This window comes from Winogradskyella sp. SYSU M77433 (assembly GCF_029911945.1).
Taxonomy (GTDB): Bacteria; Bacteroidota; Bacteroidia; order Flavobacteriales; family Flavobacteriaceae; genus Winogradskyella.
In genome coordinates this window covers 57672-173014 of record NZ_JARYTG010000008.1, presented here as the reverse complement: position 1 = coordinate 173014, position 115343 = coordinate 57672, and the positions used below count along the sequence as shown (strand labels likewise).

General features: G+C 33.4%; 106 protein-coding genes and 1 riboswitch (2 of these 107 cut by a window edge). Of the genes, 58 read left to right on the top strand and 48 right to left on the bottom strand.

The window, feature by feature from the left end; genetic code table 11:
- Window positions 1–429: the 3' portion of a LytTR family DNA-binding domain-containing protein gene (locus QGM60_RS15825; protein ID WP_281141226.1), read on the top strand. The gene continues 306 nt to the left of window position 1, outside the view; the window shows 429 of its 735 coding nt (coding positions 307–735); its start codon lies beyond the left edge, outside the window; its stop codon occupies window positions 427–429.
- Here QGM60_RS15825 and QGM60_RS15820 read toward each other — a convergent pair.
- On the bottom strand, window positions 426–1382 hold the full coding sequence (locus QGM60_RS15820; protein WP_281141225.1) for a YihY/virulence factor BrkB family protein: 957 nt from the start codon (window positions 1380–1382) through the stop codon (window positions 426–428). The genes QGM60_RS15825 and QGM60_RS15820 overlap by 4 nt on opposite strands.
- Window positions 1383–1409: 27 nt before the next feature.
- The gene (gene nadC / locus QGM60_RS15815; RefSeq protein WP_281141224.1) at window positions 1410–2267 is read right to left on the bottom strand and encodes a carboxylating nicotinate-nucleotide diphosphorylase; all 858 of its coding nucleotides are present in this window, start codon (window positions 2265–2267) and stop codon (window positions 1410–1412) included.
- A 92-nt stretch (window positions 2268–2359) separates the two neighbouring features.
- Here nadC and rlmH point away from each other — a divergent pair, with 92 nt between their 5' ends.
- Entirely contained in the window at window positions 2360–2833 is a 474-nt protein-coding gene (gene rlmH, locus QGM60_RS15810; protein WP_281141223.1) for a 23S rRNA (pseudouridine(1915)-N(3))-methyltransferase RlmH, read from the top strand.
- A 10-nt stretch (window positions 2834–2843) separates the two neighbouring features.
- On the opposite strand, the gene QGM60_RS15805 is transcribed toward rlmH, so the two are convergent.
- From QGM60_RS15805 to QGM60_RS15785, 5 genes are all read right to left on the bottom strand, one after another.
- On the bottom strand, window positions 2844–3272 hold the full coding sequence (locus QGM60_RS15805) for a BLUF domain-containing protein (RefSeq protein ID WP_281141222.1): 429 nt from the start codon (window positions 3270–3272) through the stop codon (window positions 2844–2846).
- Between the two features lie 36 nt (window positions 3273–3308).
- Window positions 3309–4337, bottom strand: a complete 1029-nt coding sequence (locus QGM60_RS15800) for an AraC family transcriptional regulator (protein WP_281141221.1) — start codon at window positions 4335–4337, stop codon at window positions 3309–3311.
- 184 nt (window positions 4338–4521) lie between these two features.
- Window positions 4522–4821, bottom strand: coding sequence for a ribosome-associated translation inhibitor RaiA (gene raiA / locus QGM60_RS15795; protein WP_281141220.1), 300 nt, complete (start codon window positions 4819–4821; stop codon window positions 4522–4524).
- A 126-nt stretch (window positions 4822–4947) separates the two neighbouring features.
- Complete coding sequence (locus QGM60_RS15790) at window positions 4948–5898, bottom strand: DUF4421 family protein (protein WP_281141219.1); 951 nt, start codon at window positions 5896–5898, stop codon at window positions 4948–4950.
- Between the two features lie 111 nt (window positions 5899–6009).
- Window positions 6010–8172, bottom strand: a complete 2163-nt coding sequence (locus QGM60_RS15785; RefSeq protein ID WP_281141218.1) for a prolyl oligopeptidase family serine peptidase — start codon at window positions 8170–8172, stop codon at window positions 6010–6012.
- Window positions 8173–8235: 63 nt separating this feature from the next.
- On the opposite strand from QGM60_RS15785, the gene QGM60_RS15780 reads away from it, so the two are divergent.
- Together QGM60_RS15780 and QGM60_RS15775 are read left to right on the top strand one after the other, a co-directional pair.
- Window positions 8236–8817, top strand: coding sequence for a non-canonical purine NTP diphosphatase (locus tag QGM60_RS15780; protein ID WP_281141217.1), 582 nt, complete (start codon window positions 8236–8238; stop codon window positions 8815–8817).
- Between the two features lie 35 nt (window positions 8818–8852).
- Window positions 8853–9449 carry a YdeI/OmpD-associated family protein gene (locus QGM60_RS15775; protein WP_281141216.1) on the top strand — a complete coding sequence of 199 codons (597 nt, stop codon included), beginning with the start codon at window positions 8853–8855 and terminating at the stop codon, window positions 9447–9449.
- Window positions 9450–9504: 55 nt separating this feature from the next.
- On the opposite strand, the gene yajC is transcribed toward QGM60_RS15775, so the two are convergent.
- The 4 genes from yajC to QGM60_RS15755 form a co-directional block, all read right to left on the bottom strand.
- Window positions 9505–9795: a preprotein translocase subunit YajC gene (gene yajC / locus QGM60_RS15770; RefSeq protein WP_281141215.1), complete on the bottom strand. Its 291-nt coding sequence runs from the start codon at window positions 9793–9795 to the stop codon at window positions 9505–9507.
- A 10-nt stretch (window positions 9796–9805) separates the two neighbouring features.
- Window positions 9806–10360, bottom strand: a complete 555-nt coding sequence (locus QGM60_RS15765) for a DUF1573 domain-containing protein (RefSeq protein ID WP_281141214.1) — start codon at window positions 10358–10360, stop codon at window positions 9806–9808.
- Window positions 10361–10478: 118 nt separating this feature from the next.
- Window positions 10479–11390 carry a transcription antitermination factor NusB gene (gene nusB / locus QGM60_RS15760; protein WP_281141213.1) on the bottom strand — a complete coding sequence of 304 codons (912 nt, stop codon included), beginning with the start codon at window positions 11388–11390 and terminating at the stop codon, window positions 10479–10481.
- Window positions 11391–11530: 140 nt separating this feature from the next.
- A complete protein-coding gene (locus QGM60_RS15755) occupies window positions 11531–12634 on the bottom strand; it encodes a Glu/Leu/Phe/Val dehydrogenase (RefSeq protein WP_281141212.1) in 1104 nt (367 codons plus the stop codon).
- Between the two features lie 131 nt (window positions 12635–12765).
- Between QGM60_RS15755 and QGM60_RS15750 the strand changes: the two genes are divergently transcribed.
- On the top strand, window positions 12766–14523 hold the full coding sequence (locus tag QGM60_RS15750; RefSeq protein ID WP_281141211.1) for an ABC transporter ATP-binding protein: 1758 nt from the start codon (window positions 12766–12768) through the stop codon (window positions 14521–14523).
- Between the two features lie 63 nt (window positions 14524–14586).
- Window positions 14587–14973 carry a PUR family DNA/RNA-binding protein gene (locus QGM60_RS15745; protein WP_281141210.1) on the top strand — a complete coding sequence of 129 codons (387 nt, stop codon included), beginning with the start codon at window positions 14587–14589 and terminating at the stop codon, window positions 14971–14973.
- 74 nt (window positions 14974–15047) lie between these two features.
- Here the strand turns inward: QGM60_RS15745 and QGM60_RS15740 are convergent, their stop codons facing one another.
- On the bottom strand, window positions 15048–15383 hold the full coding sequence (locus tag QGM60_RS15740) for a tRNA-binding protein (protein WP_281141209.1): 336 nt from the start codon (window positions 15381–15383) through the stop codon (window positions 15048–15050).
- 35 nt (window positions 15384–15418) lie between these two features.
- On the opposite strand from QGM60_RS15740, the gene QGM60_RS15735 reads away from it, so the two are divergent.
- On the top strand, window positions 15419–15973 hold the full coding sequence (locus QGM60_RS15735; RefSeq protein WP_281141208.1) for a thioredoxin family protein: 555 nt from the start codon (window positions 15419–15421) through the stop codon (window positions 15971–15973).
- Between the two features lie 188 nt (window positions 15974–16161).
- On the opposite strand, the gene QGM60_RS15730 is transcribed toward QGM60_RS15735, so the two are convergent.
- A complete protein-coding gene (locus tag QGM60_RS15730) occupies window positions 16162–16548 on the bottom strand; it encodes a hypothetical protein (protein ID WP_281141207.1) in 387 nt (128 codons plus the stop codon).
- Window positions 16549–16801: 253 nt separating this feature from the next.
- On the opposite strand from QGM60_RS15730, the gene QGM60_RS15725 reads away from it, so the two are divergent.
- The 6 genes from QGM60_RS15725 to QGM60_RS15700 all read left to right on the top strand — a co-directional run bounded on the left by QGM60_RS15725 (window position 16802) and on the right by QGM60_RS15700 (window position 23450).
- Window positions 16802–17977: an amidohydrolase family protein gene (locus tag QGM60_RS15725; RefSeq protein WP_281141206.1), complete on the top strand. Its 1176-nt coding sequence runs from the start codon at window positions 16802–16804 to the stop codon at window positions 17975–17977.
- Between the two features lie 40 nt (window positions 17978–18017).
- Window positions 18018–19058 carry a serine hydrolase domain-containing protein gene (locus tag QGM60_RS15720; protein WP_281141205.1) on the top strand — a complete coding sequence of 347 codons (1041 nt, stop codon included), beginning with the start codon at window positions 18018–18020 and terminating at the stop codon, window positions 19056–19058.
- Between the two features lie 77 nt (window positions 19059–19135).
- Entirely contained in the window at window positions 19136–19639 is a 504-nt protein-coding gene (locus QGM60_RS15715) for a hypothetical protein (RefSeq protein WP_281141204.1), read from the top strand.
- Window positions 19640–19774: 135 nt separating this feature from the next.
- On the top strand, window positions 19775–20314 hold the full coding sequence (locus QGM60_RS15710) for a hypothetical protein (protein ID WP_281141203.1): 540 nt from the start codon (window positions 19775–19777) through the stop codon (window positions 20312–20314).
- Window positions 20315–20633: 319 nt separating this feature from the next.
- On the top strand, window positions 20634–22439 hold the full coding sequence (locus QGM60_RS15705; RefSeq protein ID WP_281141202.1) for a DEAD/DEAH box helicase: 1806 nt from the start codon (window positions 20634–20636) through the stop codon (window positions 22437–22439).
- Between the two features lie 189 nt (window positions 22440–22628).
- Complete coding sequence (locus QGM60_RS15700; RefSeq protein ID WP_281141253.1) at window positions 22629–23450, top strand: carboxypeptidase-like regulatory domain-containing protein; 822 nt, start codon at window positions 22629–22631, stop codon at window positions 23448–23450.
- On the opposite strand, the gene QGM60_RS15695 is transcribed toward QGM60_RS15700, so the two are convergent.
- The 3 genes from QGM60_RS15695 to QGM60_RS15685 form a co-directional block, all read right to left on the bottom strand.
- Window positions 23447–23809 carry a VOC family protein gene (locus QGM60_RS15695; protein ID WP_281141201.1) on the bottom strand — a complete coding sequence of 121 codons (363 nt, stop codon included), beginning with the start codon at window positions 23807–23809 and terminating at the stop codon, window positions 23447–23449. The two genes, QGM60_RS15700 and QGM60_RS15695, sit on opposite strands and share 4 nt — an antisense overlap.
- 95 nt (window positions 23810–23904) lie before the next feature.
- Window positions 23905–24435, bottom strand: a complete 531-nt coding sequence (locus tag QGM60_RS15690; RefSeq protein ID WP_281141200.1) for an SRPBCC family protein — start codon at window positions 24433–24435, stop codon at window positions 23905–23907.
- A gap of 40 nt (window positions 24436–24475) precedes the next feature.
- On the bottom strand, window positions 24476–25132 hold the full coding sequence (locus tag QGM60_RS15685) for an RNA methyltransferase (RefSeq protein WP_281141252.1): 657 nt from the start codon (window positions 25130–25132) through the stop codon (window positions 24476–24478).
- A 144-nt stretch (window positions 25133–25276) separates the two neighbouring features.
- Here QGM60_RS15685 and QGM60_RS15680 point away from each other — a divergent pair, with 144 nt between their 5' ends.
- Complete coding sequence (locus QGM60_RS15680; RefSeq protein WP_281141199.1) at window positions 25277–25951, top strand: Sir2 family NAD-dependent protein deacetylase; 675 nt, start codon at window positions 25277–25279, stop codon at window positions 25949–25951.
- Between the two features lies 1 nt (window position 25952).
- On the opposite strand, the gene QGM60_RS15675 is transcribed toward QGM60_RS15680, so the two are convergent.
- The 3 genes from QGM60_RS15675 to QGM60_RS15665 form a co-directional block, all read right to left on the bottom strand.
- Window positions 25953–26975, bottom strand: coding sequence for an LLM class flavin-dependent oxidoreductase (locus QGM60_RS15675; RefSeq protein ID WP_281141198.1), 1023 nt, complete (start codon window positions 26973–26975; stop codon window positions 25953–25955).
- Window positions 26976–27024: 49 nt separating this feature from the next.
- Complete coding sequence (locus tag QGM60_RS15670) at window positions 27025–27294, bottom strand: metalloregulator ArsR/SmtB family transcription factor (RefSeq protein WP_281141197.1); 270 nt, start codon at window positions 27292–27294, stop codon at window positions 27025–27027.
- Window positions 27295–27431: 137 nt separating this feature from the next.
- Window positions 27432–27950, bottom strand: a complete 519-nt coding sequence (locus QGM60_RS15665; protein ID WP_281141196.1) for a hypothetical protein — start codon at window positions 27948–27950, stop codon at window positions 27432–27434.
- A 173-nt stretch (window positions 27951–28123) separates the two neighbouring features.
- On the opposite strand from QGM60_RS15665, the gene QGM60_RS15660 reads away from it, so the two are divergent.
- A complete protein-coding gene (locus QGM60_RS15660) occupies window positions 28124–29530 on the top strand; it encodes a glycoside hydrolase family 27 protein (protein WP_281141195.1) in 1407 nt (468 codons plus the stop codon).
- Between the two features lie 7 nt (window positions 29531–29537).
- Here QGM60_RS15660 and QGM60_RS15655 read toward each other — a convergent pair whose 3' ends face one another.
- Together QGM60_RS15655 and QGM60_RS15650 are read right to left on the bottom strand one after the other, a co-directional pair.
- Window positions 29538–29738: a helix-turn-helix transcriptional regulator gene (locus QGM60_RS15655; RefSeq protein WP_281141194.1), complete on the bottom strand. Its 201-nt coding sequence runs from the start codon at window positions 29736–29738 to the stop codon at window positions 29538–29540.
- Window positions 29738–30181, bottom strand: coding sequence for a hypothetical protein (locus tag QGM60_RS15650; RefSeq protein ID WP_281141193.1), 444 nt, complete (start codon window positions 30179–30181; stop codon window positions 29738–29740). The genes QGM60_RS15655 and QGM60_RS15650 overlap by 1 nt, the downstream gene beginning before the upstream one ends.
- 189 nt (window positions 30182–30370) lie before the next feature.
- On the opposite strand from QGM60_RS15650, the gene QGM60_RS15645 reads away from it, so the two are divergent.
- A complete protein-coding gene (locus tag QGM60_RS15645) occupies window positions 30371–30892 on the top strand; it encodes a hypothetical protein (RefSeq protein ID WP_281141192.1) in 522 nt (173 codons plus the stop codon).
- Window positions 30893–31024: 132 nt separating this feature from the next.
- On the opposite strand, the gene QGM60_RS15640 is transcribed toward QGM60_RS15645, so the two are convergent.
- Together QGM60_RS15640 and QGM60_RS15635 are read right to left on the bottom strand one after the other, a co-directional pair.
- Entirely contained in the window at window positions 31025–32308 is a 1284-nt protein-coding gene (locus QGM60_RS15640) for a glycosyltransferase (protein WP_281141191.1), read from the bottom strand.
- 72 nt (window positions 32309–32380) lie between these two features.
- A complete protein-coding gene (locus tag QGM60_RS15635; RefSeq protein ID WP_281141190.1) occupies window positions 32381–32854 on the bottom strand; it encodes a heme-binding domain-containing protein in 474 nt (157 codons plus the stop codon).
- 15 nt (window positions 32855–32869) lie between these two features.
- Between QGM60_RS15635 and QGM60_RS15630 the strand changes: the two genes are divergently transcribed.
- From QGM60_RS15630 to QGM60_RS15620, 3 genes are all read left to right on the top strand, one after another.
- Window positions 32870–33472: an adenylosuccinate lyase gene (locus QGM60_RS15630; protein WP_348634911.1), complete on the top strand. Its 603-nt coding sequence runs from the start codon at window positions 32870–32872 to the stop codon at window positions 33470–33472.
- Between the two features lie 100 nt (window positions 33473–33572).
- Window positions 33573–34916, top strand: coding sequence for an adenylosuccinate lyase (purB, locus tag QGM60_RS15625; RefSeq protein ID WP_281141189.1), 1344 nt, complete (start codon window positions 33573–33575; stop codon window positions 34914–34916).
- The gene (locus QGM60_RS15620; RefSeq protein ID WP_281141188.1) at window positions 34913–35140 is read left to right on the top strand and encodes a hypothetical protein; all 228 of its coding nucleotides are present in this window, start codon (window positions 34913–34915) and stop codon (window positions 35138–35140) included. The genes purB and QGM60_RS15620 overlap by 4 nt, the downstream gene beginning before the upstream one ends.
- Before the next feature lie 24 nt (window positions 35141–35164).
- Here the strand turns inward: QGM60_RS15620 and QGM60_RS15615 are convergent, their stop codons facing one another.
- From QGM60_RS15615 to QGM60_RS15600, 4 genes are read right to left on the bottom strand one after another with little or no spacing between them, the layout of a single operon-like run.
- Entirely contained in the window at window positions 35165–35710 is a 546-nt protein-coding gene (locus QGM60_RS15615; RefSeq protein ID WP_281141187.1) for a DUF4252 domain-containing protein, read from the bottom strand.
- 4 nt (window positions 35711–35714) lie between these two features.
- Entirely contained in the window at window positions 35715–36290 is a 576-nt protein-coding gene (locus QGM60_RS15610; RefSeq protein WP_281141186.1) for a DUF4252 domain-containing protein, read from the bottom strand.
- Window positions 36291–36312: 22 nt separating this feature from the next.
- Window positions 36313–36810: a hypothetical protein gene (locus QGM60_RS15605; RefSeq protein ID WP_281141185.1), complete on the bottom strand. Its 498-nt coding sequence runs from the start codon at window positions 36808–36810 to the stop codon at window positions 36313–36315.
- Window positions 36797–37306: a sigma-70 family RNA polymerase sigma factor gene (locus tag QGM60_RS15600; RefSeq protein WP_281141184.1), complete on the bottom strand. Its 510-nt coding sequence runs from the start codon at window positions 37304–37306 to the stop codon at window positions 36797–36799. Before QGM60_RS15600 ends, QGM60_RS15605 begins: the two co-directional genes overlap by 14 nt.
- 161 nt (window positions 37307–37467) lie before the next feature.
- Between QGM60_RS15600 and QGM60_RS15595 the strand changes: the two genes are divergently transcribed.
- Window positions 37468–38895, top strand: coding sequence for a S41 family peptidase (locus tag QGM60_RS15595; protein WP_281141183.1), 1428 nt, complete (start codon window positions 37468–37470; stop codon window positions 38893–38895).
- A 31-nt stretch (window positions 38896–38926) separates the two neighbouring features.
- On the opposite strand, the gene QGM60_RS15590 is transcribed toward QGM60_RS15595, so the two are convergent.
- The gene (locus QGM60_RS15590) at window positions 38927–40858 is read right to left on the bottom strand and encodes a TonB-dependent receptor (RefSeq protein WP_281141182.1); all 1932 of its coding nucleotides are present in this window, start codon (window positions 40856–40858) and stop codon (window positions 38927–38929) included.
- Window positions 40859–40948: 90 nt separating this feature from the next.
- Window positions 40949–41165, bottom strand: a riboswitch (cobalamin riboswitch).
- Between the two features lie 231 nt (window positions 41166–41396).
- Here QGM60_RS15590 and QGM60_RS15585 point away from each other — a divergent pair.
- The 5 genes from QGM60_RS15585 to QGM60_RS15565 all read left to right on the top strand — a co-directional run bounded on the left by QGM60_RS15585 (window position 41397) and on the right by QGM60_RS15565 (window position 46512).
- Complete coding sequence (locus QGM60_RS15585) at window positions 41397–42554, top strand: ABC transporter substrate-binding protein (RefSeq protein ID WP_281141181.1); 1158 nt, start codon at window positions 41397–41399, stop codon at window positions 42552–42554.
- Window positions 42555–43583 (top strand): iron ABC transporter permease, encoded by a 1029-nt coding sequence (locus tag QGM60_RS15580; protein WP_281141180.1) that lies wholly within the window; start codon window positions 42555–42557, stop codon window positions 43581–43583. It abuts the gene before it with no gap.
- A 105-nt stretch (window positions 43584–43688) separates the two neighbouring features.
- Complete coding sequence (locus QGM60_RS15575) at window positions 43689–44483, top strand: ABC transporter ATP-binding protein (protein WP_281141179.1); 795 nt, start codon at window positions 43689–43691, stop codon at window positions 44481–44483.
- A 74-nt stretch (window positions 44484–44557) separates the two neighbouring features.
- The gene (gene rmuC / locus QGM60_RS15570; protein ID WP_281141178.1) at window positions 44558–45946 is read left to right on the top strand and encodes a DNA recombination protein RmuC; all 1389 of its coding nucleotides are present in this window, start codon (window positions 44558–44560) and stop codon (window positions 45944–45946) included.
- A 26-nt stretch (window positions 45947–45972) separates the two neighbouring features.
- Window positions 45973–46512, top strand: coding sequence for an acyl-CoA thioesterase (locus tag QGM60_RS15565; protein ID WP_281141177.1), 540 nt, complete (start codon window positions 45973–45975; stop codon window positions 46510–46512).
- 47 nt (window positions 46513–46559) lie between these two features.
- On the opposite strand, the gene QGM60_RS15560 is transcribed toward QGM60_RS15565, so the two are convergent.
- The 3 genes from QGM60_RS15560 to rpmH form a co-directional block, all read right to left on the bottom strand.
- A complete protein-coding gene (locus tag QGM60_RS15560) occupies window positions 46560–46868 on the bottom strand; it encodes a T9SS type A sorting domain-containing protein (RefSeq protein ID WP_281141176.1) in 309 nt (102 codons plus the stop codon).
- Between the two features lie 75 nt (window positions 46869–46943).
- Window positions 46944–49796: a carbamoyl-phosphate synthase large subunit gene (gene carB / locus QGM60_RS15555; RefSeq protein WP_281141175.1), complete on the bottom strand. Its 2853-nt coding sequence runs from the start codon at window positions 49794–49796 to the stop codon at window positions 46944–46946.
- A gap of 98 nt (window positions 49797–49894) precedes the next feature.
- Window positions 49895–50056, bottom strand: coding sequence for a 50S ribosomal protein L34 (gene rpmH / locus QGM60_RS15550; RefSeq protein ID WP_281141174.1), 162 nt, complete (start codon window positions 50054–50056; stop codon window positions 49895–49897).
- A gap of 159 nt (window positions 50057–50215) precedes the next feature.
- On the opposite strand from rpmH, the gene QGM60_RS15545 reads away from it, so the two are divergent.
- The gene (locus tag QGM60_RS15545; protein WP_281141173.1) at window positions 50216–50794 is read left to right on the top strand and encodes a DUF2892 domain-containing protein; all 579 of its coding nucleotides are present in this window, start codon (window positions 50216–50218) and stop codon (window positions 50792–50794) included.
- Between the two features lie 2 nt (window positions 50795–50796).
- Here the strand turns inward: QGM60_RS15545 and QGM60_RS15540 are convergent, their stop codons facing one another.
- The 4 genes from QGM60_RS15540 to QGM60_RS15525 all read right to left on the bottom strand — a co-directional run bounded on the left by QGM60_RS15540 (window position 50797) and on the right by QGM60_RS15525 (window position 55074).
- A complete protein-coding gene (locus QGM60_RS15540) occupies window positions 50797–51879 on the bottom strand; it encodes a T9SS type A sorting domain-containing protein (protein WP_281141172.1) in 1083 nt (360 codons plus the stop codon).
- A 90-nt stretch (window positions 51880–51969) separates the two neighbouring features.
- A complete protein-coding gene (cls, locus tag QGM60_RS15535; RefSeq protein ID WP_281141171.1) occupies window positions 51970–53418 on the bottom strand; it encodes a cardiolipin synthase in 1449 nt (482 codons plus the stop codon).
- A gap of 8 nt (window positions 53419–53426) precedes the next feature.
- Complete coding sequence (locus QGM60_RS15530) at window positions 53427–54362, bottom strand: lytic transglycosylase domain-containing protein (RefSeq protein ID WP_281141170.1); 936 nt, start codon at window positions 54360–54362, stop codon at window positions 53427–53429.
- 46 nt (window positions 54363–54408) lie between these two features.
- A complete protein-coding gene (locus QGM60_RS15525) occupies window positions 54409–55074 on the bottom strand; it encodes an alpha/beta hydrolase (protein ID WP_281141169.1) in 666 nt (221 codons plus the stop codon).
- A gap of 175 nt (window positions 55075–55249) precedes the next feature.
- Here QGM60_RS15525 and QGM60_RS15520 point away from each other — a divergent pair, with 175 nt between their 5' ends.
- Window positions 55250–55546, top strand: a complete 297-nt coding sequence (locus tag QGM60_RS15520; RefSeq protein WP_281141168.1) for an N-acetyltransferase — start codon at window positions 55250–55252, stop codon at window positions 55544–55546.
- A 53-nt stretch (window positions 55547–55599) separates the two neighbouring features.
- Here the strand turns inward: QGM60_RS15520 and mtaB are convergent, their stop codons facing one another.
- On the bottom strand, window positions 55600–56928 hold the full coding sequence (mtaB, locus tag QGM60_RS15515) for a tRNA (N(6)-L-threonylcarbamoyladenosine(37)-C(2))-methylthiotransferase MtaB (protein ID WP_281141167.1): 1329 nt from the start codon (window positions 56926–56928) through the stop codon (window positions 55600–55602).
- Window positions 56929–57035: 107 nt separating this feature from the next.
- Between mtaB and QGM60_RS15510 the strand changes: the two genes are divergently transcribed.
- Window positions 57036–58682, top strand: coding sequence for an ABC transporter substrate-binding protein (locus tag QGM60_RS15510; RefSeq protein ID WP_281141166.1), 1647 nt, complete (start codon window positions 57036–57038; stop codon window positions 58680–58682).
- 80 nt (window positions 58683–58762) lie between these two features.
- On the opposite strand, the gene QGM60_RS15505 is transcribed toward QGM60_RS15510, so the two are convergent.
- From QGM60_RS15505 to QGM60_RS15490, 4 genes are all read right to left on the bottom strand, one after another.
- The gene (locus QGM60_RS15505; RefSeq protein WP_281141165.1) at window positions 58763–59071 is read right to left on the bottom strand and encodes a hypothetical protein; all 309 of its coding nucleotides are present in this window, start codon (window positions 59069–59071) and stop codon (window positions 58763–58765) included.
- A 41-nt stretch (window positions 59072–59112) separates the two neighbouring features.
- Window positions 59113–60018, bottom strand: coding sequence for a hypothetical protein (locus QGM60_RS15500; protein ID WP_281141164.1), 906 nt, complete (start codon window positions 60016–60018; stop codon window positions 59113–59115).
- 15 nt (window positions 60019–60033) lie between these two features.
- Complete coding sequence (locus QGM60_RS15495) at window positions 60034–61209, bottom strand: GlmU family protein (RefSeq protein WP_281141163.1); 1176 nt, start codon at window positions 61207–61209, stop codon at window positions 60034–60036.
- A gap of 117 nt (window positions 61210–61326) precedes the next feature.
- Window positions 61327–61578, bottom strand: coding sequence for a type B 50S ribosomal protein L31 (locus tag QGM60_RS15490; RefSeq protein WP_281141162.1), 252 nt, complete (start codon window positions 61576–61578; stop codon window positions 61327–61329).
- Window positions 61579–61740: 162 nt separating this feature from the next.
- Between QGM60_RS15490 and QGM60_RS15485 the strand changes: the two genes are divergently transcribed.
- From QGM60_RS15485 to QGM60_RS15470, 4 genes are all read left to right on the top strand, one after another.
- Window positions 61741–62253 carry a DUF4199 domain-containing protein gene (locus QGM60_RS15485; protein ID WP_281141161.1) on the top strand — a complete coding sequence of 171 codons (513 nt, stop codon included), beginning with the start codon at window positions 61741–61743 and terminating at the stop codon, window positions 62251–62253.
- A 56-nt stretch (window positions 62254–62309) separates the two neighbouring features.
- Window positions 62310–63251: a glycosyltransferase family 2 protein gene (locus QGM60_RS15480; protein WP_281141160.1), complete on the top strand. Its 942-nt coding sequence runs from the start codon at window positions 62310–62312 to the stop codon at window positions 63249–63251.
- An 89-nt stretch (window positions 63252–63340) separates the two neighbouring features.
- On the top strand, window positions 63341–65068 hold the full coding sequence (locus QGM60_RS15475) for a phospho-sugar mutase (RefSeq protein WP_281141159.1): 1728 nt from the start codon (window positions 63341–63343) through the stop codon (window positions 65066–65068).
- Between the two features lie 3 nt (window positions 65069–65071).
- Window positions 65072–66895, top strand: coding sequence for an ABC transporter ATP-binding protein (locus tag QGM60_RS15470; RefSeq protein ID WP_281141158.1), 1824 nt, complete (start codon window positions 65072–65074; stop codon window positions 66893–66895).
- Here the strand turns inward: QGM60_RS15470 and QGM60_RS15465 are convergent, their stop codons facing one another.
- Window positions 66896–68929 carry a hypothetical protein gene (locus QGM60_RS15465; RefSeq protein ID WP_281141157.1) on the bottom strand — a complete coding sequence of 678 codons (2034 nt, stop codon included), beginning with the start codon at window positions 68927–68929 and terminating at the stop codon, window positions 66896–66898.
- A gap of 383 nt (window positions 68930–69312) precedes the next feature.
- Here QGM60_RS15465 and QGM60_RS15460 point away from each other — a divergent pair, with 383 nt between their 5' ends.
- The 3 genes from QGM60_RS15460 (at window position 69313) to QGM60_RS15450 (ending at window position 70889) form a co-directional block, all read left to right on the top strand.
- The gene (locus tag QGM60_RS15460; RefSeq protein WP_281141156.1) at window positions 69313–69855 is read left to right on the top strand and encodes an RNA polymerase sigma factor; all 543 of its coding nucleotides are present in this window, start codon (window positions 69313–69315) and stop codon (window positions 69853–69855) included.
- A gap of 70 nt (window positions 69856–69925) precedes the next feature.
- On the top strand, window positions 69926–70432 hold the full coding sequence (locus QGM60_RS15455; RefSeq protein WP_281141155.1) for a hypothetical protein: 507 nt from the start codon (window positions 69926–69928) through the stop codon (window positions 70430–70432).
- A gap of 7 nt (window positions 70433–70439) precedes the next feature.
- Window positions 70440–70889, top strand: a complete 450-nt coding sequence (locus QGM60_RS15450) for a sensor of ECF-type sigma factor (protein ID WP_281141154.1) — start codon at window positions 70440–70442, stop codon at window positions 70887–70889.
- 112 nt (window positions 70890–71001) lie between these two features.
- Here the strand turns inward: QGM60_RS15450 and QGM60_RS15445 are convergent, their stop codons facing one another.
- A complete protein-coding gene (locus QGM60_RS15445) occupies window positions 71002–72108 on the bottom strand; it encodes an oxidoreductase (protein ID WP_281141153.1) in 1107 nt (368 codons plus the stop codon).
- Between the two features lie 104 nt (window positions 72109–72212).
- Here QGM60_RS15445 and QGM60_RS15440 point away from each other — a divergent pair, with 104 nt between their 5' ends.
- The 3 genes from QGM60_RS15440 to purL all read left to right on the top strand — a co-directional run bounded on the left by QGM60_RS15440 (window position 72213) and on the right by purL (window position 79088).
- The gene (locus QGM60_RS15440) at window positions 72213–73427 is read left to right on the top strand and encodes a methyltransferase domain-containing protein (RefSeq protein ID WP_281141152.1); all 1215 of its coding nucleotides are present in this window, start codon (window positions 72213–72215) and stop codon (window positions 73425–73427) included.
- Window positions 73428–73437: 10 nt separating this feature from the next.
- Window positions 73438–75264 (top strand): endonuclease, encoded by a 1827-nt coding sequence (locus QGM60_RS15435; RefSeq protein ID WP_281141151.1) that lies wholly within the window; start codon window positions 73438–73440, stop codon window positions 75262–75264.
- A 161-nt stretch (window positions 75265–75425) separates the two neighbouring features.
- Entirely contained in the window at window positions 75426–79088 is a 3663-nt protein-coding gene (gene purL, locus QGM60_RS15430) for a phosphoribosylformylglycinamidine synthase (RefSeq protein ID WP_281141150.1), read from the top strand.
- A gap of 93 nt (window positions 79089–79181) precedes the next feature.
- On the opposite strand, the gene QGM60_RS15425 is transcribed toward purL, so the two are convergent.
- Complete coding sequence (locus QGM60_RS15425) at window positions 79182–80384, bottom strand: retropepsin-like aspartic protease (protein ID WP_281141149.1); 1203 nt, start codon at window positions 80382–80384, stop codon at window positions 79182–79184.
- Window positions 80385–80613: 229 nt separating this feature from the next.
- Between QGM60_RS15425 and QGM60_RS15420 the strand changes: the two genes are divergently transcribed.
- The 11 genes from QGM60_RS15420 to QGM60_RS15370 all read left to right on the top strand — a co-directional run bounded on the left by QGM60_RS15420 (window position 80614) and on the right by QGM60_RS15370 (window position 98781).
- Window positions 80614–82638 carry a sensor histidine kinase gene (locus QGM60_RS15420; RefSeq protein ID WP_281141148.1) on the top strand — a complete coding sequence of 675 codons (2025 nt, stop codon included), beginning with the start codon at window positions 80614–80616 and terminating at the stop codon, window positions 82636–82638.
- Window positions 82639–82641: 3 nt separating this feature from the next.
- Entirely contained in the window at window positions 82642–83274 is a 633-nt protein-coding gene (locus QGM60_RS15415; protein ID WP_281141147.1) for a response regulator transcription factor, read from the top strand.
- 618 nt (window positions 83275–83892) lie between these two features.
- On the top strand, window positions 83893–87450 hold the full coding sequence (locus tag QGM60_RS15410; protein ID WP_281141146.1) for a choice-of-anchor Q domain-containing protein: 3558 nt from the start codon (window positions 83893–83895) through the stop codon (window positions 87448–87450).
- A gap of 305 nt (window positions 87451–87755) precedes the next feature.
- Window positions 87756–88574, top strand: a complete 819-nt coding sequence (locus QGM60_RS15405) for a helix-turn-helix domain-containing protein (protein WP_281141145.1) — start codon at window positions 87756–87758, stop codon at window positions 88572–88574.
- Between the two features lie 286 nt (window positions 88575–88860).
- On the top strand, window positions 88861–90630 hold the full coding sequence (locus QGM60_RS15400) for a long-chain fatty acid--CoA ligase (protein ID WP_281141144.1): 1770 nt from the start codon (window positions 88861–88863) through the stop codon (window positions 90628–90630).
- Between the two features lie 113 nt (window positions 90631–90743).
- Window positions 90744–91193 carry a MarR family transcriptional regulator gene (locus tag QGM60_RS15395; RefSeq protein WP_281141143.1) on the top strand — a complete coding sequence of 150 codons (450 nt, stop codon included), beginning with the start codon at window positions 90744–90746 and terminating at the stop codon, window positions 91191–91193.
- Window positions 91194–91201: 8 nt separating this feature from the next.
- The gene (locus tag QGM60_RS15390) at window positions 91202–93610 is read left to right on the top strand and encodes a 3-hydroxyacyl-CoA dehydrogenase/enoyl-CoA hydratase family protein (RefSeq protein WP_281141142.1); all 2409 of its coding nucleotides are present in this window, start codon (window positions 91202–91204) and stop codon (window positions 93608–93610) included.
- 72 nt (window positions 93611–93682) lie between these two features.
- Window positions 93683–94873: an acetyl-CoA C-acyltransferase gene (locus QGM60_RS15385; protein WP_281141141.1), complete on the top strand. Its 1191-nt coding sequence runs from the start codon at window positions 93683–93685 to the stop codon at window positions 94871–94873.
- Between the two features lie 37 nt (window positions 94874–94910).
- Entirely contained in the window at window positions 94911–95264 is a 354-nt protein-coding gene (locus QGM60_RS15380) for a four helix bundle protein (RefSeq protein ID WP_281141140.1), read from the top strand.
- A gap of 42 nt (window positions 95265–95306) precedes the next feature.
- Window positions 95307–97115: an acyl-CoA dehydrogenase family protein gene (locus QGM60_RS15375; protein ID WP_281141139.1), complete on the top strand. Its 1809-nt coding sequence runs from the start codon at window positions 95307–95309 to the stop codon at window positions 97113–97115.
- Between the two features lie 91 nt (window positions 97116–97206).
- Window positions 97207–98781 (top strand): steroid delta-isomerase, encoded by a 1575-nt coding sequence (locus QGM60_RS15370; protein WP_281141138.1) that lies wholly within the window; start codon window positions 97207–97209, stop codon window positions 98779–98781.
- 64 nt (window positions 98782–98845) lie between these two features.
- Here QGM60_RS15370 and QGM60_RS15365 read toward each other — a convergent pair whose 3' ends face one another.
- Together QGM60_RS15365 and QGM60_RS15360 are read right to left on the bottom strand one after the other, a co-directional pair.
- The gene (locus QGM60_RS15365) at window positions 98846–100162 is read right to left on the bottom strand and encodes a M56/M15 family metallopeptidase (protein WP_281141137.1); all 1317 of its coding nucleotides are present in this window, start codon (window positions 100160–100162) and stop codon (window positions 98846–98848) included.
- A 104-nt stretch (window positions 100163–100266) separates the two neighbouring features.
- Complete coding sequence (locus QGM60_RS15360) at window positions 100267–100650, bottom strand: BlaI/MecI/CopY family transcriptional regulator (protein ID WP_281141136.1); 384 nt, start codon at window positions 100648–100650, stop codon at window positions 100267–100269.
- A 90-nt stretch (window positions 100651–100740) separates the two neighbouring features.
- Here QGM60_RS15360 and QGM60_RS15355 point away from each other — a divergent pair, with 90 nt between their 5' ends.
- Window positions 100741–101208, top strand: coding sequence for a DUF6265 family protein (locus QGM60_RS15355; protein ID WP_281141135.1), 468 nt, complete (start codon window positions 100741–100743; stop codon window positions 101206–101208).
- A gap of 4 nt (window positions 101209–101212) precedes the next feature.
- Complete coding sequence (locus QGM60_RS15350) at window positions 101213–102004, top strand: sugar-binding protein (RefSeq protein ID WP_281141134.1); 792 nt, start codon at window positions 101213–101215, stop codon at window positions 102002–102004.
- A 2-nt stretch (window positions 102005–102006) separates the two neighbouring features.
- Here QGM60_RS15350 and QGM60_RS15345 read toward each other — a convergent pair whose 3' ends face one another.
- Window positions 102007–103809, bottom strand: coding sequence for a glycoside hydrolase family 15 protein (locus QGM60_RS15345; protein WP_281141133.1), 1803 nt, complete (start codon window positions 103807–103809; stop codon window positions 102007–102009).
- A gap of 82 nt (window positions 103810–103891) precedes the next feature.
- On the opposite strand from QGM60_RS15345, the gene QGM60_RS15340 reads away from it, so the two are divergent.
- From QGM60_RS15340 to QGM60_RS15320, 5 genes are all read left to right on the top strand, one after another.
- Complete coding sequence (locus QGM60_RS15340; RefSeq protein WP_281141132.1) at window positions 103892–106090, top strand: bifunctional alpha,alpha-trehalose-phosphate synthase (UDP-forming)/trehalose-phosphatase; 2199 nt, start codon at window positions 103892–103894, stop codon at window positions 106088–106090.
- 2 nt (window positions 106091–106092) lie between these two features.
- Window positions 106093–107439 (top strand): M28 family metallopeptidase, encoded by a 1347-nt coding sequence (locus tag QGM60_RS15335; protein WP_281141131.1) that lies wholly within the window; start codon window positions 106093–106095, stop codon window positions 107437–107439.
- A gap of 46 nt (window positions 107440–107485) precedes the next feature.
- Window positions 107486–109117, top strand: a complete 1632-nt coding sequence (locus tag QGM60_RS15330; protein WP_281141130.1) for a M1 family metallopeptidase — start codon at window positions 107486–107488, stop codon at window positions 109115–109117.
- 1 nt (window position 109118) lies between these two features.
- Window positions 109119–109688 (top strand): YdeI/OmpD-associated family protein, encoded by a 570-nt coding sequence (locus QGM60_RS15325; RefSeq protein ID WP_281141129.1) that lies wholly within the window; start codon window positions 109119–109121, stop codon window positions 109686–109688.
- Window positions 109689–109758: 70 nt separating this feature from the next.
- Window positions 109759–110307, top strand: a complete 549-nt coding sequence (locus tag QGM60_RS15320) for a PepSY-associated TM helix domain-containing protein (RefSeq protein WP_281141128.1) — start codon at window positions 109759–109761, stop codon at window positions 110305–110307.
- Between the two features lie 20 nt (window positions 110308–110327).
- On the opposite strand, the gene QGM60_RS15315 is transcribed toward QGM60_RS15320, so the two are convergent.
- Together QGM60_RS15315 and QGM60_RS15310 are read right to left on the bottom strand one after the other, a co-directional pair.
- Complete coding sequence (locus tag QGM60_RS15315; RefSeq protein WP_281141127.1) at window positions 110328–111785, bottom strand: magnesium chelatase; 1458 nt, start codon at window positions 111783–111785, stop codon at window positions 110328–110330.
- An 87-nt stretch (window positions 111786–111872) separates the two neighbouring features.
- Window positions 111873–113003 carry a VWA domain-containing protein gene (locus tag QGM60_RS15310; protein WP_281141126.1) on the bottom strand — a complete coding sequence of 377 codons (1131 nt, stop codon included), beginning with the start codon at window positions 113001–113003 and terminating at the stop codon, window positions 111873–111875.
- Window positions 113004–113092: 89 nt separating this feature from the next.
- Here QGM60_RS15310 and QGM60_RS15305 point away from each other — a divergent pair, with 89 nt between their 5' ends.
- The gene (locus QGM60_RS15305) at window positions 113093–113695 is read left to right on the top strand and encodes a hypothetical protein (RefSeq protein ID WP_281141125.1); all 603 of its coding nucleotides are present in this window, start codon (window positions 113093–113095) and stop codon (window positions 113693–113695) included.
- A 78-nt stretch (window positions 113696–113773) separates the two neighbouring features.
- A protein-coding gene (locus QGM60_RS15300; protein WP_281141124.1) for a hypothetical protein crosses the window boundary here: on the top strand, window positions 113774–115343 show its beginning. 1652 nt of this gene lie beyond the right edge of the window; only the first 1570 of its 3222 coding nucleotides appear in the window; the start codon lies at window positions 113774–113776; its stop codon lies off the right edge, out of view.

The window sequence follows — 115343 nt, the reverse complement described above, 5'->3', positions numbered from 1 at the left end:
ATTGATAAAGATGATTTTGATGGAGCCATTAACCGTTTAAAGGAAGATTTAAATTCAAAAAATATAGAAAGTCAAATTCAAAGTTTGTTTAAAAACTTAAAGCCAAACACTAAGAAAGTTATCACCATTCCTTCATTAACTGGTTTTGAAACACTAAAAGTTGATGATATCATTCACCTAGAAGCAGACACAAGCTATACTCACATCTATACGAGTAATAATAAACTTATGGTTTCTAAACCTATAAAATATTACGAAGATTTGCTCGACGAAAATATTTTTTTCAAAACACACAAATCGCACCTAATCAATTTAGATCACGTAAAGCAGTATTATAAAGGTAAACAGAGTTACGTTGTAATGTCTAACGACTCGCAAGTACCAATTTCTGTAAGAAAGAAGGATGAGTTTTTAAAACGTTTTGATTAAATACTTTCACCTTTATTCACTTTCCTTAAAAAATGAAGCGATGCATTAAGCTCATAACCCAACAATAGAATATTAGAGTTTAACCACAAATACAAAAGCAATATCAATAAAGCTCCAATAGATCCGTAAAGCTCATTATACTGAGAAAAATTTTCTATATAAACACCAAACAGGAATGAGGTTAACATGATGAGCAATGTCGTTAACAACGCACCTACAGAAAAGAACTTTGAATGTCTTCCTTCCTTTGTTCCGAAATAATACAATGTAGCCGTTGCTAAATATACCATGAGAACAAAGAACAAATATTTTGCAACCAGAATCCAGCCCAAACCTTTGTCGCCATCTTCAAAGGCTTCTCCACTGAAACTTTCATATAAAGGTTTAATAATATAAATCTGAAAATACCCAAAAACAGCTACAGTTATCAATAATAAAAATGCAAGGATTAAAGCAATACCTAGAGCAAACATATATTGCTTAAAAACATTTCTGTACAGCTGCCTATGATATGAACTTTCAAAACCTGAAAAAACAGCATTAACACCATTAGCCATTAAAAATATAGACAATAAAAACACAGAAGATATTATTCCACCATTCGCATTACTACTGATGCCTTTAAAGATATTATCAAAGAAAAATTCCGATGTTTGTGGAGGTAAAAATGAGTTTAAAAAACTTTCAAACTCTTGTGGAAAACCTTCAATAGGAATATGTGGTAACACAATAACCACAAATAATAAAAACGGAAAAATAGCAGTAAAAAAACTAAAAGCAATAGCACTAGCTCTTGTTGTTAATGCTCCTTTAAAAATGCCCAACCCATACAATTCCAACAAATCGTAGACTGATAAACCTTCAAAACCAGGTAATTTAATTTCCTTAAAAAAACGGACAAGGAGATTAACTACTGGTATTTTCTCTAATTTATCTTCAATAGGTTTAGTCATGTAGTATTAGATTCTAGACTTTGGGTTTTAGACAGCTTTTAAGCTTAAATCCATATTATAAACTGAATGTGTTAAAGCTCCAGATGAAATATAATCTACACCACACTCAGCATAATTTCTAATGGTTTTTTCAGTAATACCTCCAGAAGATTCCGTTAGGCACTTATCACCAATGAGCTTTACAGCTTTTCTTGTGTCATCGTAATTAAAATTATCGATAAGGATTCTGTAGACTCCGCCACAACTTAAAATCTCTTCTATTTCGCCTAAATCTCTTGCTTCGACAATAATTTTTAGATCTCTGTTAGTATCCTTTAAATATTGTTTTGTCTTTTCTATGGCTTTAGATACTCCTCCTGCAAAATCAATATGATTATCCTTTAACATTATCATATCATACAGTGCAAATCTATGATTCTCACCACCACCAATTTTCACAGCCCATTTTTCCAAAGCTCTTATTCCTGGTGTAGTTTTACGTGTATCTAGAATCTTTGTCCCTGTACCTTCTAATAAGTCGACATACTTTTTTGTTTTAGTCGCAATCGCACTCATGCGTTGCATAGCATTTAAGACTAAACGTTCAGCTTTTAAAATTGATTGTGATGCTCCTTCCACATAAAATGCGATATCTCCATACTTCACTTTACTTCCATCTTCAATCAAAGTCTCAACCTTCATGTCTTTATCAACGTAAGCAAACACTTGTTTTGCAAATTCCACACCAGCGATGACACCTTCGTCTTTTACCAAAAGTTTAGCTTTTCCTTCAGCTGAAGCTGGTATACATGCTAACGAACTATGATCGCCATCACCTACATCTTCACGGATAGCATTAGAGATTATTAATTCTATTTCTTTATTGAATTGTTCTTGAGAAATCATTTTGTAAACTTATTTAATGTAAAAATAGGCATTGAAAGATTAAAATCTGAATAACTAAATACCAAATTATAAAAAAGTATAACTTTATACGCATGAATATAAAACTCATTGCCATTGGCAAAACCGACAATAAAAATCTTATCTCATTAATTGAAGATTACTCAAAGCGCTTGAGCTTCTACATTAAGTTTGAATTTGAGATTATTCCTGACATCAAAAATGTGAAGAACCTCTCAGAAGCCCAACAAAAGGAAAAGGAAGGTGAGCTTATTTTGGCAAAAACACAAAATTCAGATATCCTGATTCTCCTAGATGAAAACGGAAAACAGATGGATTCCGTAGCATTTTCTAGTTACCTGCAAAAGCATATGAACTCAGGAATTAAGACTCTAATATTTGTTATTGGTGGACCGTATGGGTTTTCAAACGATGTGTACAGCAGAGCTAATGGAAAATTAGGATTATCTAAAATGACTTTTTCGCATCAAATGGTACGACTATTCTTTATAGAACAGTTGTATAGAGGCTTTACCATTCTTAGAAACGAACCTTACCATCACAGATAACCATTCTAATTTACTTATCGCTTAATAACTCTAAAACATTAGATTTTAAAACTCTGAGCACCTCAGAATTACTTTGATTTTCATTGGCTCTATCAAAATAAGATTCCAATAAAATTCTACTGTGTTTATTTTGATCAGAACTACCAGCAAAATTATAAAACGCCATAGACCAATCGTCCCACAAAGTTTTTTTGGTTTTAGTTTCTATTAGTGTCTTAACATCAAAATGTCTTTCGTCATTTTTAATACTTGCATACAGCTCTTTTATGGGCTGTTCTGGACCTTCAATAATCTGAATAAACTGACGATCACTATATACAATACAACCTGTAATATTTTGGCTCTTATTGTGCTTTTTGGCTTTTAATAGCATATTTTCTATCTCTGATAGAACAAAGCTTTCTTTGGCCGTAGACTTATAAATTATGGAATGAAACATTAATTAAATAAAAACATATGCCTGTGAAGAAGTAAACTAGGCCATTAACAATTCAGGATTACTAATACATTTAGATGGTAACATACCAAAACGTTTTGAGAATATTTTGGTAAAATAACTTCTGCTCGAAAAACCTACGCTATAAACTATTTCAGAAACATTAAGATCTGTTTCTCTAATTAGTGTAGCGGCTTTATCGAGTCTTTTATCTTTTATATAACTGCAGATAGTATCATCAAAAAGGTAGCTAAAGCCTTTTTGTAATTTACTAGCATTTAGTCCAGAAAGCTTTATTAAACGATTCACAGAAAGATCTTCTGATAAATTATTGGATATAAAGTTCTCTAGTGCAATTATCTTATCTATTTCAGATTGACGGATTGGCGCTTCTGACAAATCACTCTTAGTGTCTTTATCGTGCCTATCGATCTGAGAAGCTAAAATATTTAGTATTGCAGCTTCCTTAAACAGAATTTCTGCAGATGTTTGAAAAGAATATTTTAAAGCTTCTTGTACAAATGTGGCTGTTTTAAAGCAAATTCTTCCTAAATACCTATAATCATGACTTAGGTACATTTGAGACATAAGGTATAAAACCTTTTCTCTCATGCGCTCTAATTCTGTCTCGCATATGTCGTCTATATACTTATCTGGTGTATAAGATGTAATGCTAATTTTTAAAGGTATGTTTGCCGGAAACTTTAAAACGCTTTTAGTTTTTGGTGGTCTACTAATAATAGAATTTTGTCTAAAATTTATACGTTCATAAGATTTAGCATTCTTAAATTTATGAGACACTGAACCTTCCAAACAATAAATAAAATCTATACTGCTTGAATTATTCCCTGAAAGATATAATTCAAATTCATCATCTAATGTTACATCAAACATCAGATTAGTTATATCCTTAGAAATTTTGGTAACAGTTACCACTCCACTACCATAAGCTTCATTGATGTTGGTGTACAACGAACTTTTTTCGCGATGAACTTTATCGCCTATGGCATTAGAAAGAATTAATAAATCCTTTATAGTGTCAATTCCAGATGATTTTACTTGTGGCATTAATTTTTATTAATTTATTATCTAAGGTACGCATTTAATATACGCAACATGTTTTTAAAACCGAAATTATCAATATTTTGAATCGATTGAGCACAAAAAAAGAGAGTCTATTATTTTAAGGAATGAACCCAATCAAACATTAAAATAATAAACCCTCTAATATTAAACGTCTTAGCGCTCTAAATTAATGTGTTTTAAAAACTTCTTTGCGTTTCTTTAGTTGACGTTCTAAATCATTGATAGTTTCCCTAACCGCAACTTCATAATTACTTTTATTTGAAGTGGCAAAAATTCGAGGACCAGGAAGACTCAACTCAATATCACAAAACTTTCCTTCGTTGTGTAAATTATCATCATGCTTAAAACGAACTGTGGCACTAATTAAAAATTCATATCTGTTAAACAATTTACCTAATTTTTCTTCGGTGAAAGCAGATAGTGTCTCACTTACATCTGTATTCACATATTCAAAATTTACCGTCATAATAATTGTGTTTATATTGTTAATTCTCTTTATCTAAGATACGATTTTACACCAGCATCTTGAGTGATAAATATCATAAATTTGAATTAAATTTCACCAAAAAACTTATTAATAAAGACTTAAATTTTACTCCTCAAACAGGCTTTGTTTAAGTTTTCTTTTTTTATTAGGCTGCCCTAACCTGTAGCCTAAGGCCAACTTAGCATTACCTATATTTAATCGGTAGTTGTTATCATATCCAAAATCTGTAGCATATAATCCGTTATTATAGGTTAAACAAGCATATAAGCGATCTAGTTGATATGCCAAACCTAGCGAAAAATCCAACTTATAAAGTATTGGTTTTTCTGGTTTATAATCTCCATCTTGTAATGTAATTTTCTTGCTCATAACACCAACACCTGGCATTATATTTACAGCAGCTCTTATATCTTCTTTTATCTTAAAATAAGAAATTGCACCACCCATTACTCCAACAGTAACTCCTTGGTAACGTTTTATATCGGCTTGTTCATTGAAATACTCTAGCGCAATTTCTGAAAGCACACTTGTATCCGATGAGAAATAATCAAACATTCCAAAGACACCCAATCCGCCTGTAATAAATACATCTTTATCATCTTCATCTAAAAGACCTGCCTTTAACAGTGAATACGAAAACTCTATTTCATCAAGAGTATACAAGTAATTAAAACCAAAACTAACAGACCTCATATCTCCTCTAAAAACTGAAGATTCACCAAAGTTATTTTTGGCTTGAAAACCTTTATACGATTGAATATACAAGTCAGTATAATTTCTCTTCTTTATAATAGCAGTACCTTGAAAATCAAACCTAGCAGTTTCTTCTTTATTCGGGTTTTTTAGATTGAAGCCTATATCTAAAATCATTTTTTTGTTAGCGACACCAAAACCTATACCATGCCTATTATTTGGTGTAAACTTAACATCATAGTATGAGTTTAAAACACTAAATTTATTGACCTTGTAGTTTGTAAAAAAACGTATAGAATAGTTATCAATATCTCTATCAATAAGCAATGAATCTAAATCTTTGAAGTTTTGTGCATAGTCCAAAACCGGACAAAAACAAAATAAAGCAATGTATAATACTTTTAATTTCAGAGTCTCTAATTAGATTAAGGGTTATTGATGATGTTTAAATTATAACTATTTAATAGTAACTCTTTAAATTCTAATTCCTAATTGATTGAATAAAAAAGAATATTTTTTAGATATTTTTTGAGTAAACTCTTCTGATGAAATTGCTCCTCCATGCCCAGAACCATTTACAACATGCAATATATACAGAGAAGTATTACTCCCCTTATCTTGTAACGTTGCTAAAAATTTATAAGAATGTAAAGGAGGAACTCTATCGTCATCTGATCCTGTTATTAAAAGTAAATTTGGATACTTCACACCTTCTTTTATATTATGTAAGGGTGAATAAGATTTAAGATTAAAGTAATCTTCTTCAAACGCAGTATTTCCAAACTCATTCAAATTTACATTAACAGAAGCCACCGTATATTTTTCAAATCTCAACATATCAAATGGTCCTGCTTCAGCAATAACAGCTTTGAATAATTCTGGCCTTTGTATCATAGATGCACCAACTAACATACCTCCATGAGAGCCACCATTAATGGCCAATTTTTCTGGATTTGTATATTTTTCTGAAATTAAAAATTCAGCAGCACTAATAAAATCATCTATAGCTTTTTGCTTGTTTAAACGTCTACCTGCCAATGCCCATTCGTTACCTTTAGCACCACCACCTCTAATATTTGGTACAGCTAAAACACCGCCATGTAATAACCATAAAGTCTGTGATTGATCATATCTAGGCTCAACCGTAACACCATAACCTCCGTACCCATACAGTAAAGTTGGATTATTTTCATCTAGCTCTACTCCCTTTAAATGTGTTATATACATTGGTACTTCGGTACCATCCTTAGAAGTATATGTCACATATTTAGTCTCTAGCTTTTCAGCATCATATGGTATAGAGGTTGTACCAGCAGGTTTGAACGTTAAATCCTCTAAAGATAATTGATACCAAATGTCAGGATGATAAAATGATGAAATACTAAAATCTGTATGTGTGACGTCCTCATTTGATTCATACAAATAATTTAATTTTTTTCCCTCTGGAAAATCAATTCTTCGTAATAACTCACCTTCTAAATTAAATATCAATGCTACATCCTTACCATTGTAAAAATAAATACAAGCTAACTTATTCTTACCTAATTTATTTACGTTTTTTAGCATAATATCATACTCTGGTATGAATTCTGAAACTTGGTTTAATTGATTTATGTTAGCCTTTAAAACTCTACCATTTTTTGCTTCCCAATTTGTGTTAAGTATAGCAACATCACCTTCTAATTCTTCGACCGTCATTTGTATTTCTTTTGAATTCGGGTAAATCAAAAATTTTGAAAGGTAGAATGACTCAGGTCTAATATTACCCAAAGACAAAGCTCTATAGGTTTTTCCTTTTACAGTTAGATAATGATGAAATATAATTTTTTCATCTCTTTTAGAAAACCTAAACGAATTAGTACCTGTTACATCTGGATTCTGGTAAAGTAGTTTATCTTCAGACTGTGATTCTGTTAGATTATGATAATATAATTTCTGTCCTTTGGCCTTATCTAACAATTCTCGTCCTTTTTCAGGTGTATCAAAAGCGTCATAGACAAATGCTTCTTTTAACCAAATACAACTACTAGAAATCCTTATATTTTTAAGTTTATGCTCAAATTGTTCTCCTGTAATCAAGTTAAAAAAATAGATTTCCCTCCAGTCACTTCCATTATTTGATATCTCAATAGCTATTAAATCATAGTCTTCATTAACATAAGTGTTGGTTATATCAATATGACTGTTTTTATCAGGTGTATAATCCTTTATATTAAAAAGTTTGTTAAAGTTAAGTTCACTACCTCTTCGCTTGTAAAGCAGATCTAATGATCTTTTAGTAGAACTTTTTCTATACTTAAAAATATATTTGCCCTTTAAACTATCATTTTTTTTCATGTAGCTATGGCTCTCATCATATTTTACGTCATAGTACATAGAACCTATTTGACTTCGCAATGTCCACTTATCTAAATATTTATCAGTTTCCCTTTCTGTTAGCCTATTTTGAGTGTTTAGCCAATTATTTAACCTAGAATCCTCTGAGTTTTCCATCCATTGATATGGATCGTATATTTTATCATCAAAATATATATCTATAAAAGAATCTTTTGGAGTTTCTGGATACTTATATTTTTTTTGAGCACTACAATTAAAAATTACAAATAGCACCAACACTATAAAAAGAGTATTCTTCATCGATATATTTTTATTTTTGAATGCTTAAATATAAATCTATTTTTAAGTTATAAAAACTATATCATGAAACTCGTCTTCGCAACAAATAATCTTAACAAACTAAAAGAAGTTCAGGCCTTAGTGCCAAACCATATAGAATTACTAAGTCTAAGTGATATTGGCTGCAATGAAGACATACCCGAAACCCAACCTACAATTGAAGGTAATGCTATTCAAAAAGCAGAATATATAAAAAATAATTACGGTTATGATTGTTTTGCAGACGACACAGGTTTAGAAGTAGATGCTCTAAATGGCGAACCAGGAGTGTACTCTGCGAGATACGCTGGACCTCAACGCAATGCTGAGGATAATATGAATAAACTTTTATCTGCACTGCAAAACAAACCCAATAGGAAGGCTCAATTTAAAACCGTTATTGCATTGCATCTTAATGGCAAACTAAAATCGTTTACTGGAATTTGTAAAGGTGAAATCACCTCAGAGAAGCATGGCGAAAAAGGTTTTGGTTACGATCCCATTTTTAAAGCCGAAGGTTATACACAAACTTTTGCTGAAATATCTTTAGAAGAAAAGAATAAAATTGGTCACCGAGGCAAGGCTGTTAGTATGCTTGTAAATTACTTAGAAAACTTAAGTGAATAAAAATCCGTAATTTAAGCTTATAAAAACTTTAAAAGATGGCAAAAATTGATTCGGTTGAAGCTTACATTGAAAAGCACAACCATTGGGCGAAAGAAATAAGCGTATTACGAGATATTGTTCTTAAAACCGAATTAGAAGAAACCCTAAAATGGGGAGCGCCTGTGTATTGCTTGAATGGAAAAAATGTGCTTGGTCTAGGAGCTTTTAAACATCATTTTTGCATTTGGTTTTTTAATGGCGTTTTCCTTAAAGATGAACATAATATCCTCATGAACGCACAAGAAGGCAAAACCAAAGCGTTACGACAAATGCGTTTTACTTCTATAAGTGAGATTAATCCTGATTTAGTTTTAGACTACGTTAAAGAATCCCTAGAAAATCAGCGTTTAGGTAAAGAAATAAAACCAAAACGAACCAAAACAGTTGTCATCCCTGCCGAATTAAAAAACGAACTTAAAACCAAAAAAGATCTAAAACAGGCCTTTGATAAACTTTCTCCCTCACATCAACGTGAATATTGCGAACACATTTCTGAAGCCAAAAGAGAAGCTACCAAAATTAGGAGGTTAGAAAAAATAATTCCAATGATTTTAGAAAGCAAGGGGTTACACGATAAGTACAAAAACTGCTAAATAAAAAAGCCACTCTGTGCAGAGTGGCTTTTTTATTTTTATATGAACGACCTTACTACTTTGTTGTAGCTGGTGCGTTTAGTTTTTTACTCATTTCCATTGAGATTGCAGAACGATCGAATTTGATTTTCCCAGCTAAAGTTTCAATAACACAGCTGTTATCCTTTTCGTTTAAATCTACAACCTTACCATGCATACCACTTTTGGTAATAACACGGTCACCGCGTTTTAATTCACTTGCAAATTTCTTTTCTTGCTTAGCACGCTTCATTTGAGGTGCTATCATAAGAAAATACATTACAGCTAATACGGCAATTAATGGTAAAAAATTTCCTAAGTCTCCCATCAAATACTAATTAATCGTGGTTATGTCCTTCGTGACCTGGTTGAGTCGAAGATTTTACTGCTGGTGTAGCAAGTGGGTTTGTTCCAGTAGTTGCTGGAGCTGTTCTTGCTGGTGCATTTGGATCTTTCTCAACAAAAGCTGTGATTTTTACTACTTCTTTACCTTTTTCTGTATTTGTAGTCATTGTAATAGATTTAGAAACTTTATTACCGTTTCCTTTTCCATTAAACTTTACAGTAAACTCACCTGTTTCACCTGGAGCAACTTCTTTAGTCCAGTTAGATGGTACTGTACATCCACAAGTACTTTTAATATTACTTACTACTAACATAGAGTTACCAGTGTTTGTATATTTAAATGTAGTTTCTACAGGAGTTCCGTTTTCAATAGTACCAAAATCGTGCTCTGTCTTATCAAAAGAAATTGATGGTAAATCACCAGCGTTTGCATCTCTCTCAGCAGCTACTGCTACATTCTCTGATTTTACTTTACTAGCGGCATCATCTTTACAAGATGTAAAAGCTACCATACATAATGCACTAAGTCCTAAAATTACTTTTTTCATTATTGAATTTTTTTAATTAAGTGTTACTAATTCTTGTTAAGCCACCAAATTTAGTAATAATTTCATCGAATTAAAACTTTTAAGCTGATGTTAACAAATTGCCAAAATCAATATTGGCTTACATTAAGCCTCTACCTACTTTTTGATGAATGTTTTTAGATTGGTATTCTTTAACGATTTTATCTAGAATACCGTTTAAGAATAAGCTACTTTTTGGTGTAGAATATTCCTTAGCTATTTCTAGATATTCGTTGATGGTTACCTTATAAGGAATAGACGGAAACTTCTGAAACTCACACAATGCCATCTTTAACAACACACCATCTAAACTCGCTAAACGCTCACTGTCCCAATTGGTTGTTTTTCCTGCTATTTCTTCAGCATATTTAGAGGAATTGAGAAATGTTCTTTTAAATAACTCGCTAGCAAACTCCATATCATCGTCATCCTTGTATAGATCTGGTAACAAGTGTGTTTCTGGAGACGTAAGTTTTAATTTTCTTAAAACTTTAATCAAAGCCGTATTTACTACAGGTAAATCATCTACCCAAGTAAGACGCTTGTCTTCAAAATAATCATACAACTTCTCGTTTGGTGCTATGATTTCAGTATAAACATCTAGAATAAAATGTTTATCCTTCTTATATGAAGAATCTTTTTCAGCTAAATAATCTTTATAGAGTTCACTATTGATAATTTCCTTAAAAAGAATATCTACATACTCAAAATCTAAATCCCAAAAATTGAGTTTTCTTTTAGATATTGCCTCTTGAAGCATCTTATTACTGCTCAAAAGATTTAAGATCTCGTTATTCTGAAACTTTGTACTCGGATTTTTATCTGAAGCCGATCCTAAGATTTTATTCTGCAGTTTGGTATTGTAATCTTTACTTTTCTTATGAATCTCGATAAGTAAAGCCAATATTGAGATGTATAAATCATACATGCTATCTAAACTGTGACGTAAAAACTTTTCATCTTTTTTAAAATCATCACTTTCTGAGCCTTTGAAAGCGTATAATGATTGCATCACTTTTATTCGGATATGTCTTCGGTTAAGCATGTCTAAGAACTATACTATATTTAATTATTTATGATTAAAAAAGGTGAGCCTAAACTCACCTTGCAAAAATACTATTATTTAATTCTGAAATAAAAATTAAATCACTCCTATTTAGAGTTTTCTCTTTTACGTGTTTCAATACGCTCTCTAGCAATATTCATTGCTGCTGTTTGTGTTGTAATGTTGTTCACTTTAGCATTATCTAAAATTTCTAAAGTTGTATTGTAAATATTTTCTGTTTTACGCATAATTTCTGGCTTATCATAACCTTCCAATTCTGCGTAAACATTAATAATACCACCAGCATTTATTAAAAAATCTGGTGCGTAAACAATACCTTTTTCTTGTAAAATTCTGCCGTGTTTTTTCTCATCTTCTAACTGGTTATTAGCAGCACCAGCGATGATTCTAGCTTGAATTTTATCTATAGTTTCATCATTTATAGTAGCTCCTAAAGCACAAGGTGCATAAATATCCATGCGCTCACTATAAAGATCATCTCCTCCGTAAATGGTTACTCCAAACTTAGAACGAACTTCTTCTAAACGCTCTTGGCTAATATCAGAAATAGTAACGTTAGCTCCTTCATTTACCAAATGCTCAACCAAAGCTTCACCTACGTGCCCAATACCTTGAACAAATACATTTCTATCTTCTAAGATATCTGAACCAAACTTAAACTTCGCTGCAGCTTTCATTCCCATAAAAACTCCATAAGCAGTTATTGGTGAAGGGTTACCAGCACCACCTTTACTTTCTGAAATACCAGTTACGTAAGGGGTTACTTCTCTTACAGTATCCATATCTTCAGTAGTCATACCCACATCTTCTGCTGTGATGTATTTTCCATTTAAAGAATGAACAAACTCACCAAAACGCTTCATTAATTTTGGCGTTTTTTGTGTTTTAGCATCTCCTATAATTACAGCTTTACCACCTCCAAGGTTTAAACCTGTAATCGCTGACTTAAAAGTCATTCCTCTAGATAAACGCAATACATCATTGAGGGCTTCCCACTCACTAGCATAGTTCCACATTCGAGTACCTCCCAAAGCAGGTCCTAAAACTGTATTATGAATACCGATTATAGCTTTTAATCCAGTATCTTTGTCATTGCAAAAAACAATTTGCTCATGATCATCAAAAGAATGTTGTCCAAAAACAGGATCCATTTTTTTTAGCTCTTTTGATGTAATAATTTCTGAAGTCATTATCATTTGATTTAAGGCTGTTTTTAATATAACAAAAAACAGCGTGCAAAAGTAAATTATTAATAAAGGATTAGCAAAATATTAACTGTAAAATAAGATTATCGTAATACTTTTGACCGACCAAATACAACATGAAGGCACTAAAGCATCTCAATAAATATTTTTTAAAGTACAAATACAGCTTAATTATTGGTATCGTTATCACCATAGTAGCTAAAATATTTGCATTATTTACACCAAGATTAGTTGGTGCATCTATTAATGTCGTTTCTGATAGATTAAACGGAAAAATTACCGAAGAAGTCTTTAGAAGTGAATTAATGATTAACATTCTGTACCTTATTGGTGCGGCTGTTGTTGCAGGAATTTTTACGTTTCTTATGCGACAAACCATCATTAATGTTTCTAGATATATTGAGTTTGATCTTAAAAATGAAATCTACCAGCATTATCAAATTCTATCTTTAAACTTCTACAAATCCAACAGAACAGGTGATTTAATGAACCGAATTAGTGAGGATGTTGGTAAAGTCCGTATGTACGTTGGGCCAGCTATTATGTACACCATGAACACTATTACACTTTTTGTGGTGGCATTGATTTACATGATTAACACAGCTCCTTCCCTAACCTTATACACATTGATTCCGTTACCTGTATTATCCATAACGATATACAAGTTAAGCCGAATGATTAACAAGCGAAGTACCATAGTACAACAATCACTTTCTACGCTATCTACTTACACACAAGAAGCTTTCAGTGGTATTTCAGTGATAAAATCTTACGGTATTGAACCTAGAACCAATGTAGAGTTTGAAGATCTATCGAATCAAAACAGAGAAAAGCAAATCGATCTTACCAAAGTACAAGCCTTGTTTTTTCCATTGATGGTATTACTTATAGGTATTAGTAACTTAATTGTGATCTATGTTGGTGGTATGCAATATATCAACGGTAAGATTGAAAATATTGGTACTATAGCAGAGTTCATTATCTACGTTAATATGCTAACATGGCCAGTAGCAACTGTGGGTTGGGTAACTTCTTTGGTACAACAGGCTGAAGCTTCACAAGAACGTATTAACGAATTCCTAAAAACCGATCCTGATATAAAAAATCACAATAACGAGCTTACTCCTATAAAAGGAGATATTGAATTTAAAAATGTATCATTCACCTATCCAGATACCAATATTACGGCTTTAAAAGATGTAAGCTTCAAATTAAAATCTGGTGAAACACTAGCGGTTTTAGGAAAAACTGGTTCAGGTAAATCCACTATTCTCGATTTAATTGGTCGTCTTTACGATATTGAAAATGGTGAACTTTTGGTTGACAACACCTCTATTTCTAAACTCAACCTGTATAGTCTAAGAGAAAGTATTGGCTACGTGCCACAAGATGCCTTCTTATTTTCAGATTCCATTAAAAACAATATTAAGTTTGGTAAGGAAGATGCCACAGACGAAGAAGTTATTGAAGCAGCTAAAAATGCCAGAGTTCACAAAAACATCATCAAATTTACCAAAGGTTATGACACTATTCTTGGTGAACGGGGTATTACGCTTTCTGGTGGACAAAAGCAACGTGTATCTATTGCCAGAGCGATTATAAAGCATCCAGATATTTTATTGTTTGACGACTGTCTTTCTGCTGTAGATACCGAAACTGAAGAGAAAATTCTTAAGAATTTAGTGAAGCTTACTAAAGACAAAACGACCATTATTGTAAGCCATCGTGTGTCTTCTGCTAAAAACGCAGATCATATTATTGTCTTAGATGATGGAAAAATAATTGAGAGCGGTAATCACAATACACTCATCAATTCAGATGGTTACTACAAAGAATTATACACCAAACAACTCTCTGAAAAAGAAATGCTATAATTTGTTGGTTACTTTACTTTTTTTTTAGATTTTTGGCTTTAAATTTAAAAAAAAGATTGACTTATGAGCGACTATGAAACGATGGACAAAGAAGAAATATACTCAAAAGTACTACGTGCAGGTAGAAGAACTTATTTCTTTGATGTTAGAGCGACTAAGGCGGGAGATTACTACTTAACAGTTACAGAAAGTAAAAAATTTACTAACGACGATGGGTCTTTCCATTACAAGAAGCATAAAATTTATCTTTACAAAGAAGATTTCTTCGAGTTTAGAGACATTTTAACTGAAATGACCGACTACATCATCAACGAAAAAGGAGAAGAAGTTATCAGTGAGCGTCACCAAAAAGATTTTAAACGCGAAGATAATTTTGAAACTGAAGCTAGTGCTTCTGAAAGTACTAAAGGAACTGATAGTTTTACAGATATTAGCTTTGACGATATCTAAAAACTATAACTCAAAATAACAAAAAAGCCATTACAGAAGTAGTGGCTTTTTTGTTTTCCAATGTTTTTAAAAGTTTACGATACGGTTGATCCGTTTTTAACTTTAGATTCTGGATGCAATAAAAACACATCCTTCTCTTTTACAGCTCCCACTACTAAACATTCGCTCATAAAATTGGCAATTTGCTTTTTAGGAAAGTTCACCACAGCCACAATTTGTCTGTGAAGCAAATCTTCCTTTTGATATTGTGTGGTGATTTGTGCCGAGGATTTCTTTATACCCAAATCCCCAAAATCTATAGTAAGTTGATATGCTGGTCGGTTAGCCTTCGGGAAATCATTAACTTCAATAATGGTTCCTATGCGTAAATCTACCTTTGTAAAGTCTTCAAATGTTGTTATATTATCCATTCAACAAAACTAACAAATAAAACAAAATTCACATAATGGCATTGACTCCATCTAACATGTTGCCTTTAGGCACAAAAGCTCCAAATTTTGAACTTGTAGACACCATTGATGACACCAAAAAATCTTTAGACGAACTCAAAGGTACTACCGGAACGCTAGTGATGTTTATCTGTAATCACTGTCCGTATGTTATCCATGTGAGCGATCAGTTATCTAAGTTGGCAAAAGACTATATTTCAAAAGGCGTAAACTGCATAGCAATTTCTAGTAATGATGTTGAGAACTATCCACAAGATAGACCTGAGTTGATGAAGAAAAACGCTATTGAAAACGATTATATCTTCCCTTATCTATACGACCAAACCCAAGACGTTGCTAAAGCTTATGACGCAGCTTGTACTCCAGATTTTTTCTTATTCGATGAAGATTTAAAATTGGTTTACGTAGGTCAGTTAGATGATTCGCGTCCTAAGAGTGACATTCCTGTTACAGGAAAAGATTTACGTGGAGCTATAGAGGCTTTAATCAATAATCAACCAATTGATGAGAATCAAAAGCCAAGTATGGGTTGTAATATAAAATGGAAATAAAAAAGAGAGGGGTTTGGTTTTATCCCTTACGCTGTCATATTGAGCGCAGTCGAAATATCATAGAAGTTTGTACCTATTTGACTACGTAAAGTTCTTAATTTTTAGATTCTGAAATAAATTCAGAATGACAGTATTACTCAGATGAATCCCAAAACCCTCTCCAATATCAAAAGTGTGAAGCAAAATGCTTACTCACACCATAAGGTTAATTCTATAACAATAACTCCATCTTCGTTTTCCAAATCGCTTGATAAAGTCACAACTTCAGAAGAAGTACCACAGAAATACCCTTGGTAAGAATCAAAACGGTAGGTGCCTTCTGCTAAACCGTAAAAGCAATCCGCATCGTAGCGTCCTGGATATACATAACTTCCAGTTTGGTAATCGTAAGCCGCATAACCTTGTATATCATTATTAGTGGTAGGATTTCCTTGATTATCCACTAATTGAATACACACATCGTACTCCACAGGATAGACTTCCGTTTCGGAAACAATCGCCTGATTTTCAAAAGTGTTGTCAGTCATAAATAAGCTTGCAAAAACAAACAATGGCAATAAAAAAATAGTTTTCATAATTAAAATATTTAAGATTATAACCCAAAGTTACCAACCTATATTTCAGATGGTGTTATGCTAGTTTTATGCAATCTTTAATTCCAATTTTCACTTTTTATAAAAGTGTAAGAATAAGCTGATTAGTGATAGAAAATTAATATCTCTTAGGTGTTATCAAAGCAATAACTCTATATCAACAAAAACCATAGCCTATTGATTTTCAGAATATAATGTTTATATTGTTTCATCTTTTTAACATTACAACCAACCGATGCAAAGAATTATTCTACTAGGACTTATAGCGCTTGCCATGAGTTGCGCTAAACCAAAAAACTATGATCTAGTTTTTTTAAACGCACAGGTATTCGATGGCTACGAAGACAAAGGTCTCGTGAATATTGCCATAAATAATGATACTATTGCCGCAATAACTTTAGAGGAAATTACAGGAGATTCTATTATCGATGCTTCAGATAAATACATTATTCCTGGTATTGTAAATGCACATGTTCATGCCAATTCCGTTGACGACCTTAAAGAAGGTTATCCTTTAGGCATTCTCACGTTATTAAATATGCACACAGGATTGGAAGACAGAGAGTCCGAATGGAAAAAACTTTCCAAAGATTCTTTAGGATTTTCAACACTCTATGGCTCTGGTCATGCCGCTACGGCTCCAGGCGGACATCCAACACAGTTTAGTCCAGATATGGAAACCATCAATGATTCCTTATCGCCTGATACTTGGATAGAACATCGTTTGGCTAAAGATGTGGATTACATCAAAATTGTACGAACCAATGCAAGTATGTTTGGTGATCCGGTACCACCAACGTTAAGTTACGAGCAAATCGGAAAACTCATTGACCTAGCACATCAAAAGAATCTTAAAGCTGTAGTGCATACCAGCACTTTGGAAGGCATGCTTGAAATTGCAAAATACAAACCCGATGGTTTTGTACACATGCCATCTCGTAAAGATGAATACCCACTTTCGGATGAATTCTATAAAACGATAGCGGCAAATGATATTTTTATTGTGACTACAGCTGGTATCAATTTAAAACCTATTGAGGAAATGCTTCCTCCTGATATGGCTAAGTGGATAAGAGAAAATATTATGAGTGCAGATGAACACTCTAAAGTAGTTAAGAAAATGCATGACAACGGCATTTTAATTGTTGCTGGGACAGACTCCCAAGAGTATCAGATGGATTTTGGTAAAGACTATTATCTAGAATTAGAAATCTACAAAAACGCAGGACTTTCAAATCTTGATATTTTAAAAATTGCGACAGGAAATGCCGCAAAGGCCTTTAATCTTCCAATAGGCGAACTAAAAGTTGGTAGCAAAGCCGACTTTGTCATTCTAAAAGCCAATCCTTTAGAAAACATTGATAATATTAAAAAAGTAGACCAAGTTTGGAAAAACGGTAAAACCTTTTAATATATTTCGGCTTTCAATCGCTTAAATTTCAATCAATCAAATGACTAAAAAATCAACCAAAACCATCATTAGGGTGTTACTCTTTTTGGGTACCGCAATTTCACTCTACTTTGTACCATGGCTTTTAGTAAAAGCTTGGATATTACCCTTACCAGATACCGTTCAAGAACAAGCCGATAAAGCTATAACACATGGATTTGACGGTATCATTGTTTACATCGATCAAGCTGGCAAACCACCTCAATATGTGGCTTCTGGTTGGCATAATAGAGCAACTAAAACACCTGCCAATCCGCATGATTTATTTAAAATTGCCAGTATAAGCAAACTCTACGATGCTGTGGCTGTTACCAAATTGGTCAATGACGGACGACTGTCTTTAGACAAAACCATAGCAGATTATTTACCAGAACTTGTAGGCAGAATAGAATATGCCGATAAGATTACTTTACGATTAATGATACAGCATAGAAGTGGCATGCCAAATTTTACGGATACTTATAATTTTTGGGCAAATCCCACACAATCTTATGAGGAAAGTGTCGCTTTAATTCTAGACCAACCAGCAAATTTTAAACCAGATGAAGACTATGAGTATTGTAACACCAATTATCTGCTGATTAATAAGATTATGGATGATGCCTTAGGCTATAACAACTTTCAATTCATCAAAGAAGAAATTTTAGAACCCTTACAACTCAACAATACCTACGGTTCGTTAAGCGAAGTTAATATAGACGATGTTATGAGTGGTTATCACGTTGGTCATCCTCACGATTTAAAAACTGACGAGCATGGTATGTTAGCCACTGCCGAAGATGTAGGCACGTTTATACGTGCTTTAAATGACGGTTCTGTGTTTGAACCTGGTGAACAAGACATCTACTCCTCTATTTATGAGTACGAACATGCAGGTTGGGTGCCAGGCTACCAAAGTTTTGCAAAGTACCATAAAGATCTCGATGCGGTTACGGTTGCCTTTTACAGCACCACAGATTCTAAACTCTACAATTGGAACTTATCTGAAATTATAAATAAACGCATTGTAAAAATACTTCGGAAAATCACAGAGCAAAACTAACATAATGGTAACTTATTGATTTTGAGAATTTATCATTACATTGCAATACAACTAACCAACCAAAAAAACAACATCTTATGAAACATCTATTGCTTTTTGTATTAGTAGTATCACTTTGCTCTTGTGATGAAAAAACCAACAAAACAGAACCAACAAACGAAGAAACAGAAACTGTAGTCACCACAATAGATACTGAAGCTGAATTAGCAGCTATTGAAGAACTTAGAAAAGGTTTTACAACTGCTATTAAGGAAAACCGATTTGCAGATTTAAAAAACTACTCCATGTCTAACGTTAAATCTTACGATCCTGACTGTGGATATTGGGCTACCTACAAGCGTTTACGTGAAAAACCAACAGGTGCGTATCATTACGATAGTTTAGTGATGCGACCAGTAGAAACCAAGTTGGTTAGCGACAGTATAGCTTACGATTTTGGTACAAGCTCTACCTATTACACCAATGCCGAAGGCGAACATATAGAACTCACCGCAACCTTTTTAGCGCTACTTAAAAAAGATAAAGCCGATGGCAAATGGAAACTCTTTAGAGAAGTCGCTAATACACGAGATATGGAATAGTTAGACATCCTAAAACTTTAACAGATTTAAAGGTAGATTATTGATTATCAAAATTTAAGACTATTTTAGCTTATCAATTGACATAGTTCATTGAAATAGAACTATATGTTGACGTTACAATCATTTAAATCAACTATGGGAATAAAATTAGGATCTTACGGACAAAAGCCTGAATACAATACAGACGAATATCTTGAAAAGTTTATTCCTTTAGTTATTAAACACGCGCCGAAATATGATAATTTCTCTATTTCTGATTTAAAATCTGATTTGAATTTATCTAAAAACGACCAATTAATATTTAGTGACTTGACTTTTAAAATAAGACAACACTTTATTAATAACGATATAGCTGAAATGTATGGCTCACGCCAAATAAAACTACTTGATAAAGGTCGAGATATAAAAAACGGAAATGAAAAAATATTTGGTGTAATCATAAATAATGATTTTAGTAATTCAACAATTGGGACTGTTATTCAAGAATCAGATTTGAAAAAAGCACGTATAATAAGTAATCCAAAAACAGAAAATAATACACCATTAAAAAAGTCTCTGATACAAAAACTATTATCTAATCCTTGGTTTATTGGAATTGTGCTAGCAATAGTGGCTGCAATATTAAATACTGAAAGAATAATGAATTTTATAAATAATGTTATTAATAAATTTTAAAAAACGGCTACCAACATTACCTATAATTCATTGCTAGTTAGAACCTGCTTATGAAAATTACGATAGAATTTTTTATCCGTGATTTGTTTGTTAACCTAAATACTTAAACACCAAACAAAATCATACCCTAGCCACTAACCCACTCCCAAAAATTGCCAATCCAATAAAATAACGTACTTTTGCGCCTTCAAACTCAGAATAGCTGAGTTTGGGTTATCCTCAAGGTGAGGATGTGTTACCAGAAGTTTCAGGTTTTAAGTATGTCGATTCGCTTCTTTTGTAACACTACATAATAATTATCGAATACTTAAAATTAAGAATGAGCACATTCAAAGAATTGGGTCTTAACCAAGATCTACTCAATGCTATTGCCGATTTAGGCTTTGAGCAACCTAGTGAAGTACAACAGAAAGCTATCCCTGTTTTATTAGAAGAAGAGCGCGATTTAGTGGCTTTGGCACAAACCGGAACCGGTAAAACGGCTGCCTTTGGTTTTCCTATGCTTCAAAAAATCAATGTGGATAGTCGTACCACACAAGGACTTATTTTATCACCAACACGCGAACTTTGTTTGCAAATTACCAACGAGCTAAAACTTTATGGTAAATATTGCCAAGGACTAAACGTGGTGGCTATTTATGGTGGTTCTAGCATTACAGAACAAGCCAAGCAAATAAAAAGAGGAGCGCAGATTATTGTAGCTACTCCTGGTCGTATGAAAGATATGATTAGCCGTAAACTTGTTGATATTTCTAAAATTGAATATTCGGTTTTAGATGAAGCCGACGAGATGCTAAACATGGGCTTTTATGAAGATATGACCGAAATCCTATCGCACACTCCAGCCGATAAAAGCACCTGGTTATTTTCGGCAACCATGCCAAAAGAAGTGGCTGCGATTGCTAAGGATTTTATGTTCAACCCCATTGAAATTACAGTTGGTAACAAAAACGAAAGCACAAGCAACGTTTCTCACGAATACTATTTGGTAAATGCTAGAGATCGTTATTTAGCGTTGAAACGTTTGGCAGATGCTAATCCAGATATTTTTTCTGTGGTATTCTGTAGAACCAAACGCGATACACAAAAAGTAGCCGAAAAACTGGTTGAAGATGGTTACAGTGCAGGAGCATTACACGGAGATTTAAGCCAAAACCAACGTGATTTAGTGATGAAAGCTTTTAGAAACAAGCAAATTCAAATGCTTGTCGCTACTGATGTTGCTGCTCGTGGTATTGATGTTGATGATGTTACGCACGTTATTAACTACCAGTTACCAGACGAAATAGAAACTTACACACACCGTTCTGGTCGTACTGGTAGAGCCGGAAAAACTGGTGTTTCTATGGTAATTGTTTCAAAAAGTGAAGTTCGAAAAATTAAAAGTATCGAGCGTATCATTAAGAAACAGTTTGATAAGAAAGAGATTCCTTCTGGTATGGAAATCGTTGAAGTACAGTTAATGTCTTTGGCGAAGAAAATTCATACTACTGAAACCAACCACGAAATCGATCAGTATTTAGGCAGTATCAATGAATTGTTTAAAGATACTGACAAAGACGAATTGATTAAGAAATTCTTCTCTGTAGAGTTTAACCGTTTCTTTAACTACTACGATAAATCTAAAGATCTTAGCGTTGAAGACTATGGCGGAAGTGATAGAGATCGTGGAGATAATAAATCGTCTAACGATACACGTTATTTCATTAACGTTGGTCGTAAAGATGGTTACGATTGGATGAAGTTGAAAGACTTCTTAAAAGAGCAGTTAGAATTAGGTCGTGATGATGTCTTTAAAGTCGATGTAAAAGATAGTTTTTCATTCTTCAACACTGAAAAATCACAACAAGAAAAAGTATTGAACTTCTTTACCGATTTTAAATTTGAAGGTAGATTTGTTAATGTTGAAGTGAGTGAAAACCGTGGTGGTGGCGGAAGACGCGACAGAGGACGTGGCAAAGGCGGAAAACGCAGTGGTGGCGGAGAAAGACGTTCTAGTAGACGTAGCGATAGCCAACCAAAAAACGAAAGACGCTCTAGAAGAAGTGACAGTTCGGATAACCGTAGCGAAAGACGCAGTAACCGTTCTGGTTCAGACAGACCAAGACGTTCTAGACGTAAATAAGAATTCAATTAAAAATCCAAATTCCTTAATATGAATTTGGATTTTTTGTTTTTATGAGAACCTGTAGTCTATATCTCAACTGCGCTCGATATAACGTTCAACCAACCAAGTAAGTTTGTTAATATTTAGTCAAAAATAATAGGCTAATTATTAATGTCCGTTTTCTTTATTACCTTTACATCGTAACAGATACGCATGCGATATATCCTACTTTTATTTTTATGTTTTACTTCTGTACATAGTTATGCACAAGAAACTAGTACTGATAGTACAGAAACTGATGCGCCAAAAATGGTGAAAGGAACTATTATTAGTGCCACAACCGACGAGCCATTAAGTGAAGTAAATATCGTAAATATTAACCAAGTGGTCGGTGTGGCTACAGATGATAATGGTGAATTTGAAATTAAAGCCAAAGCCAACGACACCTTACACTTATCTTATTTAGGTTACAAATCCATAAAAGTAAGAGTTACCAATGACTGGTTAAAATTCGGAAATACGGAAATTACCATGACTGAGCTTGCTCTAGCTTTGGAAGAAGTTACCGTAAAGCAATTACAGTTAACGGGTTATTTGGAAGTAGACATAAAGCAAGTACCTATTCAATCTAATAACCAATACCGTATCTCTGGTTTACCAGGGCAAGGTTATGAAGGTGGAAAAACCAATATTGCTACCAAAGTGCTTGGTGCTATTTTTAATCCTGCAGATTTTCTCTACAACATGTTTGGTAAAAAACCGAACGAAATGCATAAGTTGAGAAAAATGAAAGAGGATGACGAAATCCGAAATCAGCTTGCCAAACGCTACGACAGAGAAATGTTATTGGTATTACTACAGGTCACTAAATTCGATTTAGATGAAATTGTGAACCAGTGTAACTATTCTAAAGAATTTATCAATACGGCTAACGACCTACAGATCTTAGACGCTATAAGCGAATGCTACGAAGAATACAAAGTTATAAAACGTAGTAAAGAGCGTAAAAGTGGTAAAGGGAAAGCTTAAGAATTAGAGTGTAAAGCGACACGATTCCCTTCCGTATCTATAAAAACTCCCATACAACCGTGTTCATCTGAAATTTTAGTTTTCTCTTGGTAGATTTTTCCACCTGCGGCTTCTACTCTATCCAATTCATTTTGCACATCATCAGACATAAAATACACCAAAGTCCCTTCTTGACTTGGAATGTAAGAGTCTTGTTTAATAAGTGTTCCCGTAGCTCCATAAGCGCCATTATTATCAGGAAACCAACCCATTTCTAGACCTCCAAAATCCACATCTTTAATTTCAACTTTAAAGACCGTTTCATAAAAGGTCTTAGCACGATTCATATCGTTTACGGGAATTTCAAACCAACCTACCATAGTTTTAAGTTTTTTAATATTAGTTTTATTTAGAAATAGACTTCGACAAGCTCAGTCTGAAAAGTTTAAATTTTTCTGCTTTCCATCAGTTCTAGTTACTTAGATTCTAAAATTCGTTTTAAATCGCTTAAACCTTCCTCAAAATCCTTTCCTACGGCTTTATCCATATTAAAGAACAAAAAGAAAATATTTGAAGGTGGTTTGTTCACTCCTGTAAAACCCCAAACTACTTCTGTTGTATTGGCATCAATCTCTCGAGTAGTAATGTAAGCATCGGACTGTGATTTCCAAGGTTTGTAAAATCGTAATTGACTTTCAACAGATGAATTTTCAGTAATTCCTGTAAGTTCTTGCTCACCTACTCCAACATCCTTATTGCCTTCCCAACGCGATACAAAACCTATTTCTCCATCAGTTCCTGTAAAAGTTTGCTTCATGTCAGGGTCTTTCTTTTTCCAAGGAGACCAATCATCTTGATTTTTAATATACTTCAGATAATTGAAGACTTCTGCAATGGGTTTTTTAATGATAACACTTCGGCTAACATTGTAGTTTTTGGGAGCTATAACTGCCAAAAGTATGATGACAGCAATAATGGCAAGGATAACATAGAGCGCAATAATCATGATATTTTAGTTTTTGGTTAGTGAACTAAATTTACAAAATTTAAGCTTCGGTTTGATACCGCTCTACTATAGCATCGTAATTTTTTATGGTTTTTTTAATCCAATCGAAACGTTTTTCTAGGATTTCTTCATCTGATAATTTCCAATGGATATCAGATTTTCTAAGCTTCGAAGTCACATGCTGAAGAATAATGGCTGCGGATACCGAAATATTCAAACTTTCGGTAAAACCAACCATAGGTATTTTTAGAAAAGAATCCGCTTCATCTAAAACTTGTTGCGATAAACCTTCGGTTTCCCTTCCAAAGAAAAAACAGGATTTTTGGGTGATATCAAAATCGATTAACTCACAATCATTGGTGTGTGGTGTGGTTGCTACAATCTGATACCCTTTTGCTTTTAAATCTTGAATACAGGATTTTACGGTGTGATAGCGATTCAAGTCCACCCATTTTTGTGCTCCCATGGCAATTTCTCGGTCGATACGTTTGGAATTGACTTCCTCAACAATATTCACTTCCTGAATACCAAAAACATCACAAGAGCGAATAACAGCACTGGTATTGTGCAATTGATAAACGTCTTCAGTAGCTACCGTAAAATGTTTGGTACGTTGAGACAGCACCTTATGGAATCGGTTTTTTCTGTTCTCAGTTAAGTACGATTCTAAATATTCTAAGAGTTTTAAATCTGGCATGAGCCAAAAATACATAATGTCATTCAGAGCGTAGCGAAGAATCTCTCGATTTCTTAAGATTGTAAAACGTGTTTCAGGATAAAGTCATTAAAAAGATTACCACGTCACTTTGTTCCTCGTAATGACATTTTGTATTTTTAATCCATGAGCAAACACATCGTTGTACTAACAGGAGCAGGCATGAGTGCCGAAAGTGGAGTAAAAACCTTTAGAGATCATGATGGCCTTTGGGAAGGTCATGATGTGATGCAAGTAGCCTCACCAGAAGGTTTTAGAAATAATCCTGCTTTGGTTCTTGATTTTTACAACCAACGACGTCGACAACTTAAAACCGTGACTCCCAATAGTGCGCATATCGCAATTGCCAACTTAGAAAGCGATTATAAAGTTACTGTGGTGACACAAAATGTAGATGATTTACACGAGCGTGCTGGTAGTACTAATGTAGTACATCTTCACGGTGAACTCAACAAAGTTAGAAGTACTGGAAATCCGAACGATATTAAATTCTGGACAGAAGACATTAACCTTGGAGATACCTGTGAAAAAGGTCACCAACTAAGACCACATATCGTTTGGTTTGGAGAGGAAGTGCCTATGATAGAAAAAGCCGTGGACATTTGCTACACGGCTGATATATTGGTCATCATCGGTACGAGTATGCAAGTCTATCCAGCAGCTAGTTTAATGCATTATGTTCCAGAGAATATTCCGATGTATTACATTGACCCGAAACCTGCCCTAAATAATGATGGTAAAGTAACGGTTATTGCTAAATCTGCCACAGAAGGTATCAAAGATTTTATAGCTTCTCTATAACTTACACTTGGGCAACCTCAGCATTTAGCTCTTCCATGATTTCAGCGAAAAGACGATAAGATTTTATTCTATCCTCACCATCATAAATATTGGTCACTGCTATCAGTTCATCAACACCTGTGTTTTCCAAAAAGCTTTCGACCTTACTTTTTACAGTTGCCTTACTTCCAATAAAAGAATATTTCAGCATTTGCTGCACCGAAGGATGATTAGAAACTTCTCGCAAATCGTCTGTCATTTCTATTGGTTCTTGCATATAATCGCGCTTTCCAGTAAGCAATCCAATAATCATTCTGTATAAGGACGTAGAAATACGCTCAGCTTCTTCGTCCGTATCTGCTACAATAATATTTACACCAGCCATAGTGTATGGCTGGTGTAAAATTTCAGAAGGTTGAAATTCGTTACGGTAAATATTTAGAGCATTGTACAAATGTGTGGTTGCAAAATGACTAGCAAAAGCATATGGCAAACCTTTTCTTGCTGCAAGATGTGCACTATCTGTACTCGAGCCTAAAATGTAAAGTGGCACATCTACTCCTTCAGCTACATTGGCTCGGACTCTTTTAGTGTAATTAGAATCCGAAAAATAACCTTGAATTTTTTCAATTTCCGAAGGGAAAGATTGTGCCGCTTGATAAAAATCTGAACGTATGGCTTGAGCTGTCTCTCTATCGGTTCCTGGTGCTCTACCCAAACCTAAATCGATACGGTTTGGATAAAGAATTCCTAAAGTCCCGAATTGTTCTGCTACAATTAAAGGAGAATGATTAGGCAACATAACACCACCAGAACCAACTCTGATGCGCTCTGTTCCTTCGGCTAATTTCCCGATTAAAATTGAAGTCGCACTACTACCAATGGCATCTGTATTATGATGTTCTGCCAACCAATAGCGCTTATAATTGAGCTTATCGGCAGCTTGTGCCAAAGCTAAAGAATGCTTAAATGTATCGCTTAAAGACTGACCTTTAGAAACTATAGCAAGATCTAAAATTGAATAAGCGATGTGTTTTTTCGACATAAATAAACTTATTTATATATTTAAAAGTTTCGATGTTTTAATTAAAAAATTAAAGGCTTTTTAGTGCCACTTGGTAAGTATCCCAAGTTTCATTATTTAGTGAATAATGGAAATTTCTGCCTATTTTATATTGACTAATAAGCTCAGCTTCAACCAACTTTTTTATATGATGACTCACGGATGGCTGTGCTAAAGACAATAAATTACAAGCATGAGTACATTCTAATTTTCCCTTATTCTTTTGCATGTATTGCAAAATTTTTAAACGGTTAATGTCACTCAATGCTTTAGATATTTTTTCAACTTGTTTTAAATCCATTATTCAAAATATATAGACAAATGCAAATGTATCAATATTATTTTGAAAGATAAAATTACACGTCTAATCTTTTAAAAAGCGAAAACCATAAAACGAAAATGCTTTATGGTTTCTCTCAAAATAATTGGTTGGTTAGTTTATCCTTTAGTATATATTAGAGTGACATCCTCTTGTACATCGTAGTAGTTTGTACCATTATACATTTCAATATTAAAAAAATCTGGAATAACAACAGTCATGGTATTTCCGGGAATAGTGCCTTGTAAGTTAGTGGCACCATAATGCACAATTACCATATCATTTTTTTGGTCCCAAACCGTATCTACATCATAACCATCTTGACATTCGTAATTATAGCTGTAGTCCGTAGCACTAACCACATCGGCATAAATATAAGTTAATGACGTAACCACTCTTGCAGTTCCATCAGCATTTAAGGTTACAAAATCACCATTGTAGCAAGGGGTTTCTTCAAATAAATTTCTAGATGCTGTACCATCATTATTGAAATCGAAAGCAGTTTCAATACTTAAAGATGTGAGCATCCAATTACCAGCTGGTGTTGTTTCGGATGGAGAAGCATCATCATCTGACGAACAAGACACAATGCCTAGAATAAGTAAAAGAGCAATAAAATTTTGGAATTTGGTTTTCATAATAGCTTAAATTTTTAATTCACTATAACATCGGAAAACCAAAAAAATGTCATCACAAATAATCTTAAAAACAGCTTATTAAGCATTATTATTTTGAAATAAACTAATAAAAATTTACATTAGTGTGATTTTTACACTTATAAAACTTATCAAATATTTTTATCCAAGCCATTATGAAACTCTTCAAACATTTATCTCTTATACTGATTTCCTTTCTAGTTGTAAACTGTAAGCAAAACACTGAAAAAAAAGTCTCTGAAGTTAGTGTTCAAAATGAAGCTAAAACAGATACAAAAGACTTTAAAACTTGGGCAATGACTCCACCTATGGGCTGGAACAGTTGGGATTGCTACGGTCCTACAGTAAGAGAAGATGAAGTTAAAGCGAATGCCGATTACATGGCAGAGCATTTGAAAGATTTTGGTTGGGAATATGTCGTTGTGGATATCAGATGGTTTGTAGAAAACACAAAGCGCCATGGCTATAACCAGAAAGATCCTATTTACGTTATGGACGAGTATGGTCGTTATTTACCTGCCCAAAACAGATTTCCGTCAGCTACAAAAGAAGATGGCTTTAAGGCCTTAGCAGACTACATTCACAATAAGGGTTTAAAATTCGGCATTCATATTATGCGTGGTATTCCGAAAGAAGCTGTAGAAAATAAACTTCCTATTAAAGGAACTGATGGCATTACGGCTGACCAAATCTATACTACCGAAAATCAGTGTAAATGGCTTAAAGATAATTATACCATAGTTGCTGATAAGCCAGGAGCACAAGAATACTATAATTCTATTTTTGAATTATACGCAGAATGGGGAGTTGATTTTATCAAAATCGATGACCTCTCTGCACCTATTTATCACGAAAAAGAAGTTGAACTTATACGAAATGCCATTGATAACTCAGGTAGAGCGATTGTATTAAGTACGTCACCAGGCGCTACTCCGTTTGATGCTGCTGAACATGTTAGTGAACATGCAAATATGTGGCGAATGGTTAACGATGTTTGGGATAGTTGGGATCACTTAGATCATTTATTTGACGTTAGCAAAGCTTGGTATCCTTACATTGGAGGTGGTACATGGCCAGACTGTGATATGATTCCGCTAGGACGACTATCCATTCGTGGTGAGCGTGGCGATGATCGCATGTCTAAACTGACCAATGACGAGCAATACACACTGATGACATTATTTAGCATATTTAGATCTCCATTATTTTTTGGTGGAGATTTACCAAGTAATGACGAATTTACGCTGTCTCTACTTACCAATAAAGACGTTCTAAAAATGCATGCTGAAAGTATAGATACCCAACCTTTGTTCTATAAGGAAAATAGTATTGCAATCACTTCAAAACATAAAGATTCTGGTGATACGTATTTGGCCTTGTTCAATATTTCTGATGAAGATACTTTAGATGTTGAAGTGAACTTATCAGGACTAAATCTTAATGGTAATATTACTATAACAAATCTTTGGACTGGTGAAAAGCTAGGTGTTTTTAATAATACATTTAGCCAAAATTTGAAACCACATGCTTCAGGACTTTATAAACTTGAAACCGCAGAATAAACTGTGACTAATCCTCTGGACTCAGTTTAAAAAATTCATTAACCGGTTTACCAAATACTTCAGATAGTTTTAAAGCTAAAACAGTTGAAGGCACATATCTATTGGCTTCAATAGAGTTTATAGTTTGGCGCGATACTCCTATTTTCTCTGCCAAATCGCCTTGTGTTAAACTCAAAATGGCGCGTTCTACTTTTATTGTGTTTTCCATTATCTGCTGCGTTTTAGAACTTCAAAAAATAGAATCTGGATTAAAAGCATAAATGACAATACCTGAAAATAAGTGAATGTGTCATTAAGATGTTCTTTTCCTAATACATTAAAGACAAGAACATTTACCGCAGGTTGCACCAAAGCATATAAAACAGCAAGTACAAAAGCTAAGGTGAAGGACTTTGCTCGAAGTGACACAATCATCTCATCCTCTATTTTTTCTTTGGATAGAGAAACAGCCAATAGACCAACCAATAAAGCGCGTCTTAAACCAAACTTAACCCATTGGTAATCGGTATCCGTAAACTTTAAGGCTATTAATGCTATAATGACGGCTACACAAAAAATAATAGCCCTGGTTTTCCAAGGATGAGCTAACTGAAACTGCGACCAACGTTCTATTCTACTACGTTCGCAATCTTGAATACGTTTTAAATTCATGACAAGTATATTTTATAATTAGTAAAATTATTTTTACTATATGACAAATATATTTTACATTTTGATTTTAAGCAAGTGTTTTAACATAAACTTGATTTTTTAGGAAATTTAGGCGAACTTCGTTAACTGTAGATATAAAATCAATAATACGGATTCATACCCCAAAAGTTAGCACTATTATACACAACCATGACATATAAAGAAATCCAAAATAAATTCGACAATAGTGATTTCATTTTTTATTATCATTATTTTTATGGTTTTTCTGAAAAATTATGCAGTTATACTTTTTTTATTAATAGTAATTTTAATTTTGATTTAATATTAAATTTTCATGAAAAACCTATAGATTTCTCTAAGGTTTTGTCAAATGATATAAGAGATTATAGAAGAGAACTTTACTTAAAATGTAAAACACCAGAAGCTATAAGACATAAGCTAAAATATATATTAGATAATCCATTTGAACTAAAAGATTCTTATTTGAAAAAATCTGAAATTGGTAAATATTCTTCATCTGACACCGTTAATCAAAGCTCATATATCAATCATAAGAACGGAAAATTTTCAATAAATTTAGGGGATGGGTTTGACCGAAATTTAATAATAACTAATGCGGAAATTGATTTTATGGATTTAGTAATGCTTGTTCATAAATGGTTAGACGAAATTTCTGATGATTTAATGAAATATTACGGTTACACTGAATAAAGTTGAATAGAAAAATTGTGGCAAACAACAGCTATAATCCATTGCAATCTTTCAGCTTAGGCGGAAAGAATCCTTGCGGATTTTCATGCAGCAAATCATAGCCAAACCGATAACGAAAGTTGAAATTAAATCTCAACTATTCTTCTCCTCAATCCATTTGCTCATATACTTAGTACTTTGCATGGTTTGGTGTTGCAATAGGTTACCGATAAAATTGTTTTCGCGATGCGATTTTATATTGCTTTGTAAGCTTGCTATTCGCTCAGCAAAATCTTGAGTGAAATGTGTTTTACTAAAACGGTTTTCTAAAATCTTAAAGCCTTGTTCTTGTTTAGTTTTCCAAAGATTACCATTGGTATAAAGTTCAACAGCCTTTTGGGTAAAGGTTTCTGCTTGGTCTTCTATAAAGCCATTTGTTATACTATTTGAGTTATCCTCTGGTGAGACTTCGACAGGCTCAGTCTGACAAGCATTGAAGCTAAACATACCTTCTGCCGCAATGCTAGACATTACGCAAGGTGTTCCGTTTTGCATGGCATCTACTAATTTGCCTTTCAGTCCTGCGCCAAAACGTAACGGAGCTAAACATACTTTGGCGTTTTTCATGACTGCGTTGACGTCTTCAGCAAACCCTTTGATTAAAAAGCCTTCTTTCTCATTATGTAATTGGGTGACCTTTTGTGATTCGTAAGCACCATAAATATGAAGTTCTGCTTTGGACAATTGCTTTCTTATCAATGGCCAAATGGTCTGTTTTAAATACAAAACCGCATCGTAATTTGGTGGATGTAAAAAATTACCAATGGTTATAAAATGTCCTCGATTTTCAAAAAGTGGTAATTGCGATTGCGCTGCTTTAGACACTGGCTCTAACAAAAATGGCACATAGCACAAAAGTGCTATATCAATTTTGAATTGCGTGGTTAGGATTTCAATTTCAGCTTCGGAAATAATCAGGCTTAAATCGCAACGATACATACTGGCTATTTCGCGTTTAGTAGTATCGTTTTGTAATAGTTCTGTTGTGAGTTCGGTATTTTGCTTTAATGCCAATTCCCTAGCTTTTCGTAAACCATGAAAATCTTCGGTATCCAAAATCCGTAAAGCATCAGGGCACTGCTCTGCAACGCGCCAACCAAACTGCTCTTCTATCATAAAGCGATCAAAAAGTACAACATCTGGCTGTAATTGGCTTACGAAGTCATCAAAAGATGCATCGTTTAATTTTATCGCTTGAGTTGCGATATTCAGCGTAGATAAATCAAACGTGTTTGCTGATTTTTTTGCTGTTGAAGCAAAGGTGATATCAAAACCTTGACTCTGAAACTGCTCTAACAACTGTAACATTCTACTTCCAGCTGCAGAACTTTTTGGTTCTGGCCAAACAAAGCCTATGACTAATAATCGCTTATTCATGCTGGTAAAAGTCCAAAAACAAAATCAATAATTCCAGAATTTTCTGTGGTAATTCAGAAAAGGTATGTCAATTTACTGTGGTTCTTTCATGAACACGTATTTAATCCGTGCCATTTCAACCCATTTTATCACAGCATCAATTTGCTCTTGGGATAACTTAGCATCACTATGTGCCCAAGTATAGCTTTCTAAAGGCATACTTTTTCGCTCCACCTCTTCTGCTAATTCCTCAAGTTTATGATCTTTCTTTTTATCGGAATAGCTTGACCATTTCGATACATCAAAATGTTTTTTTCCATCTTCTACATGTTCCGCCAACCAATAATTAACAGGTGTAATATTATTGTACCAAGGATAGCGCGTGTGATCACTATGACAATCAAAACAGGCATTTTTTAGAATTTGCGTTACATCTTCAGGTGGATTGGTTTCCGTTAAAAAGGTATTTACCGAAGCGATATCACCTTCATTTTTTTCAGGCCCAAAGAATTGTGCGATAATAAATATCACCAGAAGGAAGAGCAAAAGCTTTTTGAGAATCTTCATTTTTGATTAATTTAGATGTCTAAAGTTAAGTATTTTAAATTGACAAAAAACCAACTTTACGAAGAATTAAGTTACGTTAACCACTCGCGTGAAAAACGTCTATTCTATTCTAAAATGGTATTGGATCATCCTGAATTGGTTTCATATCTGTTAGATATCCTCTTTGACGTAGATGATAACATTTCGTGTAGAGCTGCTTGGGTTTTTGAATTTATGTGTGGTGAGAATTTAGAAGCTGTAATTCCACATTTAGACACTTTCACTGAAAATGTTTCCAAAGTTCATCTTGATCCTGCAGTAAGACCCGTGGCCAAGGTTTGTGAATATTTAGCTATAGCTCATTACAAGGAAAAGAATCAAAACATCATTAACGCGCTCACTACTCAGCACAAAGAAAAAATTATTGAAGCTTGTTTCGATTGGATGATTAATGATGAAAAAGTGGCTCCTAAAGCTTATTCTATGAATACGCTGTTTTTGTTAGGTAACGAATTCGATTGGGTACATCCTGAACTTGTTATAATTTTAGAACGAGATTTTCATATACAAAGTGCTGCTTTTAAGGCTAGAGCTCGACATATTTTGAAGAAGATAAAAAAGTTAGAAGCGCGAAGTTAGAAGCTTCAAGTATTGCTCAAAAAGCTAAAAAACTTCATGCCCTAGACTTCTTACTTACAACTTACTTCCCTATCTTTGGGGCTTCAAAATTTTATAGCAAATGCAATACTCAGTACTTAGCGCCATTTCACCAATTGATGGTAGATATAGATCTAAAGTTGAAGCTTTAGGAAATTACTTTTCAGAAAAAGCATTGATAAAATATCGTGTTTTAGTTGAAATTGAATATTTCATTGCTTTGTGCGAATTGCCATTACCACAGCTAGAGTCTGTTCCGCATTCCGTTTTTCCTGATTTAAGAGACATCTACGAGAACTTTACAACTAACGATGCTTCTGCTATAAAAGACATTGAAAAAGTTACCAATCATGATGTTAAAGCTGTTGAATATTTTATAAAAGAACAGTTTGACAAACTTGGGTTATCGGATTACAAAGAGTTTATCCATTTCGGATTGACGTCTCAGGATATTAACAACACAGCAATTCCTTTGAGTATTAAGGACGCTATGAATGATGTTTATGTTCCTGAATATCTTTCGGTATTAGAAAAAATTGAAAGTTTAGCTAAAGAGTGGGAAAATGTACCTATGCTAGCCAGAACTCATGGACAGCCAGCATCTCCTACACGTTTGGGTAAAGAAATTGAAGTTTTTGTGGTGAGACTGAAAGAACAGTTCAATTTATTGAATGACATCCCAAGTGCTGCAAAATTTGGTGGTGCAACAGGAAATTATAATGCTCATAAAGTGGCTTATCCTAATATTGACTGGAAAGACTTTGGAACAAAATTCGTTCAAGAAAAATTAGGTTTACAACATTCATTTCCAACAACACAAATAGAGCATTACGACCATATGGCTGCGTTGTTTGATGCTTTAAAACGTATTAATACCATTATCATAGATTTAGATCGTGATATTTGGACATACGTTTCTATGGATTACTTTAAGCAAAAGATTAAAAAAGGGGAAGTTGGAAGTTCTGCTATGCCACACAAAGTAAATCCTATTGATTTTGAAAACAGTGAAGGTAATCTTGGGATTGCTAATGCAATTTTAGAACATTTGTCTGCAAAATTACCTATATCAAGACTACAACGTGACCTTACAGACAGTACAGTTTTAAGAAACGTTGGTGTACCTTTTGGACATACTATTATTGCTTTTAAATCTACCTTGAAAGGTTTAGGCAAGTTATTACTTAATGAAGCTAAATTTGCTGAAGACTTAGAGAATAACTGGGCTGTTGTGGCAGAAGCTATTCAAACTATCTTAAGACGAGAAAATTACCCGAATCCTTATGAAGCTTTAAAAGGTCTTACAAGAACTAACGAAGCGATTACTAAAAGCTCCATATCAAATTTTATTGATACTTTAGAGGTTTCAGATGCAATAAAAACCGAACTAAAAGCGATATCTCCAAGTAACTATACTGGTATATGAAACTATTACCCGCGAACAAAAATGATATCGCAAGAATTTTTGTATTTATAATTCCTGTTACTTTTTTTGTTGCTGGAATGTTTGATGCCTTAAACAATTTTCTTGTGAAGATTTTATTGTTTTTAGGGTTTGCAGCTTTAATAAGTGTTGCTATAACTTACGCTTTAAAAAACGAGGAAAAAGAAAATCGCCTTGAAGATGACCTTCAAGACGATTCTCATTAACATTTAAATAATACTGTCAGTTTATTATTTAAAAAAATCTTTAAAGCTATTTAACTGCTCGTTATCTATATCTGCTTTTTGTAAAACATCAGATAGTTTCATAAGCTTACCTGCATTCATATCATCACCCAAAACTCTCACTACAATAAAGCCTTGATCGCTAGAACTACCGAAAAGTATTAATTCGTCTATACTCGCTTCGGAATCACCAATAAATTTTATAGAAAACTTACCATCTGAAGTAGAACCTCTCATCAGTTCTTCGTACTTCTCATCTTTAAGAATCGTTTTAACTTTTCCTAATTCAGTTTTGTATTCTTCGGTATTTTTATCGTCAGCCTTAAAAGCTAAAATATTTAATTTATCTACCGACTCATAAGCTTCTCTTTGGTCTTCAGTAAGATCGACACCTTCTAAGTTTATAAAACTTGCAGGTACATCACCAGAAATAAAACCTGGTTTTAATTCATTATCTACATAATAGGTTTGCAATGTTGGCCCTTGGTTACAGCTTAGAAAAACTGTAACCAAAAGCAACATAACCATTGATTTTTTGATTGATTGTATCATAGGTTTATTTACTTTTCTTTTCACCTGCTTTTTTCAGATTATCACCACCTGGAACGTCCATTTTATTAGTGATTTTAGAAATCTGTCTTAGATCGATATCGCCTGTTAGAGATAATATAAGTGTTTCAAACTCTCTTTTCTTTCCGTTGATTTCAATGTTTTGTCCTTCGGTTAATTCTTTTAAACCTGTGATAAACATTAATAATTCTTTTACATGGTTTTCGTCCTTACCTTCTCTAACATAAAACTTCACGGTTTGCTCACCATCTTTAAAACGCATTAACTCTTCTAAGTTTGCTGATTTAAGGTAATTGGTTACTGTAGACTTCATATCAGAAGATACTTTTTCATCACCAGTTGTAAATACTTTAAGACCTGTTATTTTTTTAGCCATTTCTAAGAATTCTTGATCTTCTTTATCATCTAAATCAATATCTATACTGGCTAACATTCTGAACATTTTTTGATTGATGACAAATGATGACACACCTTCGATATCTTCAAACTTATCAAATACACCTTGAGCAAACGTTGCTAATGGTGCTAGTAAAAGTGCTGCTATAATTACTACTTTTTTCATAATTTCTAATCTTTAAATTTGTTTACTTGTTTTTTAAAATTCTGTTTGTTACTTGATTAAATTCACTTAGCCTACTTGCTTGCTGAGCACCTTCATTAATGTTCTCTCCAACTAAGGCTAAATTGGTTAATTGTTCCTTGCCCTCATTCATTCCTAATGAAACTAGACTCAAAGCTTCCATAGTTCTATTATAGGTTTCCATGGCTAGTTCTCGCTGTTTTAATTCTTCATCAGAAGGACCAAGAATTTTGGGAACAATTATGCCTAACATAAGAACGGCTACAGCTGCGACAGAAATCCACTGATATAATCTTGTTTTTTTCTTAGTGTTTAATGGAACGTCTTTGGTAAACTGCTCTTGTTGAGACAATGAAAAGTATTGAAACAAAGGCTTGTATTGCTCTAAATGCGGTGCTACATCATCACTATTAAAATAAGCCTTTAACTGCTTTTCTTCGGCTAACGATGTCTCTGCATTGTTATACTTTTCTATTAATTTTTCTATATTATTTAATACCATATTGATGCGTATTAGTTAATTTTTCTCTTATTGTTTTTCTTGCTCTTGATAAATTGACACGTATTGCGGTTTCATTCATATCTAACATTTTAGCTATCTCTGTAAAATCGTATTCTTCAATATCTCTTAGCTGCACTATTATTTTTTGTTGTTCGGGTAAATCGTCCATAATTTTTGATACCCAATCCACACTATCCTTTGCTTCTACTTGCTTTTGTAATGACGAACTGTTGTCTGTATAATTACTATGAACAATTTTAAGATTCTGCGCTTGTTTAGACTTCAGTCTATCTAAACAGAAATTCTTTGTCATTGTCATAGAAAAGGCTTCCACATTTTTATAGTCGCCAATTTTCTGTTTGTTATTCCATAATTTCAAAAGTATTTCTTGTGTAGCGTCTTCAGCTTCTTCACGAGAAACCAATAATCGTTTGGCTAAACGAAATACTTTATCCTTAAATGGCATTACTAAGCTTACAAAATCTGTCTGCTTCATTACTTTTTGATTGGTGGTTAAAAGCTTTTTTACTTGCTTTCATAATTACGACGAACCACATTACATTTTGTTACAAAGTTTTTTTATTTATAATAATGTAAGTAAATTTAGAGTTTTACAACTATGTGTAAAATTTTGCTACTAAAGAAAAAATTGAAACTATGAAAAAGTATATTAACCTATTATTTGCGGGAGTTGTATTACTATCCTTATCGAGCTGTTTTGATGATATGGATGATAATATTACCTACTCTAGTACAGATGTAAAGGATTTTGTATGGAAAGCTATGAATGCTGTGTATCTATATAAGTCTGACATTCCTGATTTGGCTAACGATAGATTTTCTTCCAACGAAGAGTACAGTGATTATTTAGCTACCTATGAAACACCTGAAGTTTTATTTGAAGATTTAAAATATGATCCACAAAACGTAGATAAATTTAGTCGCATTTATAGTAACTATTATGATTTACAAAATCAATTACAAGGCACATCATTAAGTAATGGATTAGAATTTAATCTATACTATGTGCCTGGAAGCGACTTTGAAGTTTTTGGTGTTATAACTTTAGTATTGAACAATAGTGCTGCCTCAAATTTAGGTTTACAACGCGGACAAATTTTTAGGGTGGTAAATGGTGAAACCTTAAATGAAACGAATTATGCTAGCCTATTGAATTCGACCTCATATACATTGAATTTTGCTGATTATGATAATAACGGAACTGAAGACACGTCTGATGATACTATAACCTTAAATGGCGAAAGTGCTGATCTTACTAAAGTCCAGTATACTGAAAACCCTGTCCACACTGTAGAAACTTTAACAGTAGACGGAACTTCAATTGGTTATTTACTATATAATAGATTCACTAGCAATTATGAAGATGAATTAAATGATGCTTTTGGACAGTTACAAGCTGCTGGAGTAACAGAATTAGTTTTAGACTTAAGATATAATGGCGGTGGTTCTGTACAAACAGCTGCATATCTTGGCAGTATGATTACAGGACAGTTTAATGGAAGTATTTTTTCTAAACTACTGTTCAATGAAAACCTAAGTAATAATGATACAAATTACTTATTTACTAACTCAATTCAAGGAGGAGGCTCTATAAATAGCTTAAACCTATCCAAGCTCTACGTGTTAACTACCAATAGAAGAACAGCTTCAGCAAGTGAAATGATTATAAACAGCCTAGAAGCATATATTGATGTTGTAGTAATTGGTGAAAATACGGTTGGAAAATCTCAAGCTTCAAACACAGTTTTTGACTCTCCAAGTTTATTTGGTACGGACAACATTAATCCAAACCACACGTATGCTTTACAGCCCTTAATTTACTTTACAAGCAATGTAAATGAAGAAATTGTTCCTAGTACTGGAATAGTTCCTGATGTAGAAATTACTGAATCTCCAAGTAATCTTGGAATTTTGGGTGATGTTAACGAACCTCTTTTAGCAGCAGCTATACAAGATATAACTTTAAACGGAAGGCCTTTAAATCAATCTATTGAAACTATTAGTTCTTTACGACTTATAAAATCGAAATTGAAACCACTAGAACAAGACATGTATATTGAATAAAAAAAGAGCCACTTAAAAGTGGCTCTTTTTTTTATAAGTTGAGATTGAAACCTAAATTAAAACCTCGACCTCTTGTTGAGAAACCATAAAGCTCTTGATAATCCTCGTTCAAAATATTGGTGAGATTAGCAAAAATGGTCATTGTATTTTTTAACACCTTATGACTGATATAAAAATCTAATAAGTTATAAGATTTCAATGCTACAATATCATTCATAAAAGTAGTGCTGTTATAAACAGAATCATTACGCTCATCATTATACTGATACGACAAACTCAACATCGTAGCATCGCATAACTGATAATCTAACCTAGAATTAACTTTGATTTCAGGAATTCTCAAATTTAAGTCTTCATCTACTTTGGTATAAGTTCCGTTAAGATTAAGATTTAAGTTTTTTGCTATTTTCAATTGTGCTATAAGCTCCAAACCACTTGCTGTAAATGATGTATCTACATTACTATATTGATAAACGAAATTTCCTAAATCTACAAAATCTATAAAATTGTCTTCATTTCTATTAAAATAAACCAAACTCACTGTAGCAATATCCTCTACCAATAACTCAGCTCCTACTTCTATCGTTTGATTTTCTTCTGGTTCTAAGTCTGCATTACCATAAGCTGGTTCAAACAATTGATATAAAGACGGTGTTATAAAAGCTGTACTATAGCTCGCCAATCCTTTAATGTATCCAAAGGACAAATCCTTTTTAAAAGAAGGGTTTACACTATACACTAAATGACTTCCATACTCACTGTGGTTATTTAAACGTGCGCCAGCATTAATATTCAAACCAAAATCTGACACATAGACTACATTAGCATAAGGATCTGTAATGGTAAATTGTGCGTTTTCTGGATCTATGTCTTGACTAAACTCTGTTTCTCCAAAAGGAATGGAAAAACTTTCCATTTGGTTATCCTGAAAATTCACACCCAAAACTGTATAAAACTTTTTGTTAAACGTGTATCTATTATAAGCATCTACAACAATACTTTGGGCATCATATCGCGAAGGGTAGCTAGACTGAATATCTCTTTCAATATCATTATAAACAGCATTAACAGTAATACTACCATTATTGTATTTGAATTCTGGAGAAGCCCCTATTCTATATTGTTTAGATTCTGAAACATCATCAGTATCAACCATAGCAAAGCTGTCATCAAAATTAGCTTTATAATTATCAAAACTAGCATAAGTGTTTAGCTTAAAATTACTGCTGAATTTATATCCTAGTTTTAAATTACCATTATAACTGTTAAAAGGGTCGGACTCTGTACCATTTGAAATTGCCGACAACCCATCAGTGTATTGGTGTCCAAAACTAGCTAAATAATTAAAATCACCAAGACTTCCATTTAAAGACACACTGTTTCTAAAATCTTCAATTGCATAATCGCTCTCTTTTGCGGTTTGGTTGGTTCCCAATACCGTTTTTAAATTTAAATTAACAGCTTTTTTTGAGGCTTCTTTCAATTTAATATTGATTACAGCTGTTGCCGCACCTGTGCCGTATAATGTACTTGAAGCACCCTTTAAAATTTCTACAGATTCTACCTGATCTGCATTCAACAAACGTAAATCGTAATCATTGGCTATCTGAGATGGATCTGTAACCTGAATACCATCAATGAGTACCAAAACCTGTCTGTTTCTTCCACCACGAACAAAATAACTTAAGTTTTGCCCTGCATTACTTCTAACACCATTGATTTCGATACCTGCAGTTCTTCCTATAATTTCTGCAATAGACTGTCCTTGAAGTTTTTCTAAATCTTTTGAAGTGATTTTTGTGATAACTTTACCTGAATTTTCACGTTTGAGTTGAAATTTAGAATCCGTAACTACAACTTCGTCTAGTTGTTCAACTTTTAAAGAGTCGGATGGTGTTTGTGCCAACCCAACAGTAAACATACCCATACCAAGTATGTTACAAAACAATTTTGTTTTGTTCATTTTAAGAATTAATTGCTCGAGAGAACATACAGCGATGATGAGAAAATGAATTCTCTATTATCGAGTAAACTTTTATCCCGAAAGTTTGACTTTGTTTGATTTGAATTTGGCAGGTCTCCTGACTTATTTTCTATTGCCCTAACCTTCCCATTCTTAAAAGAACAGTGGTTTATGAAGTAAGCAATAACCGAAAATGGTACCGAAAATGTTTCGGCAAAAATTTACAGTTGCGGGAACAGCTCTGGATTTTCACCAGATTCCCTTTTAATCGAAGTGGCTGTATCTCACCTTAATTTTAAGACATAACCTTATCGAACCAAAAATTCTCAGCAAAAATAGAACATTAAAGAATTTTAGAAGTGAATAATTTACTTTTTCTTATTCATTTTATAAATGAGATAAATAAAGCCAATTACAAAATGAGCTATAATGATTCCTGCAACAATATATAGTGTTAAATTTGAATCTCCTCGCATCTTATTGTAGTTTTACCAAATTTACCAACAGAACAAAAATTGTTTCGTTACAAAGGTTACATATGAGAAAGTTTCTAGTTTTAATAATTTTATTGGTTCTATTACTTGGCTGTAAAGAAGACAAAGATGCTTCAAGAATCTTACCTGAATTACCAAGCAAAGACCAAAGTGCATTAATACTAAAATATGCCGAAGGATTTGCTATTGAAGATTATTCTAGCCATAAAATTTTAATCATAAAAAATCCTTGGCCTGAATCCGAAAAGAGTTATAAATACCTTATCGCTTCAAAAGAACAATTATCGAAAATGACCTTTCCAAAAGATGAATATGATACTTTTATAACTGATAGTATTTCCAAAATTGTAGTAACCTCAACAACTCATATTCCCGCTTTAGAACTCTTGGGTGTGGAACAAACTTTGGTTGGTTTTCCTGGCACAGACTATGTGTCTTCTGAAAAAACTAGAGAACGTATAGATAATGGTAAAATACGTGAACTTGGAAAAAATGAAGGTATAAATACCGAAGTATTGTTAGACCTAAATCCTGATATAGTTATTGGTTTTGGTGTTGATGGTGTTAACAAAACTTTTGAAACCATAAAAAAAGCTGGAATACCAGTAATTTACAATGGAGACTGGGTAGAATCTTCTCCTTTAGCTAAAGCGGAATGGATTAAATTTTTTGGTACAATTTATAATAAAGAAGCTAAGGCTGACTCTATTTTTAATGCTATTGAAGCAAATTATTTAGAAGCGAAAAAATTAGCAAAAAACGCAAGAAATAAACCAACAGTTTTAAGTGGAGCTATGCATAAAGATGTTTGGTACTTGCCCAATGGCTCTAGTCCTGAAGCACAACTTCTAAAGGATGCTAATGTAAATTACCTATGGAAAGATACTTCTGGAAATGGCAGTTTAGCATTGAGTTTTGAAGCCGTTTTTGAAAAAGCAAAAGATGCCGATTTATGGTTAAGTCCTTCTTATTACAGCAGTTTAGAACAACTTGAAAGTGCCAATGCCTTATATACCAACTTTAAAGCTTTTAAGAATAAAGCTATTTATAGTTTTACAAATACTACTGGTAAAACAGGCGGTGTTTTATACTACGAATTAGGAACAGCGCGACCAGATTTAATATTAAAAGATCTTATAAGAGTTAGTCACCCTAAATTATTAGAAGATTATACTCCTTTCTTTTTTAAACCACTTGAATAGTTGAACAATCAAAATACATATTACACCTCATTTACAATACTTGCCTTAGTTTTGGTAATATGTTTTTTTATAAATATAAGTCTTGGCTCTGTAAGTATTCCTCTAAAATCAACCATTTCAATTCTACTTGGAAATTCTGAGAATGAAACTTGGCAAATCATTATTACAAATGTTAGATTACCAAAGGCTATAACTGCAATTTTGGTAGGTTCAGGACTGGGTATTTCAGGGCTTTTAATGCAAACACTATTTAGAAACCCCTTAGCAGGTCCTTTTGTTTTAGGTATCAGTTCTGGTGCTAGTTTAGGTGTAGCTTTGGTTATTTTAGGTTCTGGGTTATTTGGTGGTCTTTTTGCTTCAACTTTAATTTCTAAGTGGAGTATTGTTATCGCTGCTAGTTTGGGGAGTTTTTTAGTACTTATGGCTGTGTTAGCTGTATCGAACAAAGTAAGAGACACTATGGCAATCCTTATTATCGGATTAATGTTTGGAAGTATAACTGCTGCAGTGGTGAGTGTACTTTCATACTTCAGCTCTGCAGAACAATTACAACAATACATTTTTTGGGGATTTGGAAGTCTAAGCAACCTATCTTGGAACGAACTCTTAATTTTCTTTGGTATTTATTGTGCAGGAACTATTCTGAGCATTTTTTCTATCAAAGGGCTCAACAGTTTACTATTGGGTGATAATTATGCCAAAAGCTTAGGCTTAAATCTCAAACAAAGTCGCTTAATTATCATTTTAGCTACAAGTCTTATTGCAGGTACAATTACTGCTTTTGCTGGTCCGATTGCTTTTATTGGCTTAGCCATTCCACATTTAACACGACAGATTTTTAAAACCTCAAACCATAAAATCTTATTACCTGCTGTATTTTTGTTTGGAGCTATAGTGATGCTAATTTGTGATAGCATAGCGCAAATACCAGGAAGCGACTACACCTTACCTATCAATGCCATTACAGCTTTGGTTGGTGCACCAGTTGTGATTTGGTTATTGGTTAGACAACGAAAAATGATGTTTTAGAAAAGTTAGAATTATGAAGGTAGACCTTAATTGTCATTCCGCACTTGATGCGGAATCTTATAAGATCCTGAATCAAGTTCAGGATGACAGAATATTTTTTAAATTTTGAAAATCACCAATCAACATACCATCCTAAAAACAGAAAACCTTATCATTGGTTATAAAACCAAAAAGGAAGCAACTGTTATTGCCCAAAATATCAATTTTGAATTACAAAAAGGGCAATTAATAGGCTTGGTTGGTGCAAACGGTATTGGAAAATCCACATTATTAAGAACACTTATAAAAGTGCAACCTGCTTTATCTGGGAAAGTGTTACTCAACAATAAATCCCTAGAGTCCATTTCACCTATTGAACTGGCTACTCAACTTAGCATTGTATTAACCGAAGCTTTAACTTCAAAAAACCTTTCTGTATTAGAACTTGTGGCTTTGGGCAGGCAACCTTACACCAATTGGATTGGTAATCTTAGCCATACAGACATCGATATTATTAACTCTGCATTAGAGCAAATCAATATTGCTGACTTAAAATATAAAAAGTGTTACGAGCTTAGTGATGGTCAACTACAAAAAGTAATGATTGCTCGTGCACTAGCACAAGATACAGACATTATTGTTTTAGATGAGCCTACTACTCACCTAGACATGTATCACAAAGCTTATATCCTGAAACTACTTCAAAGGCTGACAAAAGATACAGGAAAAACAATCTTGTTTTCCTCTCACGAAATTGATTTAGCCATTCAACTTTGTGACCATATGATTGTGATGACGCACAATAATATATTTTACGACCAACCTTGTAATCTTATCTCACAAGGTGTTTTTGAGTCTCTTTTCCCTGATGACTTAATTACTTTTGATAATACCTCTGGTGGATTTAAAGTGAAGAAATAACTCCTATTTCTTCTCGCTTCTTACTTCAGACTTCAGGCTAAATATTTATCTTTGATAAATTTCCTTTTTAAAACATGAACGACACACTCATTTTATTTATAGCCATATTAATATCTGGCGGAATTGGCGCTTTTATCGGCTTAAAATTTGCTCAATTAAAGAGTAAAAGTGACAAAAGTACTTTAGAAGAACGCAACGCCAATCTTAAAAAACAATTTGAAGAGTTAAAACAAAATTCTGAACTAGAAAATGAAAAACAACATATACTTTTTAATCAGCAATTGCAAGATTTAAAAGAAACCATTTCTAAGATAGAAATAGAACGTGAGGATATTCGTAAAGAGAAAGATTTCCTTAACGCTGAACTTTCACGAAGAAATACCGAATTTGAAAATCTTCAACAACACAACCTAAAACGTGACGAAGAACTTGCCAAACAACAAGAACAATTACGCAAAGATTTTGAATTGATGGCTTCTAAAATATTAGATGAAAAGTCAGAAAAATTCACACTTCAGAATAAAGAAAACATTAAAAACATTCTTAATCCACTTGAAGAAAAAATAAAAACTTTTGAAAAGCGTGTTGAAGATTCTCAAAAGGAAAGTATTAGTATGCATTCAGCTTTAAAAGAACAATTGTTGGGCTTAAAAGATCTTAATCAGCAAATGGCTAAAGAGGCCACTAACTTAACAAAAGCTTTGAAAGGTGATAGTAAAACCCAAGGAAATTGGGGAGAATTGGTATTGGAACGTGTTTTAGAAAAGTCTGGTTTGGAGAAAGATAGGGAATATTTTGTTCAGCAGAATTTTCAACGCGAAGATGGTTCTCGTGTAATGCCTGATGTGGTTTTACATCTTCCTGATTCAAAAATAATGATTATCGATTCCAAAGTGTCCTTAACGGCTTACGAACAATTGGTAAATGCTGAAGATGAGGAACGCCCTTTATTTTTAAAAGCTCATGTTAATTCCATTAAAAAGCATGTGGATCAACTTTCCGCAAAAAACTATCAAGATTTATATGATATAGAATCCCCTGACTTTGTATTGATGTTCATTCCTATTGAACCTGCTTTTGCTGTTGCTATTAATGAAGATAACACACTTTACAATAAAGCATTTGAACAAAATATAGTCATAGTTACTCCTTCTACCCTTTTAGCCACATTACGCACCGTTGATACCATGTGGAATAACGAAAAGCAGCAACAAAATGCTATGGAAATTGCCAAACAAGCAGGTGCGTTGTATGATAAATTTGAAGGTTTAGTTTCAGACTTAACTGGTGTTGGTAAAAAATTAGATGCTGCTAAGACTGACTATTCTGCTGCCATGAACAAACTTGTTGAAGGTAAAGGCAACCTAATTTCGAGAGTTGAAAAAATTAAGAAAATGGGTGCCAAAGCAAAAAAAGCACTACCAGAAAGCATTATAAAGCGTGCTTCGGATGATGATATTTAGAAAATTATATTAGAAACACAACGTTTATGTTTAAAACTACTGAAGACTCCAAAATCCAGATTTCCGAATTAATGCTACCATCTAACACCAACTTTGGTGGTAAAATACATGGTGGTTATATTCTAGGCTTAATGGATCAAATTGCTTTTGCTTGTGCCTCAAAACACTCCAGAAGTTATTGTGTTACAGCTTCTGTTGATAAAGTAAATTTTTTAAGACCTATTGAGGTTGGCGAATTAGTAACGATGAAAGCGTCTATTAATTACGTTGGTAAATCGTCAATGGTTGTTGGTATACGTGTTGAATCTGAAAACATAACAACAGGAGAGGTAAAACATTGTAATTCTTCTTACTTCACTATGGTTGCTGTCGATGAATTTGGAAAAACAGCATCAGTTCCTGGGTTAATCATAAAATCTAAAATTGAAGCTAAACGCTTTATTAGAGCGATTAAGCGTCGAGAAGACGATGCTAAAAAAGCTGAGTTTCTAAACGAAATCTATAAAAATGTTGACGATTATCTAGATTTACTTAAAGACTTTAGAGTAAAAATTGATATGAAATAAAAAAAGCCATCACAATGTGATGGCTTTTCAATATTTTGGTTTTAAACTTATTGTTTAATAAATCGCTTAGTCTGAGTAACTTTATCATTAGTCACTCTTACTAAATATACTCCATTCTTCCAATCAGATACATTGATTGAGGATTCTAGACGTGTTAAAACACCTTTGTACACTCGCTTTCCTAATACATCAAATACTTCAAGTTTAATATCATTATCCGTACTTGGTAATGTAATATTAAGCTTATTTTTTGCTGGATTTGGAGAAATAGTAAATTCATCCTTTTGATCAACATTAAGCTGTGCAAAAGAAAAAGCAGATACAAAAAACAATAAAAATAGTAGTTTTATTCTCATACTCGTACACTATTATACATGCTAAGTTAGCAAATATTAATTAATATACTTAACACGTCATCGAAAATTATGCCATTATTTGCTCAAATACATTTTTCTTCTTGCATACAAATCATAAAATTCGTCATCCTTTAAACTTTCGATAAACAAAATGCTTTCACCTGTACTCTTCATTTCAGGACCTAATTTTTTATTTACATTAGGGAACTTATTAAACGAAAAGACTGGTTGTTTTATAGCATAACCATCTAACTGTGGTTTAAAGTCAAAATCTGACACCTTCTTCTCTCCCAACATTACTTTTGTAGCATAATTAACGTAAGGCTCTTTGTAAGCTTTAGCTATAAAAGGTACAGTACGAGATGCTCTTGGGTTAGCTTCAATGATATAAACAATATCATCTTTAATTGCAAACTGAATATTGATTAAACCAACCGTATTCAGTGCCAACGCTATCTTTTTAGTATGGTCTTTGATTTGCTGCATTACAAACTCACCTAAATTGAAAGGTGGCAATGTTGCATTACTATCACCAGAGTGAATTCCGCATGGTTCAATATGTTCCATAATACCAATGATATAAACATTTTCTCCATCACAAATAGCATCTGCTTCAGCTTCTATTGCTCCATCCAAATAATGATCTAGAAGTAATTTATTTCCAGGAATCGATTTCAATAAATCAATAACATGCTCTTCTAATTCCTTTTTATTGATGACAATTTTCATCCCTTGACCACCTAGTACATAAGAAGGTCTTACCAAAATTGGAAAATCTAACACATCTGCAATAGCCAAAGCTTGATCAGCAGTTTCTGCAACGTCAAATTTTGGATAAGGAATATTATTTTCTTTCAATAAGGTTGAGAAACTTCCTCTGTCTTCAGCTAAATCTAAAGACTGGAAACTTGTACCCATGATCTTTACACCATATCTATCAAGCTTTTCTGCAAGTTTAAGAGCGGTCTGACCACCTAACTGTACAATAACTCCTTCTGGTTTTTCATGTTGAATGATATCATAAATATGTTCCCAGAAAACTGGTTCAAAATAAAGTTTATCAGCTGTGTCAAAATCTGTAGAAACCGTTTCTGGGTTACAGTTTATCATTATGGTTTCATAACCACATTCTGCTGCTGCTAATACACCATGTACACAACAATAATCAAACTCTATACCTTGACCTATACGGTTAGGTCCAGAACCTAGTACTATGATTTTTTTCTTATCCGTTACTAAACTTTCATTGGCTACTGTTACAGTACCATCTGCAGTTTCCACTTCACTCTCAAAAGTAGAATAGTAGTAAGGTGTTTGAGCTTTAAATTCAGCAGCACATGTATCTACCAATTTATAAACTCTATTAATCTTTAAATCTCTTCTTTTATTGTAAACTTCACTTTCTAAACATTTTAGCATATGGGCGATTTGTCTATCACCATAGCCTTTTTGTTTAGCTTCCAACAATAATTCTCTATCAATATTGTCAATATTATAAGTTGAAATTTCTTTTTCAAGGTGGAAAAGCTCTTCATATTGCTTTAAGAACCACATATCGATTTTTGTAATATCATGAATTCGACTCAAAGGAATTCCCATCTGTATCGCATCATAAATCACAAATACACGGTCCCAACTTGCATGTGTTAATTTATCTATGACCTCATCGTAATTCGTATAACCTCTACCATCAGCACCTAAACCGTTACGCTTAATTTCTAAAGATTGCGTTGCTTTGTGTAATGCTTCTTGGAACGAACGACCGATTGCCATAACCTCACCAACTGCTTTCATTTGAAGACCTAAAGTTCTATCAGAACCTTCAAACTTATCAAAATTCCAACGTGGTATTTTTACAATAACGTAGTCTAATGTAGGTTCAAATAAGGCTGAAGTTGATTTAGTAATTTGGTTATTTAATTCATCTAAAGTGTAACCTAAAGCTAACTTGGCTGCAATTTTAGCAATAGGATAACCCGTAGCTTTACTTGCCAATGCCGAAGAACGAGATACACGTGGGTTAATCTCAATTGCAATGATTTCCTCTTCTTCATCAGGACTCACCGCGAATTGAACATTACAACCACCTGCAAAGTCACCAATACTACGCATCATATGAATTGCCATATCACGCATTTTTTGGAATGTTCTATCAGATAATGTCATTGCTGGTGCTACAGTTATTGAGTCACCTGTATGAATTCCCATTGGATCCATATTTTCGATAGTACAAATAATAACCACGTTATCATTTCTATCACGAAGAAGCTCTAACTCATACTCTTTCCAACCCATCATAGCTTTATCAATCATTACTTCGTGGATTGGTGAAATTTCCAAACCTCTAGTTAGTGATTCATCAAATTCCTCTTCATTATAGACAATAGAAGCACCTGCTCCTCCTAAGGTAAAAGATGCTCTAATGCATAATGGAAATCCGAATTCTTGAGCAATTTCTTTTCCTTTTAAAAATGAAGTTGCCGTTGCCTGTGGTGCCATACCAACACCTATTTTCAACATTAACTCTCTAAATTTCTCTCTGTCTTCGGTAATATTAATAGCATCGATATCTACTCCGATGATTTTAACTCCAAAATCTTCCCAAATTCCTTTTTCATCAGCTTCAATACATAAGTTTAAAGCTGTTTGGCCACCCATTGTTGGTAAAACCGCATCAATTTGAGGGTGTTCCTTTAATATTTTAACTAAAGATTTTGTAGTTAGAGGCAACAAGTATACATGATCGGCCATTGTTGGATCTGTCATGATTGTTGCTGGGTTTGAATTGATAAGGATTGTTTCAATCCCGTCTTCTCTTAAAGATCTTAAGGCTTGTGAACCTGAATAATCGAATTCGCAAGCTTGACCAATAACTATTGGTCCTGATCCTATAAGTAAAATAGATTTGATGTTTTTATTCTTTGGCATGAGAGTATGTTTTGGTGTGCAAAAATAGTTATGAATTAGGTATAAAAAAAGGCGTTACACCTAAGTAACACCTTTAAAATATCAACAATTGTTAATCATTATTTCTTATGTCTTGATTCTGAAGATACAGATAATCTCTTTCTACCTTTAGCTCTTCTACGTGCTAAAACTTTTCTTCCGTTAACAGAAGCCATTCTTTCTCTGAAACCGTGCTTGTTTCTTCTCTTTCTTTTTGACGGCTGAAACGTTCTTTTTGGCATGACTTATATTTTTTTAAAACTAATTTTCTTTAATTAATTGAGCGGTATCTCAAAACTGGGTGCAAATATACAACAAGTTTTTACTTTAGCAAGTACTAAAATAAAAATATTTCTATTTGTTTTTATTACCTTTGCTCACCTCAAAAATAATATAGAATAATGTTCAATAAAAATATAAAACTTGCTATTGCTGTCCTTATTATTGGTTATGCTATCTATCAATTTATAGAAGGCTACATTGGGAACGGCATTATGTTTATTTTACTTTCTTTAATATTTATCTTTTTATACTTTAAAAACGAGTTTATACTTCTTGCGTTTTTAAAATTGAGAAAACAGGATTTTGAAGGTGCTAAAAAATGGTTAGACAAAATCAAAAATCCGGAAGGTGCCCTTGTAAAAAAGCAACAAGGTTATTTAAGCTATTTAAATGGTATTATGGTTTCTCAAACCAATATGAATGAAGCTGAAAAGTATTTCAAAAATGCTGTTAGTTTAGGTTTGTCTATGGATCATGACTTAGCGATGGCTAAGTTAAATTTAGCTGGTATTGCTTTTTCTAAAAGAAGAAAGCAAGAAGCTCAAAAATTATTAGCCGAAGCTGAAAAGCTTGACAAAAGGGATATGCTAGCTGACCAAATAAAGATGATGAAGCAACAAATGAAAAAGGCTTCTATCCCAAGACAACATTATGGTCAGCCAACTTCAGCAAGACAAAATAGAAGAAGTAGACGATAGATCTAATTCTTAATAAATTTCTTTACCTGCTTACCTGTATCGCTTTCTAAGGTAACTATGTATATTCCTGAATTGAGTTGACTTATATCAATTTCATCTTGATTAGATTCCGCATCTAAAGTAGATACTGTCTGACCAAGTGAATTGCTTATCACAATTTTATTAAACTGAACATTAGCTTTAATATTCAAAAAGTTTTTTGCCGGATTGGGATATAGGCCGAAGCTTTCTAATGTCTCTTCCTCAATACTTAAAGGAGTTAAATCTACTCTCGTAAAGTATTGTGATGACCCTGAAATTATACTTGTAGAAGTATTAGACCCTGTATCTAAACTAAATACACCTGAACTATTGGATACTAAAAATTCGCCATTATCTAATTCTATTACTCCACGCAAACTTGAAACGACACTCGAGTAATATTGCTGAGTTCCTGTAGCAACATCAAATTTATAAAGTCCACTTGGACTACTAAACCCTGTTACATAAATTGAATTATCGCTGCTATTATATTGTAATTGTTGAGGAAAATTAACAGAAGTTGTTATGGTTGACAAACTATTTCCGCTGTAATCATATCTTTCAATAGAGTTTGAAGAAATAAAACTTATTATAGCTTCCGTTCCTGTATCAATAACATCAAAAGGGCTATTAGGTGTAGCAAAGCTACCAATCAATGTACCATCTGTATTTAATCTTACTATCGCCGTTCCTGGTGCTTCATTACTTCCACCTGCGTTACATACCCAAACCTCACCGTTTACAAGAGCCATACCTCTAATATTATCTAAACCTATTGAGCTACTAATAGTATTAATGTAGCTTCCTGACAAATCAAAAATGTCTATTCTATCTGCAATTTGATCTGAGATCCATAATTCGTCATTAACTTGCAAAATATCTTTAGGTGTTGCTGCAGCTAAGGACGTCAAATCTATAAAATTATAATCAACAACACTGCCATCCGTCGGGTCCAGAAGCAATACTATATCTGAAGTATTTTGGGCTACAGCAATATATTCTTGAGAGAAGCTAAAATTGAAAAATAATGTAGTTAAAATGAATAAGAAGTAATTTTTTTTCATATCAAAAATGTTGGTTAGAACTTAAATCTACAACATTTCTAGCATTTATTCATTTAGGAAACAGTCTTTTGAGAGAAAAAGACGACTTATTTAAAGGAGTGGAGCTAAAAGACGTGCTAAAGCTTCTATAATTTTTGTTCGTTTAGACCTGTTTTGCCAAGATTCTAGTTCTAGTTTTTCACAGTCTTTAATATCCTCAAGAAAGATATCTTTTAACTCATTACTTACTCCTTTGCTATAGATTAACGCATTGACTTCAAAATTAATATTGAAGCTTCTGTAATCCATATTTGCTGTACCTATCGAACTAAATACACCATCAATTACCATAGTTTTAGCATGAACAAAACCTTTGGTGTAGTGATAAACTTCTACACCTGCTTCCAGTAAAGATTCTAAATATGAATTTGTTGCATACTCTGCAATCCAAGAATCTGATTTTTTTGGAACTATCATTTTCACCTTTAAATTACTACGAGAAGCTACTTGAAGTGCCGTAATAATTTCATCATTAGCAATAAAATATGGTGTGGTTATATAGATGTACTCTTCTGCATTAGTTATGGCTACAAAGACAGCTTCCATAATATTAGACCAATCGGTATCTGGACCACTAGCTGCTATTTGTAGAGGGACATTTTCTTTACAATTATGTTCTGGAAAATAGTCTTTTGAAATCTCCAATTCTTCTTCACTAGCAAAATCGTAAGAGGTAAAAAACAGAATCTGCAAAGGTTTTACTGCTTCACCTACAACTCTAAGGTGAGTATCTCTCCAATAGCGTTTATTATGAGCATTTACATAATTATCTGAAATGTTTACTCCACCAACATAACCAACTTTGCCATCTATAACCACAATCTTTCTATGGTCGCGATAATTCATTTGACCAGTAAATCTCGAAAATAATACAGGCATAAAAGAATGCATTTCTATGCCGCATTCCTTGATTCTTCGTTTCATTTTTGATGAAATGGAACTCCCTACATCATCAATTACAATTCTTACTTTAACTCCTTCACCTGCCTTATCACAAAGAATATCAAATAACTCTGTACCTATCTTATCGTCTTTTATAATAAAATACTCAAAATGAATATGGTGTTCTGCCTTTTTTAAGTCATCAAACAACAACTTAAACTTATCATCACCGTTTTTAATAATCTTTACAGAGTTATTAATAGTTAGCTTAGACTTTTCATTATTGTATAATAACGGTATGAGTTTTGATTTTTCATCTAGAAGATCATCAACAGCATTAATAGTTCTGGTATCCAGTTCTAATTCTTCTTGAATTTTTTTAACAACGGAATTGTTCAGTACATTTTTTCGACTGAAAATCTTTGTTTTTCTATATTCTTGTCCGAATAAGTAATAAAAAATCAATCCAACGAATGGAAAAACCAAAAGCCCTATGATATAACTTAGGGCTTTTGTTGGGTTTAATTTCTTTAAAAGTATTGTTGCTACAGCAGAAAGCGCCAAAATATAATTTAGCGCTATGAGTATTTTCCAGATATTATCTTTTATAAATTCCAATAATTCATTTATGGTTTTGTACTGTAATAACCTGCTTTAGGAATTTCAATTTCATATTGTTTTCTAGAACTGTTATTGAGATGCTTTTCTCTTAACCAAGGATTATGCAGTTTTAAAATCTTGTAGTTAATTCCGAATTTCTTAGCAAATTGCGCAAAGTCCGTCACTGCAGTATCAACTTCAACTTTATAAGTCGGTACTTCCTTATATAAATGACTTTTATTGAAATTAAAACCATACTTATCTGGATTAGATAAAATTTCTTTAAGTGCTATAATTCTAAAAACATATCTACCTGTTTCCTCACCTAATAACAGGTCATAATAACCTGAAACATCTTGCTGATTCAATCTTCTAGATACTCCTGCATTTCCTGCGTTATAAGCCGCAGCAGCTAAAGTCCAAGAACCAAGATTTTCTTTTGCCTTCTTTAAATAATCACAAGCTACTTCAGTTGCCTTTTCTAAATTATAACGCTCATCAACATTAGAGTTTACTTCTAATCCATTTTCTCTACCTGTAGCTTTCATTATTTGCCAAACACCTGTAGCACCTGCTGGTGAAACAGCATTGGTTAAACCACTTTCTATTACTGCTAGATATTTAAAATCATCTGGAACACCATTCTTTTTTAGAATAGGCTCAATAATTGGAAAGTACTTTTGCGCACGTTTAAACATCAACAAACCATTAGATTGCCAATAGGTATTTACTAAAAGCTCTCTATCCATACGCTCGTAAATATCTGGATTATCAACAGGAACCGGTTCCCCTGCAAAATTTAATCCTTCAGGCATTTCTAACGCATACACATTGTAATCATTTACCATTGGTTTTTCTTTTCCTATGGTATCATCCGATGGTGCTTTTTGCATCGAGAATATCAATATTCCTGATACTGAAATGACACCAATCACTGCCAAAATATTTTTTAAGAATTTCATTTTCTAATTTTTTCTAAATTTAATAAACTAATCAATACTTTCAAATTCAAGATTCTATAAGTTTTGGTAAATTTTCGTTAAACCATTTATACTTATTTATGATCATAATATGTGTTCCACCTTTTAGTATAATGCAATTTCCTGTACAAGAATGCGGAAAAACTACATCCTTATCTCCGTGAATATATATAGCATCTGGATTGGGTTCTTCTTGTTCCCAACAAACAATCTCTTTTATAGCCCAATCTAAATAAGCTGTATCACTAACCGAAAGGTATTTTTTATATAAATCTACACGTTTCTTAATCGTTTCACCTAAAGCATATTTTGCCAATAAATCAATATTAGCAACCAATCGTGTTGGTAATACTTTGTATGCTTTTGTATGTTTTAAGAATTTTAAACGTTTTGGAAGTTCGTGATGTGATTTGATACTTGAGACTACAAATAGTTTTTTAACCTTTATAAACTTGCTCATTTCTTGAACCAACATACCTCCAAACGATACACCAAGTAAAACAATATCTTCATACTCAATAAACTCGCACATACGCTTAGCGTATTCACTTAAAGTTTCCCCTTTAAGTGGCATTTGCCATTCTAACCAATGGATTTTATACTTGTCTTCTGGTAACTTTATATACTCAAAAATGGATGGATTAGCAGCCATTCCTGGCATAAGGTAAACATGAGTTAAATTCTGATTTTCCATCATTTTTTGAGTTTTATTTAATTATCTACTTTAAATCAACCTCACAATCGCCTATTGTATAATGTTTTAACAGTTTCCACTTCAGATTTTGATTGATTTTTCGTACCTTTGCATTGCAAAACTATGGAAAAACATAGTATCTACACGCCAACCGCTAATCTAAAATTAAAGAATTATGACTGAAACTGCTGAACTAATTGATAACGATTTCTTACGTCAATTTGAACTAAAGGTTGATAATGACATGGCTGTTATTGAGTATTCTTTGCAAGAGCGAAAAATATTTTTGACCAAAATGATTATTCCAGAGGCAATTAAATCTGATGAATTTGAAGTAGACTTTGTAGACTTGGTATTTAGCAACATTAAAGAACGAAACATTAGTGTTGTACCTACAAGTCCTGAAATTGCTAAATTCGTTAGAAGAAACAGAAAGTACAAACGTATGTTACCTGTTGGTATTCGTATATAATTTCTAAGAAAATCAAACAAAAAGCCGAAGTTTAAACTTCGGCTTTTTGTTTATTAACTTGCTAGTTCTTTTATAAAATCGAATCTCACTAATCCGTCTTCATCTATTTTAGTGAGCTCTACTTCATGAAGCGTATTAACCAATTCCGGATTCCATGGAGCTTTAACCTTTACATAGTTTTCTGTAAAACCATGAATATATCCTTCTTTATTTTCACCTTCAAACAACACTGTTCTTGTAGAGTTTAACTGCTCCTCATAAAATGCTCTACGCTTTTTAGCCGATAAGCCACGTAACATCTTACTACGTTTAGAGCGTACTTTTTTAGGTACTACTCCATTCATTTGAGCAGCTTCGGTATTATCTCTCTCTGAATAGGTAAAAACATGCAAATATGAAATATCTAAATCATTCAAGAAATTATAGGTTTCTAGAAAATGTTCATCTGTTTCTCCTGGAAAACCAACAATAACATCAACACCTATACATGCATGCGGCATTACTTCTTTTATTTTAGAAACACGATCCATATACAATTCTCGCATATAACGACGCTTCATTTTTTTAAGAATATCATTACTTCCACTTTGTAATGGCACATGAAAATGCGGTACAAATGCTCGTGATTCTGAAACCAATTCTATAGTTTCATTCTTTAATAAATTTGGTTCTATAGAAGAAATTCTTAACCTTTCTATACCTTCAACTTTATCTAGTTCAGTAACTAAATCCAAAAAAGTGTGTTCGTGCTTTTTATTACCAAATTCACCTTTTCCATAATCACCAATATTAACTCCTGTGAGTACTATTTCTTTTATATCTTGTTCTGAAATTTCCTTTGCATTTTTCAGAACATTGTTCATGGTATCACTTCTTGAAATACCTCTAGCCAAAGGAATTGTACAATAGGTACATTTATAATCACAACCGTCTTGCACTTTTAAAAATGCTCTGGTTCTATCACCTATTGAATAAGAACCTACATAAAAATCCGCCTCGTTGATCTCGCAACTATGTACTTCACCTTGATCGTTTTTAGACAAATCATTAAGATAACTCGTGAGTTTAAATTTCTCTGTTGCACCCAAAACCAAATCAACACCATCAACATCAGCTAACTCTTCAGGCTTGAGCTGCGCATAACAACCAATGGCAGCAACAAAAGCATCTGGATTAGTTTTTTGAGCTTGCTTTACAATCGTTTTAAATCGCTTATCTGCATTTTCGGTAACAGAACAGGTATTTATAACATAGATATCTGCATTTTCATTAAAATCTACACGATCAAAACCTTCGTCTTTAAAACTTCTTGCAATTGTAGAAGTTTCAGAAAAGTTAAGCTTACAACCTAAAGTATAAAACGCTACTTTTTTTGTTTCCATTTTTTTATCCTGAATTTGTTTCAGGGGCTTTTTAAATTTACCTTTAGCATTTAAAACCAAAAGTACATTTAGTTTTTGTGGCTGCAAATTTACAACATTATACTAATATGCTAAAACTGAATAACTCGTTATTCATATTGATTATAATTCCGTTGTTGCTATGCAATTGCTCATCTAAACGAAAATCTAATCAAGATCATCTCGTCTTTAGATATAATGAACACAAAAATATAGGCTCTTTAGACCCTGCTTTTTCTAAAGACCTTGCCGATATTTGGGCTACACACCAGTTATTTAATGGATTGGTACAAATGGATGACCAACTCAACGTTAAAGCTTGTATTGCAAAAGATTGGACCATTACAGATAGCGCTAAAACATACACTTTTAACCTAAAGAAAGATGTTTATTTCCATAAGCATCAATTGTTTAGCACTTCGACATCGCTCAGTAACCAAGATTCTACAAGAACAGTAAAAGCATCAGACTTTGAATATAGTTTCAACAGATTAAGAGACAAAGCCATTGCTTCTCCTGGAAGCTGGGTTCTCAATAAGGTTGAAAATTTTTATGCGGTAAATGACTCTACATTTCAAATAAAATTAAAACAACCTTTTCCTGCATTTTTAGGGTTGTTAACTATGAAATATTGCTCAGTTGTGCCTAAAGAAATTGTTGAGCATTACGGTAGCGAATTTAGATCTAACCCAATTGGCACTGGTCCTTTTAAATTTAAGCGTTGGGAAGAAAACATAAAACTCGTTTTTAGACGGAATAATAATTATTTTGAAGTAGACAATAATGGCAAACAGTTACCTTACCTCGAAGCCATTGCCATAACATTTCTTCCAGACAAACAAAGTGAGTTTTTACAATTTGCTCAAGGTAATATTGATTTTGTCTCAGGTTTAGATGCTTCATACAAAGACGAAATTTTAACCGCTGAAGGTCAGTTAAGACCTCTTTATGCTGAAGATGTAAATATGATTAGAGGTCCATACTTAAACACTGAGTATTTAGCCTTTTTTATGGAAACTGAAATCTCAGAAATTCAGTCTCAAAAGTTAAGAAAAGCCATAAATTATGGTTTTGACAGAGCAAAAATGATGACATATTTAAGAAACGGGATTGGCATACCTGCTTATGGAGGATTTATCCCAAAAGGACTTCCTGGTTATGACGATTCAATAGGATTTACCTACCAACCTGAAAAAGCAAAGCAATTACTTTTAGAATTTAAAGCTGAAACTGGTATTCAAAATCCTAAAGTCACTTTGACTACAACCAGTAATTACCTTAGCTTTTGTGAATTTATTCAACGTGAAATACAGAAGATTGGAATCAATGTCAATGTAGATGTGATTCCTGCATCGAGTTTAAAAGACGCTAAAGCCAATGGCCAACTCGATTTTTTCAGAGCCAGCTGGATTGCTGATTATCCTGATGCTGAAAACTATTTATCACTTTATTACAGTAAGAATTTTGCTCCAAACGGACCAAATTATACACATTACTCAAACGATACATTCGATAAATTGTATGAAGCCGCTTATCTAGAAACAGACCCCAAAATTAGAGCTCAACTCTATACTAAAATGGATTCGCTGATTATGAGTTCAGCTCCTATTGTACCAATGTTTTATGATGAAGTTGTCCGTTTTACTAGAAAAGAGATAAAGGGTCTTGGGATTAATGCTACTAATTTGTTGGAATTGAAATCAGTTAAAAAAACTACTAATCTTTTATCTGATTGATAATTCTTTCTAAATATTCTTTACCATAGGTTGACACATCTTCATTAAACAACTCGTTTAGACTAAATGATTCAAAATAACTACAACCAACTGCATACGTAAACCAAGCCTTCAGATTTTTTAACTTTATTAATAAGTTTTGCTTCATCTTCCGATAATTCATATTTGTTCAGATCTGTTAGTTTTTCCAATGAAAGAACAGACATATATCTCTCTGCATTATTGTTAGATGATAATTGATTTGAAATCCACTTATAATCTTTATCAATCAATTTTTTGAAATATTTTAATACAGTCTCTGAAGGGCTTCCAGCATAGTTACATGCAAATCCGATAATTTCATCTTGATTTACATCTCTCTGAGCATTAGTATAATTAACCAACGTCATAAAAGTAATTACACAAAAAATTCTGAGAGTAATTTTCATTTTTAAAACTTATTGAAATAGTACAAATCATCACCACCTTCACCTCTTGTTCTTCTTGAAGAAAGATAACCTGTAGTTAAATCGTCATTTAAAAAGAATGAAAAGTCGTCACCAATAGTATTAATTGGGTCATCTAAGCATACTGCTTCTTGATTTTCATCATCAGACTCTAAATCGTACACGTAAATATCCAAACCTCCTTTTCCACCTCTTCTATCAGAAGTGAAATATAATTTGTTATCTGCACTTACAAAAGGGTAGCCTTCAGACCTAGAAGAATTTATTGAATCATTAAGACGCTCTACCTCGCCATAGGTTTCATGGTTAGATACCGATACTTTGTAAAGATCTGACTTTCCTTTTTTACCTTTTAGGTCAGCAAAAAAGTAAAGCGTAGAACCGTCTGGACTCAAAGCTGGATGACCAAAATTATTTTCAGGATTACAAAAAGGTAAAGTTGTGAAGTTTACCCAACCTCTGCCCTCAATATATTCTGCACGTTGAATTATAAGGTTTCGTGTGTTATAGCCTTTAATTTTATTTTCAGCTTTTCTGTCTGCATTAGAGGTAAAATACATGTACTTCCCATCACTTGAAAACGTCGCAATAGACATATTAAATGTTCCTATCTCCATTTTTTCAATAGGTTTTACATTGGTAATTTCACCCTCACCATCAAACTCACCTTCATACAAACCATAAATACTTTGTCCAAAGTTATCTTTAAGCGGTTTTTCTCTTCTATTCACAAGATTTGAGCTAAAGTATATTTTTTGACCAACGACACGCGCAGCAAAGTGATCCAAGTCGTTATTTATCTTAAGCTGTTTTAATTCTACATCTTTACTCTGGGAAAATGTAGAATTTAGGCTAAGCAATACTAATAATAGGGTAAATTTGGTTTTCATGATTCTAAATTATTTCTATTCTCTTCTATATTTTTTAGTTTCTTCGAACACATATTCTAAAATAGCTTTGTCTTTTTCTGAAAACTCTTCATCTCTTCTTGCCATTACCACTTCCGCAACTTCAAAAGCTTTACTGGTCTTGTAAGTGACAAAACCTTTACTTCCTCCCCAAGAAAAACTAGGCACAAAATTGCGTGGAAAACCACTTCCGAATATGTTAGCACTAACACCAACAACTGTACCAGTATTAAACATGGTATTAATTCCACATTTACTGTGGTCTCCCATCATAAGTCCACAAAACTGTAATCCTGTTTTAGCAAAACCTTCGGTTTGATAATCCCAAAGTCTTACTTCAGCATAATTATTTTTAAGATTACTATTATTAGAATCTGCACCAAGATTACACCATTCACCTAAGACAGAATTTCCCAAAAAACCATCATGTCCTTTGTTGGAATATCCGAAAATTACAGAATTATTAACCTCACCACCAACTTTACTGTGAGGACCAATGGTTGTTGGACCATAGATCTTTGCACCCAGTTTTAATGTTGCATGGTCGCACAAAGCAAAAGGGCCTCTAACAATTGAGCCTTCCATAACTTCTGAATCTCTACCAATATAAATTGGACCAGAACTCGCATTGAGAATTGCAAAATTTAGTGTTGCTCCAGGCTCTATAAAAATATCATCAGGATTTATAGTACTTACAGTTGAAGGGATAGGTTGTGACTTTCTACCTTTAGTTATAAGATTAAAATCTTCGGCCAAAGCTTCTCCATTTTTGGCAAAAATATCCCAAGTATGTTCAATTTTAATAATCTCACCATCAAACTCAACAGTTTCAAACTTTGAAAAATCTGTAACCTCTTCTCCTTCCTTAGCAAAAAACGCAATAACATCTTCATCTTTAAACAAAGCTTGGTTTTCTTCAAGACTCTTCACAACTTCAATAACTTCAAGATTTGGAAGAAAAGAAGCATTAATCATAATATTTTCTTCCATTTCAATCATCGGAAACTTATCAGACAAATAATCTTCTGTAACCGTTGTTGTGGTATACTCCAAATACGATTCCCATTTTTGGCGAATAGTTAGTATTCCAACTCTAAGATCTGCAACTGGTCTTGTAAATGTGAATGGCAATAGATTATTGCGATATGGACCATCAAAAAGAATATAATTCATAGTGTGTTTAAAGTTAGAAGTCATTCATGGTTATGATTTCAAAAATAACCTAATTGCCGAAAACAAAAAAGCCTTTCTTTATCAGAAAGGCTTTTTAATATTTTGATATACTTAAGCTTATTTTTTAAACTTTGCGTATTTGTTTTTGAACTTATCAATACGACCAGCTGTATCTACTAATTTAGATTTACCAGTGTAGTAAGGGTGTGATGTTCTAGAGATTTCCAACTTAACTAATGGATATTCTACACCATCAACTTCAATAGTTTCATTTGTATTTGCAGTAGACTTGCTTAAAAATACATCATCGTTAGACATATCTTTGAACGCTACTATTCTATAATTTTCTGGATGTATTCCTGCTTTCATCACTAAATGCTTTAAAATAATTCGATTTTTTCGAGGTGCAAATTTAAGCAAATTTTATTATTGCACAATGTTTTTATAAAATTTTATTTCAATCAATTTAGTGTAACATTTAGTTATCTTTGAATACTAACTAAGCAATTAACTAATTAAATCAACTTTATTATGGAACATCAAACACCTTCAATTAAGCCCATAGCATATACTTATGGATTATACTCAGCTTTACTAAGTATAGCAGGATTAATAATTATGTATGTTGCAAATATGGACAAAAATTGGATTCTATCTTCAATAAGCGTTGTTGTAAGCATATTGATTTTTGTTTACGGTATTAAAGCTTTTAAAACTGCTAACGCCAATATACTCTCGCTAGGACAAGCTATAAAAGTTGGTCTTGCTATTGCTGTTATTGCAGGTGTTATAACCGCTATTTATTCGTATGTGCATTATGAATTTATCTATCCAGAGTTTATAGAAATGCAAAAAGAAACAGCCTACAACCAAATGATTGAACAAAACCCTAACATGACAGATGAACAAATAGAACAAGCTATGAGCATTAGCAACCTTTTTATGAACTCTACATTCTTTAGTCTATCTTCAATTTTAGGGTCTTTAATCTTTGGTCTAATTGTTTCCTTAATTGCTGGATTAATCATGAAAAATGACCGATAAAATCTGCTTAAATAATTTACTTATTTTTGAAGTCTAGAATTTAGACCATTCAAAATATGAATATATCAGTAGTTATACCACTACTTAACGAAGAAGAATCTTTAAAAGAACTACACGATTGGATTGTATCTGTGATGCAATCCAATTCGTTTTCTTATGAAATTATCTTTATTGACGATGGTAGTACTGATGATTCTTGGCAAATTATAACAAAACTTTCAGAAGCTAATCCCAACGTTAAGGGCATTCGTTTTCTGAAAAACTTTGGAAAATCTCAGGCCTTACACGCTGGTTTTGCAAAAGCCGAAGGAAATGTTGTTATAACCATGGATGCCGATTTACAGGATAATCCTGAAGAGATTCCAGAATTGTATCAAATGATTTCAGAAGAGAAATTCGATTTGGTTTCTGGTTGGAAAAAGAAACGTTTCGATTCTTATTTCTCTAAAAATTTACCTTCAAAACTATTTAATTGGGCTGCCAGAAAAACTTCTGGTGTAACGCTTAATGATTTCAATTGTGGTCTTAAAGCCTATAGCAACCAAGTTGTGAAGCATATTGATGTTTATGGAGAAATGCATCGATATATCCCTGTTTTGGCAAAAAATGCTGGGTTTATAAATATTGGTGAAAAGGTCGTAAAACATCAAGCTAGAAAGTATGGCAAAACCAAATTTGGTATGAACCGATTTATAAATGGTTTTTTAGATTTAATCACCATTTGGTTTATTTCTCGTTTTGGTAGACGACCAATGCACTTATTTGGTTCGCTTGGTGTTATAATGTTTATTATTGGTTTCGGCTTTGCTTTTTACTTAGGTGTAGATAAATTGTTTATCAACCCAACAGGAAGACTTATTACTGACCGTCCACAATTCTACATAGCGCTTTCAACCATGATTATAGGTTCTCAATTTTTTATCGCTGGTTTTTTAGGCGAACTCATTTTAAGAACTAAAAGGCAACAACAGCGTTATTTCGTTAAAGAAGAATTTTAACCCGTAAATTTCATCGTATTTTAAAGTGCTGTTACTCATTAGTAACAGCCTAAATGTTTATTTTTGTATAAAACAACAATAATTATATCATGATTCACATAAAACCAGAAATTTTAGAGAGCGTTAATGCATGGTTAACACCTGCTTTTGATAGTGAAACTCAAGAACAAATTAAAAATTTAATTGCATCTAATCCTAAGGAATTAGAAGAGAGCTTTTACAAAAATTTAGAATTTGGAACTGGTGGAATGCGAGGTATCATGGGACTTGGTACAAATCGTATCAATAAATATACATTAGGAAAAAACACGCAAGGCCTTAGTAATTACCTAAATGCATCCTTTCCTAACGAAACTGTGAAAGTAGCTATTGCTTACGATTGCAGACATAATAGTCAGACTTTCGGAAAAGTTGTTGCTGACGTATTTTCTGCAAATGGGATTCAGGTATATTTATTTGAAGATTTAAGACCTACGCCAGAATTATCTTTTGCTTTAAAGCATTTAAATTGCCATTGTGGCATTGTATTGACAGCATCTCATAACCCACCAGAATACAACGGTTATAAAGTGTATTGGCAAGATGGCGGACAATTAGTACCACCACAAGACGGAGAAATTATTGCTGAAATAAATAAATTGGATTATTCTGAGATTAAATTTGAAGCTAATTCAGACCTAATTCAATATATAGGAAAAGATGTAGACGATGTTTTTATTGAAAACTCAATTAAAAATGGAAGTTTTGAAACCTCAAAAGAAGCTAAAGAAAACCTAAATATTGTTTTCACTTCACTTCATGGCACATCAATCATGGCAATCCCAGAAACCTTAAAACGCGCTGGTTACACCAATGTTAATATTGTTGAAGAACAACGTGAGCCAAACGGTAATTTTCCAACCGTGGTTTCTCCAAATCCTGAAGAACCAGAAGCTTTAAAAATGGCTATGGAACTAGCCGAAAAAGTTGATGGAGATATTGTCATTGGTACAGATCCTGACTGTGATCGTTTGGGTGTTGTTGTTCGTAACCTTGAAGGTGAATTGGTGATTCTTAACGGGAATCAAACCATGATTTTAATGACAGATTTCCTTTTAAAACAATGGAAAAAAGAAGGCAAAATTAACGGCAACCAGTTTGTAGGTTCTACAATTGTATCTACTCCAATGATGACCGCTTTAGCAAATGCTTATAATGTTGAATGTAAAATTGGACTTACAGGCTTTAAATGGATTGCCAAAATGATTAAAGATTTCCCTGAGATGGACTTTATCGGAGGTGGTGAAGAAAGCTTTGGTTATATGGTTGGTGATTTTGTAAGAGATAAAGATGCTGTTACTTCTACCCTTTTGGCTTGTGAAATTGCAGCCCAAGCAAAAGCTGAAGGGAAAACATTATATCAAAAATTAATTGACTTATATGTTGAACACGGTTTCTTTAAGGAGCGTTTAATATCTCTTACTAAAAAAGGTATTGAAGGTGCTCAAGAAATAAAACAAATGATGATTGATGCTAGAAATAATCCATTAAAAGAAATTAATGGTGAAAAAGTAGTTCTTATTGAAGATTATCAAACGTCGACTGCAAAAAATCTTCAAACACAAGAAGAGACTGCTATTGATATCCCAAAATCAAACGTTTTAATCTATTATACAGAGGAAGGTAGCAAAATAGCATTAAGACCAAGTGGTACTGAACCAAAAATTAAATTCTATATCAGTGTAAACACAGATCTTGACAATGTGTCTGATTTCGCCAAAACGGAACAAGAATTGGAAAATAAGATTGACGCTATCCTAAAGGATATGAATTTATAGTAAATGAATTATTTTAAGCAAATTATTGGCTTTGCCAAACCATATAAAACCTTTGCAGTTTTAAACATAATAAGTAATATTTTTTACGCTTTATTTGGTACGCTTGCAATGGTATCTCTTTTCCCTATGCTTAATGTTTTATTTGATAAAACAAAGCAAATAAACACAAAGCCAACTTGGGAAGGCATTGGCAAAGTAAAAGATTATCTAGAGAGCTACTTAAACTATTTTGTTACTCAAAAAGCTAATGAAGGCCATGATGATGTTCTTATTTTTATGGTTGTATTAGTGGTCAGTATGTTTTTGCTTAAAAATTTATTTAGCTACTTAGCTATGTACTTTATTACCTTTTTAAGAAACGGTGTTTTAAAGGATATTAGAAATGCACTTTACGATAAAGTTATAGACCTACCAATTGCTTATTTTTCTGAAAAAAGAAAAGGTGACACTATAGCAAGAATAACTACAGATGTCCAAGAAATACAAACGTCATTTCTTTCTATATTAGAATTAATTGTAAGAGAACCTTTGATGATTCTCTTTACGATAATTACAATGTTTTTAATTAGCGCTAAACTTACCTTATTTGTCTTCATTTTTATTCCAGTTTCAGGATTTATTATTTCAAGGATTGGAAAAAGTCTCAAAAAACGATCAGATAGAGTACAAAGTGAACAAGGCCAATTATTATCTATTATTGAAGAAACATTAGGAGGTCTTAAAGTAATAAAAGGGTTTAATTCTCAAAAGATATTTGGAGACAAATTCAAAGAATCCACTGATCGATTTAATAAATTTTCTAACAACCTCCTCCACCGTCAAAATTTAGCTTCTCCTACTAGTGAGTTTTTAGGCATTCTTGTTATCTCTGTACTTTTGTGGTATGGTGGACAAATGGTTTTAAACGATGGTAATCTAGAAGCTGGTTTATTTATAGTATATATGGGATTAGCCTATAACATTCTAACTCCAGCCAAAGCTATAAGTAAAGCCAGCTACAGTGTTAAAAAAGGTAACGCTGCTGCAGAACGTGTTTTAGAAATCTTAAATACAGAATCAACTTTAGCAGACGTACCAAATGCAAAAACAAAAACCGATTTTACATCACAAATTAGCATCGATGATATCTCTTTTAAATACGAAGATGATTTAGTACTTAAAAACTTTTCGCTTACAGTACCTAAAGGAAAAAGTGTTGCATTAGTCGGACAGTCTGGAAGTGGAAAAAGTACGATAGCCAATTTAGTTACACGCTTTTATGATGTTAATAAAGGTGATATCACTATAGATGGTGACAATATAAAAGGTTTAACAAAACACTCTTTAAGAAACCTTATGGGTCTGGTTACCCAAGATTCTATTCTATTTAATGAATCAGTCGCCAATAACCTAAAGATTGGTAAAGAAGATGCTACTGAGTCGGAAATCATTGAAGCTTTAAAAGTGGCCAACGCTTGGGAATTTGTGAAAGACCTTCCTAATGGCATCAATACTAATATAGGTGATGCAGGAGGTAAACTTTCAGGAGGACAAAAGCAGCGCTTAAGTATTGCTCGTGCTGTACTTAAAAATCCACCTATCATGATTTTAGATGAAGCCACTTCCGCTTTAGATACAGAAAGCGAACGTTTAGTGCAAGATGCTTTAGAAAAAATGATGAAAAACAGAACCTCTATTGTTATAGCCCACAGACTTTCTACTATCCAGAATGCAGATTTAATTGTAGTAATGCAAAAAGGTGAAATAGCAGAACAAGGCACACACACCGAACTTATCGCTAAAAATGGAGTTTACAAGAAGCTTGTTGAAATGCAGAGTTTTGAGTAATTAGTTACGTTTGATTTGCTCTATCTCCATGAAAGTCTTTCCTGTAAAAGCATCTATATCAACAGAGTTACTTTCTGCTCTAATCCTAATTTCTACTGTATCACCAGCAGAAAGTGAAGCTATACAATCTACTTGTCTATAAACATCACCAACATTATGATGATTATATGTTGATTCAGAATAAAGATTACCATTTACATATACAGCTATTCCATAATAATTTGTATTGTTTTGAGCACTAGTATGAAACCCAGCGTTTATTCTATAATAACCAGCACTTCCTGAAGTAAATGTATTATTACCAGTATCAAATTCGCCATTGGTATCAAAAACTATAGAATCAAAATATATATTAACCCACGCTGAGCCCGTAGCAGCTTGTGTGTATATACCAGACACATTAACTCTAACCAAGGATAATGAAGAGTTATCATTTTTATTTTGCCAAGTTACATTTCCTGATGCATCTGTTTGCATTATTTGATCATTTGCACCTCTAGATTCTGGTAATATATAATTATCCGTACCATCAGTCCCAACAGAAACTCTCCCTAAAAAATAACCAGAATAACTATTTGATTTTGTAACTTCAGAATAAATCCCATAATGCACTCCCCCTGCAGAAGGATCAAAGTAATTATTGACTCCATATTTATTACCAGTTCCTGTACTAGTTACATTATTATTTAGTCCATAAAAATCTTGAACTCCACCATTCACCACATTAGAAATACCATACATGGTTCCCAAAGAAGAATCAAATTGATTATACGAACCAAATTGATTTCCATTAGCTAGATTATCAAATACTGAAAACGAGCCAAAATTATTAGCACTTGTTGCAATAGTACCTGAAAAATTGTTATCAACTCCTTTAGTCATTAAACTCTCGGTTCCTAAAAACTCATTTTTCACACCTGTCATCTCTAAAGCCGCACCGCTAAATTCATTATGACTACCTATTGCTGAACTTGCACTACTTGATGCCGAAAATGTATTATGAACACCTTTAGCTTCTGTAGAATTAGGCACAGAAATTTCGTTGATTAAACCAAATTTAAGTCCACCACCTGTTTGCATTTGATTTACTATTCCATAATGGGTACCTGTACCTGTATTACCAATAAATTGAAAAATGCCATACTGATTCTGATTAGAATCTCCTACCATAGAAGTAAAAACCCCATAATCTGTTGGACTTAAAGAATTCGATGAATCAAAGCTGTTATATAAACCATATCTATTAGCAGAGTCAGACTGCTCAAAATTGTTGTACACACCTCTTTCATCAAAGGATGAACCATCAAAATTATTATGCAACCCATAGTGGGCTGCACCACCTGTACTTGTAACATCATTGTATATCCCAGTAATTGCTCCAGTTCCTGTTCCGGAGAATATATTATAACTACCATATTTAGAACCAGAACCAGTACCTAATAAGTTGTTATACACACCATAATGAGGATTATTTCCTGTTCCCCCTAATAAGTTAAAGAGCCCTCGTTGCAAATCAGTATTAGCCATATTTCCTGAAATCTCATTATAGATTCCTGACGTCACTCCACTCGTTGCACCATTGAACAGGTTTATAGTTCTAGTATCATTAATTTCACTTATATCCAAATTATAATCAGCTGTATTCTTTCCTATAGCAAGGTTACCCTGAGTATAAATATCATCTGTAATATCTGTCGGAACATTAGTGGTATTTTCTAAGTAAAAGTCTGCATCGTTATTTAATGTCTGTTGAATAGGTATCCATTGCGCGCCATTAAAAAAGTAAAAACCAACACCATTGCCTCCAGTCACAGAAGCATTAGTATTCCAAACTAATAAACCTGTAGCAGGAGAGTTTATTGGGCTTGATAAATTTGTAACATCATTTAAACTTAAACGAGGTACTAAAACACCTTTATCAGAAGAGGAAATATCTAACATTGACGATTCATCTGGATTTGTTGTTCCTACTCCAACCTGACTTAAAACGAAAATTGGAAATAAGAACACAATCATTAGGGAAATATGCTTCATTTTATTAAGAACTTATTAAAAGATAATATTTAAAAATAATAAAATAACTTACCTTTAGAAAAGTAAAACGATATAACAACCAAAAAATCAGAGGAATAAAAGATTAAGAAATAAAAAAAGGATGTATAAGGCATACATCCTTTTCCAAATGTTACCAGATTTGGGGAACTGGTAACCGTTCATAGGTTAAGCTGGGTCAAACATAGAACAAATATTTCTTTTAAACAAGAAAAAAATGCATTTAATCGATATTTTATGCTTTTAATCGAATTTACATATTTTAAATATTTGATTTACAGTCAATTAAAACCAATTCCGTTTTTCGCTTAATTTTCATTTAAACTTTTGGTAATTTCACCTGTCTTACTATTAAAGAAAATTACTTGAATAACGAGTCTGAATTCATATTACGTTTACAAGACCCTAAGTCAAAAGAAGCTGCTTTTAGAGAATTATTACAACTCTATAAGGAGCGCTTATATTGGCATATTAGAAAAATTGTAATTAGCCATGATGATGCAGACGACGTACTTCAAAATACTTTTATCAAAGTATATCGAAATATTGATAAGTTTAAGGGTGAAAGTAAATTATTTTCATGGTTGTACAGGATTGCTACCAATGAATCTATAACGCATTTAAACAAAAACACAAAGCGTTTGAAAATAACTAACAAAGAACATCAATCCAACGCCATTAATAACTTAAAAGCTGACGATTATTTTGAAGGTGATGAAATTCAATTAAAATTACAACAAGCCATTGCTACATTGCCACAAAAACAACAATTGGTATTTAACATGAAATATTTTGAAGATATCAAGTATAAAGAAATGGCTGAAATTTTAGATACCAGTGAAGGAGCTCTGAAAGCTTCTTATCATATTGCAGTAAAAAAAATAGAAGCTTTTTTAACCTCAAATTAAACCAATTCATTAATTTAAGGTCATACGTATAGATAGAAAATTAAAAAAACTGAACCAAGTTCAGCATAAAATGAAAAAGGACAAATTATATAACATAAAGTCTACAGGTTTTAAAACACCTGATAATTATTTTGAAGATTTTGAAAATGTTTTTTTTGAAAATTTAGAATCAAAAACAGCTCTTAAAGATATTGAAGAGACTGGCTTTACTGTTCCTAAAGATTATTTCAATACTGTTGAAAATGATATTTTAAACAAGCTAAAGAATGAAGACAAGCCGGTATTTAGCTTAAAAACAAGAAAGACCTTTTTCTATGTTGCCGGAATAGCTGCCTCTTTAATTTTATTAGTTGCCATATTTTTTAATAACAACAGTGAAAGTGAAGAAGAAATTTCAGTTGATATGGTAGAAAGCTATCTTGAAAACAGAAGTCTAAATAGCTATGAACTTGCTCAACTTTTATACGATGCTGAAGTTTTAGAAGAGGACTTCACAATTATTGAAAGTTATTACGAAGAAGAAAATTTAGAGTCTTATCTCCTAGAGAATTCAGACATTGAAAACATTTTAGAATAAATTGAAAATGAAAAAATTAATCCCATTACTGCTACTATTTATTAGCTTTTCGAGTTTCGCACAACGCAATGGCATTATAAAAGAGCGTATAAAAGCTCAGAAAGTTGCTTTCATTACAGAACAGTTAAGCCTTACGTCTGAAGAAGCTCAAGGATTTTGGCCTATTTATAATGAATTTGAAGAAACAACAGATAAAATAAGATCTCAAGAGCTTAGATCTATAAAAATGCAATTGCGCAGAAATCCTGATTTATCAGATAAGGAAGCTGACGAACTTTTGAAAAAATTAATGAAAGCAGAGAGCGATATGCATACTGCCAAATTGAAACTGGTTACAGATCTTAAATCTGTAATTTCAGCAAAAAAGATTATTAAATTAAAAGCTGCTGAAGACGAGTTTAACAGAAAACTTTTGGATAGACTTAAAGAGTTTAGAGATAAGCGAAACCGAAGATAACTACAAGACTTCATAGATGCAAAACTAGCAGTTTACAAATATAATATCACAAGTCAATAAGATTCTGAGACAAGTTCAGAATGACAAAGTGTTGATGTTTTTTGTGCAGTCATTATTTGCTAAACGTCAATTTGCTAATTCTACCCTTTCCTGCTGCATAGGCTATAGAATCATTAAGAAACCTTATCGTATAAAAACCTTCATCGCTAAGATGTTTCCATGTATCTCCAGAATCCTTACTGTAATCAATACCTTTAAAGCCGACAGCTACTAGTCCTTTTGCATTACTATTTGGCACATACTGTACACAACTTCTATAGCCAGGTCCTTTTCCTTGAGCTACAACTTCCCAAGTTTTACCACCATCAATTGTTCTAATTTTATTATTTAGTGTATCATTAGGCTTGGTGTAATCTCCACCTATTGCAAAACCATGCTTTTCATCATAAAAATCGATGGAATACATTCCTGTAGTTGCTGCACCTTGTATTATTGGAGTATCATAAATTTCCCATGTTTTTCCTTTATCTGGCGAATATAAAATTCTACTTGCTTTACCTCCTGTGGCTACCCAAGTATGCTCACCTATTATGGAGATATTAGTATCACTTGCCGCAAAAGCAGCTTCTCCATCTCTGACTTTTGGTAACTCATCGCAGGATAATTTTGTCCATGTTTCACCTCCATCTCTTGTAATAATCACACTCATACAATCATCCGTTGGGTCACCAATAGCAATACCTTCTTTATCGTTCCAAAAGTCCATAGAATCGTAAAAGGCTTTGGGATGTGATTCTTTGTAAACAATATTTCTATCATTAGCCTTATATCTAGTAAATACTGATGGACTACCTGCAGTTATAGTGAAAAAACCATCATCTGTTTTGGCTATAGCCCTCAACTCATATCCTGTTGAGTCACTGTTCATATTTCTAGACATATGTCCTTGATAATTATGAGATATACTTTCATACTTTTTAAAAATATCTGATAGATCTATTTCAGGATTTATATCCTTTAAATCCCAATTTCCATAATACCCATCTGATCCTGCAAACCAAACACGATTATTTGACACTTTCAAGGCTCTAATATTCAAAAAAGAATCCTGTAACAAAGGTTCTATTTCAACTTTTGAAAAATTTCTAGATCTAACTGTTTTTTCAGATTTACATGAATAAAACCCAATCATCACAAAGCAAAATAAGATGAATCTCATGATTTTCAATTTTCTCTAAAAATAGAAAAGCATATTCAATAAAATCACAAACTTTGCTACAAATGAACATTAAAATGTACCTTTGCATGCTTTAATTTTTTGAAATGCGACTACATAGAAATTTATGCTTTGCGGTTATTGATGGTTTACACAAAATTTTCAATGAAGGTGAATATGCTGATAAAGTTATACAACAATTGCTAAAACGCGATAAGCGTTGGGGAAGCAGAGATAGAGGTTTTGTTGCCGAAACGGTTTATGAAATCGTTCGCTACAAAAGACTTTATGCTGAAATTGCTGATGTAAAAGCTCCGTTTGACAGAGATAACCTATGGAGAATCTTTGCAGTTTGGGCAACACTTAAAGGCATTAAACTTCCAGACTGGAAATATTTTACGGATACTCCAACACGTAAAATAAAAGGACGTTTTGATGAATTGTCTAAAATTAGAAAATACCGAGAGTCTATTCCAGATTGGATTGATGAATTAGGTGAAAAAGAATTAGGCGCTGACGTATGGACTAAAGAATTAGCGATGCAAAATGAACAGGCAGACGTTATTCTTAGAGTTAACACGCTTAAAACAACTAAGCAAGATTTACAACTCAAATTACAATCCGAAAATATTGAGACGGAATTCATTCCTGATTATCCCTATGCTTTAAAACTAAAAGAACGCGCTAACGTTTTTATGACTGAGGCTTTTAAGGAAGGCTGGTTTGAGGTTCAAGATGCGTCATCGCAATTAGTAGCCGATTTTTTAGATGTAAAACCAGGAATGAAAGTTGTTGATTCTTGTGCTGGTGCAGGTGGAAAAACCTTGCATTTAGCGTCACTCTTAGAGAACAAAGGCCAAGTCATTGCTATGGATATCTATGAGAGTAAACTAAAAAAGCTTAAAGTTAGAGCACGTCGCAATGGTGTTCATAATATAGAAATGAAAGTCATTGACTCTACAAAACCTATAAAAAAACTTTATGGCAAAGCCGACCGTCTACTGATTGATGCTCCATGTTCTGGTTTAGGTGTTTTACGTAGAAATCCAGATTCTAAATGGAAATTACAACCAGAGTTTGTCGATAATATCAAGAAAACTCAAGAAGAGATCTTAGAGCAGTACTCAAAAATGGTTAAACCTGGTGGAAAAATGGTTTATGCCACATGTTCTGTATTGCCTTCAGAGAATCAAAATCAAATTGATAAATTCTTAACATCCGAAGCCGGAAAAGACTTTACTTTTGTAAAAGACAATAAAATATTAGCCTATAAATCTGGTTTTGACGGATTTTACATGGCATTATTAGAAAAGAAAAAATAAACCCAAATAAATGAAACAATTCTACACTTTATTAATCACTCTAGTTTTTTCAACCTTAGCATTTGCCCAAATTCCTTCAGGATATTATGATAGTGCAACAGGAACTGGTTACACATTAAAGACACAACTTCACAATATCATAGATAATCATAACGACCAAGGTTATGATGCAATGGATGGTTTTATAGCGTCTTATGATTTAGACAACTACTACGAAACTGGAAGTAACACCATTTTAGATCCTTATTCAGAAAATCCTTCTGGATCTGATCCATACACATTTTCTCCAGTTAGTGATGAATGTGGAAATTATAGTGGTGAAGGAGATTGTTATAACAAAGAACACGTTATTCCTCAATCTGTTTTTAGTCAAAACTTACCAATGCGAAGCGATGCGCACCACCTTTTACCTACAGATGGCCGTGTTAATGGTTTTAGAAGTAATTATCCTTTTGGAGTGGTTGATGATAGTCAATTAGTAAACCAAAGTGGTATTTCTAATCCAACTCAAAATGGTTCTAAACTTGGAGGTAACCTTAACAGTGGTTATTCTGCAGGTTATAGTAACACAGTTTTTGAACCTATAGATGAGTTTAAAGGAGATATTGCTCGTATTTATTTCTATTTTGTAACACGATACGAAGATCAAATCAGTAATTGGGGAAGTTACCCAATGTTTGACGGAAGTTCTGATAAAGTACTAGATGACCCATTTTTGAATATTCTTTTAACATGGCATCAAAATGATCCTGTATCGCAAAAAGAAATAGATCGCAACAATAACATTTACTACAATCACCAAGGTAATAGAAATCCATTTATAGATAATCCTAGTTGGGTAAACGACATATGGGTATCTACACAAGACACTGAAGCTCCTACAGCTCCAACAAATTTAGTTGTAACTAATGAAGCTTCAACATCTATAAACCTTAGCTGGACAGCTTCAACAGACAATGTAGGAGTGGTTTCTTATGATGTTTATGTAGATGGTGTTTTTAATACTAACGTAACTATAAATACTGCAAATGTTATTAACCTAACTCCAGAAACTACATATTCATTTTATGTTATTGCTGTTGATACTGCAGGAAATGAATCAACTCAAAGTAATTCTGTAAATGGTACAACAACTGAAACAGGTACACCAGGAAGTGATTGTGTTGTTGAGGATTTTGAAAATATTCCTGCAAATAGCTCACAGTATACAAATAGAACTTGGACAGGTACAAACGGTACATGGAATGCTACCGAAGCAAGAACTGACCAAACCATTAACAACAGAGCCATACTCATAGATTATAGAGGTAGTTCTGACTCAGGTATTTTAACTTCACCTACTGTAAGTGGTGGTATTGGGAACCTTACTGTTACAACTCAAAGAATTTTCTCAGGAACTGATGGAAATTTGGATGTTCTAGTAAATGGAAGTTTGGCAGGAACAATTCCATACAGCGACACTCAACAAACTACAACAATAAGTGACATAAATATTGAAGGTTCAATAACTGTTGAGATTGTTGACAATAATTCTGGTGATGCAAGAGTTGGTATTGATGATTTATCTTGGACATGCTATTCTTCATTAAGCTTGGTAGATAATACTTTTGATAATACTACAATCTACCCAAACCCTGTAAAATCAAATTTAAATATTGAGCTAAATTCTACTGAAGAAACTTTAGTAGAAATCTATAGTATCTTAGGAAAAAGAGTTTTAAAAACTCAAATCAATTCTTCAGATAGCATCAATTTACAAACATTAAAATCTGGTGTTTATATTTTGAAATTAACACAAAACAATTCATCTGTAAGCAAAAAATTGATTAAGAACTAATCAAAGATTAATATTATTGAAAAAGCAGTTCAAAATTGAGCTGCTTTTTTTGTTTAAAACATGTTGAATAAGTCTACTAATTGAATTCTTTTTTATAGTCTCATTATTTTAAAATGAATTAACTTTGTGTTTTTATTTTTCACACCAAACACAACACTCTAATGATTCATTTCTTTGGAAACCAAAACAGCAAAGTTTTCGCTGTTCAAGCCACAAAAGAATTATCAACTGAAACCATTTCAAAATTGACATGGTTATTTGGCGACCAGCCAAAAATAGAACAAGCATCTCTAGATGCTTTTTTTGTTGGCCCAAGAGCCGCAATGATTACTCCTTGGAGTACCAATGCTGTAGAAATCACTCAAAATATGGGGATTTCTGGCATTTTACGTATTGAGGAATTCACATCAGTTTCAGAAGATTTCAAAGGGTACGACCCAATGATTTCTGAAAAATTTTCAAGCTTAAATCAAGACATCTTCACCATAAATATTCAACCTGAAGCAATTCTTGATATTGAAGACATTTCGGCATACAACCAACAGGAAGGTTTATCGCTAAGTGATGAAGAAATTGAATACCTAGAAGGTGTTTCTAAAAAAATTGAACGACCTCTAACAGACTCTGAAGTATTTGGATTCTCACAAGTGAACTCAGAACACTGTCGTCATAAAATTTTCAACGGAACGTTTGTTATCGATGGAGAAGAGAAACCGACGTCGTTATTCAAAATGATTAAGGAAACATCAAAACAAAATCCTAATGATATTGTTTCCGCATACAAAGACAATGTAGCGTTTATAAAAGGTCCTGTTGTAGAGCAGTTTGCTCCAAAACGTGCTGATGTTCCTGAATATTACCAAACTAAAGATTTTGAATCTGTAATTTCATTAAAAGCAGAAACCCATAATTTCCCAACAACTGTAGAGCCTTTTAATGGTGCTGCAACGGGTTCTGGTGGTGAAATAAGAGATAGACTTGCTGGAGGTAAAGGTTCTATTCCTTTAGCAGGAACGGCTGTTTACATGACATCATATTCACGTTTAGAAGAAGAACGGCCTTGGGAAAAGGCATTTCCTGAACGTAAATGGTTGTACCAAACTCCTATGGATATTCTAATTAAAGCTTCTAATGGAGCTTCAGATTTCGGAAATAAATTCGGTCAACCATTAATTTGTGGTTCTGTTTTAACCTTCGAACATCAAGAAAATAATGATAAGATTGGTTACGACAAAGTGATTATGCAAGCTGGTGGTATTGGTTACGGCAAAGCAGACCAAGCCATAAAAGACATACCAAAAGCAGGTGACAAAATCGTAATTCTTGGTGGTGACAATTATAGAATTGGTATGGGAGGTGCTGCTGTATCTTCTGCTGATACTGGTGAATTCGATTCTGGTATCGAGCTAAATGCCGTTCAGCGTTCTAACCCAGAAATGCAAAAACGTGCTGCCAATGCTGTTCGTGGTATGGTAGAAAGTGATGAAAACCATATTGTCTCCATTCACGATCATGGTGCTGGTGGTCATCTAAACTGTTTATCTGAACTTGTTGAAGATACTGGTGGAAAAATCGATTTAGACAAATTACCTGTGGGTGATCCAACGCTTTCTTCAAAAGAAATTATTGGTAATGAGTCTCAAGAACGTATGGGACTAGTGATTGGTGATAAGCATTTAGAAGTTCTTCATAAAATTGCAGACAGAGAACGTTCACCTATCTATGATGTTGGTGAAGTTACCGGAAAACACCGTTTTACATTTGAGTCTGAAACCAATGGAGACAAGCCAATGGATTTGGCTCTGGAAGATATGTTTGGCAGCTCTCCAAAAACTATAATGACAGATCATACGGTTGAAAAAAACTACAGTGATGTATTTTACAACAGAGATAATTTTTACGATTATTTAGACCAAGTTTTACAGCTCGAAGCAGTTGCCTGTAAAGATTGGCTAACCAATAAAGTAGACCGTTGTGTTGGTGGTAAAGTTGCCAAGCAACAGTGTGCAGGACCATTACAGTTGCCATTAAACAATGTTGGTGTAATGGCATTAGATTATAAAGGTAAAGAAGGCATTGCCACCTCAATTGGCCACTCACCTATTTCGGGATTGATAGATCCTGTGGCTGGTAGCCGCAACTCTATTACAGAAGCATTAACTAACATTATTTGGGCTCCTTTAAAAGATGGCTTGAAGAATGTTTCACTTTCTGCAAACTGGATGTGGCCTTGTAAAAATGAAGGTGAAGATGCACGTTTGTACGAAGCTGTAAAGGCGGTTTCAGAATTTGCTATTGATTTAGGGATTAACGTACCAACAGGAAAAGATTCGCTTTCTATGAAGCAAAAATATCCTGATGGTGATGTTATTTCTCCAGGTACAGTTATAATTTCAGCTGCTGCAAACTGTATTGATATTAACAAAGTTGTTGAACCTGTGTTCCAAAAGAACGAAGGTGATATTTACTATATCAACTTATCTCAAGACAACTTTAAACTAGGTGGAAGTTCTTTTGCACAAGTAGTCAATAAAATTGGTAACGAAGCTCCAACAGTTAAAAGTGCTGATTATGTAAAAACGGTTTTCAATACCATTCAACAATTAATATTAGATGGTAAAATTGTCGCTGGACACGATGTCGCTTCAGGTGGTTTAATTACTACACTTTTAGAACTTTGTTTTGCTGATAATACTATTGGTGCAGAATTAGATTTAACCGCTTTAGCTGAAAAAGATTCTTTCAAAATACTTTTTGCTGAAAACTCAGGAATTGTAATTCAGGCTAAAGATAAAAGTATCGAAACCGTATTATCTGATGCTAAAATTGATTTCCACAATATTGGTAAGGTTATGAAAAGTGATGTGCTTAGCATCATCAATAGTAATGAAGTCTTTACTATGACCATTTCGAGATTGAGAGACATGTGGTACAAAACTTCTTTCCTACTCGACCAAAAGCAAACCGCTAATGGTTTAGCTAAAACACGTTTTGATAATTACAAAAATCAACCTTTACATTTCGAATTTCCGAAACAATTCACTGGAAAACTTCCAAAAACAGATTCAAGTAAACCTAGACCTAAAGCTGCTATCTTACGTGAAAAAGGAAGTAATTCTGAACGTGAAATGGCAAACGCTATGTACCTAGCTGGTTTTGATGTTAAAGATGTTCATATGACCGATTTAATTTCTGGTCGTGAAACTTTAGAAGACATTCAATTCCTTGGTGCCGTTGGTGGTTTCTCAAACTCTGATGTTTTAGGATCTGCTAAAGGTTGGGCTGGTGCTATAAAATATAATGAAACAGCAAATAAAGTCATCAAGAACTTTTTTGAAAGAGAAGACACCTTATCTGTTGGAATTTGTAACGGTTGCCAACTATGGATGGAATTAGACCTCATCAATCCAGATCATGATATTCATGGCAAAATGGTTCATAACGATTCACATAAGCATGAGAGTGCTTTTACTTCTGTGAAAATTCAAGAGAATAACTCTGTTATGTTATCGTCTTTAGCCGGAAGTACGCTTGGTGTTTGGATTAGTCATGGTGAAGGAAAATTCAATTTACCTAAGGATGAAAACCAATACGATATTGTAGGGAAATATGCTTATGCTGAATACCCACATAATCCTAACGGTTCAGATTATAATACGGCTATGATGTGTGATAAAACGGGGAGACATTTGGTAACCATGCCGCATATTGAACGATCTATTTTCCAGTGGAATTGGGCTAACTATCCTAGTAACAAACAGGACGAAGTTTCTCCATGGGTTGAAGCTTTTGTTAATGCTAGAGAGTGGATAGAAAAGGTTTAATTTGATTTAAATATAATAACAAAACCCCGATATAAATTTATATCGGGGTTTCTTTCTTTATCTACAAAATTTATTGCTTAATATAAAAGTGGATTATTTTAACCTACCTACTGTTACAGTTTTAATTTCTCCAGAATCCACATCTTTTAGGGTCATTACTAGTTCATCATCTATATCATCATTCTGATGTAGTACAAATTCACAGAAATTTTTATCTTCATAGGAAAATTCATTGACTTTCAAGATGTGATCTCCTAATTTTACTTGCTCCCTAAGTGTTTCATCCCAAACAATACCCACTACCAATTGTTCGTCTTTCATAGTTGGCTCCACTAGAAATGGAGGTTTTACAACGGCTTTTATATCTACCAAATCATAGGGATCGAAATAAAAACGCTGCTTGTTATAATCCAACGTCACTTTTCCAAAAGACAATACTTTGGCTCCAAACCGTGACTCGTTGCTGGTGGTAGTATTTACAAGAACATCTTTAAACACCTCTGTATTAATAGTTAATAGGGGGACTTCGAGTATTAATTGTTCATCTTTTTCGGCAAATCCATGCATTCCCCAACTATTAGCTCCATCTGCTTTAGCCAGAACATCCAACACATCTGTTTTTTCTTCAAAATACTGATAAGCCTTCCTAGACATAGCGTAGAAGTCATCGGCTCCAGTATCAAATAATACCCGATCTGAAGCACTAGCTTTACCCTTCTCTAATTTAATATGAATAAATGGATTACTTTGTGTTTTGGAAAGTTCCATTGTTGAATAAAACTCCGTATTTATTTCTAGGTTCTTGGCCTTGTCTGTTATAATAATATGTTTCTTTTGATCATCTATTTGTAACACAGAATTGCGCAACATATTGCTCCCAATAATACCATCAATTCCCATACATTGGAAATAAACCTCTGCATTTTGTTGCAATAAAAACCCTGGAGTATCTTCAAAAATTAAGTTTCCTAACTGTAACTTGGGCAAAGAAATAATATTAATGGCAGCTACATTTCCTGATGCATCATGCACGTCTATGGCACCAATAATAGAAGACTTGAACTCTTGATAAAGAGCTTTTGATACAGAAAAGGGTGCTCCTGTATCAAACAAAAAGGTATAAGATTTCCCTTCAATAATGACAGGCACCAACATTTTATCTTTAAACATATTGTATGCGATTGTGTCGTGATAATGTTTTTGGGAAATTTGTCCATGATTGATATTAGAAGGCTTTTTTTGGGCAAAGCCAACAAGCGTCAAACAAATAGTAAGAACACACAGAATTTTTTTCATATTGAGATAATTTTAATAAAGAGAAAGGTAGGAAAAAACCTCGTTTTATTCTATCAATGACAACGAAATATTAGGGAAACACTTTATATTACTTGGAACTGGGCATACTACCCAAACAACATGCAAGACGAGGTTCTGCCTTGGGTTGTAACTTTTGCTAATACCAAAAAATGAATTGAGAATAGGTAGTCATTTTTTTTAACTACATTAGTAGAGAAAATCACCCCAAATGAAACAATTTTCACTTGTATTTTCTCTACTATTTATTTTATCTGTAAATGCACAAAATTCCGATTTACATACACTTGTAAATCAACTAAAAACTGAAATACAATCTGAAAATGACAATGCTAAAAAGTTATTTCTTTTAGATAGCTTAACATCGGTTGTTAGAGATAAACCTAATTTTCCTTACGACTCTATTGCGCGTACCACTATAGATCTTGCTATAAAGCTAGACTCTTTTAATCTGGCTGCATACAACACTACAAACCTTATTAATTATCACAATAATTTTTTAGGAAAACCTAAAACAGGTATTACTATTTTCAACACCTATTTTAAAACTCTAAAAAATAATATTAATGCCAGAAATTTAGCGAGTTTATATATAGATTCTGGCGATAGTTATTACTTTACACAACAAGTAGATTCTGCTATGGCACATTATGACAAAGCCATTACTTATGCAGAAAAAGCTAAGGACAACCGCGTAAAGGGATTTGCAGTTTTGTACAAAGGCTACGCCTATTCTGACGAAGGAAAATTTGTATTAGCATCACAAACCTTAAAACAAGCTTCTGAGGTTTTTATTCAAGAAAAAGACACCTTTAATATTATAGCTGCCAAAAACGCTTTGTCTTTACTATATAGCGCAAATGGCTTTTTAGAAGAAGCGCAGCAAGAACGAACCGAAACCATTGCTCTTGCTGAGATAACAAAAAGCTACGGACAACTTATTCCACTTTATGTAAATGAAGCTACAGATAATAAAAAGCAAAATTTACAAACACAACGTATTAAGAATTTACACAAGGCCTTAGAAGCTAATAAAAAATCTAATTATGTTGATTATTTTAAACCTATCTTACTTAATGAATTAGTTGTTGCCTATGCGGAAAATGACAGCTTAGATAAAGCAAATTTTCATCTAAAAGAAATAGAAAAAGACACCCGTAATACAGAAGGCATATACACACCAAATTATTATAATGCGTTAAAAAAATTAGCCTATGCCAATAAACAATATCAAAAGGCAGAAGCTTTAGGTATCAAGCATCTAACTATACTTAAGGAGACAAACGATATTAACGACATTCAAAAAGCAGAAGCCTTTTTAAGTCAGGTGTATGAAGCAATAAATAAACCATCACAAGCATTAGCGCATTTTAAAGCTTCTCAACATATTATAGACTCTATAAAATCGGTACAAAAAACAAAAGCGCTTGCCTATTACCAAACCTTATACGAAACCGAAAAACGCGACCAAAAAATAACATTACAAAACAGTAAAATAACCTTATTAGACGAACAGAATAAACGCAAAAAACAAACCCTATGGTTTGGTGGTTTGGCACTAATAGCTCTTTTTAGTATCATCTTTTTATGGCGCTCTCGAAGATTCTCACAAAAAAAAGCACAACTGCAAGAAACCTTTGCTCAAGATTTAATTAGAAATGTAGAAACCGAACGCAAACGCATTTCTAGCGAGTTGCATGATAGTGTTGGCCAAAGCCTATTACTTATAAAAAATAAAGTTTTTCTTAATAACGATCAAAATCAGGATACTAAAATTATTGATGATACCATAGACGAAGTAAGAAGTATTTCCCAAAGCTTACATCCATTTCAGTTTGAAAAATTAGGTCTAATAGCATCTATAAAAAATACAGTTGAAACCTTTCAGAAAAATTCGGATATTTTCTATTCTGAAGACATTGATGTAGAGCACCTAAATATTTCAAAAGATAAAGAGATTTTTATATTTAGGATGATTCAAGAATGCTTAAACAATGTTGAAAAACATTCTAAAGCAAAAGCCTGTAACATCTTGGTAGAAGACAGCAATGATTCTGTCTTATTTCAAGTAAAAGATAATGGTATTGGGTTTGACGTGTCTGAAAACAACGAAATTTTAGATAGTCTAGGTTTAAAAACACTTAAAGAACGTGCCCAAATTATTGGTGCGCAATTAAGCATCAATTCAACCAAAGGAAAAGGTACAACTGTACAGATTAAAGTCCCTAAACACTAACATATGTCAACAACTATTATTATTGCAGATGACCACCCGTTACTGCTTAATGGAACTAAAGAATTTTTAGAAAAAAAATGGTTTAAAGTTATTGATACGGCAACTGACGGAAATACAGCGTACAACAAAATTATAAACCATAAACCTGATATTGCTATACTTGATTTTGACATGCCCAAACTAAACGGTTTGGAAGTCGCTCAAGAAATTCAGCGCAATCAGATACAAACCAAGGTTATCATTTTAACCCTACACAAACAAGAGTCGCTGCTAAACGAAGTTGGCAAAACTATTCATGGTTATATAACTAAAGACAGTGCTTTAGAAGAATTAGAACAATGCCTAGAAATCATAAAAAAAGGCCATACTTATATAGGCAAAAAACTAAAAAGCAGCATCCATTTTGACAGTAGAACCAATACATCTATAGACCAACTAACCGCTACTGAAATAAAAATTTTGAAATACTTAGAAAAAAACCTCAACAGCACTCAAATTGCCGAAGAACTTTTTATTTCTAAACGCACAGTAGAAAAGCACAGAAGTAACATTATAAAAAAACTAGAGATAGATACAACCAACCAAAATGCTCTTTTTGTCTGGTTAAAACAAAATCCTAATATCTTTAATACGTAATCCTACGTATTTCACTACTTAACAATAGGTTATAATTTTGAAAGACTATAAAATTATAGCATCCTATTATCACAAAACACAAATATAATTTACCTATTAACTATTGGGTTGTCGATGTCTATTATATAAGCCTAAGTAATAAAGACTATCATCAATTGCAACCCGACGGGTTTAGTTATATTTTATATTCAGAAGAAAATAACATAACCTGTCATAAACCGTTTGTTAGCCCTCTAGAATTAAAGTCTTCTTATATTATAGTTAAATGCAGACCAACGTATATAGACCATCTTCTTGAAAACAATATAACTATAAAAGCTGCTAATGCTAATGCTTTTTTAGCTCAGTTTAATACACCCAAACTTAAAAACTTCACACCCTCAATTTTAGATAACATTGTTTTTTATCTTCACTTTTTTAAAGGACATATCTCACTAGACCAACTCTCAAAACGGTATCAATATAGCAACCAAAAGATTAAAAATGGCTTTAAAAATTCCATAGGACTTTCCTTTAATGAATACAAAAACATTTTACTGTCCATTACGTAGACCTACGTATTGAACCACATCCTTAATCCCAATACTTTAGCATAGTAAACCAAACAACCTATTAGTTATGAAAAAACTACTACACTTTATTTTAACACTTACGCTATGTCAAATAGGGTTTTCGCAAACCACCTTCTATGTAGATGTCTCACGTCCTGACAATACAGGCGATGGTCTCTCTTGGGCTACAGCAAAAAAAGACTTACAAAACGCCTTAGATCTAGTTGTGGATGGCGATGAGGTACGTGTAGCCTCGGGCACATATCATCCGAATTCAGCACCAGGTACTACACTTACAAACCCTACCGAGTTTTATTTTTGGATGAACACAAACATAAAACTTAAAGGAAGTTATGACCCTAGTACCAATACCCAAGATTTCAGCAATCCTTCCATACTCTCTGGAGATTTAGGCACTACCAACACGGTACACGTATTAGTAACTACCAACCTCAACAATACTGCGCTGGTAGAGGGTTTTACCATAACAGGAGGTGCTGCCGTATATAACTCAGGGAGCGTAACCATTGGTGGGCATACATTACAATATAGAGAAGGTGGTGGTATGTATAATGCTTCGTCTTCCCCTAACTTAGTCAATGTAACCTTTTATAACAATTCTGCATCAACTTATGGAGGTGGAATATACAATACCTCATCTTCCCCAAACTTAGTCAATGTAACCTTTTATAACAATTCTTCATCTTCTTTTGGAGGTGGAATGGTAAATAACTCATCTTTCCCTAACTTAGTCAATGTAACTTTTTATAACAATTCTGCATCAACTTATGGAGGAGGCATGGTAAATAATTTAAACTCAAATGCAACACTTAACAACACGCTTTTTTATGGAAATACCTCATCGAATAGTCTAGATATATATAATGGTTTTGATAGTAGTAGTGTTTCAGGGTCTCATAATGCTTCAGATGTGAGTGGAAGTGTTTTAACTGGACAAACAGGCTTTGTAGATCTTACGAGCAATCCATTTGTTAGTACTACCTATCCTGCTGGATTGGATGGTATTTGGGGTACAGCAGACGATGGCTTATACCCTGCCAATGGCAGCGTACTTATAAATGCAGGCGATAATAGTTTTAATACAGAAGCAACCGATATTACAGGAAACCCAAGAGTTTTTGATGGCACTATAGATATTGGCGCGTATGAACAAAATCCATGTTTGAATGTAAGTTCTATAATTTATGTAGACCAAGATGCTACTAGTGGTACTAACAACGGTAGCTCTTGGAACAATGCCTTTACAGAATTAAGTGAAGCAATAAATTCAGCCTCAAATTGCATCCTAGTAACTGAAATCTGGGTCGCTACAGGTACCTACACACCTGGAACGCTTGAAACAGATAGTTTTACAATTCCTAGCAACGTTACTGTTCTTGGTGGCTTTAACGGAACAGAAACCACTGCCGATGAACGCAATTGGGCAGAAAACCCAACCATTTTGAGTGGTGATTTAAATGGTTCAGGAACTGAAAACCCAGGAGACAGCCATACCATTGTTACCATGCTAGGTGACAATACCGAAATAAACGGCTTCTTTATACAATGGGGCTTTGCCGATGATAGTACCGATAACTCACAACTAGCTATTGGACGTTCTGGAGCAGGTGTGTATAACAATGGAGACAACCGCATTTACAATTGTACTTTAAGAAGTAATGTAGCAGATACCACAGACGACCCAGAAATAGGTATTGGTGCTGGGTTAATATCCTTTGGTGGTACACTAGATATTATAAATTGTCTTTTTAACTCAAATACCGCTTCTGCTAATGGTGGTGCTATGTCTGCTGAAAGCGGCACTATAAATATTATTAACTGTACCATTGCCAATAACAACGCCTACAAAGGTGGTGGTGTTCATTTTTTTAATGGAAGTATAAACGCTACTAATACAATTTTTACCAATAACAGTGGCACTAATGGTAACATAAATGATGATGGCGGTGGTGGTACAGGAACCGCAAATTATTGTTTGTTCTATAATACAACGACTGATAATGATGGTAATCTACCAACTAATATTACTGGAAACAATAATATAGAAAACACTGATCCGATTTATACTAACGGGTACCAAATAGTATACAGTTCTCTTGCTACAGATGCTGGAGATAACACCGCCAACCCTTTATTGCTAGACCTAAATTCTCAAAATAGAATCTCTAATACAACTATAGATATTGGCGCTTATGAGTTTCAAAACCATTTACAACCAGATGCCAATAACATTATTTACGTAAATAAAAATGTAAGTGGCGGCAATGAGATAGGCAACTCTTGGGCAAATGCTGTACCAGAATTGGCCGATGCCTTACTTTGGGCAAATAGCTTACAAGATACAGCTTGGGAAACTACGCCTTTACAAATTTGGGTAGCTGGTGGAATCTACACCCCAAAATATAGTCCAGAAGATGGTGCTAATTTTGGAACAGATCAAGGTAGAGAAAATGCTTTTTTAATGGTCGCAAATGTACAATTATACGGTGGATTTGCAGGTAATGAAACTTCTTTAGCTGATCGCGATTTAAGCATCACTACCAATACTACAGTTTTAAGTGGCGATATTAATGGTAACGATGCGTTAATTAGCCCTGCACCTATTGCTGGTAATCCTTACACATCAACTTCTATAGCAGATAATACCTACCATGTAGTCATGGGAGCTGGTAATGTAGGTGAAGGTATTATAGATGGCTTTACGATTACTGGAGGAAATACCATAAGCAACCATAATGATTATTATATTAATGGTTATTTTTTTATTAGGAGTGCTGGAGGTGGTGTTTACCTTCGAGGTTCTAACCTTAAACTTAAAAATATCATCGTATACGGAAACAATGCGGATACTTATGGTGCAGGAATAGTTATTTTAGAGAGTGCACCATTATTATTAAATGTAAACATTAATCGAAACACCTGTAATAGTCAAGGAGGAGGTTTATACATTCATTCAAGTTCTTTTAACTCAACCAATGTAAGTATTACTAGTAATACAGCTACGACCGGAAGTGGAGTTTATAATCGGAACTCTTCACCAAGTTTTAACAACTGTATTATTTGGGGAGAGATTTACAATGGTAACTCTTCACCTACCTATACAAATAGTCTTATAGAAGGAAATACCGATACTAGTAACGGTAATATTGATGCTACAGGACTAATAGAAACAGATATTTTTACCGACCCTACAAATGGTGATTTTAGTTTAATAAGTGATAGTCCTGCCGTTAATGCAGGTAACAACACTGCTTATACAAATGCTGGTGGAGATTTAACTAACGATACCGATTTAGCTGGAAACCCTAGAGTTTTTGATGGCACTATAGATGTTGGTGCTTACGAACTTCAATCAACTTTAAGCAATAACATAGTAAGTACTACAGACTTTATGGTTTACCCTAATCCAACAACCAATATGCTATACATAAAAACTAATTTAAATAATTATAGCTATGAAATGTACAACATACAAGGGCAAAAAGTTATGGCTTCAAAACAAAACGTAGATACAATTAATATGTCGCAACTCGCTACTGGAGTTTATGTATTACAACTAAAAAGCCATAACAAAACACAAAGTATAAAAGTAATTAAACAATAACAAAAGAAGCTATTAATCAGTTCTTTAAGGTCAAGACCATTAAAAACGTCTTGGCCTTTTTTATCCTTCTATTCAAGTATCATATAAAAAGAATTAAATTCTGTAAAAAACACATCTAGGACATTCAGTTTTGAGAAACTCAACAAATTATACAGACAGCAGACACAACTTGTATCGTCTTATTTTGGGGTGTTTATAAATATTTGTAATAAATTGAATATCTTCAGATTTAGACTAAGTTAATTATATTTCAATTTTGTAATTTTTAAAATATTGTCGTATTTTCCCTACGATTAATTCGTTGTATGACTATAAAATATTATGAGACTTCTACTATAGAACATATAGTAGAAGAACTCTATTCTTTTGCATTTGCAAAAAAAGATCTTCCCTTTGAGACCCCTATTTTGCCACTATGTGCTACGCATATTTCTTACTTTTTTGGAAGTGAGCATAATTGTTATTTAAATAATAAAAAATCTATTCTCCAAGGTTTGATGGTGTCTGGTCAATTCACAGAGTCCTATCAGATAAAAGTAGATGGTGAAAGTCAGGTTTTCGGGATGTTATTATCACCTACCTCATTATACAAACTCACTAAACTTGATATTTATAAAATTCGGAATAAACATATTCCTTTAATCGAATTTTCTGAAAGTTTATTCAATACTCTAAACCCAGTATTTGAAAAGTACGGAAATGACATGGTTAAATTAAATGCAGAGATAAAAAAAGTGCTTGCCAGTTTTGAACTAAAAATGGATAAAAATGTATCTCAAATTGATAATGTCATCAACTATATAGGTAGTAAAGACGGCATGCTAAATACTTACGAACTTTTAGACCATGTTAGCTTTAGTCAAAAAACTTTAGAGACACAGTTTAAAAAAATTGTGGGTATTACTCCAGGAAAATACATAAGATTACATCGTTTTATTAAATTGATGAGAAAGTATGAAAGGAATAAAATAGACATTAAAGATTTAATCTACATGTACAATTATTATGACCATTCACATTTTACAAAAGATTTCAAACATTTCATGAAACAAACACCAAAAGAATACTTCAAATCTGATTATCCTTTTTTAACTCAATACCTTAAAAAATTATCATTACGATAATTTACAAGAATTATCAATTTATAGTATATACATTTAGCAAGATGCTTTTTTTCTAATATTTATTTAATATAGGGTTATTGAGTATTTATTAGTACACACAGAGTAAAGTATCGTATATAAAGAGGTTTTAGGGTTATAAAACCTCTTTTTTTTGTATAACCCTAAAATCGAGATTATAAATTGTATTAATTTCACGTTAAAAAGATCATCTACTCTTAAAATTTCATTTTATACAATTAAATTTGATATTTTCGCAATTATCTATACTAATTTTTGCTAATATATTATGACAGATGTTAAACGTCTATTTGATTTTCCTTATTATCAACTAGAACACAAACCTACTGATACTGCTTTAGTTACAAAATACGATGGTGAATGGACACCTATGTCTACTCAAGAATATGTAGACAAAGCCAATGCAATTAGTAGAGCCTTATTGAGACTTGGTGTACAACCAAATGATAAAATCGCAGTCATTTCTTCTACAAATAGAACTGAGTGGAATATCATGGATATTGGCATTTTACAATTAGGCGCCCAAAATATTCCTATTTATCCAACCATCTCTCCTGAAGATTACGAATATGTTTTAAATCATAGTGAATCTATTTACTGCTTCGTATCCGATGAAGAAGTTTTAGAAAAAGTGAGAAAGGTACAAGCAAATACAAAACTAAAAGAGGTTTACTCTTTCAACAAAATAGAAGGTTGTAAGCATTATTCAGAACTGTTCGAACTCGGTAAAGATGAAAGCAACCAACCAGAAGTAGAAGCAAGAAAAGATGCTGTAAAACCTGAAGACTTAGCTACAATAATTTATACTTCAGGAACCACAGGAAAACCAAAAGGTGTTATGTTATCTCACAAGAATATCACCAGTAATGCTCTTGATTCTTCAAAACGTCTTCCTAATATTAATGGAGAAACCAGAATATTAAGCTTTCTACCTATCTGCCATATTTTTGAGCGCATGCTAATTTACCTTTATCAGTATGTAGGTGCAAGTGTATATTTTGCTGAAGGTTTAGACAAAATTGGTGAGAATGCTAAAGAAATTAAACCCCATCTTATGAGCGTTGTACCTCGTTTATTAGAAAAGGTTTTTGATAAAATCATGTTGAAAGCTGATGAGCTAAAAGGCATAAAACACAAACTTTTTTATTGGGCTGTTGAACTTGGTGAAATTTGGCAACCTTACAAAGCAAATGGCTGGTGGTACGAATTTAAACTTAGTATTGCCAAAAAACTAATATTTAGTAAATGGAGAGCCGCTTTAGGTGGTGAATTAACCACTATGGTTTCTGGTAGTGCTGCCCTACAACCTCGACTTTCCAAAATTTTTGCCGCTGCTGATATGCAGGTCATGGAAGGCTATGGACTTACAGAAACATCACCTGTTATTTCAGTTGGTATGTATAGAGAAAAAAGCTACAAAGTTGGTACTGTAGGTAAACCGATTAGAAATGTTGAAGTTAAAATTGCCGAAGATGGTGAAATCCTAATCAAAGGTCCTAATGTGATGATGGGTTATTATAAGGACGAAGAGAAAACAGCTTCTGTAATGACTGACGCCTACTTCCATACTGGTGATAAAGGTGAGATTGATGAAGACGGCTTTTTGAAAATCACAGGACGTAAAAAAGAAATGTTTAAAACCTCTGGTGGAAAATATGTCATTCCTACGCTACTTGAAAACGATTTGAAGCAATCGCTTTTCATAGAGCAAGTTATGGTGATTGGTGAAGGTGAAAAAATGCCTGCTGCTATTATTCAACCTAATTTTGATTTTATTAGAGACTGGATAGATCACAAAGGTCATAATATCAGTAAGTCTGAATCTGAAATAGCCAGATCTCAAATTATTAAAGATCGTATTCAGAAAGAAGTAGATAAATACAATCAAAATTTTGGCAAATGGGAGCAAATAAAGCGTTTCGAATTAACCGAAGTTGTTTGGTCTGTAGATAGTGGTCACCTCACGCCTACTATGAAGATAAAACGAGATGTCATTAAAAACATCCACAAGGATCTTTATGATAAAATCTACAATTAAACACATCTAAAATTACAAACACCTTAATATAAGGTGTTTTTTTATGTTAAATTATTATTATTTATTATGCGTGCATAATAAATTTTTTTATATTTGGTCACCAAGAATTTAACATGAAAAACAAAACAATAGATTACATTTTAAGGACCACTTGGTTGGCCGTAAATAAAATGTATAACGAAGAAGCTGCAAAATTTGATTCCACTATGGCAACAGGTTTTGCACTTTTAAGTATAGATCCCGAAAATGGGACACCATCAACTTCACTAGGCCCAAAAATGGGTATGGAAGCCACTAGCCTTTCGCGTACTTTAAAAAGTATGGAAGAAAAAGGACTAATCATTCGCAAACCAAATCCTGAAGATGGTAGAGGTGTATTAATTCACCTAACGGAATTTGGTCTAGAAAAAAGAAATTATTCAAAAGAGAAGGTACTCACCTTCAACGAAGCTATAAAAAACAATGTCTCTTCAGAGGAATTAGATAGTTTTTACAAAGTAGCTGAAATAATAAATAACATGATTTCTAATAAACAAATATACAATCACAAAGAACATTCTTAACATTCATTATGAGTAAACGTAGAATAAATAAAGTAGCCATTATTGGATCCGGAATTATGGGAAGCGGTATTGCTTGTCATTTCGCCAATATTGGTGTAGAAGTCTTATTATTAGACATTGTACCAAGAGAGTTAAATGATGCTGAAAAAGCTAAAGGTCTTACCCTTGATGATAAGGTAGTAAGAAACCGTATTGTTAATACAGCTTTAGCTACAGCTTTAAAATCTAAACCTTCACCAATTTATCATCAATCTTTTGCAAGCCGAATTACCACAGGTAATCTTGAAGATGATATAGCAAAAGTTGCAGATGTAGATTGGATTATGGAAGTGGTTGTAGAAAGACTTGACATTAAAAAGCAAGTATTTGAAAAACTAGAACAACACCGTACACCAGGTACTTTAATTACATCAAACACATCTGGTATTCCTATTAAGTTTATGAGTGAAGGACGCAGCGAAGATTTCCAAAAACATTTCTGCGGAACGCATTTCTTTAATCCAGCGCGTTACTTAAAGTTATTCGAAGTTATTCCTGGACCAAAAACATCTCAAGACGTTTTAGATTTCTTAAACGGTTATGGCGAACAGTTTTTAGGAAAAACATCTGTAATCGCTAAAGATACACCAGCATTTATTGGTAACCGTATTGGTATTTTTGGTATTCAATCGTTATTTCATCAAGTAAAAGAATTAGGATTAACTGTTGAAGAAGTTGATAAATTAACGGGTCCTGTTATTGGTCGCCCAAAATCGGCAACTTTCCGTACGGTAGATGTTGTTGGGTTAGACACTTTAGTACATGTTGCTAACGGAATTTACGACAACTGTCCTGATGACGAAGCACATGAGCTTTTCAAATTACCAGATTTCATCAATACTATGATGGAAAACAAATGGTTAGGAAGTAAAACAGGTCAAGGGTTCTATAAAAAAGTTAAAACAGACGATGGTAAAAGCGAAATTTTATCATTAGACTTAGATACATTAGACTATCGCTCTAAAAAAAGAGCCTCTTTCCCTACTCTAGAATTAACAAAAACTGTAGATAAAGTCATCGACCGTTTTCCAATTTTAGTAAAAGGAAAAGATAAAGCTGGTGAGTTTTATCGCAAAAACTTTGCAGCAATGTTTGCTTACGTATCACATCGTATTCCTGAAATTTCAGACGAATTATATAAGATAGATGATGCTATGAAAGCAGGATTTGGTTGGGAACATGGTCCTTTCCAAATTTGGGATGCTATTGGCGTAGAAAAAGGTCTTGAAATAATGAAAGCTGAAGGTAAAACACCAGCAGCTTGGGTAAATGATATGGTTGCTTCAGGTAACACATCATTTTACACAGTAAAAGATGGTGCAACGTATTACTATGATATTGATAAGAAAGCACAAGAAAAAGTACCAGGTCAAGATAGTTTCATCATATTAGATAACATCAGAAAATCTAATGAGGTATTTAAAAACTCTGGTGTTGTAGTTGAAGATTTAGGTGATGGCATTTTAAATGTAGAATTCCAATCTAAAATGAATACCATTGGTGGAGACGTTCTTGCTGGAATAAATAAAGCAATAGACATTGCTGAAAAAGATTTTGCTGGTTTAGTTGTTGGTAACCAAGGAGCAAATTTCTCGGTTGGTGCAAACATCGGAATGATTTTTATGATGGCTGCAGAGCAAGAGTATGACGAGCTTAACATGGCTATCAAATACTTCCAAGATACGATGATGCGCATGCGCTACTCTTCTATTCCAACCATTTCTGCACCTCATGGTATGACACTTGGTGGCGGATGTGAGTTATCAATGCACGCCGACAAAGTTGTTGCTGCTGCCGAAACTTACATTGGTCTTGTAGAATTTGGTGTTGGTGTGATTCCTGGTGGTGGCGGATCTAAAGAAATGGCTTTAAGAGCACAAGACACCTTCAAAAAAGGTGATGTTGAGTTAAATACACTTCAAGAGTATTTCTTAACTATTGGTATGGCAAAAGTATCAACCTCAGCATACGAAGCTTTTGATTTAGGTGTACTTCAAAAAGGAAAAGATGTAGTTGTTGTTAATAAGGATAGACAAATTGCAACAGCAAAAGCCTATGCTAAATTAATGGCAGATCAAGGCTATACGCAACCTGTCAAACGTAATGACATTAAAGTACTTGGTAAGCAAGCATTAGGTATGTTCTTAGTAGGAACAGACGCTATGGAAGCAAGCCATTACATTAGTGAACACGATCAAAAAATAGCTAACAAATTAGCTTACGTTATGGCTGGTGGTGATTTATCAGAGCCAACTAAAGTAAGTGAGCAATATTTATTAGATCTAGAACGCGAAGCATTTTTATCGCTTTGTACTGAAAGAAAAACATTAGAAAGAATTCAGCATATGTTGAAGACTGGAAAACCACTTAGAAATTAGAAAAAAGAAACAAGATGCAAGAAACAAGACATCTTGATTCTTGATTCTTGGCTCTAAAAATCAAAAGAAAAAATGAAACAAGCATATATAGTAAAAGCATACAGAACAGCAGTTGGTAAAGCACCACGAGGCGTGTTCCGTTTTAAAAGAGCAGACGAGTTAGGTGCAGAAGTGATTCAGCACATGATGAAAGAATTACCAAATCTTGACGTAAAACGTATTGACGACGTTATAGTTGGTAACGCTATGCCTGAAGGATCTCAAGGGTTAAATATGGCACGTTTTATCTCATTAATTGGGTTAAATAGTGTTGATGTTCCTGGTGTAACCGTTAACCGTTTTTGTTCTTCAGGAATAGAAACTATCGGTATTGCAACTGCAAAAATCCAGGCAGGTATGGCCGATTGCATCATTGCTGGTGGATCAGAAAGTATGAGTAGCGTACCAATGACAGGTTTTAAACCAGAACTTAATTACGATACTGTAAAAGCTGGTCACGAAGATTATTACTGGGGAATGGGTAACACTGCAGAAGCAGTTGCTAACCAATTTAAAGTGTCTCGTGAAGACCAAGATGAATTTGCTTACAATTCACACATGAAAGCACTAAAAGCTTTAGCTGAAGATCGTTTTCAAGACCAAATCGTTCCAATTGAAGTTGAAGAAACTTACATAAACGAAAATGGTAAAAAAGCAACAAAAACATATACTGTAAATAAAGACGAAGGACCTCGTAAAGGTACAAATGTAGAAGCTTTATCTAAGCTACGTCCTGTTTTCGCTCAAGGCGGAAGTGTAACCGCAGGTAACTCATCTCAAATGAGTGATGGTGCTGCATTTGTCATGGTTATGAGTGAAGACATGGTAAAAGAATTAAACCTTGAACCTATCGCAAGACTAGTTAATTATGCTGCTGCTGGTGTAGAACCAAGAATTATGGGAATTGGACCAGTAAAAGCAATCCCGAAAGCATTAGACTTAGCAGGATTAAAACAATCTGATTTAGAGTTAATTGAATTAAACGAAGCTTTTGCTTCTCAATCAATTGCAGTAATTAGAGAATTAGGACTAAATCCAGACATTGTAAACGTTAATGGTGGCGCAATTGCATTAGGTCACCCGTTAGGATGTACAGGTGCAAAACTATCAGTACAATTATTTGACGAAATGCGTAAACGCAACATGAAAGGTAAATATGGTGCTGTAACCATGTGCGTTGGAACTGGTCAAGGTGCTTGTGGAATTTTTGAATTTTTAAACTAGAGACAAGATTTTAAGAATCAAGAAACAAGAGGTGAAGATGCATAATTTTAAAAAATTAAAAATTTGGAATGAAAGCATGAAAATAGTTTCTGAATCTTATAAAACTACTAGAACATTCCCAAAAATTGAAACTTATGGATTAATGAGTCAAATGAATCGAAGTGCAGTCTCTATTCCTTCAAATATTTCAGAAGGTTCAAGCAAAAGCTCTGATAAGCATTTCAATATTTATTTAGAAAACAGCTTAGGTTCTGCTTTCGAATGGGAAACACAATTAAATGTAGCTTTCAATGAAAACTATATTACAGAAGAAAAAATTTTAGAATTAGAACAACAAATAAAACAAATACAAAAAATGATTTCGGGATTTCAATCTAGACTTGATTTATAAGTCTTGGATCTTGAATCTTGAATCTCTTAATCTTATAAAAATATGGCAGAAACAGAAAAAGACATCCTACGTGGCGGTCAATTCTTAGTAAAAGAAACAAACTGTGAAGATATTTTCACACCTGAAGATTTTTCAGAAGAACAACAAATGATGAAAGAATCGGTTATGGAATTTAATGACCGAGAAATCATTCCTAACAAACCTCGTTTTGAAGCTAAAGACTTCGCTTTAACTGAAGAGGTTATGCGCAAAGCTGGAGATATGGGCTTTTTAAGTGTTGCTGTTCCTGAAGCTTATGGCGGAATGGGAATGGGATTTGTATCTACGGTATTAACTTGTGACTATATTTCTTCTGGTACAGGATCTTTTAGTACTGCTTTTGGTGCGCATACAGGTATTGGTACAATGCCAATTACACTTTATGGTACCGAAGAACAAAAACAAAAATATGTACCAAAATTAGCTTCTGGCGAATGGTTTGGTGCTTATTGTTTAACAGAACCTGGTGCTGGATCTGATGCTAATTCTGGAAAAACTACTGCAGAGCTTTCTGCAGACGGAAAAACATATAAAATCAACGGACAGAAAATGTGGATTTCTAACGCTGGTTTCTGTAACTTAATGATTGTTTTTGCTAGAATTGAAAACGATAAAAATATCACAGGTTTTATTGTAGAATATGATAAAAACAATCCAAACGGAATCACATTAGGTGAAGAAGAGCATAAATTAGGTATCCGCGCAAGTTCTACGCGCCAAGTATTCTTTAACGATACTGAAGTTCCTGTAGAAAATATGTTAGCTGGTCGTGGAGAAGGTTTTAAAATTGCAATGAATGCCTTAAACGTTGGTCGTATCAAATTAGCTGCTGCTTGTTTAGATTCGCAAAGACGTATCACAACTACAGCTGTTCAATATGCAAACGAGCGTAAACAGTTTAAAACACCTATCGCTGATTTTGGTGCTATAAAAATTAAGTTAGCCGAAATGGCAACTAACACTTACGTTGGAGAATCTGCAACTTACAGAGCTTCTAAAAATATCGAAGACCGTATTGCTTTACGTGTTGAAGCAGGAAACTCACACCAAGAAGCAGAACTTAAAGGTGTAGAAGAATACGCTATCGAGTGTTCTATTTTAAAAGTAGCAGTATCAGAAGACGTACAAAATTGTGCAGATGAAGGTATCCAAATTTTTGGAGGTATGGGATTCTCTGAAGAAACACCAATGGAAGCTGCTTGGAGAGATGCACGTATAGCACGTATCTATGAAGGAACAAACGAAATTAACCGCATGCTTTCTGTAGGTATGTTAGTTAAAAAAGCAATGAAAGGTCACGTAGATTTATTAGGTCCTGCAATGAAAGTTCAAGAAGAATTAATGGGTGTTCCATCTTTTGATACACCAGATTATTCTGAGTTATTTTCTGAAGAAAAAGAAATGATTGCAAAACTTAAAAAAACCTTCTTAATGGTTGCTGGTGCTGCAGTGCAAAAATTTGGACCAGATCTAGAGCAACACCAACAATTACTAGTTGCTGCTGCAGATATTTTAATTGAAATCTACATGGCAGAATCTGCAATTTTACGTACAGAGAAAAACGTAAAACGTTTTGGTGAAGACGCACAATCTGCGCAAATCGCAATGTCTAAATTATACTTATATCACGCTGTAGAAACTATAGAGAAAAAAGGAAAAGAAAGCATTATTTCTTTCGCTGAAGGTGATGAGCAACGTATGATGCTAATGGGACTTAAGCGTTTTACTAAGTACCAAAACTATCCAGACATTGTTGACTTACGTAAGGAAGTCGCAGAAAAAATAAAAGCAGAGAATAAATACTGCTTTTAATTTAGTTTTAAGTTAAGTAATAAAAAAGCCGATTCAATAAAAGAATTGGCTTTTTTTATTTTATTACCTTTAGTTCTTAAAATCAGGACTTATGAAAATTTCAAGTTTTATTATTTTCATTTTTTTCACTGCAACTTTATACGCTCAATCAGACACAGAGGTCTTTTTGTTCGATTTAGAGTCTAGCAATAAAATTGAAGTAAAGAATGGTAAAAACATCTCGAATAATAAAGGCTACAACAATCAGCCTTCTTTTTTAGATGATAGATACATCCTATTTTCATCAACAAGAGATGACCAAACAGATATTGCCAAATACGATACGCAATACAGTAGTAAAACTTGGATTAATTCATCTGAAGGAGGTGAATATACTCCTATTAAAATTCCGAATAAAAATAGTATTTCCGCTGTGCGACTAGACAAAGATGGCAAACAACGTTTATACGCATATGATGCCAGCAACGGAGAATCAACAGAACTTATTAAAGATTTGGTGGTTGCTTACTATACGTGGTATAATGAAGATATTGTGGTTTCTGCCGTAATTGAAAACGAACAGCTAAATTTATACAGCTCCAATATAAAAGAAGGTACCAACAAAAAAATGGCCAGTAATGTTGGACGTTCATTTCATAAAATTCCTAATTCTAACTTAATTAGTTTTATCTCTAAAGCCAATTCTAAACAGTGGCAAATAAAATCTCTTAATCCAATTACAGGAGACACAAAACTTATTGCAAATACCCTAAAAGGAATAGAAGATATTTGTTGGCTCAACAGTACCAATCTGCTCTCAGGAAAAAAAGGTATTCTTTACAAGCTCACACTTCAAAAGGATTATAACTGGAAAAAAGTTGAGAATTTAAAAGACTACGGTATTTTAAATATAACACGTTTAGCAACCAATAAAGATGGTTCAAAATTATTAATCGCTGCAGAAATCGATCCTGATATTTCATCTTCGTACACTGTAAGTAACCAATCAAACACTATTGAAGATGAAGCCGGAAAAATTATTGATAAGCACATCGACCTTTTTAATAACCGTAATTTAAAAGATTTCTCAAAGACTCTAAACGTCAATGTTCTTGTAAAAGATTTTCCTTCCGAGATTAAATATTACGGTCGAGATAATCTTATTGAAAATTACACCCAATTTTTTAAGGACAATGAAAAATCAAATCTTAAGGTTCTTAATAGAATTGCTTTAAAAAATATTATTGTAGAAGAAGAATTATTGAGCCTAAATAGTTCCACTAAAAGACAAGTTACTATTTACGAAACTGAAAACGATAAGGTCACTTCCATGACATCTATTGAAAATTCCAAATTCAAGAAAAAGCAAGAAGCATTGATAAATGAACATGTAAAAATGTACAACGAAAAAGATGTAAAGGCATTAGGAAGAACTTACGCCAAAGATGTTATGATATATAATTTTCCTGATGAAGTTGTTTTCGAAGATAGATCTGCTGTACGAGATGATTATATTGCGCTTTCAGAAAGCACACCAAATCTGTATGCTGAAGTACTGAACAGAATAATCATCGGCAATAAGGTTATAGATAAAATAAAACTCACCAAAAACGATCAATTTGAATATTTCGTTGCTATTTATGAGATAACAAATAATCTTATTGATAAGGTTACTTATATAAGATAGTTTGAGTATATTATAAAAATACCAAAATAGAAAAGCCGACTCTTTTGAGAATCGGCTTTTCTATTTATCTATTTTCTCTAATCTGATTTAAACTTTTAAATATAGCGTCGGCTATCTCACTTCGTTTCTGATTACTCGCTAATATCTGCACATCTTTTTTATTAGAAAGAAATCCAAGTTCTAAAAATGTTGCAGGACAATTTATCTTTTTAAGTAATTGAAAATTTGCAGTCCTAATACCTCTATTTTTATAAAACATCTCTTGTTGATTGTCTAATAAAATTCTACTATACTTATCCGATTTTTCCGCATTTTCATTTTTATCGTAGTAATAAGCTTCAATACCATTTATAGCTTCATTTGTGCTGAAGTTGTTATGTAAGCTAATCATAAAATGAGGTTTTACTTTATTAATCATATCTGCACGTTCACTTAGAGAAAGAAAATCATCTGAATTTCTAGTCACTATTATTTTTACCTTTTCATTACTTAAAGAAGCCAACTTATTTGAAATATCAAGTAAAACGTCTTTTTCCTTTATATCTGTAATACTTCCAGAGCCTTCGTCAAGTCCACCATGTCCAGCGTCTACAACAACTACTAAGGTTTCTTTTAAATCTTTGTAAGAGCTAAAAATAAGTATACCTGTAACTAATAATATTGATGTTGAAATTTTTACAACACGCTTTAATACTGATGATTTTAATTGATGTAACATAATAATTCGATTTTTGATTTGAATGAAATTAAATCCGCTAGTCAGAGGAACGCAGTATTCCTTTTGTCCTAAATTTATAATAGATTTTGAATACGATTCTATATCAATTCCTGATAAAATTGATTTTTCATCAGCTATATATTCATGATTTTGAAGGATATCTTTTTTATATAACCATACAAATGGATTGACCCAAAAAATACAGGTCAAAAATTCTAAAATAATAACATCAACAGTGTGAAATTCTTTACTATGAATTAGTTCGTGAGCCATAACGCTAGAAAAATCTTCATCTTTTATGGCATGATTTTCAGGAACAAACACATAGTTAAAGAAACTAGACACCATATCAGAATCTTTAACTTTTATTATCCTAAGTTTTCCTATACTCTTAAAGTTTCCTTTTGTCAGATAGAAAATGCTAAACAAGTTCTTCAAAAATCTTGATAAGAACAGAACAAAAAACAAAACGTAAGCATAAGTCCAAAAGCTAACTTCTGATTTTTGTTGGGCTGTAGTATTACCTACTACGACATCTTCAAAATCATTGTTTACTTGTAATTCACTAAAGTTTTCTACTGGTATTTGGGTTATACTTGGTACAGATGAAAATATTTCAAACTCTATAAAAGGTGACAACAAGCATAAAAAAATTGAGCCCAATAAAAAGAAGCGATTAAATTGAAAAGTCTTCTGCCTTCTCAACAAGAAAAAATACAATAGGTAGGAACAGCCTAAACTAATAATGGTATATAAAAAGTAATTAATCATTTGTGCTTTTTCTCCTCAATTTTCTGTTTTAATAAATCTTGTAATTCTTCTAATTCTTGCACGGACAAATCTGCATTCTTAGTGAAGAAAGAAGCAAATTGTGCTTTAGAATCATTAAAAAAATGCTGAATCATTCCATTAACCTGTTTTGAAAAATAGTCACTCTTCCTTAAAATAGGATAATATTGTTTATCCCTTCCCAATCGTTCAAAACCTATATAATTCTTATTACACATTCTAGATAATAACGTTGAAATAGTTGTGTAAGCTGGCTTTGGCTCTGGAAATTGTTCTACAATATCTTTCATGAAACCTTTTTTAAGATTCCATAAATATTTCATTATCTGTAACTCTGATTTATTTAATTGTTTTATATCCACAATTATAGTTTTAATACTACAAATGTAGTAATAAATTTTTAAATAACAAGTTTACATCAAAAACTCTATATTTATATCAAAATACTTCTAATGAAAAAATTTCTTTTAACCTTATGCATAATGCCTTTTTTCGTTTGGTCTCAAGAAAACAAAACTCTAGAACCTAAACTAGAAAATATTGCTTGGATTGCAGGCTCATGGCATGGTGAAGCTTTTGGTGGTATAACCGAAGAAATATGGAGTGAACCCTCTGGAGGTTCTATGATGGCAACCTTTAAACTCATTAATGATGGTAAGGTTTCTTTCTATGAAATTGAAGTCATTAGAGAAGTTGAAAACACCTTAATTCTTCAATTGAAACACTTTGGTCCAGACCTCAAAGGTTGGGAAACAAAAGATGAAACGGTTGATTTTCCTCTCAAAGAAATCACCGAAGATAAAGTCGTTTTTGAAGGGATGACATTCGAAAAAATATCTGCAAACGAAATGAACATCTATGTTGATATTAAAAACGACGATGGTTCAGTAGAAACCGTAAAATTCAATTATAAAAAATAATTACATGAAAAGATTTATTGCTTCAATACTAATATGCCTCTGCTTTTTCAACTGTAAAAATGATAAAAATGATAAAAATGAAACTGTTGAAGAAAAACCTGAAATAGCAAAAACATCAACTAAAATTGAAAAACAACTTAGAAAAATCAATAAAGTTGCAAACACTATTTCTGTTGATGGAGTTGCTAATGAAATTTCATGGGAAAAAGCTAAATGGTATCCAATGGATCAGGTTTGGTTAGGCGATTCTATTTCTAATGAGGATTTTTCTGGACGTTTCAAATTGTCTTGGGACAATGATGCACTCTACGTTTTAGCCGAAATCAAAGATGATACTTTAATTGATAACACTAAAGATTCACTTGTAAAATGGTGGGATGACGACTGTTTAGAAATCTTTGTAGACGAAGATAATAGTGGTGGCGAACATCAATATAACCACAATGCTTTTGCATATCACATCGCATTAGACGGTAATGTTGTAGATATGTCTACCGAAAAAGTTGGTAAAATGTACAACACTCATGTAGAGTCTAAACTCATTACTGAAGGTAATACTTCCATTTGGGAAGTAAAACTCTATCTGTATGATGATACTTATGACGATAATTCAGACAGAAACACACCTATAAAGCTTTCACCAAACAAAAAGGTTGGTTTTGCTATTGCGTATTGTGATAACGACTACAGTATAGAACGTGAAAACTTTATAGGCTCTATACCTGTTGAAGGTGAAGACAAAAATCGTGGCTGGATTGACGCCAATATTTTTGGCACCTTACTTTTATCTGAATAGTTTTAACCTATAGAACCTTTTACTTTTTCTTGATCGGTTGTAACATTAGACAGGTTTATCGCTGTTTCTATCAACGCTAAATGCGAATAAGCCTGCGGGAAATTACCCAACAATCGTTTGGTTTTAAAATCTATATCCTCACTGAATAAGCCTAAATGGTTACTATAAGATAGTAGCTTTTCAAACTGTTCTGTTGCTTTTTGCTCCTCTCCTATTTTGTATAAACTATTTATAAACCAAAATGTACAGATAGTGAAAGATGATGACGGTAAACCAAAATCATCTTTATTCTTGTAGCGATATAGCAATCCATCATAACAAAGATCGCGTTCAATCGCTTTAACCGTACTGACATATTTAGGATGCTTAGCATCAATAAAACCGTAAGGTTCCATAAGTAGTACAGAAGCATCTAAATCTTCGGAATTATAGGATTGCGTAAACGCTTGTACTTTATCATTCCAAGCATTTTTCATAATATCTTCTCTAATGGTTTCTTCAAGAAGTTGCCATCTTGCTATTTTTGAGGTTTTACCAAGTATCTTAGCTACTTTCAAGGCTTTATCTACAGCTGTCCAACAAAGGATTTTTGAAAATGTAAAATGTTGGTCGTCACCTCTAAATTCCCAAATACCTTTGTCTGGTTCTTCCCAGTGTTTATTTACAACCCAAACAATACCTTTGGTCATCGTCCAAAGTTCTTCTCCATTTTCTATATCGTTACTAAAGTTGACAATCAATTGGTAAATAACATCCATTAAAATTCCATAGATATCATTTTGTTTTTGTTTGTAAGCCGCATTCCCTATACGTACAGGTTTTGAGTTTTTATAACCTGCTAAGTGTCCTAAAGATTCTTCGGTTAACTTTTTCTCTCCGCTAATACCGTACATAATCTGCAATTTCTCATCCTTGTCTGGCATTAAGTCAATTATAAAACGGAGATAGCGTCTGGCGATATTTTTATGCCCTAATTGAGAGATGACCTTAATGACCATTGATGCATCTCTAATCCAACAAAAGCGATAATCCCAATTTCTCACCTCTCCAATAGTTTCTGGTAAAGATGTGGTTGCTGCAGCTAAAACCGCACCAGATTTGTCATAGCTTAAAAGCTTCAATGTCATGGCACTTCGTGCAATCTCATTGTTATATTTCTTGTACTTTGGAGTACGTTCCATCCAATTAAGCCAATAGACTTTAGTGCGTTCAAAATCTAACAACGACGATTTTAAGGTTGGCACAAATAACTTTTCGTTATAGCCAACTAAGAAGAAATGATCTGAATTTATTGAAATGGGTTCTCCTTCTACAACAGCTTTTTTATCTAAGTCTGTGTAAAGAAACAGCGTATCGTAAGTATCTTCATCGTTTAAACTTACGATGAAATCATCCTTTATATATGTTGTAGTAACTCCTTTGGCGTATTCTAATTTTGGGTCGTAATTAACCTTCATAGTTGGTTTTCCTGAAACGTGGCGAATGTATCTTATGAATTCTGGTGGTGCATGATAACCTCTTTGAATTTTGTGATATCTCGGCATAAAATCAACAACTTCAAAAGCATCTATACCGTTACTAAAACGGGTTACCAAAATGGCCGTGTTTTCTAAATAAAATTGAGTTGTTGTATAACTTTTATCAACTTTAAAACCAAAGCTTCCTCCCTTTTCTTCGTCCAATAATTTAGCAAAAACAGAAGCAGAATCAAACTTTGGTAAGCAGCACCAATCTATTGAGCCATCTTTTGATACTAAGACCGCACTTCTACAATTTCCTATGATTCCGTAATGTAAATTATTCATTAAATTTTTGTTTAATAATGATGTTAAGACTTCTATTTTCTTTAAATTAACGAAAATCTGAAAAACCTTCCAAAATAATAACATGAATAAAACAATAATAGTCTCCAACAGGCTTCCCCTTCAAATTTCAATAAGTGATAATGAACTAAACGTAACTCCCAGTGTAGGTGGACTTGCCACTGGAATGAAGTCCGTACATGCAGAGGGAAATGGTGTTTGGGTAGGCTGGTCTGGAATTACGGACGAAGAACTCGATGATGAGCTAAAACCTAAAGTCAATGAAAAAATTGAAGCTTCAAAGTGTAGAGCTGTTAGCCTCACTGAAGATGATGTTAATGACTTTTATCTTGGATTTAGCAATCGTACACTTTGGCCTTTATTTCACTATTTTTTGGAATATACAGAGTTTGAAAATTTACATTGGGAAGCTTACAAACGGGTTAATGAAAAGTTTGCTAAAGTGGTGTTAGAAACTATTGAAGATGGAGATACTGTTTGGGTACACGACTACCAATTATTGTTGCTACCACAACTTATTAAAGATGTAAAACCAGACGTTACTATTGGTTTCTTTTTACATATTCCGTTTCCGTCTTATGAGATTTTCAGAACCTTTCCTTGGCGTGAAGAATTGCTAAAAGGCATGCTAGGTTCCGATGTTATTGGATTTCATACTTACGACTACGAACGCCATTTCTTAAGTTCCGTAAAAAGAATTATGCGTTTGGAAGTGAAGTTTAATGAAATCACTTATTACGATAGAGTTATAAAGGTAGATTCTTTCCCTATGGGAATTGACTACAACAAGTTCCATGAAGCTGCTCTAAAACATAACGATCCTAATTCTAAAAAATCAGAGTTACAAAGACGTTTAGATACACACTTAAATGAAGGTGATGATAAAAAATTCATTCTTTCTATAGACCGTTTAGACTATACTAAAGGTATTCCAAACAGGATTCGTGCATTTGAATATTTCCTAAACAAACATCCTGAATACAAAGAGAAAGTACGCTTAGTAATGCTTGCTGTGCCTTCACGTTCTGGTGTTCCTCAATATCAACGTTTAAAACGTGAAACTGACGAATTAGTTGGGCGCATCAATGGTGAATTTTCTACCGTGAGTTGGACTCCTATTTGGTATTTCTACAGATCGCTTCCGTTTGAAAATTTAATCGATTTGTATACCTCATCTGATGTTGCACTTATTACTCCCGTTAGAGATGGTATGAATTTGGTAGCCAAAGAATACGTTGCCACGCGAACTAATGAAGATGGTGTACTTATTTTGAGTGAAATGGCTGGTGCTGCTAAAGAAATGAATGAAGCTATATTGATTAACCCAAATAATTTTGAAGATTTTGCTCACGCTATTAAACGTGCACTAACCATGCCTTTGGAAGAACAACAAAGCAGAATGAAAATTCTTCAAAAACGACTAAAACGCTATGATGTTGAAAAATGGGCTGAAGAATTCTTCAAAACACTAGATGCTACAACTCAAATGCAAGAAGTTGTAGTCTCTAAAAAGTTGAACGAAGAAGAAGAAAATCTTATCGTTGAAAATTATAAAAATGCTGAGAAACGTTTAGTACTTCTAGATTATGATGGCACTTTAGTCGGCTTTAAAGACAATCCTCAAGATGCCAAACCAGACGAAGAACTTTTTGCACTCTTAGATAAGTTTGAAAACCAAGAAAACACACATCTTTGCTTAATAAGTGGTCGTGATAAAGCCACTTTCGAAAAATGGTATGGTGATAAAAGTTATAGCCTTATCACAGACCACGGAGTTTGGAGACGCGAAAACAATAAATGGTCTCCGCTAGAAGTTCTAAAAACCGATTGGATGGCAAACATTAAGCCTATTTTAGAAACTTTTGTAGATAGAACTCCTGGTACATTTATTGAAGAAAAAGAATATTCATTGGCTTGGCATTACAGAACTGCAGATCCTGAGTTGGCGCAAATTCGTACTATCGAAATCAATACGGTTTTAACAAGTATGGTGGCCAATAACGAGTTGTCAGTTTTACAAGGAAATAAAGTCATTGAAATAAAAAGTAGTAACGTTAATAAAGGAAGGGCAACAACGCAATTACTTATGAAAGACGATTATGATCATGTACTAATTATGGGTGATGACTGGACAGACGAATATATGTTTGAAGCTGCACCAGAATTTGCTACAACAATTAAAGTTGGCTACGTAAAAACAAAGGCTAAATATCAGATTAAAGATTCCGATAGTGTTAGAAAACTATTACATAAACTCGTTTAAAAATGCGCAATTATATTTTCCTATTTATAGCTTTTGCTACCCTAAATCTTAGTGCACAAACCGACCCTAAAATCTATGATATCATCGATGCCATTTCAGAAGAACGCCTTAAGAATGACGTAAAAACCTTAGTAGATTTTGGTACACGTCACACATTAAGCGATACTGTTTCGAACACAAGAGGTATCGGTGCAGCTAGACGATGGATAAAATCGCAATTTGATAATATTTCAAAAGACTGTAATAATTGTTTAGAGGTTTTTTATCAAAATAACTTGGTAGAAAAAGGCACTAATCAGCGCATTGTAAAAGATGTGAATGTGGTTAATGTTGTTGCTGTTCAGCGTGGTACAAAATATCCTAATCAATTCATTATAATGAGTGGTGATATTGATTCTAGAGTTTCAGATCCTAATGATTATACGTCTGATGCTCCAGGCGCCAATGATAATGCGACAGGAATGGCTGGAGCTATTGAAGCTGCTAGAGTTTTATCCAAATATAAATTTGAAAGTAGTATTATTTTCGTTGGCTTATCTGGTGAAGAACAAGGACTTTTTGGTGGACAAGGATTAGCTAAATATGCTAAAGACAATGATTGGCAAATTATTGGTGTACTTAACAACGACATGATTGGAAATATTGAAGGTGTAGATGGTGTGATAGACAATCGTACCTTCCGAATATTTTCTGAACCTATTACTACTGACGAAACTGATGCAGAAAAATTAGCAAGGCAAGCCAGAGCTAGACGTTTTTATGGTGGAGAAGTTGATGGCATTTCGCGACAGCTAGCGAGATATGTTTACACAACAACTAAAACCTACATGCCAGAAATGAATCCAATGATGGTGTATCGTCTCGATCGTTTTGGTCGTGGTGGACATCACAGACCTTTTAATGATTTAGGTTTTGCAGGTATCCGAATTATGGAAGCGCACGAAAATTACACACAGCAACATCAAGATATTAGAACCGAAAACGGCATTGCTTACGGAGACACGTTTGAGCATGTCAACTTTCCTTATTGTAAAAAACTAACGGCTGTCAATGCTATTACTATGGCAAGTTTGGCCTCTGCACCACCTTCACCTAAAGAAGTTAGTATTGGCGGTATTGTTGAAGCTTCGGCTAAATTACAATGGAGTAAAGTTGAAGGAGCCAAAGGCTACAAAATATACTGGAGAGACACTACCTCGCCTACTTGGGATAACAGTCGCTATGTAGGTGATGCTAATGAATTCACCTTAGAAGGTATAGTTATTGACAACTTCTTTTTTGGAGTGGCTGCAGTTTCAGAGGATGGACACGAAAGTTTAGTTATCTTTCCGAACAAAATATTGAGATAATTTTTCTGTCATTCCTCCGAAAGCAGGAATCTAAACATTATTCAAAATGATAAAGAAACACATAGCGTTTACATTTTTATTAGTTAGTACTCTAATAGCTAACGCACAATTATTCAAAAAGAATAACACTTTCACCAGGCAAGATACGCTTAGAGGTAGTATAACTCCAGAACGTGAATGGTGGGATCTCACTTATTATCATTTAGACATCGAAGTAAAACCAGAAGAAAAGTTCATTGCTGGTACTAATACCATACAGTATAAAGTATTAAAACCGCATCAGGTTATGCAGATAGATTTGCAAGAACCTATGAAAATTACCAAAGTAACTCAAAATGGTAAGGAACGTGCTATAAAACGAGAAGGCAATGCTTTTTTCATCATGCTTGATGAACAAAATACAGATGATATTAATTCTGTTGTAGTACATTATGAAGGCCATCCGAGAGAAGCTAAACGCGCACCTTGGGATGGAGGTTTGTCTTGGAAAAAAGATGAAAATGGTAACCATTTTATTGCGACGTCTTGTCAAGGTCTTGGAGCCAGTGTTTGGTGGCCAAATAAAGACCACATGTACGATGAAGTAGATAGCATGCTCATTAGTGTTACTAACCCTAAAGGATTAACAAATGTGTCAAACGGTAGGTTACGAAAAGTTGACGATTTAGGTGACAAAGTAAAATCACATTGGTTTGTCTCCAATCCAATCAATAATTATGGTGTCAATATAAACATTGCCGACTATGTTAACTTTTCCGAAGTCTATGATGGAGAAAAAGGTCCACTAGATATGGATTACTGGGTGCTTTCCTATAATCTAGAAAAAGCCAAAGAACATTTTAAAGACGCACCAAAAATGATGAAAGCTTTTGAACATTGGTTTGGTCCTTATCCGTTTTACGAAGACAGCTTTAAACTGGTTGAAGTGCCTTATTTGGGTATGGAACATCAAAGTTCCGTTACTTATGGAAATCAATACAAAAAAGGTTACAGTGGTTATGATTTATCCCGAACGGGTTGGGGTTTAAAATTCGATTTTATCATAATTCATGAAGCTGGTCATGAGTGGTTTGCCAACAACATTACATATAAAGACATAGCAGACATGTGGGTTCATGAAGGATTTACAGCCTATTCAGAAAATCTCTTTTTAGATTATTATTACGGAAAAGAAGCCTCTGCAGAATATGTTATTGGTACACGAAATGGTATTCAGAATGACAAACCTATAATTGGCTATTATGATGTGAATAATGAAGGCTCGGGAGATATGTATTATAAGGGAGCTAACATGTTACATACCTTAAGACAACTTGTTGAGGATGATGAGAAATGGAGAGAAATTTTAAGAGGCTTGAATACTGAATTTTATCATCAAACCGTAACTACAAAACAAATTGAAGATTATATCAGCCAACAAACCAAGAAAGATTTAACGGCGTTTTTCAATCAATATTTAAGAACGACTCAAATTCCGACTTTAGAATATAAAATTGAAAACAATCAATTAAAATTCCGTTATACTAACATTGTAGACGATTTTGATATGCCGATTGAAGTTGAAATTGATGGTAAACATGAATGGATTTTTCCTAGTTCTGAATGGAAAACAAAGTCTATTAAAGGTGAAGATTTCTCAGTAGATAAAGACTTCTATATTTATTCTAAAAAGGTATAAGTTGGAAATCCCAGAACTCTATTTTGAACGTGACACTGACTGGTACGATTGGTTATTGAACAATCATCATAAGCATGATGCCGCTTACTTAATTTTTTACAAAATAGATCATCATATGCCATCTATGCGATGGGAAGAGGCTGTAAAAGTCGCTATTTGCTTTGGTTGGATTGACTCTACAGTAAAAAGTTTGGGCAGTGGAAAAAGACAGCAATACTTTACAAAACGAAATCCTAAAAGCACGTGGAGTGCTTTAAACAAAACTTACGTCAACCACTTAGAAAAAGAAGGCCTCATTCATGATACAGGTTGGGAAGTTATAAATCTGGCTAAAGAAACTGGAAAATGGTCTGAAATGGATGATGTTGAAAATGGCATCATCCCTAAAGATTTACAAAATGCTTTTGATAACAATCCTCAAGCTTTTAATAACTATCAAAACTTTGCAAAAGGCTATCAAAAAGGCTACTTATCATGGTTGCACAGTGCCAAGCGCGAAGCTACACGACAAAACAGAATCGCAGAGATTATAAAACTGTGCAACGCCAATAAAAAAACTCGCGACAACTGATAATTTCATTAACGTCTTATTAAGAAGAATACCAATCGATTTTTCTTAGTTTGCAGGTTTATGCATAACCGTGAAATCTAAAAACAAATCTTTAGCGAAATCTGTAAGATGGTACCGCAAATGGCATCGCTACATTGCCATGTCGCTTCTGGTATTTATTGCTATTATAAGTCTTAGTGGCATTTTACTGGCATGGAAAGATGAATTACAACTAAAACCACCTTCTGAAAAGTCTGCAAATACAAATTTAGAATTGCTCCCTCTCAGCAAAATTGAAACTATTGCTGTTAATCATATTAAGGATACAAACTTAGATACTACAATAAACCGTATTGACTACAGGCCAAGAAAAGGCATCGCAAAAGTGCGTTTTGAAACGCATTTTACAGAACTTCAAATAGATTGTTATACAGGTAAAATACTATCAGAAAAAACAAGAACCGCTGATATTATAGAAATGATACACGAAGGTTCTATAGTAGATTTTTTATTTAATTCTGAAAGTAAATCTGTTAAGCTTATCTATTCTTCTTTAATAGGATTTGGACTTTTGTTTTTGTCTTTCAGTGGCTTTTGGCTTTGGAAAAAACCTAAACAAATAAAGAAAAATAAATTTTAGCCGTTAAAATGCTATTCTTTCTACAACCCACTAATATAACTCCCATAAGGATCTTTGAACTGCAAACCTTCGGAATAACGGTATTTGCTCAGTTTCTTAAACTGCACTAATCCCCAAAGAATAAATTCTTTTTCAAAATACACATCTTTAGAATCTATATCTGGCTGATAGTCGGCTATTAAAACATCTAAAGGCTTTACTTCATCTAATTTTGATTTGTATGTAGTATCATCATAATCGTCTAAAAGCTCAAATCCATCATTATTAAAAAACCAAGACACTAAATCATCATAAGGTGTTTCCTCTCCTTGTTTTTCTAATTTTTCAATTTTTGGAAAATACTTAGGAAACAATGTTTTTACCGCACTTTCTATTAAAATATTGGCTACAAAATCGGCACCTTCTTGTTCTCCTTCATACACCAACTCTACTTTTCCTGTAATGGCAGGAATAACCCCTGTAAAATCCGATAGCCTCACTGAAGTCTCTTCATCACCCGAAATTAAAGCTCTTCGCTCAGCTGTACTTAATAAATTCTCAAAAGCAGTAATACTCATACGCGCACTCACACCACTTTTTACATCCACATATTCACTATCTCTAGCTTCAAAACTTATTTGTTCTAAAAGATCTTTTGCCAAATCTGGTACGTAAACAGATGCTGACTGTCGCTCATCTAAATTAGCTTCTTGGGAGGTGATGGTTCTTGCTGTCTCAACAGAATCTGGATAATGGGTTAAAATTTGAGAACCGATTCTATCCTTTAAAGGAGTTACTATACTTCCTCTATTGGTATAATCTTCAGGGTTTGCGGTAAACACAAATTGCATATCCAAAGGCAATCTTAGCTTAAATCCTCTAATTTGAATATCTCCTTCTTGCAAAATATTAAACAAAGCTACTTGAATTCTAGCTTGTAAATCTGGCAATTCATTTATGACAAAAATGCAACGATTAGCACGAGGAATCATCCCGAAATGAATCACACGATCATCTGCATAACTCAATTTTAAATTCGCTGCTTTTATAGGATCTACATCTCCTATAATATCAGCAACAGTAACATCTGGAGTAGCTAATTTTTCAGCAAAACGCTCATCTCTATGTAACCAAGAGATTGGTGTATTGTCACCTTTTTCTGCTATCAACTCTTTAGCATATCTGGACATTGGTTGTAAAGGATCATCATTTATTTCAGAACCTTTAACTACTGGAATATATTCATCCAACAAAGTCACCATCATACGTGCCAGACGTGTTTTTGCCTGACCTCGCAATCCTAAAAGATTAATATTATGTCTTGATAATATCGCTCGTTCAAGTTCTGGAATCACCGTGTTTTCATAACCGTGAATACCTTCAAATGTTGTGACTTTATTCTTTATATTTTCAATAAGGTTATCTCTTAATTCATCTTTAATCGATTTAGATTGATATCCTGATTTTTTTAATTCTCCTAGTGTTTTGATGTCTTTCATTTTCTAGCTTTTGGCTATTTGCTTTTGGCTATTAACAATTCTGTTTTTTAAAACTAAGTGCTAATTCCTAAAAGCTAATAGCTATTTTTATCCTTTAATTCTTCTTTTTCTATTGTTTTCGTAATCTTCAAAAATCATTTCTCCTAGACCTTTTAAACCTGTGTAAAATGCTTTCCCTCTATTGGCTTGCGTAAACTCTCGTATAAATTTCATCAAATAAGGGTCTTCTGCAATCATGAAGGTTGTAATTGGTATATGCAAACGTCTTGCTTGCTGTGCCATAGCATAGCATTTATTAACTATATAAGGATCTAAACCTACACTATTTTTATAATATTGACCATCTGGCATTCGCAAGCAACTTGGTTTACCATCAGTAATCATAAAAATTTGTTTGTTCGTATTTCGTTTTCTACGCAACATATCCATTGCCAATTGTAAACCTGCAACAGTATTGGTATGATAAGGTCCAACCTTAAGATATGGCAAATCTTTAATTTTTATAGGCCAAGCATCATTACCAAATACTAAAATTTCGAGTGTATCTTTAGGATAACGTGTTGTAATCAGTTCGGCCAAAGCCATGGCTACTTTTTTAGCTGGAGTAATACGATCTTCACCATACAAAATCATACTGTGGCTAATATCTATCATCAGCACTGTACTCATTTGACTTTTATGAAGGGTTTCTTCAACGACTAAATCATCTTCCGTTAGGTTAAAATTCCCAATACCGTGATTGATTTGAGCATTTCTAAGACTCTCAGTCACGGAAACTTTATCTAAGGCATCTCCAAATTGATAAGCCCTAAAGTCACCTGTATGTTCATCGCCAATACCAAGACCTTTGCTTTTGTGATTTCCTGAACCACTGCGTTTTATCTTTCCAAAAATATGATCTAGAGCCTGTTGTCTAATGGCGCGTTCAGTTTTTGCCGTGATCGCCATGCCGCTTCCACCATTGCCATCGTTATCAATTTCTTCTCGTATATAACCTTTCTTTTTTAGGTCTTCAATAAAATCATCAATGGTATAATCTGGTGTAGTAAGCTTATATTCTACATCTAACTGTCGCAACCAATCTATGGCCTCATCAAAATCTCCTGAGGTGTAAGTAATCAGCTCCTTGAAAATTTCAAAGAGTTTTTCGAAAGGAGATTGGTTTGGCGCTTCATACGTTTTGAATATAAAGCCCGATTTTCTTCTTTGTTCCTTCATAGCATTATAAAAATAACACTTTTAAATGTAACATTTACATATTTTCAGATTCTAACATTTTGTTAACTTTACTCGAAACTTATCTTACAATGTCTGAGGAAACTGAAATAGAACAGCCAAAAAAGTCTAGAAAAAAAATCAACTGGACTACTGATAAAATCATGAGTACCTCTGCCCTATTTATCAGTGTTATTTCACTTGTAGCTTTACTTTATCAATCGTATTTAGCTAGAGAAGAAAACAAACTTACACAAATGCAACAGAGTGCGTCCGTGCTTCCACACCTAAATCAATGGTATAGTGAATACGACAACAATTTTAAATTCGTCATAGGAAATAAAGGTGTTGGACCAGCCTTTATTGATGATGTTGAAATTGAGTTAGATGCAAAACATAAGTTCAACAATACCGATGACTTATTCGACCATATTTTCAATAACACCAAAGGCTTAGACACTATTCCTTATTCAAAAAACACACTCATTAAAGGATTTGTATTACAAGCCAATGAGCAAATCAATGTTTTAGAAATAGAGAACGCTAATAATCTAGACTTCGTAAAAGACTTGTTAAGCAAGAAAACTATTCTTTACAAAATTACTTACAAAGATGTTTATGGTGCCAAATGGTTATTATCAAATGAGAATTACAGCAATAATAGTACTACAATTCCTATTTTACTAGATAACTAGAACACAACTTTTTACATCTTTTATAATTCTCAAATTTCTTTTCATTATTTTTAAGGGTATTAATCAACCTAAACAATAATGAAACGTTTTCTCTTATGTGTTATGCTTTGTGGTGTAGCACTTCTTTCTGCACAAGAATTTTCGATGGATTTAGTAAAGAATATGACACCAAGAAACATTGGTCCCGGTGGTATGTCTGGTCGTGTAACAGCTATTGATGTTGTAAACAACAATCCTGATATTATGTATGTTGGAACTGCCTCTGGCGGACTTTGGAAATCAACTTCTGGAGGTATAAAATGGGAACCTATTTTTGATAAAGAACTTACTGCTTCTATAGGAGCTGTTGAAATTCAACAATCTAACCCGAGTGTTATTTGGGTTGGTACAGGTGAAGGTAACCCAAGAAACTCATTAAATGGCGGTTATGGTGTATACAAATCGCTTGATGGTGGAAAATCATGGAAATCTATGGGTTTAGAGAAAACAAGACATATTCATAGAATCATTGTAGATCCAACCAATCCTGATGTAGTTTATGTAGGTGCTATTGGTTCACCTTGGGGCGAACATCCAGAACGTGGAGTCTTTAAAACTACGGATGGTGGCAAAACATGGGAAAAGATTCTTTTTGCAAATAACAAAACTGGTGTTGCTGATTTGGTGATGGATCCTTCTAACCCAAATAAACTATTCGCTGCCATGTGGGAACACAAGCGCGATCCTTGGTTTTTTAATTCCGGTGGTGAAGGATCTGCACTACATATGACGCACGATGGAGGTAAAACATGGAAAAAAATCACTGAAGAAGATGGTTTCCCAAAAGGAGATTTAGGCCGTATTGGTGTGGCTATCTCACCTGGAAAACCAGACGTTGTTTATGCTCTTGTTGAAGCTAAAAAGAATGCGCTTTATAAAAGTGAAGATGGTGGTTTTAAATGGCAAAAAGTAAATGATAAAAACGATATTGGAAATCGTCCCTTTTACTATTCTGAAATCTACGTAGACCCACAAAATGAAAACCGTGTTTATTCTGTATTCACATATATCAATGTTTCTGAAGATGGTGGAAAAAACTTTACACAACTCATGCCTGCTTATGGTGTGAGTAATGGAGTGCATCCAGATCATCATGCGTGGTGGATTCATCCTGAAAATGGCAATTTTATGATTGATGGCAATGATGGTGGTATGAATATTACCAAAGATGGTGGAAAAACGTGGCGATTTATTGGCAATCTTCCTGTGGCACAGTTTTATCACATAGCCGTAGATAATGAATTTCCTTATAATGTATATGGTGGCATGCAAGACAATGGGTCTTGGAGAGGACCTGCCTATGTTTGGAAAGACCAAGGCATTAGAAATAGTTACTGGCAAGAAATAAGCTTTGGTGATGGTTTTGATGTGGTTCCTGATAGAGATGATTCGCGTTACGGTTGGTCTATGAGCCAACAAGGTTACGTTAGCAGATACGATTGGCAGACAGGAAATAATTATTTGGTGAGACCAACACACCCTGATGCTGATGTACAATTACGTTTCAATTGGAATTCAGCCATAAATATTGATCCTTTTGATAATAGTACTATCTATTTCGGAAGCCAATTTGTACATAAATCGACTGATAAAGGTGAAACTTGGACAA

Coding starts and splice junctions, on each gene's coding strand:
- QGM60_RS15440 (WP_281141152.1), top strand. CDS start 72,213: ATGCGACTACATAGAAATTTATGCTTTGCGGTTATTGATGGTTTACAC.
- QGM60_RS15640 (WP_281141191.1), bottom strand. CDS start 32,308: ATGAATAAGCGATTATTAGTCATAGGCTTTGTTTGGCCAGAACCAAAA.
- QGM60_RS15705 (WP_281141202.1), top strand. CDS start 20,634: ATGAGCACATTCAAAGAATTGGGTCTTAACCAAGATCTACTCAATGCT.
- QGM60_RS15645 (WP_281141192.1), top strand. CDS start 30,371: ATGACATATAAAGAAATCCAAAATAAATTCGACAATAGTGATTTCATT.
- QGM60_RS15410 (WP_281141146.1), top strand. CDS start 83,893: ATGAAAAAACTACTACACTTTATTTTAACACTTACGCTATGTCAAATA.
- QGM60_RS15655 (WP_281141194.1), bottom strand. CDS start 29,738: ATGGAAAACACAATAAAAGTAGAACGCGCCATTTTGAGTTTAACACAA.
- QGM60_RS15450 (WP_281141154.1), top strand. CDS start 70,440: ATGAAAAAATTAATCCCATTACTGCTACTATTTATTAGCTTTTCGAGT.
- QGM60_RS15375 (WP_281141139.1), top strand. CDS start 95,307: ATGGCAGAAACAGAAAAAGACATCCTACGTGGCGGTCAATTCTTAGTA.
- rmuC (WP_281141178.1), top strand. CDS start 44,558: ATGAACGACACACTCATTTTATTTATAGCCATATTAATATCTGGCGGA.
- yajC (WP_281141215.1), bottom strand. CDS start 9,795: ATGGGAGACTTAGGAAATTTTTTACCATTAATTGCCGTATTAGCTGTA.
- QGM60_RS15675 (WP_281141198.1), bottom strand. CDS start 26,975: ATGTCGAAAAAACACATCGCTTATTCAATTTTAGATCTTGCTATAGTT.
- QGM60_RS15530 (WP_281141170.1), bottom strand. CDS start 54,362: ATGAAATTCTTAAAAAATATTTTGGCAGTGATTGGTGTCATTTCAGTA.
- QGM60_RS15445 (WP_281141153.1), bottom strand. CDS start 72,108: ATGAGATTCATCTTATTTTGCTTTGTGATGATTGGGTTTTATTCATGT.
- QGM60_RS15750 (WP_281141211.1), top strand. CDS start 12,766: ATGAAGGCACTAAAGCATCTCAATAAATATTTTTTAAAGTACAAATAC.
- QGM60_RS15305 (WP_281141125.1), top strand. CDS start 113,093: ATGTCTGAGGAAACTGAAATAGAACAGCCAAAAAAGTCTAGAAAAAAA.
- QGM60_RS15745 (WP_281141210.1), top strand. CDS start 14,587: ATGAGCGACTATGAAACGATGGACAAAGAAGAAATATACTCAAAAGTA.
- QGM60_RS15380 (WP_281141140.1), top strand. CDS start 94,911: ATGCATAATTTTAAAAAATTAAAAATTTGGAATGAAAGCATGAAAATA.
- QGM60_RS15620 (WP_281141188.1), top strand. CDS start 34,913: ATGAAACTATTACCCGCGAACAAAAATGATATCGCAAGAATTTTTGTA.
- QGM60_RS15505 (WP_281141165.1), bottom strand. CDS start 59,071: ATGACGTTGGTTAATTATACTAATGCTCAGAGAGATGTAAATCAAGAT.
- QGM60_RS15710 (WP_281141203.1), top strand. CDS start 19,775: ATGGGAATAAAATTAGGATCTTACGGACAAAAGCCTGAATACAATACA.
- QGM60_RS15370 (WP_281141138.1), top strand. CDS start 97,207: ATGAAAATTTCAAGTTTTATTATTTTCATTTTTTTCACTGCAACTTTA.
- QGM60_RS15630 (WP_348634911.1), top strand. CDS start 32,870: ATGTCTAAAGTTAAGTATTTTAAATTGACAAAAAACCAACTTTACGAA.
- QGM60_RS15345 (WP_281141133.1), bottom strand. CDS start 103,809: ATGAATAATTTACATTACGGAATCATAGGAAATTGTAGAAGTGCGGTC.
- QGM60_RS15335 (WP_281141131.1), top strand. CDS start 106,093: ATGCGCAATTATATTTTCCTATTTATAGCTTTTGCTACCCTAAATCTT.
- QGM60_RS15545 (WP_281141173.1), top strand. CDS start 50,216: ATGTTCAATAAAAATATAAAACTTGCTATTGCTGTCCTTATTATTGGT.
- QGM60_RS15765 (WP_281141214.1), bottom strand. CDS start 10,360: ATGAAAAAAGTAATTTTAGGACTTAGTGCATTATGTATGGTAGCTTTT.
- QGM60_RS15805 (WP_281141222.1), bottom strand. CDS start 3,272: ATGTTTCATTCCATAATTTATAAGTCTACGGCCAAAGAAAGCTTTGTT.
- mtaB (WP_281141167.1), bottom strand. CDS start 56,928: ATGGAAACAAAAAAAGTAGCGTTTTATACTTTAGGTTGTAAGCTTAAC.
- QGM60_RS15415 (WP_281141147.1), top strand. CDS start 82,642: ATGTCAACAACTATTATTATTGCAGATGACCACCCGTTACTGCTTAAT.
- QGM60_RS15390 (WP_281141142.1), top strand. CDS start 91,202: ATGAGTAAACGTAGAATAAATAAAGTAGCCATTATTGGATCCGGAATT.
- QGM60_RS15405 (WP_281141145.1), top strand. CDS start 87,756: ATGACTATAAAATATTATGAGACTTCTACTATAGAACATATAGTAGAA.
- QGM60_RS15725 (WP_281141206.1), top strand. CDS start 16,802: ATGCAAAGAATTATTCTACTAGGACTTATAGCGCTTGCCATGAGTTGC.
- QGM60_RS15340 (WP_281141132.1), top strand. CDS start 103,892: ATGAATAAAACAATAATAGTCTCCAACAGGCTTCCCCTTCAAATTTCA.
- QGM60_RS15670 (WP_281141197.1), bottom strand. CDS start 27,294: ATGGATTTAAAACAAGTTGAAAAAATATCTAAAGCATTGAGTGACATT.
- QGM60_RS15510 (WP_281141166.1), top strand. CDS start 57,036: ATGCTAAAACTGAATAACTCGTTATTCATATTGATTATAATTCCGTTG.
- QGM60_RS15475 (WP_281141159.1), top strand. CDS start 63,341: ATGATTCACATAAAACCAGAAATTTTAGAGAGCGTTAATGCATGGTTA.
- QGM60_RS15420 (WP_281141148.1), top strand. CDS start 80,614: ATGAAACAATTTTCACTTGTATTTTCTCTACTATTTATTTTATCTGTA.
- nusB (WP_281141213.1), bottom strand. CDS start 11,390: ATGCAATCATTATACGCTTTCAAAGGCTCAGAAAGTGATGATTTTAAA.
- QGM60_RS15315 (WP_281141127.1), bottom strand. CDS start 111,785: ATGAAAGACATCAAAACACTAGGAGAATTAAAAAAATCAGGATATCAA.
- nadC (WP_281141224.1), bottom strand. CDS start 2,267: ATGATTTCTCAAGAACAATTCAATAAAGAAATAGAATTAATAATCTCT.
- QGM60_RS15350 (WP_281141134.1), top strand. CDS start 101,213: ATGAAAAGATTTATTGCTTCAATACTAATATGCCTCTGCTTTTTCAAC.
- QGM60_RS15560 (WP_281141176.1), bottom strand. CDS start 46,868: ATGAGAATAAAACTACTATTTTTATTGTTTTTTGTATCTGCTTTTTCT.
- purL (WP_281141150.1), top strand. CDS start 75,426: ATGATTCATTTCTTTGGAAACCAAAACAGCAAAGTTTTCGCTGTTCAA.
- QGM60_RS15540 (WP_281141172.1), bottom strand. CDS start 51,879: ATGAAAAAAAATTACTTCTTATTCATTTTAACTACATTATTTTTCAAT.
- purB (WP_281141189.1), top strand. CDS start 33,573: ATGCAATACTCAGTACTTAGCGCCATTTCACCAATTGATGGTAGATAT.
- QGM60_RS15615 (WP_281141187.1), bottom strand. CDS start 35,710: ATGATACAATCAATCAAAAAATCAATGGTTATGTTGCTTTTGGTTACA.
- QGM60_RS15590 (WP_281141182.1), bottom strand. CDS start 40,858: ATGAACAAAACAAAATTGTTTTGTAACATACTTGGTATGGGTATGTTT.
- QGM60_RS15355 (WP_281141135.1), top strand. CDS start 100,741: ATGAAAAAATTTCTTTTAACCTTATGCATAATGCCTTTTTTCGTTTGG.
- QGM60_RS15495 (WP_281141163.1), bottom strand. CDS start 61,209: ATGAATTATATTCTTTTTGATGGTCCATATCGCAATAATCTATTGCCA.
- QGM60_RS15785 (WP_281141218.1), bottom strand. CDS start 8,172: ATGAAGAATACTCTTTTTATAGTGTTGGTGCTATTTGTAATTTTTAAT.
- QGM60_RS15780 (WP_281141217.1), top strand. CDS start 8,236: ATGAAACTCGTCTTCGCAACAAATAATCTTAACAAACTAAAAGAAGTT.
- QGM60_RS15455 (WP_281141155.1), top strand. CDS start 69,926: ATGAAAAAGGACAAATTATATAACATAAAGTCTACAGGTTTTAAAACA.
- QGM60_RS15775 (WP_281141216.1), top strand. CDS start 8,853: ATGGCAAAAATTGATTCGGTTGAAGCTTACATTGAAAAGCACAACCAT.
- QGM60_RS15695 (WP_281141201.1), bottom strand. CDS start 23,809: ATGGTAGGTTGGTTTGAAATTCCCGTAAACGATATGAATCGTGCTAAG.
- rlmH (WP_281141223.1), top strand. CDS start 2,360: ATGAATATAAAACTCATTGCCATTGGCAAAACCGACAATAAAAATCTT.
- QGM60_RS15395 (WP_281141143.1), top strand. CDS start 90,744: ATGAAAAACAAAACAATAGATTACATTTTAAGGACCACTTGGTTGGCC.
- QGM60_RS15720 (WP_281141205.1), top strand. CDS start 18,018: ATGACTAAAAAATCAACCAAAACCATCATTAGGGTGTTACTCTTTTTG.
- QGM60_RS15730 (WP_281141207.1), bottom strand. CDS start 16,548: ATGAAAACTATTTTTTTATTGCCATTGTTTGTTTTTGCAAGCTTATTT.
- QGM60_RS15330 (WP_281141130.1), top strand. CDS start 107,486: ATGATAAAGAAACACATAGCGTTTACATTTTTATTAGTTAGTACTCTA.
- QGM60_RS15635 (WP_281141190.1), bottom strand. CDS start 32,854: ATGAAGATTCTCAAAAAGCTTTTGCTCTTCCTTCTGGTGATATTTATT.
- raiA (WP_281141220.1), bottom strand. CDS start 4,821: ATGACGGTAAATTTTGAATATGTGAATACAGATGTAAGTGAGACACTA.
- QGM60_RS15500 (WP_281141164.1), bottom strand. CDS start 60,018: ATGAAAACCAAATTTACCCTATTATTAGTATTGCTTAGCCTAAATTCT.
- QGM60_RS15820 (WP_281141225.1), bottom strand. CDS start 1,382: ATGACTAAACCTATTGAAGATAAATTAGAGAAAATACCAGTAGTTAAT.
- QGM60_RS15650 (WP_281141193.1), bottom strand. CDS start 30,181: ATGAATTTAAAACGTATTCAAGATTGCGAACGTAGTAGAATAGAACGT.
- QGM60_RS15690 (WP_281141200.1), bottom strand. CDS start 24,435: ATGATTATTGCGCTCTATGTTATCCTTGCCATTATTGCTGTCATCATA.
- QGM60_RS15610 (WP_281141186.1), bottom strand. CDS start 36,290: ATGAAAAAAGTAGTAATTATAGCAGCACTTTTACTAGCACCATTAGCA.
- QGM60_RS15595 (WP_281141183.1), top strand. CDS start 37,468: ATGAAAAAGTATATTAACCTATTATTTGCGGGAGTTGTATTACTATCC.
- QGM60_RS15755 (WP_281141212.1), bottom strand. CDS start 12,634: ATGACTTCAGAAATTATTACATCAAAAGAGCTAAAAAAAATGGATCCT.
- QGM60_RS15660 (WP_281141195.1), top strand. CDS start 28,124: ATGAAACTCTTCAAACATTTATCTCTTATACTGATTTCCTTTCTAGTT.
- QGM60_RS15520 (WP_281141168.1), top strand. CDS start 55,250: ATGACTGAAACTGCTGAACTAATTGATAACGATTTCTTACGTCAATTT.
- QGM60_RS15665 (WP_281141196.1), bottom strand. CDS start 27,950: ATGAAAACCAAATTCCAAAATTTTATTGCTCTTTTACTTATTCTAGGC.
- QGM60_RS15715 (WP_281141204.1), top strand. CDS start 19,136: ATGAAACATCTATTGCTTTTTGTATTAGTAGTATCACTTTGCTCTTGT.
- QGM60_RS15385 (WP_281141141.1), top strand. CDS start 93,683: ATGAAACAAGCATATATAGTAAAAGCATACAGAACAGCAGTTGGTAAA.
- QGM60_RS15800 (WP_281141221.1), bottom strand. CDS start 4,337: ATGCCACAAGTAAAATCATCTGGAATTGACACTATAAAGGATTTATTA.
- QGM60_RS15310 (WP_281141126.1), bottom strand. CDS start 113,003: ATGAAGGAACAAAGAAGAAAATCGGGCTTTATATTCAAAACGTATGAA.
- QGM60_RS15735 (WP_281141208.1), top strand. CDS start 15,419: ATGGCATTGACTCCATCTAACATGTTGCCTTTAGGCACAAAAGCTCCA.
- QGM60_RS15490 (WP_281141162.1), bottom strand. CDS start 61,578: ATGAAAGCAGGAATACATCCAGAAAATTATAGAATAGTAGCGTTCAAA.
- QGM60_RS15525 (WP_281141169.1), bottom strand. CDS start 55,074: ATGGAAAATCAGAATTTAACTCATGTTTACCTTATGCCAGGAATGGCT.
- QGM60_RS15605 (WP_281141185.1), bottom strand. CDS start 36,810: ATGGTATTAAATAATATAGAAAAATTAATAGAAAAGTATAACAATGCA.
- QGM60_RS15480 (WP_281141160.1), top strand. CDS start 62,310: ATGAATATATCAGTAGTTATACCACTACTTAACGAAGAAGAATCTTTA.
- QGM60_RS15400 (WP_281141144.1), top strand. CDS start 88,861: ATGACAGATGTTAAACGTCTATTTGATTTTCCTTATTATCAACTAGAA.
- QGM60_RS15585 (WP_281141181.1), top strand. CDS start 41,397: ATGAGAAAGTTTCTAGTTTTAATAATTTTATTGGTTCTATTACTTGGC.
- QGM60_RS15435 (WP_281141151.1), top strand. CDS start 73,438: ATGAAACAATTCTACACTTTATTAATCACTCTAGTTTTTTCAACCTTA.
- QGM60_RS15680 (WP_281141199.1), top strand. CDS start 25,277: ATGAGCAAACACATCGTTGTACTAACAGGAGCAGGCATGAGTGCCGAA.
- QGM60_RS15565 (WP_281141177.1), top strand. CDS start 45,973: ATGTTTAAAACTACTGAAGACTCCAAAATCCAGATTTCCGAATTAATG.
- QGM60_RS15425 (WP_281141149.1), bottom strand. CDS start 80,384: ATGAAAAAAATTCTGTGTGTTCTTACTATTTGTTTGACGCTTGTTGGC.
- QGM60_RS15470 (WP_281141158.1), top strand. CDS start 65,072: ATGAATTATTTTAAGCAAATTATTGGCTTTGCCAAACCATATAAAACC.
- carB (WP_281141175.1), bottom strand. CDS start 49,796: ATGCCAAAGAATAAAAACATCAAATCTATTTTACTTATAGGATCAGGA.
- QGM60_RS15465 (WP_281141157.1), bottom strand. CDS start 68,929: ATGAAGCATATTTCCCTAATGATTGTGTTCTTATTTCCAATTTTCGTT.
- QGM60_RS15600 (WP_281141184.1), bottom strand. CDS start 37,306: ATGAAGCAGACAGATTTTGTAAGCTTAGTAATGCCATTTAAGGATAAA.
- QGM60_RS15485 (WP_281141161.1), top strand. CDS start 61,741: ATGGAACATCAAACACCTTCAATTAAGCCCATAGCATATACTTATGGA.
- QGM60_RS15685 (WP_281141252.1), bottom strand. CDS start 25,132: ATGCCAGATTTAAAACTCTTAGAATATTTAGAATCGTACTTAACTGAG.
- QGM60_RS15740 (WP_281141209.1), bottom strand. CDS start 15,383: ATGGATAATATAACAACATTTGAAGACTTTACAAAGGTAGATTTACGC.
- rpmH (WP_281141174.1), bottom strand. CDS start 50,056: ATGCCAAAAAGAACGTTTCAGCCGTCAAAAAGAAAGAGAAGAAACAAG.